The sequence below is a fragment of the Rahnella sp. GSA61A genome, assembly GCF_019969905.1.
GTDB classification, from domain to species: Bacteria; Pseudomonadota; Gammaproteobacteria; order Enterobacterales; family Enterobacteriaceae; genus Rahnella; species Rahnella aceris.
Map to the genome: position 1 here is coordinate 172,848 of NZ_JAHXYO010000006.1, position 95,548 is coordinate 268,395.

Consider the following 95,548-nt stretch of genomic DNA (forward strand, 5'->3'; position numbering starts at 1 on the left):
TATCCGCGCGGCACATCTCAAAGGGTTGTCGCGCCGCAGGATTTTGTGGCGGCACGCGTTACGTAACGGCCTGCTGCCGACCATCACCATTGTGGCGCTTGATGTCGGTTATCTGCTCGGCGGTATCGTGGTGGTGGAAGAGATTTTCGCCATTCCGGGGATTGGCCGTGAACTGATCGTCGCTGTTCAGGCGCGGGATTTACCGACCATTCAGGCCGGGGTGCTGATCCTTGCCGCGACCTATTCCATCGTCAATTTCCTGGCCGATCTGGCCTATGTTTTCCTCGATAAACGGATCAGTTATGCGTGATGTGATGAAGCATTTAATCCGTTCGCCGCAGGGCGCTGTCGGGTTATTTATCTTAGTGGTGGCTGCGCTGATGGTGTGCGGCGGGGCGCATATCGCGCCTTATGATCCGGAATCGATTTCGATTCTGGCGCGGTACAAAGCCCCCTCGGCAGAACACTGGTTCGGTACCGATCAGCTCGGACGCGATATTTTCAGCCGCGTGATGGTCGGTGCGCGCGCCACGATAGTGCTGTCACTGCTGGCGACATTAATGTCGATGGTCACTGGCGCGGTGATTGGCACCGCCAGCGCCTATCTGGGCGGCAAAACTGACGAAGCGATTATGCGCACTATGGATGCGGTAATGTCGATCCCGAGCCTGTTGTTCGCATTGCTGATTGTCAGCACCCTCGGTCAGAGCAGCTTCAATGCTGTACTGGCGATCACTATCGCATTTGTGCCCGGCATGGTGCGCATCGCCCGCAGCGTCTCGCTGGCAGCGCGTCAGCAGGATTACGTCAGCGCGGCGATTGCCCGTGGTGAAGCCACGCACTACATCATTTTGCGTGAAATGCTGCCCAATATTGTCGCGCCAATCATCGTGGAAGCCACTATCCGCGTGGCCTTCGCCATCATGTTATTTGCCACACTGAGTTTCCTCGGCCTCGGCGCACAACCGCCTGAGCCGGAATGGGGACTGATGGTGTCGGAAGCCCGTGCATATTTCTTTAACGCGCCATGGATGATGCTGATCCCGGGGGTGGCGATCGCGCTGGTGGCGATTGGTTTTAACCTGCTGGGCGATGGCCTGCGCGATGCGCTTAACCCGAGGAGCCACTGATGAGCGACGCCGTATTAGCCATAGAAAATTACAGCCTCGACTACCTGCTGCCTCAGTCAGAGCCGTTGCAGGTTTTGCAGGACATTTCACTCAGTGTGCAGCGCGGTGAAGTGGTCGGGCTGGTCGGGGAATCCGGTTCGGGTAAAACCACGCTGGGCTGGTCGGTTATGCGCTACATGGCTGCCAATGCGCGTGAACGCAGCGGGCGCATTCTGCTGGCGGGTGAGGATTTATGCCAGATGTCTGCGCCACAACTTGAAAACCTGCGCGGCGGCAAGCTGGGCATGATTTTTCAGGATCCGGGAGCTTCGCTGAATCCGACACTGACCCTCGGCGAACAGATCACCGAAGTGCTGATCCGCCATCGCGGGCTGGATGCCAGACAGGCGCTGGAGCTGGGCATTCAGTTGCTCAGCCACGTCGAGCTGAAAAATCCGGCGGCAATGATGAAGCGTTATCCGCATCAGGTGTCCGGCGGCGAAAAACAACGTGTACTGATCGCCACGGCCTTTGCCTGCGAGCCGCAATGTCTGATTTTCGATGAACCGACCACGGCACTTGATGTCATCAGTTCGGCACAAATTCTGGCATTGTTTGCCCGTCTGCGTGAGGAAACCGGCGTTGCCTCGCTGTACATCTCGCACGATCTGGCGCTGGTGTCAGCGGTGGCAGACCGCGTCTGTGTGCTGGAAAAAGGTCACATTGTTGAACAGGCCACCGCGCGCACGCTGTTCCTTTCGCCACAACATGTTTACACACAAAAGCTGGTGGCCGCAGTGCCGGATCCCGCGCATCGTCTGACAGATGCCACTCCGGTGTCAGCGCAGCCGCTGCTTAGCCTGCAAAACATCAATATTGATTATGGTCGTCACGGTTTGCTGGATCGACTTCTGCGCCGTGAAAACGGTAAAACCCGTGCTGCGTCGGATGTCAGCCTGACAGTGCATCGCGGGGAAATCGTCGGCGTGGTGGGGGAGTCCGGCTCCGGTAAGTCGTCGCTGGCAAAAGCACTGACCGGTCTGGTGCCGTTCAGCGGCAAAGTGGATTTTAACGGTTACAACCTGTCTGGCCGCGCCGAAATGGATAAAGACTATCGCCGCCGTGTGCAGATGATTTTCCAGCATCCTGACGCCTCACTCAATCCGCGTCAGCGTATCGGTGAGATCATCGCCCGTCCGTTGCGGCTGTACGGTTTGCCAGAGGGTGAAAACGAAGCGCAGGCGGTAGCGCGCTTGCTGGAGGATGTCCGGTTGCCTGCCAGTTTCGCCCGGCGTTTTCCGCATGAACTTTCCGGTGGACAGAAGCAGCGCGTGGCGATTGCCCGTGCGTTTGCGCATCCGCCTGAACTGGTGATTTGCGATGAAATCACTGCCGCACTAGACGTCTCGGTGCAGGCGACGGTGATTGAGTTATTGCTGGAACTGCGCCGTCGCTACGGCACCGCTTATCTGTTTATTACCCACGATCTGAACCTGATCCGCCAGATTGCACACCGCGTGGCGGTGATGTATCGCGGGGATTTGCTGGAAGTGCTGCCGGGCGAGGCTATGGCGCAACATGCCAGTCACGAATATACGAAGGCATTGCTGGCAGCGGTGCATACGCCTGAAAAGGCCATCACAGAACATCTTTGATACTGAAAGGGTTACACATGAATTCTCAACAATTACTGGCCGCAGTTGATGATGACTATTGCCTGAATTTTCTGGCGCGTATGGTGCAGCACAAAAGTTACAGCCAGACAGACGGCGAGCGCAAACTGGCAGAATATATGGCCAGCCAGATGCAGATGCTCGGGCTGGAAACGCAACTGCAACCGGTGCCGGGCGAGCGTCTGAACGCTATCGGCACGCTTCGCGGAGAGGGCGGCGGCCACAGTTTGCTGTTCAACGGTCATCTCGATACCAACCCGGTGACCGAAGGCTGGACGGTCGATCCGTGGGAAGGAAAAATCGATGACGAATTCATTTACGGCATCGGTGTTTCCAACATGAAAGCAGGTGACGCGGCCTATTTCTGTGCGCTGAAAACGCTGATCGACAACGGTGTGAAACTTAAAGGCGACGTTATCCTGACGTATGTGGTCGGTGAATTGCAGGGCGGGATCGGCACCATTGCGGCCATCGAACAGGGCATCAAAGCCGATTATTTTATCAACTCAGAACCGACCGATGTGCAGGCGATGACCATGCATGCCGGGTCGCTGATGTTCACCATCGAACTGACCGGCGATACGCGCCATCTTTCGAAGCGCGAAGAAGCGGTCGATGCGATTCAGGCGGCCATCAGGTTAATCCCGCAAATCAATAACATCACTTTTACCGGCGCGGAAACGGACGATCACCGCAAAATTAACCGTGGCCATATCGGCACCATCCACGGCGCGCTGGGACGTGATTTAGAGGAATGGCGTCCGCCACAGGTCGCTGACTTCGTGCGCCTCAGCGGATCTGCGCGTTTTGCGCCGGGGCAATCGGTCGATACCGTGCTGGCCGATTTACAGGCGCTGCTCGATGACCTGTGCAGCGAATTTCCCGGCTTGCAGGCAGAACTGTTTGATGACGGTAAACGCCATCGCCCGACCATGCTGCCGTTCGAAGTATCGCCGGAATCGCCCATCGTTAAAGCGGTGAACCGTGCCTATCAGACGGTACGCGGTGAACAACAGCCCACCGGCGTTATTACGCCCCCGGCTTTTTATGGCACTGATGCCGCGCATTTCTACCAGATGCTGGGCATGGAAGGCGTGGTCTGCGGGCCGGGTGGCAAGTTCAACACCATGCCGGACGAGCGTGTTCACATTAAAGATTTCCTCGATACCGTGCGGGTTTACCTGCTGGCAATCCTCGAAATCTGTCAGCCGGTTGAAGCCTGATTGAAGAGGGGCAACAGATGTCGATGGCTGTGAATCTGGCGGCATTGAGCCGCCTGCGTGACGCCATGCGCATGGCGGATGCCGACGTTATGCTGGTCGACAGCGGTGAACTGCTGGCGTGGCTGACCGGTTTTACCGTATCGGAAACGATGTACCGCGCCTGTCTGGTGCCGCTGAGCGGCGAGCCGTGGATGGTGCTGCGCAAGCTTGATGAAGCGCCGTGTCGTCAGTTGAGCTGGCTGCGTGACATTGTCACTTATGATGACGCTGAGAACCCCTGGAAGTGTGTGGCGCAAAGCCTGATTTCACGCGGCTATCGCGACTGCCGTCTTGGCGCAGACACCCGTTCTTACGGCATGACGGCAGATACCTGGCAGCAGCTTTCCGAACATTTACCCGAAGCCGTCTGGCGGCCTGTGCCGGGTGTCAGCGACAGTCTGCGGCAGGTGAAATTTCCTTATGAGCTGGACCTCCTTCAGCAGGCGGCGCATATCGCGGATACCGCGTTTCTGACGCTGAAAGAGCAGGTAAACGCGGGCTGGCGTGTGCGGGACGTTGCCGCGCTGGCGGCACAGACTTTTCTTTCTGAAGGTGCTGATACCGGTGAAACCGGTCCGGTTGTCCGTTCCGCCGGAGACAGCGGTTTTCTGCATGCGCAGACGCATGAGGATATTATCCAGAACGGCGACATTCTGCATGTGGAACTGATCCCCAAGGTAAAACACTACAGCGCCCGCCTGATGCGCCCGTTTATCCCCGGCGGAATCAGTCCGGAGCAACACCACATCGCCCGCCAGCTTATCGCCCTGCAGGATGCGCAGATCGCCGCCATGAAACCGGGCGCGAAAGCCCGTGACGTCGATGCGATTTTACGCAACGCCGTGCTCGCCGCCGGGTTACGCGCTGATTACGGTAACGTCACCGGTTACGCGCTCGGGCTTTACACCCGTACGCCACGCCCGAGTGATTTTTCGCATTGCTTTACGCCAGCAGCAGACTGGAGGCTGGAGGAAAACATGGTGTTCCATATGTACACTTCGGCAGCCGGACTGGCGTTCAGCGAGACAGTCGTGGTGAGGCCGGAAGGCGGAATGAGGATGAGTCGTTTACCGAGGGAGGTGATTTTGATTTAAAAAGGGAGGGGGCGACCTAATTGCAAATTCAAATTCAAAACCTTGGGTTGCCACCCAAACTGGCCCAGAGGACGCGTAAGCGCGCGCCCTCTGGACTCCCGCGCTTTTTCACTACGCGCTGTCGCTAGACACTATGTTTCAGTTACCACGGAGACCGGCTGGAAATCTTGCCGCTTCGCGGTGCCTTCTCTCGGTCCTGGAGCCTTTGGTCTCCAGGCCGCTCCGTTCAGCAAGATTTCTGAATCGCCCGCACGATCTTAAATTCAAAGGCAGGAGTTTTTAGATTTCAACATCAGTCAGGTTGTGAATTAAGAGCCTGAGGCCGGTTCCAAAATACCGCCGGACGAGAGGTGGAAAACCGCGCATCTTTTTGCACGGGTTGTAACCCGATGGGAGGGAACCGCGCAGCGGCGGGATTTTGCGGCTATCACTGCGGCTTATGGAACATAGTCAGCGAGCGGAGCGCGCAGTGAAAGAGCCGGGGGGGGCTTGGGGGGCGGCGGCGATAAGCCGCCCCCCAAGTCGGTGTGGGCCGACGCCCACGACCTTGACCTGAAGGCCAGTTTGCACAGCATGCGCAAAAAACTAATTAATTTTTGCCCCGAGCCTCTCCACTCTTTCAATCCCTCTTCTGACATCTTCAAAGGTAATATCCATGGGCATGTTCGCCATATCCGGCGTGCTCAGACTGCGGTCAATAATCACGGCCAGATCCTGCTCCGTCAGCCCTGTCGCGATATGCGCTAACTGTGTTGGTATGGCACTGTCGCGGGCCAGGGCGATGGCGGTCAGCAACTCATCGTCGCTGCGGTTTTCCAGTGCCAGCAGGCACAGGTTGCTGTAACCGACCAGTAAACCATGAGGGATGTGGCGGGTTTTCGGGCAGGCGGTGAAACCTTCGTATAACGCATGGGAAGCGCCGGTGTGTGCGCCGTTGCTCATGACTGAGGTCAGTCCGGCGTAGAGGAAAATGGCATCGAGCACCTGTTCGAGGGCGTTGTTGGCTTTGCCGTCATGCACCGCAAAACAGGCGTCGGCGGCGAAATGTTCGATCAGGGTGTAACACAATTCACTGTTGGTTCTGGCGACACCTGCCAGGCCGGTAAGCTGATTCAGGTCGCTGATGGCACGATATTCATACCATTTTGCCAGCGTATCGCCGATGCCCGCTGAGAGCCATTGCAGCGGGGCGGTGGCCAGTAAATCAGCGTCGATCACCACCGCAGCGGGGCCACAGGGTAACGGCATCATGTCACGGAATTCACCATCCTGATGATAACGGAACGCCAGCGAGGTCACCGCCGAACAGGTGCCCGCAATGCTCGGCAGTGTCACCACCGGAATATTGCACGCCACGCCTGCCGCTTTGGCGGTATCCAGCGCTTTTCCGCCACCGGTGGCGATAATCACTTCCACCCCTTGCGTGCGGAACACGTCTGCCAGCCGGTTGATTTCCTCCTGACAACACACGCCGTTGAAGATTTCACTGCCAAGATAACTGACCATCTGCTGCTCGAGCTGATCCGCGACTTTCTCCTCGACGCTGGCAATGGCGCGTTTACCGCCCACTAACATTGCCCGCTGGCCTAAGCGTCCGCACATCGCGCCCAGATGCTTAATGGCGCCGCGCCCGCGCAGTACGCTGGCAGGAAATACCAAACGATGGGTGAACATGCATGCCCTCATAAACTCAGGTGTTTTATGAAGTATAGAAGGCGCGCAGCAGAGCGTAAGAATATCAGCGGCGGCGCTGACGCACGACGTCGTGGGTTTTGCGCAAGGCGTCGCGCGCACCCGGCAGACGCTGCGCGACACCGATAAACAGACAGTCGATGATCAACAACTGGCTGGTCCGGCTGGCCATCGCCGCGGCACGAAAACCCATTTCGCGGCTGCTGGTTCGTAACACGATATCGGCCTTGCGGGCGAGGGCGGCTCGGCCATTGGCGGTGATCGCCAGCGTTGTTGCCCCCGCGGCTTTAGCCTGTGTAAGCGCTTCAATGACATCTGCCGTCTGGCCGGAGTGGGAAATCGCCAGCGCGGCATCTGCATTTGTTAACTGACAGGCGCTTACCAGACTTTCGTCGGTGCTGCCAAAAGTCTGGGCGACAACGCCGATGCGCCGCAGTTTCTGGCAGAAATCCTGAGCAACCAGCGCTGAGGCACCGGTGCCGTAAATATCAATCCGGCGTGCCTGTGAAAGGATGCTGACCGCCTGTTCCAGCGTTGCTGCGCTGAGGAGCTGCGTGGTCTCGGTCGCGCCTTTGACCTCGAATTCCAGCAGCTTTTGCAGGATCTGCTTGGGCGAATCATTGTCGCCGATATCCGCCGCCAGGGGCATCTCGATGGGCATCGGACTGGAGGTTTCTGCGGCCAACGCCAGCCGCAGCGCCGGATAGCCGGTAAACCCCAGCCGTTTGCTGGTGCGTACCACCGTGGCGGTGCTGGTTTCAGCGTATTTTGCCAGTTCCGTCACGCCCATTTTCGCCACACCCAGCGGATTGAGCCTGATAATGGTGATGATGCGTTTTTCCGCCGGAGAAAAACTGCCCTGTAATGCGTTCAGACGTGACTGCAGGTCACTGCCATTCATGCTTATTCCTCCAGTTCACGTAAATGATCGTCTTTTCGTAACGTCATCAGCGCAAACAGGCTGACCACGCAGGTGGCGACCACGTAATACGCCGGAATATCCAGATTGCCGGTCTCTTTAATCAGACCGGTTATGATCAAACCGGCACAGCCGGAGAACACGGCGTTCGACAATGAATAGGATAATCCCAGACCGGTATAACGCACGCGGGTCGGGAACATTTCCGCCAGCATCGCCGGGCCGGGACCGGCAATCATGCCAATTGTTGCCCCGGCAATCAGCACTGCAATGCCTTTCACCAGCAGACTGCTTTCAGGGTTTTGCAGCAAATGCAGCAACGGAAAACTCAGCACGATGACGGCAAATACGGCAATCATCATCACTTTTTTACGGCCGATTTTATCGCTCAGCCAGCCGGAAGGCAGAATAGCCAGCGCGAAACCGACGTTCGCCAGCACGGTGGCCACCAGTGCCTGTAAAAACGTGGCGTGCAGGGAGGTTTGCAGATAAGACGGCATCACCACCAGGAAGGTATAACCGCCCGCCGACCAGCCCATCATGCGGCCAATCCCCAGCGCAATAGCTTTGGCGGTGGCGACAGCAGAGGCTTTTTCAGCGGCTGTTTTTTGCGCTTTCGGTTCGGCCTTTTTACTGGCAACAAAGTTAGGTGTTTCATCGAGTTTCAGGCGCAGATACAGCGCCACCAGCCCCATCGGCAGCGCCAGCAGGAACGGAATACGCCATCCCCAGTCTTTCATTTGTGCTTCGGGAAGGGTCTGAACCAGCAACGCGACCAGCGCCACGCCGGTCAGCAAACCCAGCGAAACGGTAAACGACTGCCACGCGCCGTAAATACCGCGTTTGCCTTTCGGTGCGAATTCGGTCATCAGGGAGACCGCGCCACCGAATTCACCACCCGCAAACAAGCCCTGGAACATGCGCATCAGTGTCAGTAACAGCGGCGCGGCTACACCAATCTGCGCATACGTCGGCAGTAAACCAATGATCGCTGTGGCGAGTGTCATCAGCAGAACGACGGCGATCAGTGTCGGCTTGCGGCCAATGCGGTCGCCGATGCGACCAAAAATGATCGCACCAATGGGACGACAGAAAAACGCCAGCGCGAACGACGCATACGTCAGAAGTAACCCGGTCAGGCCGGTCTGGCCTTCCAGCGTGAAAAAGTTACCGGCGATCAGCGTCGCCAGATAACCGTAAACGCCGAATTCATACCATTCGATAAAATTACCGACCGAACCGGCGACGAGCGCGCGGCGTGACTGGCTGGCGGTAGCAGGGGAAATCTGTCCGGTGCGGGTCATCATTAACCTCTTCAGGAAAAGAACATTGTTATAAGAATAGGATGTAAATAATTTTCTAAATTCTGGTGATTATTATGTCAATAATTTTCATGTATTGAACAAAATTAAAGCGGGAAGTGTGGGGTCAGGCAGGTTTTTTGGCATAAAAAAGGCTGCGCCTCGAAAGGAGCAGCCTGTTTAAAAGCGGGGCAGTTACAGCGTGTGGATGTCGATACCGTCACCGATATTACTTTTCTGGTAGTAAGCCCGCGGGACTTCTACCTGATACTGTTTGTCAGCGTAAGCGACTTCCAGAATAAAACGTTCGTTTTCGTAAGATTCCACCGGAATAAACCCGAAGAATCCTTCCGTGACGCTGATCGTCCGGGAAGACGGAATAGCGTAACGATGAACAATCCTTGCTCTGAGCGGTTCTTGCTTGCCAGTTAACGTATTCCATACGCGGTTAACGGGTTGCGCCAGAGAATCAATCACCTCTGAGGCCAGCGAGTTAAGAGCGGAGGGCCAGCTCTTCGGTGTTTTCATAGTCATGATAAATACCTCGTTGGTCTATATAACCCAATTCTTATAATTATCCGCGGCTAAGATCCAATCATTTTTTACGCTAAGTTTATTCAGGTTTTGTAAGTGTTTGATTTATCCGGCGACGGTTTTGCGTCTTTTGCCGGATTTACGTTCTGCTAGCAATAACGGGCAGGAAGGGCACATGGCGTGGTCTTCCAGATCGTAGCGCAGACAGCATTGCTTGCGGTATTGCGGACTGTCGGGGTCTGAGGGATCTTCCGCGCGCAGCGGCTGAAATAACGGGTTTTTGCCGCCATAACGCAGCTCGCGCGATTCCATCAGCCGCATACCGTCCGAGATATCGGCATTGACCAGCTCTGCCTGTTTGACGCCCCAGCCGACGCGGATTGCCGCGTTGCTCCAGTAAATGCCCGGCTTTAAACCGGAGAATTCTGCCAGCGCTTCGCAAACCGGACGCAATTGCTGTTCGATCATCACATCGAAACGCGCCATCGGTTCAGCGGATGTCAGCGCTTCGCCTTCGCCGTCGAGATAAATTTGCGCAGGTAAGCCTTCTTCCTGCATGCACAGATAGACATTTTCAGCGGCGATAGGCAGTTGCCAGCCGTGACGCAGAGAGACGATCACCCAGCTCGGCAGCAGGGTGGCGAAATACCATTGTGACCACATCGAGATCCGCGCACGGCGTGTGTCGCACTTTGCGGCATCGGCGGCATTGGCATCCAGATAGCGTTTGAGCACGCTGGCGCAACCTTCGGCAGTGGTCAGCAGTGACATCGGCACCGCATTGGTCACCAGCGGTGTCATCGGTTTGAAAGTCTCTGCAACCCAGCTGACCGGCGTTTCGCGGAAACTGTCGAGGAGTGTTTGCATCATCAGGTTATGAAAGTCATTCGGCTTGGTAAATCATGGGAATAGAGTAACGAATATTAAAGCGGAATAGTAATGATTTCGATTTAGATTGAGGGTTTTTGCCTCCCGCAGTGAAGGGGAGGCGCAGAGGAAACGTTAGCCGACGACACTGACGCCCGCTTGTTTCAAAATATCACGCACAATCTTTTGTTTGTCATTGCTCAGCGGCAGCGCCGGTTTGAGTGAATACACCGGCATTTCACTGATGACTTGTGAAATGGCGTATTTGATGACGTTGTAGATCGGCGTATCCAGCGTGTACAGCGGAGGCAGGAAGGATAACCGTTGTTGCAGTTCTACTGCAGTGGCGAAATCTTTCTCTTTAAAGGCGCGGTAAATTCCGCAGGTGAGTTGCGGGGCGAAGTTGGCGCTGGCGGGGATCGCGCCGTCGCCGCCGAGGATCAGCGTGCCGAACAGATATTCGTCATAACCGGAGAACACGGCGAAATCAGGGCGCTCAGGTTTCACGGTCTGTATCGTTTCGCGAATGTGATTGAGGCTGTCCACGGTATCTTTCAGGCCGACAATGTTCGGGCATTCCAGCGCCAGACGTTTGATCAGGCTGACGGGCAACGGCTGACCCGTCAGTCCCGGATAGTTGTACATGATCACCGGCAAACCCGCGCCTTCAGCAATCGTGCGGTAATGCAGATACAGCGCTTCTTCAGTTATCGGGTTGTAATAAGGATTCACCACCACCACGCCGTCCGCTCCGATACTTTTAGCGTGTTGCGCGAAGGCCAGCGTTTCTGCCGTACCCGGATGCGCTACGCCGATCAAAACGGGCACGCGCCCGGCAACATGCCTGGTGCAAAACTCAGCCACTTCATGACGCAGCGCCTGAGACATATGCGCGAATTCCCCTGCGCTGCCGAGGAAAAACAGGCCGTTCACGCCGCCTTCAATCGTAAAATCAATCAGACGCGCCATCCCCTGACGGTCAAGCTGCTCATTCTCATTCAGGATCGTTGCGACAGGGGGGATCACGCCATGAAACAGTGGACGGCTCATACATTCGTTCTCCATATGAAAGTGGAAAGTACTCAACACCCCATTTATAGAACGCTGTTTCAAATTTTTATAGCGATGGGATCGAATTACATGGATTTAGCGAAGATTTGGAAGGGAAGTCACAAAGGCGGGGGTAACTCCCTCCCCTGCGAAGGGGAGGGTTGGGGTGGGGTATTAAGGTCAAAAACTGATGTTAAGGTTTGTTTAAACAGGGTGTTAGCCCTTAAAACCCCCTCCCGGCCTCCCCCTTCGCAGGGGGAGGAGCAGGGCAAAACCCGCTCGCGGTGCAGAGTGAAACCCGACCTACATCACCAGTGCCTGACCATCTTTGCGGGATTCGGTGCCTGCCAGATAACCGCCTGCCGGATTGGTGACAATCACCTGCGCGCCACCAAACGAGTGGCCGCCGAGCGGGTCTTCCACGATCAGTTCGTGGCCCATTGCGCGCAGCGCTGCCAGCGTGTTGTGATTGAAGGTGGATTCAATCGCCACCTGACGCCCGCCGTTGATCCGCCAGCGCGGCGCATCGATGGCGGCCTGCGGATTTTGTTTATACAGCATCACGCGCAACGCCAGTTGCAGATGTCCCTGTGCCTGCATCGGACCGCCCATCAGGCCGAACGACATCAGCGGTTTGCCCGCCGCATCCTGCGCAAAGGCCGGAATAATGGTGTGCAGCGTGCGTTTGTTTGGTGCGACGCAGTTGGCGTGCGCCGTGTCGAGCGTAAATCCGCAGCCACGGTTTTGCATACTCAGACCGGTGCCAGGCACCACGACGCCGGAACCGAAGCCCATGTAGTTCGACTGAATGAAAGACACCATCATGCCGCTGGAATCTGCCGTCGTCAGATACACGGTGCCACCCGGACGCGGTGCACCGTAAGTCACGTCGCTGGCTTTGCTGCGGTCAATGAGTTTTGCCCGCTCTGCCAGATAATCATCGTTCAGGAACAGTTGCGGATCGAAGAACATATGGTCGCTGTCGGTGACGTGCTGGTCCAGATCCGCCAGTGCCAGTTTCATCGCTTCAATACATAAATGCGTGGTTTCCACCGAATCCACCGGCTGGCTGCCGATATTCAGCTTGTCGAGAATGCCCAGTGCAATCAGCGTGGCGATACCCTGACCGTTCGGCGGCAACTCATGAACCGAGCCACCGGCAAACGACTGCTGCAGGGTTTCCACCCAGTCGGCCTGGTGATTCGCCAGGTCGTCCAGCGTCATTGCGCCGCCGTGGGCCTGACTGTGCGCCACTATTTTTTCCGCCAGTTCGCCGCGATAAAATGCTTCGCCTTCGGTTCTGGCGATCAGTTCAAGTGAGTCAGCCAGTGCCGGATTACGGAAGATTTCACCGATTTTCGGCGCACGACCTTCGGGCGCGAAACACTCCATGAAGCCCGGCTGGTTATGCAGTTTTTTCACCGCGATTTCCCACAGGCGGCCAATCAGCGGCGATACCGGAAAACCGTTACGGGCATAATCAATCGCCGGTTGTGCCAGCGTGGTCAGCGGCAGGGTACCGAAGCGTTTTGCCAGCGCCACCCAGCCGGAGACTGCACCCGGCACGGTAACCGCATCCCAGCCGTAGGTCGGTACGGCATCTAACCCTTTGTCCGCGAAATACTCCGGCGTCCACGCTGCCGGTGAACGGCCTGAAGCGTTGAGTCCGTGGGCTTTTTTGCCGTCCCAGACGATCGCGAATGCGTCACTGCCTGCGCCGTTGCCGCTCGGCTCAAGGACGGTGAGTGCGATGGCAGTGGCGATAGCGGCATCGGCAGCATTACCGCCCAACATCAGCATTTTCATGCCTGCCTGAGCCGCCAGCGGCTGCGAGGCACAGACCGCATTGGCACCCATCATGGTCGGACGCAGGGTCGGATAAGCCACATTAAAATCGTAATTCTCAGACATGTATTCTTCCTTAAAAAAGCTGCAAACGGTTTATTCAGAACGCGGGTCGAGCGCATCACGCAGCCCGTCACCCAGCAAATTGAAACCCTGTACGGTGAGGAAAATCGCCAGACCGGGGAAAATTGACATCCACGGCGACTGCTCAAGGAAGCTGCGCGCGGTGTTAAGCATCGTGCCGCACGAGGCGTCCGGCGGTTGCTGGCCGAGGCCGAGAAACGACAGGCTGGCTTCGGTGATAATCGCTGAAGCAATCGCCAGGGTCGCCTGCACCAGAATGGGCGACAGCACATTCGGCAGCACATAACGCCAGAGGATCCAGCGGTCGGGCAGACCAATCGCCCGCGCCCCTTCAATGTATTCCTCGTTGCGGATACTCATCACCTGCGCACGCGTCAGGCGGGCGAAAATCGGCATGGCGGAAAGCCCGATGGCGATCATTGCATTACCCAGACTTGGGCCGAGAAAAGCACCCAGCGCAATCGCCAGCACCAGAAACGGACACGACAGCAGCGCTTCGACCACGCGGGAGATAATGCTGTCCATCCAGCCCTGCCAGAAACCGGCGATAAGGCCGAGCGGCACACCAATCACAATCGCGATAATGACTGATACACAGCCGGCCATCAGCGAGGTACGTGCCCCCCAGAACAGGCGCGATAAAATGTCGCGGCCCAGTTCATCGGTGCCCAGCCAGTGCAGGGCGGAAGGCGCTTTGCGTACCGCCATGAAATCGGCTTTGATCGGATCAAACGGCGAAATCCACGGGGCGAGCAACGCCAGCAAGGCGAAGGTGATGACCAGCACCGCGCCAGTCACTGCGCTTTTATTGCGCAGAAATTTGCTGAGTACGCGGTTTGGCTCGCGGGCAGGGAGTGACGTTGTCACGGAAATCACAGAAACGCTCATCTCAGGCTCTCCGCATGCGTGGGTTGACCAGAACGTACAGCACGTCGGCCAGCAGGTTCATCAGCAGAAAACCGACGGCGACCACCATCACCACGCCCTGAACCACGGCGTAATCGCGGTTAAACACTGAATCGACAATCATTTTGCCAAAGCCCGGAATGGTGAAAACCTGCTCGCTGAGCACCGCGCCGCCCAGCAGTTCGCCGAACAGCAAGGTGGTCAGGGTGATAATCGGCACCAGCGCATTACGCAGCGCGTGTTTCATGATCACTTTTTTCGGCAGCAGCCCTTTGGCGCGGGCGGTACGGATGTAATCCGCCTTGAGAACCGCAATCATCGCCGCACGAGTATGGCGCATCAGGGTGGCAGAAAGGCCGGTACCGAGCACCGCCGCAGGCAGCAGCATGGTTTTCAGGTTTTGCAGCGGATCTTCTGAGAACGGCACGTAACCTGACGCAGGAAGCCAGTGCAGTTTCACTGAGAACAACATAATCAGCAGCACACCCAGCCAGAAATGGGGGATCGAAATCCCCGACAGCGCCAGAAAATTGGTGCCGTTATCTATCCAGGTGCCTTTGTTCACCGCCGCCAGCACGCCCATGGTGATGCCGATAATCAGCGCCACAATCATCGCCAGCAGCGACAGTTCCAGCGTCACCGGCAGTTTGCTGGCGATCAGCTGCAATACCGGTTCCTGCGTGCGCAGCGACGTACCGAAATCGCCGCGCAGCGCGTTGCCGACCCAGTGGAAATACTGGCTGGGGATCGGGTCATTCAGATGATATTGCTCGCGTAACTGCGCAATCACTGCCGGATCCCGCTCCTCGCCCGCCATCGCGGTGATCGGGTCGCCCGGCAGTAATTTCTGCAACGAGAACACCATCAGCGTGACCAGAAACAACGTCGGTATGGCTGAAATCAGCCGTTTCACCACCAGTTCTAACATTGTCTTTCCTCAGGCAATTACTTGTTCAGCGCCAGACCCTGCAGCCGGATCAGCCCGTCGGCGTAAGGTACGAAACCGGTCACTTTTTTACTCATGCCGAAAATGCGCGGTTCGAAGTACAGATACACCAGCGGATCGTCGAGGTTTTCCTGCACCACAATCTGCTTGTAGAGGGCTTTACGCTTCTCCACATCGCTGGTCAGACGCGCTTCCTGCAACCACTGATCGACCTGCGGATTGCTGTATTTGCCGTCGTTCAGGCCGCCTTTGGTATTGAGGAACGAGAAGATATTGCCGTCCGGATCCGGGCGCCCTGACCAGCCGGACATGCTCATTTTGAATTCGCCGCGTTGCTGGCGATCGAGCAGCGTGGCGTATTCGGTCATTTGCAGATTCAGGTTGATGCCTGCTTCGCTGACCATCGCCTGCAATACCTGCGCAACCTGCTGAGAAGTCGGGTTGTTGGCGACCAGGAAATCAATTGTCAGCGGTGTTTTCACCCCGGCGGCGGCCAGCAGCGCTTTGGCTTTCCCGATGTCACGTTTTGGCACCGGAATGTCGGCGTGATAAGGGCTGGCAGGCGAGAAGGCTTGATTCGCCGGCGTGTACTGCCCCTGGAACACCACCTGATTCAAAGCGTCGCGGTCAATCGCCAGCGACAGTGCCTGACGCACACGGGCATCTTTCGCCAGCGGCGTATTGGTATTGGCGGTGCCGTTGGCGATATTGATCGTCAGCCCCATGTAACCAAGGCCGGTGGTACTGGCCAGTTGCAGATTACTGTCGGCTTTCACCGTTGCGGTGTCGCTGGCGGCAATGCCTTCGGTGATGTCTAAATCGCCCGCCCGCAGGTTGGCCAGGCGAACCGACGCATCCGGAATAGGCAGGAACACCACTTTATCGAAGTGATACGCACCTTTGTTCCAGTAATTTTCAAAACGCTTAAGCACGATGCGGTCCTGCTGAACGCGGCTGACAAACTCGTACGGGCCGGAACAGACCGGATGCGCCGCCACATTGCCTTTGGCCGTCGCTTCCGGCGCCATCATGGTGCCCGCGCGGTCAGTCAGTTGCATCAGCAACGCGGCGTCTGCGGTTTTCAGATGGAAAACCACGGTGTACGGCGCGGTGACTTCCACGGATTCAATGGAAGAAAGCTCACTTTTGCGCAAAGAACCCGGCAGCGTCAGGTAACGTTCGATATTGTATTTCACCGACTGCGCATCAAATTTCTCGCCATCATGGAAGGTCACGCCTTCGCGCAGATGCAGGGTCAGCGTTTTGCCCTCGTCGCTGTACGCCCAGTCTTTCGCCAGACCCGGCACGATTTTAAGATGCTGATCGACATCCACCAGACGCTCACACATGGCGCTGAACACGAAACGCCCGTAATAGGTGCGCGCCGTGGCCGGATCCAGCATGTCAGGATCGCTGCCAAGGCCGATGCGCAGGGTGCTTTCCGCATGGGCGAGGCCCGCAGACGTCAGCAACATTAAGGCGGGAATGCAGGCAGTTAAGCGGGGTGCAAATCTCATGGTCGGGTTCCCTGGGTTGAGGTTGGAGTGGAAAGTGAAAGCCGGGACTGGCTCGCTTGTTCAAACAGCGCACGCCGTAAGGTAAAAGCGGCGGACGGCGGCGGAACCAGCACCGAGGTGCGGTCCCGTTGCAGTTCGCTCCAGCGGTGGCAGGCCACCATGCGGTTGTCACTGACGGTTTCAAGTGGCGGTTCCACCAGACGACATTCGTCGGTGGCGAACGCGCAGCGGGTATGGAAACGGCAGCCGGTGGGCATATTGGCCGGATTGGGCATATCGCCCTGTAACATCGGCACCGGACGTTTTACACCGGGTGTGAGCAGCGGCGCGGAGGCAATCAGCGCCTGGGTATACGGATGCAGCGGCTGATCAAAAATGTCATCGGTGCGGGCCAGTTCCACGATTTGCCCGAGGTACATCACCGCCACACGGTCGCTCATATGGCGGATCACCGCCAGACCGTGCGCGACCACAATCATCGTCAGACCAAACTGTTGTTTCAGGCTTTCCAGCAGATTCACCACCTGCGCCTGCACTGACACATCCAGCGCCGACACCGGTTCATCCCCCAGCAGCAGTTTCGGCGAGGACGCCAGTGCGCGGGCGATACCGATGCGCTGGCGCTGACCGCCGGAAAACTCATGCGGATAGCGGTTGCTGAATGCGGCGGGCAGGCCGACCGTGGTCAGCAGTTCGCGCACTTTTTCCTGTCTGTCTGCTTTACCACTGACAATGTTGTGCAGCCACAGCGGTTCGCCGACGATTTCTTCCACGGTCATGCGCGGGTTGAGTGAGGCAAACGGATCCTGAAAGATGATTTGCAGGTCGCGGCGCAGCTTTTTCATCTGTTCAGCCGAAAACTGTTTCAGGTTTTCGCCTTCATAAAACACGTCACCGTCGGAGGCGCTGAGCAACTGCAATAACAGGCGACCCAGGGTTGACTTCCCTGAGCCGGATTCGCCGACAATCGCCAGCGTTTCGCCATGCCAGACGCGCAAAGACACACGATCTACCGCCTGCACGATTTTCGGTTTGCTGAATAGTGACGATGGCCCTTTAAAGACTTTGCTCAGCGCGGCGGCTTCCAGAATGGGGCGGGGAGTGAGGCTCATGCGCAGGCTCCTTCGGCGGATAACACGAAATAGTTTTCCAGCGGCGCAAAGAAACAGGCGACGTGGTGCGGCGACTGATTCAGGGCGCGCAATGGCGGACGCTCCTGGTGGCAGCGTTCGGTGGCGAACGGGCAGCGTGTCGAGAAGCGGCAGCCCTGCGGCATGTCTTTCGGTAACGGCACGGCACCGGGAATGGTGGACAGCGCGCCCTGACGCGGAGCCAGCGACGGCATCGACCCCATCAGCCCGATGGTGTAAGGATGCTGCGGATTATTGAAAATATCGGCCACCAGACCCTGTTCGACGATCTGCCCGGCGTACATCACCGCCACACTGTCGGCGACTTCCGCCACCACACCCAGGTCGTGGGTGATCAGCAATAATGCGCTGCCGGTTTCCTGCTGAATACGGTTGAGCAGGGCGAGGATTTGCGCCTGAATGGTGACGTCCAGCGCGGTGGTCGGTTCGTCGGCAATCAGCAACTGCGGACGGTTGATCAGCGCCATGGCAATCATCACCCGCTGGCGCATACCGCCGGAAAGCTGGTGCGGATAAGCCTCCATCCGCAGTTCCGGCGCAGGAATCTGCACCTTTTTCAGGATTTCCAGCGCCTGTTCGCGGGCCGGTTTTTTGCCGACACCCTGATGACGCATCACCGCTTCGGCAAGCTGATCGCCCAGTGTCAGCGCCGGATTGAGTGATGTCATTGGCTCCTGAAAAATCATCGCCAGTTCCTGACCGCGCAGGTCGGCGTACTGACGCTCAGATAGCCCGAGCAGCGAGGTATCATTGAGCCGGATATCGCCCTGCAACACTTTGGCGCTGGCGGGCAATAACCCCATCAGCGCCAGCGACGTCACGCTTTTGCCGCAACCTGATTCGCCCACCAGCGCCAGCGTTTTTCCGGCTTCCAGTTGTAAGGAAATACCGTCGAGCACGGTCGCGGGAGAACCGGAAAATTGCACCCTCAGGTCGTTAATGTGTAACAGCGGCCTGACGGGTCCGGCGGGGTCAGTCATCAGTAAAATCCTCGTCATCATCATGCAGGGTTGAAAGAAATGCCTGTTGCAGCGCCAGAAGGTGCTCGCGCATGACTTTCGCGGCTTCTTTCGGCTGGCGTGCGGCGATGTGTTCTACGATACGTTCATGGTGATCGTCGTAACGGTTCAGGCGCTCCTGATTGCGTGCCGCGTTGCGCACCGCCAGCCAGCTCGGGTCACGGCGGATGGCGTCGACGGCATCAAACAGACCTAGCAACAACCGGTTACCCGCGGCATCGGCAATAGCGCGGTGAAAGGCGCTGTCCCACAGCTCAATCTGATCCGGATCACCGCGCGACATCGTTTTCACTTTGTCCAGTAAACGGCGCATCAGCTGGATTTGTTCCGGCGTAGCGCGCAGTGCGGCGTATTTCGCCAGCCCCGGTTCGATTTGCAGACGGGCTTCCATCACTTCCTGCAAGTTGGATTGTTTCGGTAACGCCTGCAGGCTCAGCGGCTGGGCAGGGCCATTCGGCCCGATAAACGTGCCTTTCCCCTGCTTGCGCCACACGCGACCTTCTTCTTCCAGCACATCCAGCGCCCGGCGGATTTCACGGCGGCCGACATCAAACATTTGCATCAGATCACGCTCCGCTGGCAGTGGCTGTGTCTGATCCGGATGCTGTTGTATCAGCTGGCGTAGCTGTTCCAGCGCTGAATTCGATGTGCCGTTAGAAGGGGGTAGCGCCCCGGAGTGCGTTGTCATATGTCAGTTTCCCGCTGGGAATTAAATCGTTAATCAGTCCTTTGCATTTTCTGAACCAATTTTGTAATGGTTCATGAAAAAGTTTTGCAAACAGGAGAATTTGTTTTTAATTTCAAAAGACTAAAATTTACGCACTTTAGTCAGAGGATCGTTTTAATTTTTTATAAGATATTGATATTCATCTTATATGCACAAGTGTAGTGCGTTAAATTAATGTTAACGGATCGTAATGGTGCGTGATTTTGCGGGATGAGAAGCCGGTCAAATAAATGGAATAAGTTGGCTAATGGTTCGCTATTTCGTTGCTTTACCAAAGAAGGAAAGGGTCGGGCGGGGTATTAAGGAATAATTCGCAAGCCGGAGCGGACACGGGCAGTGGTTTCGTCTGCAAGTTTGTGAGTAATGGTGAAGTTTTCGCAGGGGAGCCAGAGAATTCAGTTCAGCTCCCTCCCCTGCGAAGGGGAGGGTTGGGGTGGGGTATTAATGCAAAATCAGATAGTTAAAGTGTACTTTGACCGGGTGTTAACCCTTAAAACTCCCTCCCAGCCTCCCCCTTCGCAGGGGGAGGAGCTAAAACAATCGTCAGAAATAACAGGCTTATATACCGCTGTTCCCCCGATCATCCCCGGCACAAACCGTGTTTAATACCTATCATCAGAGAGGTGCGAACCCGGTTAGTCGTGACTCTGAGGGTTGAGGGCGCCCGAAGAAATACCCCTGGAACAACGTACAACCTTCTTCTTTCAGACGCCGGAACTGCTCGTCGGTTTCCACACCTTCTGCCGTGGTCTGAATGTCCAGACTGCGGCTCATGCCGGTGATGGCACGGATAATTGCCAGTGCTTCGCGGCTGTCGTGCATGTCGTTAATGAATGACCGGTCTATTTTGATTTTATCGAACGGGAAAGACCGCAGATAACTCAGCGACGAATACCCGGTGCCGAAATCGTCCAGCGCAATCCGCACACCCAGCGATTTCAGTTTCCGCAATGTGCTGATATTGCCAAGCGTGTTATCGAGCAATACCGATTCCGTGATTTCCACTTCCAGACGTGACGGATCCAGCCCTGAGGCTTCCAGCGCTGATTCCACCACCGACAGCAGCCCGCTGTTTTTGAACTGAATCGGTGAAAGGTTAACGGCAACCGTCTGACTGCCTTTCCAGCTTGCGGCTTCGCGGCAGGCTTCGTGCAACGCAAATGAGCCAAGACTGTGGATCAGCCCCGTTTCTTCGGCAATCGGAATGAAATCGACCGGCATGATCAGCCCGTTTTCCGGATGATGCCAGCGCATGAGCGCCTCGTAACCCATTACGGCATCGTGGCGGGCATCAGTGATCGGCTGGTAGTAAAGACGCAACTGATTACAGGTAATGGCGTCGCGTAAGTCCATTTCGACCACCCGGCGTTTGCGCGCGGCGGCATCCATCTCAAGTCGGAAATCTTCATAACGGTTGCGGCCGTTACGTTTGGCTTCATACAGCGCCATGTCCGCACAACGCAGCAATTGATCGGGGGTGTTTTCCGTCGAACCGGCGAGCGCAATCCCGATGCTCAGGCCGACGGATAACGAATGGCCATCGATAATGACTGGCGGACGTACTGATTCAATCAGGCGTTTGGAAATCTGGTGCGCGGCAGAAATGTCTTTCAGCCCCGGCAGCACCACGGCAAATTCGTCACCGCCGATGCGTGCCAGCGTGTCGTCATCGCGCAGCGTCATGCGCAGACGTTTGGCTATCGCGCGCAGCAGTTCGTCACCAACCTGATGGCCGAGCGCGTCATTGACGTTCTTGAAGTTATCGAGATCCAGACACAGCGTGGCGGTGTGGCTGTGAGTATAGCTGTCGCGCTGCAAGGCTTCACTGAGACGCTGGCTGAACAGAATGCGGTTCGGCAGACTGGTGAGATTGTCGTGATGCGCCATGTGGTGAATACGGGCGTGGGCGGCCTGTTGGTCCGTCACGTCATCAGCAATCATCATCACGTAGCTGGTCTGAGGATCGTGCCCGCGGATCACCGAACTGGTGGTCTGCAACGTCCGGTCGCCAATAGCCGTCAGTAATTGCTGCTCGCTGCGGTGCAGGCCTTCTGCGCGCAAACATTCATCCGATTGCTTATTAATAAAGGTGCTCAGTCCGATGCCCATACAATCCTGCGGGCGTTTACCGAGCATTTTGTCGCGGGGAATCCCCAGCAGACGCTCTGCCTGGCGGTTGACCAGCAGAATTTCGCGCGAGACGGCATTCTCGACAATCACCGAGGACGGGATATTGGCGATCACGGTATTGAGGAAATGTGACAGGGATGAGAGCTGCTCGCTGTTGGATTCGGCCAGTTCTTTGGCCTGCAACAGGGCCTTTTCCGTTTCACGACGCTCCGTGACATCACGGGTGATTTTGGCAAATCCGATGATTTCCCCGGCTTCGCGCAAGGCTTCAATAATAATGTGCGCCCAGAAGCGCGAGCCATCTTTACGCTGTCGCCAGCCTTCGGATTCGTAACGGCCAGTGGAACGCGCCGTTTCCAGCCCGCGTTGCGGCCAGCCGTTTTGTCTGTCTTCTTCGGTGTAAAAACAGGAAAAGTGCTTACCGACAACTTCTTCAGGCGTATAACCTTTCGCCCGCTGCGCACCGGCATTCCAGTTCGCAATATGGCCATCGGGAGTCAGCATATAAATCGCATAGTCTTCTACGCGCTGAACCAGCAATCGATAAAGTACATCAGAATCTTCACTCATATTTTTTGCCTGATAGCTGGCCGTCTCTGCACGGGGTCCGTCCAAATCAGAGTCCGGCTAAATAGTGCGCCTGTTCCCGACGCATTTTTGCTGTGATGTGCCCGTGAAACGTTAGCATAAGAAAATTCTTACTTCGCCAAATTTTGCTTCTAACGTGCTTAAATTTAAGCGTATTTAGCAAAAAGATCGGCCTTAAGTGAAATCTGTTATTTGGGTTTTAACTAACGGGAGTGTTATCGGCAGGGAAGTTCGGGGCTTTAATAAAAAGGCACATAATGTTCATGCGTTACAAGCAGTTAATCAGCATGTAAAAAAGCCGCAACAATGTGCGGCTGAGTCTTTGGCGCTTAAAGATGCTCAGGATTGAAACAACAATCAGGATAAAGCTGAATCCGCTGTGTTTAACGGATAATTTAAACTGCGTTTAGGGAAAACTGATGGAGGCGCAGGGGCCGTTAATCACCGAATCCCGCAAAATAAGTTCAGACACAAACTTATTCTGTTCGGACAAATAACCGCCATCGAGCATGGAAATAATCTGACTGATGACTTCACTGACCATATCGCTGACCGGATCTTTCACGCTTGATAATGCCGGAATAAGAAACGGCGCGGTCGGGATATTATCAAACCCGATCACCGAAACCTGTGCGGGTACGGCAATACCGGCTTCGTTCAGTTTTTTCATCGCGCCGATCGCCATTTCATCGTTACTGGCGAGAATTGCGCTGAAAGTCTGACCGGTCATCAGCAGGGTTTCCACGGCGGCAGCACCGCTGGCTGGCGACCATTTTCCCTGCGCAATCAGCGATTCCCTGACCGGCAATCCGGCTGCGGCGAGCGCCTCTTTATAACCCGAAAGACGTTCTATTGCCGTCGGGGAATCCAGGGAACCGGTGATAAACGCAATATTATGGTGACCGTGTTCAATCAGGGTCTGTGTGGCATTAAAACCGGAACCTTTGTGGTCGCAGTAAATACAATGGCTCTGATGTTTGCGCAATTTACGGTTAACCACCATCACCGGTTTTTTATATTTATCGATGATCTCATCCATTTCATCAACGGATAAAAAGCGCGGATAAATAATAATGCCGTCGCAGCGTAAATCATGCAGAAACTGAATGGCTTCCCGTTCTTCTTCGGCGCTGTGTTTGCCATCGACCAGGATCAACTGACGGCCATTGGCGTCGAGTTTTTTTGCCGCCTGAGAAATTAACTCACTGAAATAATTGCCGTTGTACAGCGTGTTGGTCACCACCAGGCCAATGCACATCGACTTGCTGGTCGCCAGATTGCGCGCCAGTAAATTTGGCCGGTATCCCGCTTCGTCAATGGCTTTAAATACCTGATCTTTCGTTTCCTGGCTCACATAACCTTTACCGGAAAGTACACGGGAAACGGTGGCTTTGGAGACGCCCGCTTTATTAGCCACTTCCTGCATTGTCGACATCAGGGCTTCCTGAAAGTGAAAAATGATGCGTCATTCTACACATTTCAGCCGTTTTACGATGTTTTTGGCATAACAGAACGACAGTGAGAGATCGTCATCACAAAAATAAAACAACGTTGCATTTTTTTATTGAAGTTACAGAGGGAACTGCACATTCTCGTATGAAACCGGTTACCTATCGTTTCACAGCCTTTCATAAAAAAAGCATAACGTTCATAAAAAGTGGTTTCACAGGAGCCAGGGCTTCTGAAAAACATTCATAACCCTATGAATCTGAGAGAGTTGTACACATGTCTAAAAATTTTGCAGCAATATCACAGTCGATTGTGGATGCCATCGGCGGCGCACAGAACGTTGCGGCAGTGACACACTGCATGACGCGCCTGCGCTTTGTGCTGAATGACGAATCTGTTGTTGATGCCGCCACACTGAAAGCCATTACCGGCGTGATGGGCGTGGTGCGCAACGAAAAACAGTGCCAGGTGATCATCGGTAATAACGTTTCTCAGGCGTACGCTGAAGTGCTGAAACTGCTGCCGGAAGGCTTCTCAGCCAGTGACGACAGCGCTGCACCGGCGAAAAATAAAATCACCCTGAAACGTATTGGCTCCGGCATTCTTGATGCGCTGATCGGCACCATGTCGCCGCTGATCCCGGCCATTATCGGTGGTTCAATGGTGAAACTGCTGGCGATGATCCTGGATATGACCGGCGTGTTCGACAAGGGCGCTTCCACGCTGGTGATCCTCAATACCATCGGCGACGGTGCGTTCTTCTTCCTGCCGGTGATGGTGGCGGCGTCGGCAGCGGTGAAATTTAAAACCAATATGTCGCTGGCGATTGCGATTGCCGGGATCCTTGTCCATCCGGCATTTATCGATTTAATGGCGAAAGCGGCACAGGGGCAGAAAGTCGAATTTATTGGCATTTCCGTCACGGCGGTGAAATACACCTACACCGTTATTCCGGCGCTATGCATGACCTGGCTGCTGTCTTACATTGAAAAATGGGTCGATCGCATTACACCGGTTGTCACTAAAAACTTCCTCAAACCGATGCTGATTATGCTGATTGCCGCACCGATCGCCATCATGCTGATTGGTCCGCTGGGCATCTGGATCGGTACCGGGATTTCAGCGGTGGTGTATACCGTTCACAGTTATCTGGGCTGGCTTTCTGTCGCCATTATGGGCGCGGCCTGGCCGCTGCTGGTGATGACCGGCATGCACCGCGTATTCACGCCAACCATTATTCAGACCATCGCGGAAACCGGCAAAGAGGGCATGGTGATGCCGTCCGAAATTGGCGCGAACCTGTCACTGGGCGGTTCTTCACTGGCGGTCGCGTGGCGTACCAAAAACCCGGAACTGCGTCAGACTGCGCTGGCCGCAGCGGCTTCAGCGATTGTCGCCGGGATTTCCGAACCCGCCTTGTACGGCGTGGCGCTGCGGCTGAAACGTCCGCTGATCGCCTGCTTAATCAGCGGCTTTATTTGCGGTGGCGTGGCGGGATTAGGCGGACTCGCCAGCCATTCGATGGCGTCGCCGGGGCTGTTTACCAGCGTGCAGTTCTTCGACCCGTCGAATCCGATGAGCATTGTCTGGGTGGTGGGCGTGATGGTCCTCGCGGTGGTGATCTCCTTCTTCACTACCTTGCTGCTCGGATTTGAAGATATTCCGGTGGAAACCGTGGCGCCAAAAAATACAGCGCCGGAATCAACGGCTTCCGCCTCCTTTGCGGTTTCGCAAAGCGCAGTTAAATAAATTAAAGGAGAGGATTTTACATGTCAGCATCAGCATTTCCTGAAGGTTTTTTATGGGGCGGCGCGATTGCCGCAAACCAGGCCGAAGGCGGCAGTTTCGAAGGAGGCAAAGGGCTGACCACGGTAGATATGATCCCGCATGGCGCGCACCGTCTGGCGGTAAAAACCGGTCAGGAAAAACGTTTCTCCCTGAAAGACGACGAGTTTTATCCGGCGCATCAGGCGATTGATTTCTACCATCGGTACAAAGAAGACATCGCGCTGATGGCAGAAATGGGCTTTACCGTGTTCCGTACCTCAATTGCCTGGAGCCGTCTTTATCCGAACGGTGATGAGCTGGTGCCGAACGAGGAAGGTATCGCGTTTTACCGCGACGTATTTGCAGAATGCAAAAAGTACGGCATCGAACCGCTGGTGACGCTGTGCCATTTTGATGTGCCGATGCATCTGGTCATCGAATACGGCTCGTGGCGTAACCGCAAAATGGTGGAGTTTTTCGCCCGCTATGCGCGTACCTGTTTTGAAGCGTTCGACGGGCTGGTGAAATACTGGCTGACCTTCAACGAAATTAACATCCTGCTGCACAGCCCGTTCTCCGGTGCCGGTTTAGTCTTTGAAGAGGGCGAAAATCAGGAGCAGGTGAAATATCAGGCGGCGCACCATGAGCTGGTGGCCAGTGCTTTAGCGACAAAAATTGCCCATGAAGTGAACCCGGAGAATCAGGTCGGCTGTATGCTGGCTGGCGGGAATTTCTATCCGCAAACCTGTAAACCGGCTGATGTCTGGGCGGCCCTGCAAAAAGACCGCGAGAACCTGTTCTTCATCGATGTGCAGGCGCGTGGCGAATATCCGTCATATACCCGCCGCGTCTTTGCCGAAAAGGGCGTTAACGTCGTGACTGAGCCGGGCGATGACGACATCCTGAAAAACACCGTCGATTTTGTCTCGTTCAGTTACTACGCGTCGCGTTGTGCGTCAGCAGACATGAACGACAACAACAGCAGCGCGGCGAATATTGTTAAATCGCTGAAAAACCCGTACATCGAGGCCAGCGAATGGGGCTGGGGCATCGATCCGCTCGGTCTGCGCATCACCATGAACATGATGTACGACCGCTATCAGAAGCCGTTATTTCTGGTCGAAAACGGCCTCGGCGCGAAAGATGAAATCAACGCGCAGGGCGAAATCAACGACGATTACCGCATCAGCTATCTGCGCGAGCATATCCGTGCGATGGGCGAAGCGATCACCGATGGCGTTCCGCTGATCGGCTACACCTCATGGGGGTGTATCGATCTTGTCTCCGCCTCGACCGGTGAAATGAGCAAGCGCTACGGCTTCGTTTATGTCGACCGCGACGATGCCGGTAATGGCACGCTGGAAAGAAAGAGAAAGAAATCGTTCTGGTGGTACAAGAAAGTGATTGCCAGTAACGGGGGGGATCTGGGCTAATGCCGTAACGGGGAATATCCGCAGACCGGGTATTCCCCGTTACCGGAAGGTATTAATTAATCATTTCATTTACTGAAGTTATTTTCGTCATTATTTATTATAGTTTTAACGTTATTATTTCCTGTAACAAACATGCAATATAATTATCCCATTGCATCCACTCTGCTATTCTTTTTCTCCTTCTCCATTAATTCTATTTTAATTTCACCCTCTGTCACGCGGGGAAATTTGCCTGTTGGCTCAGCAAATTAGGTAAAAAGAGTGTGATCTTAATTGCAGAACCTGAGCATGCAAATTGCAGCTATTGTTCGCAGGTAATAAAAAGCAGCGAATAATATGAGTTAATGCATTTTAACATCAGGAGTGATGAATGAAAAAGCAATGGAGCAGGGAACAGGCGGCTGCGTGGAGTGAGCAACAGGGCTGGATTTGCGGATTTAATTATCTGCCGCGCACGGCGGTTAACTGGACCGAACTGTGGCAGCATGAAACTTTTGATGCGCCGGTGATTGATCAGGAACTCGGCTGGGCACAGGAAGCGGGTTACAACCAGTTGCGCATCAATCTGCCGTTTATCGTCTGGCAGGCCGATCGCGACGGTTTGCTGGCGCGCATCGATCAGTTTCTCAGTATTGCCAGTCGTCATGACATCAGGGTCATGCTCACGCTGATGGACGATTGCGGATTCTCCGGCGACGAGCCGTTCCTCGGGCCGCAAAAAGCACCGGAACCGGGCAAACATAACAGTCAGGCGGCTGCCAGTCCGGGGCGGGATGTGGTTTGCAACCGCGATATGTGGCCGGAGGTGGAGATTTATGTGCGCGACATCATCCGTCATTTCCGCACCGACGACCGTATTGCCATCTGGGATTTGTACAACGAACCGGGTAACCGTGGCACGTTCGCCACCGGACTGGAAGAAACGATGTATGACGAAAAACTGGAAGGATTTGCGCTGGAACTGATGCGTAAGGCATTTGTCTGGGCGCGCGGGGAAGATCCCGTCCAGCCGCTGACCGTCGGTGCCTGGCATTGTTCACAGGATCCGGACCAGCCGGAAAGCGAGTTTTTCACTCATCCCATCGATGTGGCGGCGGCTGAACTTTCTGACGTCATCAGTTTCCACGCGTATGTCGCCACGCCGAAACTTTTACAGACACTGCGTTTCTGGCAGAAATTCAACCGCCCGATGTTATGTACCGAATGGCTGGCGCGCCATGTCGGCAGCGTGTTTGAGGAGCAACTGCCGCTGTTCAGCGCGTTCAATGCGGGCTGTTATCTGTGGGGATTAGTGCGCGGTAAAACCCAGACCACGCTGCCGTGGCCCTCGGTGCGCAAGGGCAATCACGATTATGCCCATTTATGGTTTCACGATGTGCTCGACGAATACGGCATTCCGTTCCGTCGCGCCGAAATGGAGCTGGTCCGCCGTTTAACGCGCATTAAGAGTACAGGTTGATTATTCAGGTTTTGACATGCTGAATTATTATGCTGCTGAAACAGCATTATGTTTCCATGTTACAGGCCGAAATTTGAAAGAAAAGGCGTCCGTTGGCATCCGGGAAACTGCGTGCTGACGGACTTTTTTTTACTTCATTAAGTTGTTCATATTTTTTCGTGATGAATTCCCCTAAAAATTTAAGTTTTGTCAAAAACGGGCGATAAAAGAGAAGTACCGAATGGGTGACTGACAAACCCTGTCAGTGAGTTATGGATAATCACCACATCACCTCACTGTAGCTTTAGGATTAAACGATGGCGCGTCGCGTAAAGTGCCGCTCGGCGGAGCGGCTGGTTGATATATTAACGGAGCTACACCTGAATGGCGTTGTTAAACGCAATTCACTTATGGAGAAATTCTCAATCACTGAACGGACGGTCTATCGTGATTTGAATGCACTGTCGACGGTCATTGAGCACTGTGGCGAAGGTGAATACCGGCTTTCATCCGCTCTGCAATCGACACAAACGGAAAATTTGCATCATTCGCTGGCAAAATTTTTGCAGGCTGACAGTTACTTCCCCGAACGTGGAAGTGATTTTTGGCAGTATCTCGATGCCCGATTGAACGAAAAACATATCAGCATTCAGAATGCCAGCCCTGAACATACGTTAAAGGCCGATCTTCGTCGTCATTTCCCGGCCATCGAGAAAGCCATCAGACAGCGGAATCTCTGTAAACTGACCTATAAAGGTAAAGACCGGGAACTCCACCCGTACCGGCTTATCAATCAGCACAATATCTGGTATTTACAGGCGACAGATAAAGGGAAGCTGAAATCTTTTTCACTGAGTCAGATCGAGTGGCTGGATATTAAAAAAGAAACCTTTATTCCTGATATTACGGTAATGGCTTTACTGGAAAGCAGTCAGGATCCCTGGATTAGCCGGGAAGGCTTTGACGTGAAACTTCATGTGAAAGGACGCCATGCTCATTATTTCAAAAGACGTGACTTACTGCCTGAACAGAAAATGCTTCAGGATGACGGAAATGGTGTTGTCGTGAGTTGCCGGGCTGCGCATGAAAATCAAATATTACCGCTGATACTTTTCTGGTTGCCTGAGATAGAAATTCTTGAACCTTTCTGGCTCAGGGATGCGCTTTTCCGTTTATTAAAAGGCTACCTGTCCTCAGCTGAAAAATCCTTACTGCCCGCAGAGGCAAAATAATTTAAATAACAATGGAGATGTATTATGGCAATTCCTCTAATCATTTTAGGTGCCGCAGCAATTGCAACTGCCGTCGGCGGTAAAAAAGCGTACAAAGGCTATCAGGACAAATCTGAAGCCAATGAGATCCTTGAGGGGGCTAAAAATCGCTATGACAGTCGCAAGAAAGCCTTCGATATCGTCAATGATGACGCTTCCCGCAAACTTGAACGCCTGGGTAAAAAAGAATTAAGAATTGGCGAGGAATTCCGCGAGTTTGACACCATAGCTAAAGAACTTTTGGCAAAAATGGAGCAAGACGGCCATACCCAGTTGCGTCTGGAAATACCACAGCATCGTTTAAACAAGATTGAGAAGCTGGCTATTTCGGCGACCGAATATCTCGGAACTGTTGTGGGGGCCGGAACATCAGGTGCAGCGGCCGGATTCGCTGTTTACAGTGGTGTCGTGGCGTTTGCGGCGGCCTCCACCGGCACACCTATCGCAGCACTCTCAGGTGCAGCAGCCTATAATGCCACGATGGCTGCCATTGGCGGAGGCTCGCTGGCGGCAGGCGGTTGGGGTATGGCCGGTGGGGCGATGGTATTGGGCGGCGCGGTGGTTGCACCCATCCTGATGATCGCCGGCTGGGCTTATGCGGCACATGCGGAGAAAGCACTGGAAAATGCACAGGATGTCGCCCGTCAGGTGAGATCTGCCGTAGATAAAATGAATCTGGCCGAGTCGCATCTTAAAGTGGTGAATAAATATGTTGATTCTATTTATACTTCCTTGTCTCAGCTTCACACCCTTTTTGCGACCTATTTCACCCCGCTGAAAGAAATGCATCAGAAAATTCTCGAGCGTCGTAATAACAATATTCAGGATGCTATTGAAGACTCTGAAGAATGTCTGCGTATGATTGAGAATGGTTACATGCTGGCGGCTATTATGACTGATGTCATTACCACGCCGTTATTTAAACCAGTGACCAATGAAAAAAATGAAGCTGTTATTGAGAACGGTGTCGTGCAATTGCAGACCGATACGGATGGGATCAACGTGCTGAATAAACACGCACTGGATAAGGCGTTGGCTAAATCCGAAGTGGATAGCGCGAAATATACCTTAAAAGCTTAAAACTGACCGGGCCTGCGTGCCCGGTATTTTTCAGAGTGGCTATTTATACAACAGGTGGCATTATCCTATGGCGACGCAGGAAATAGATTGGGGAAAGGAATTACATGAGACTGTGGTGAAAAGTCTCGCAACATCATTTGGCCTTGATTTTCTGCTGCTTAAAGATCAGGACGGCGGTGATGTTAATACGATTCAAAATGTCCGAAAGGGGATTTACGCTACTGAAGAAGAACGCACGCGGTATGAAAACCGTGCAGCCTATGATCCTGATGTCTACCATCAACATGCAAACTATAAAAAAAACAACGCCAGCGTCAGTGCGCAGCGCAAAGCCGGGACATTAACGGACAGCTACACGGGCGAAACGCTAAAGCCCAATGACAAGGTGCATCTTGACCATATTATTGCCGCCAACGAAATTCATCATGATGCGGGTCGGATCTTGTCAGAACTGAACGGAGCCGATCTGGCCAATGATGACAGCAATCTGACGCCGACCGGAGCAACGCTAAACACCTCTAAAAAAGCACAGCCGATGTCGGATTTCGTGAAAAAATTGCAAAAGGAATATCAGGTTAATCAGCAGGAAATCGCGACCTTAAAAAGTCAGCCGGTGCTGACGGAGAAACAGCAGAAGCGCCTGCAAAGTCTGGAAAATAAGTCTAAAGCAGATTTTGAACGGATGCAGAAAGCAGATGAAAAAGCACGGGGGCGTTATGAATCAGAAGTCAACCTCAGCTATTACACCAGCAGCAAATTTGCCCTGAATGTCGCCAGTGCGTCGTTATCAACCGGATTGCGGATGGGAAGCCGTCAGATGCTGGGGCTTATCCTCGCAGAGGTCTGGTTTGAAGTTCACGAACGCATCCCTTCCCTCTATGCCCGCCAGCGTAAACGCTTTGATGCCAGAGAATTCCTGGGTGATATCGGTGAAACATTGGTCGCCGCATGGGAACGGGTAAAAGCAAAATTTCTTGATTTTCTCACGGCCTTTAAAGACGGCGTATTGGGTGGCGTGCTGTCGGCTATCACCACGACGTTGTTTAACATTGTTTTCACTACGAAAAAGATGCTGGTCAGATTGATCCGCGAGATGTGGAATAATCTGGTTCAGGCATTCAAAATCATGGTGTTCAATCCGGATAATCTGCCGCCAGGCCAGCAGGCCAAAGCAGCGAGTCGCGTGATAGCCGCGGGAATTGCCGTCGTAACGGGTGTGCTGATTAATGAATATCTGGCGAGCGTATTTCTGTTCCCGTTCGGCCCTGAACTTGCTGCATTTTGCAGCGCACTGGCGACGGGGATCCTCACGCTGACCATGAATTATTTTCTGGAAAGCAGTGCTCTGATGCAAAAACTATGGGCATTCCTCGACAGATTCAAGGATAAATATCAGAAAGCGGTAGACTATTTCCAGAATGTGAATGCGGAGCTTGATCGTTATATTCTGGAATTAACCCGGATTGAGTTTGCTATGGATGCGGATGAACTTGCCGCATTTACCGGACATTTAGGGTTGATCAATGATGAAATTTGCCGCGGATTGCTGCTGAAAGCAGAGGCGGAGAAACGCAATATCAGTCTGCCTTTTGAGGCCGGAAATGCACAATCCACCCGAAGCTGGCTGAGTTCTTTATGAGTCTGACGCCATCTTTTCCCTGTAATCAGTGCGGTGCCTGTTGCCGCCATGTTCATCGGGCAGAGGAAACGCGCTATCTCGATCGCGGTGACGGTGCCTGCCGTCACTACGATGATACCCGCCGCCAATGTAAGGTTTATGACCAGCGCCCGCTGATATGTCAGGTCGAAAAACAGTTTTTACTGAATTATCAGCAGCAATATAGCTGGCCTGAATTTATCGAACTCAACCAGATAGCCTGCCGCGTACTTGAGACGTTGTAATCATCAATACGCGCGGGGACAGGCTACCTGCACCGGTATTTCATCTCCGGCACACTTCTTGCTTAACCTGATCAACCTCTGTCTGATATCAGGTTCCTCTATGTCCCTTTCTGCCCTTAGTTTCGTACTGGCATCGAAAAAAAGTGAAATCATCTGCCTGCAACAACTGCTGGAGATGGGCAAGCTGGTCGGCGCGGTCAGCCAGCTGATCCATGTGCTGCAACGTGAGCGGGGCACGGCGAACATCTATTTATGTTCGCACGGCAAACTGTGGGCGGAACAACTGAGTGAGCGGGCGTTACAGGTTCAGATGGCGGAACAGGCGGTGGACCAGCAGTTGCTTGCGCGGGATCTTAACGGACAGAGCATGGGCAATGCGCCGCGTCTGTTCAGCCGTATCGCTGCCGTCTTACACAGCCTCAGCACATTGCCGGTGCTGCGCCGTCAGGTGCGGGCGCTGGATATCAGCCAGCCGGAAGCCATGCGTCAGTTCAGCGAGGTTATCCGCACGCACCTGGCGCTGGTGTTTGAAGCTGCCGATATTTCGGGTGACCCGTCCATTTCACGGGCGTTACTGGCGATGTTTAGCTTTATGCAGGGTAAGGAACTGGCCGGGCAGGAGCGTGCATCAGGCGCTGCAGGGTTTGCCGCGCGGCACTTCGATGACGTGACGCATCAGTTGCTTTTAGATCTGATCGAAGGTCAGGAGCGGTGTTTTCAAACCTTCAGGGAATTTGCCGATGTCCGCTGTCTGGCGCTGTGGCAACAACAACTGAGCGCCGACAGCAGCGAGTTCGAGCGCCTGCGCAGGATTGCCTGCACCCGAACCACCCCGGCAGATGACGGCCCGGATGCTGCGCTGCGCTGGTTTGAGGTGACCACCGTGCGTATTGACGGCATGAAAGTGGTGGAAGATTTACTGGAAGACATTCTGATGGAGTGCTGCCGTGAGCGGATCCGCCAAGCGCAGGCGTCGCTTACCCTTCAGCAGCAAGATATCGGAGAAATGCCGCAGCAGGAGTCGCATTATTCGGCGCTGATGCCGCCGCAGCTCAGCCGTTGCGTACTGGAGCTGGTCGAGCAGCAATCCCGTCAGTTACAGGCGCTTGATGCCGAACTGGCCGGGCTTCGCGCCACGCTGGCTGAGCGAAAACTGGTGGAACGTGCCAAAGGGTTGCTCATGCAACACCACGGCCTGACCGAACCGCAGGCGCATAAAACTCTGCGTGATATGGCGATGAACCAGAACAAGAAGCTGTCGGAGATTGCCGAAGCGATGCTTGCGGTATCGGCTGTATTAGGGAAGAAAGGCGACTAATCCCTAAGGAGTATCTGCACTGTCCGTGTGCCATTGTGATGTGCACTGCGTGCTGTGGCGGTGCACCAGGCGGTCAGGCGAGTGCGGGAAATGCGCTAACCGGCTGATTTTATTGCGATGCGCGAAGTTGGCATACAAGCTGCATTGTTTTACAACATAAGGACTAAACCAATGGCGGTTTAGTCAGGATTACGGATAAAGGCGTCCGTCAGCGTTCAGGAAACTGAGCGCTGACAGGACGCTTTTTTTTTGCTCATTTTTCAACATTACAGGAAGCCGCAATGACGCAAGACGATAAAAAAACTCCGGGGCAATTCTCCCGCCGCCGCTTTATTGCCGGCAGTGCGGTGCTGGGCGGCAGCATGATGATGCCGGGCTTTATGAACAGCGTCTGGGCGGCCGGTTCAGATGCGCCCGAGAAAAAAGAAATCCGCGTCGGGTTTATTCCGCTGACCGATTGTTCGTCCGTGGTGATGGCGGCAGTGAAAAAGTTTGATGAGAAGTACGGCATCAAAATTATCCCCAGCAAGGAATCAAGCTGGGCGTCGGTACGCGACAAACTGGTGTCCGGTGAACTTGATGCCGCGCATGTGCTTTACGGGCTGGTGTATGGCCTGCAATTGGGCGTGTCCGGCCCGCAGCATGACATGGCGATGTTGATGTCGCTCAACAATAACGGGCAGGCGATCACGCTTTCAAATCAGCTGAAACAGGCCGGTGTCACCGATGCGGCTTCGCTGAAAAAAATGGTCGATGCCAGCGCCAAAGGCACCTACACCTTTGCGCAGACATTCCCCACCGGCACGCATGCCATGTGGCTGTATTACTGGCTGGCGAACGCCGGTATTCACCCGTTTAACGATGTGCGCAACGTGGTCGTACCGCCGCCGCAAATGGTGGTGAACATGAAAATCGGCAACATGAGCGGTTACTGCGTCGGTGAACCCTGGAACCAGCGCGCCATACAGGACGATATCGGTTTCACCGCCGCCACGTCACAGGAGATCTGGCCGGATCATCCGGAAAAAATTCTCGGAACGACGTCCGCCTGGGTCGCGGCCAATCCGAATGCCGCCCGTGCGCTGACCGCCGCCGTGCTTGATGCCTCACGCTGGATTGACACCTCCGATGCCAACCGTACCGAAACCGCGCAGGTCGTCGCCGCACGCGCCTACATCAATACGCCGGTGGCAACGATTCAGGGGCGGATGCTCGGTGATTACGAAAACGGACTGGGCAAAAAGTGGAAAGATGCCCACAGCATGCGCTTCTTCAACGACGGCGCAGTCAACTACCCGTATCTCTCCGACGGCATGTGGTTCCTGACCCAGCACAAACGCTGGGGATTGCTGGACAAAGATCCGGACTATCTGGCGGTGGCCAAAAAAATCAATCGCATTGACGTCTACAAACAGGCGGCGACGGCGGTCGGCGGCATCAACCTGCCGTCCGGGGATATGCGCAGCAGCACGCTGATGGACGGGAAAGTCTGGGACGGCAGTAACCCTGCTGAATACGCCAACAGTTTTGCCATGAAACGCTAAGTGAGGTCGCCGATGTCCATGAATTCAAAACCTAATGTTATCGCGCTGACCGAACCGGTGAGTGCAGAAATTGTACCGATCGCCCCGGTAACGCAGAACGCCGCGCTGCCGGTCCGCGCCGCCAAAACGGCTTATCTCGCCCGGTTGCGCGTGGTGATGCACCGCGTGTTGCAAAAAGCCATTCCGGCATTGCTGGGCGCCATCGTCGTGATCGCACTGTGGCAGATTGCCGCGCTCAGCAGTAAAGGGTTTCCGACGCCGCTGAAAACCTGGGAAGCGGCCAAAGTGATTTTCGCCGATCCGTTTTACATCGCCGGACCGAACGACATGGGCATTGGCTGGAACGTACTGGCATCGCTCAAACGTGTGGCGATGGGCTTCGGGCTGGCGGCACTGATCGGCATTCCTGCCGGATTCCTGATCGGGCGTTTCAGTTTTATCGCCAGCATGCTCAATCCGATCATTTCATTGCTGCGGCCGGTCAGTCCGCTGGCGTGGTTACCCATCGGTTTACTGCTGTTCCAGCGCGCGGAACCCGCCTCGGCGTGGACCATTTTTATCTGCTCGATCTGGCCGATGATCCTCAATACGGCTGAGGGCGTAATGCGTATTCCGCAGGACTATCTCAACGTCGCGCGGGTGCTGAAACTCAGCGAATTCACTGTAATGCGTAAGATCCTGTTTCCGGCGGTACTGCCTTACATCCTCACCGGTGTGCGTCTGTCGATTGGTATCGCCTGGCTGGTGATTGTTGCCGCCGAAATGCTCACCGGCGGTGTCGGGATTGGTTTCTGGATCTGGAACGAATGGAACAACCTCAACGTGGAAAACATCATTATCGCCATCCTGCTGATTGGTGTGGTGGGCATGGTGCTGGAGCAGGGGCTGATGGCCATTGCCCGCCGATTCAGTTACGACAACCGTTAGGAGCCTGAGATGAAAAACGACAAAGCCATTATCCGCGTGCAGAACGTCAGCCAGAGTTTCCCGACCGCGAAAGGGCAGTTTCTGGCGCTCGACAACGTCAGCTTTGATATTGCGCAGGGCGAAACGGTCAGCCTGATTGGTCATTCAGGTTGCGGAAAATCCACCTTACTGAATCTGATTGCCGGGCTGAGTCGCCCGACGGAAGGCGTGTTGCTGTGTGATAACCAGGAAATCACCGGCCCCGGCCCGGAACGCGGCGTGGTGTTTCAGAACCATTCACTGCTGCCGTGGCTGACCACTTTTGAGAACGTGGCGCTGGCGGTGAATCAGGTATTTAAAGGGGTGATGAGTAAAAGTGAAATGCGTGACTGGATTTCGCACAACCTCGACCTGGTGCACATGGGGCATGCGGCTGACAAACGTCCGGGTGAGATTTCCGGCGGAATGAAACAGCGGGTGGGCATCGCCCGTGCGCTGGCGATGAAACCGAAAGTGTTGCTGATGGATGAACCTTTCGGCGCGCTCGATGCGTTAACCCGTGCACATTTGCAGGATGCGGTGATGGAGATTCAGTCGCGCCTGAAAACCACGATTTTGCTGATCACACACGACGTGGACGAAGCGGTACTGCTTTCAGATCGCGTAATGATGATGACCAACGGCCCGGCAGCGAAAGTCGGCGACGTGTTGCAGGTAGAACTGGCGCGCCCGCGCTCACGGCTGGCGCTGGCGAACGATCACCTGTTCCACCAGTACCGTCAGCAGGTGCTGCAGTTCCTGTATGAAAAACACCGGTCAGTTGCCTGATTCAGCAGGCGGGATAAGCGCAATGGATAAACCCACCCTGATAGTGATTGGCAACGGAATGGCGGGCGTGCGGCTGGTGGAACGGCTGTGCGAGCGTGCGCCGGAGCGTTACCGCATTGTGATCATCGGCGAAGAAAAACAGCCTGCGTATAACCGCATTCTGCTCACGCCGGTGCTCGCCGGTGAAAAACAGTTTGATGACATCGTGACCCATGATGCGCAGTGGTACAAACGTCACAACGTCACGTTTATCGCCGGTGCGGCGGCGACAGAAATTGACCGCACTGCCCGCAAGGTGCGGGCTGGCGGGCAGATGTTTGACTATCACCATCTGGTGCTCGCCACCGGTTCGCGGCCTTTTATGCTGCCGGTGCCGGGCGCACAACTGCGCGGTATTCACGGTTTCCGTCAGCAGCAGGATGTGGAAAACATCCTCAGCGGAGATTACGCCGGACAACCGGTCGTGGTGGTGGGCGGCGGTGTATTAGGCGTGGAAGCCGCTGCCGCACTGGCGTTGCGGGGCATGCAGGTCAGCCTGTTGCATCGCGGCAACCATCTGATGGACAGCCAGCTCGATGAACATAGTGCAGAACTGCTTCGCGCCAGCCTCGCCACGCGCGGCATTACGTCCATTTTACAGGCGCAGACCGTGGCCTATGCCGGTGACCCTGCCGGGAATGTACGGGCGGTGAGGCTCAGCGACGGGCGTGAAATTCCCGCGCAACGCGTGGTGGTAGCTGCCGGTGTCCGGCCCGATATTGCCCTGGCGCAGGCCGCCGGACTGGACTGTGATCGCGGCATTCTGGTCAGCGACATGCTGCAAACCTCCGACCCGGCTATTTCGGCCATTGGCGAATGTTGTCAGCAGGGGGAACTGACCGCCGGTCTGGTCGCGCCGTGCTGGCATCAGGCTGAGGCGCTGGCGGCCCGTCTGGCCGGTGCACCAGTGGTTTCTCCGGTGATGCACACGGTGCCGCTGCGCCTGAAAGTGACCGGCATTGACGTGTTCTGTGCCGGTGAACTGCACGGCGGCGACGGCGCACAAATTCACACGGTATCTGACCCGGTTGACGGTCATTACCGCCGCCTGTTGCTGCGTGATAACCGGCTCACCGGCGTGTTGCTGTGGGGTGATATCAGCGACGGACCGGAATATTTCGCCCGCATCAGCCATCCCGCCAACTGCCAGACGCCATTGAGCATATTCAGCCCCGGCGATGAACCGGCCATTAAATCAGAACAGTTACCCGCCGAGGTAACGAGGAGCACTGCAATGTCGAAACCCGTATTAGTCATGGCCGGACACGGCATGGTTGGCCACCATTTTCTGCAACAACTTGTCGAGCGTGAACTGCATCTGCAATATCAGGTAATTGTGTTTGCAGAAGAAAAATCACCGGCCTACGACCGGGTGCATTTGTCCGAGTTTTTCTCCGGTCGCAGCGCGGAGTCGCTGTCGGTCGTAGAAGAGGGTTTCTTTGCGTCGACCGGCATTGAACTGCGCCTCGGGCACAGCATCGGTCATATCGATACCCGTCACCGTTTTGTGGTCGATCATCAGGGGCGGCAGACGGCTTACGATTTGCTGGTGCTGGCGACCGGTTCTTATCCGTTTGTCCCGCCAATTCCGGGCAACGATGCGCCGGGCTGCCTGGTTTACCGCACGCTGGACGATCTGGCGGCGATTCAGGCCTGCGCTGCCACCGGCAAAACCGGTGTGGTGGTGGGGGGCGGTTTGCTGGGGCTGGAAGCCGCAAACGCGCTGAAACATCTCGGGCTGCAAACGCATGTGGTGGAATTCGCCCCACGGCTGATGGGCGTTCAGCTTGATGAAGGCGGTGCGGCGATGCTGCGCCGTAAAATTGAAGCGCTGGATGTGCAGGTCCATACCGGCAAAGAAACCCGCGCTATTGTGGCCGGAGAAGCCAGTCGTTATCGCATGGAGTTTGCCGACGGCGGTCATCTCGAGACCGATCTGGTGCTGTTCTCCGCCGGTATCCGTCCGCGGGATCAGCTGGCAAAAGAGTGCGGGCTGGAGGTCGGGCCGCGTGGCGGTATCGTGATTAACGATCAGTGTCGTACCTCTGATCCGGCCATTTTTGCTATCGGTGAATGTGCCTTGTGGAACGGGCAGATTTTCGGTCTGGTCGCCCCCGGCTATCAGATGGCGCGCACGCTGGCCGATACGCTTTCCGGCAGCGAGGTGGCGTTTAAAGGCGCGGACATGAGCACCAAACTGAAACTGCTGGGCGTAGAAGTGGCCTCAGTCGGCGATGCACATGGCCGCACGCCGGGCAGTCAGAGTTATAGCTGGGTCGACGGTCCGGCGGAAGTGTACAAAAAAATCGTGGTCTCGCAGGACGGCAAACGCCTGCTCGGCGCGGTGCTGGTCGGCGACAGCAACGAATACAGCACGCTTTTGCAGATGATGCTTAACGATATGCCGCTGCCCGCCAGTCCGGAAAACCTGATCCTGCCCGCCAGCGCCGGTGCAGCGCCACAAACGCCGGGCGTCGCGGCATTGCCGGACGGTGCGCAAATCTGTTCCTGCCATAACGTCAGCAAATCAGATATCTGTGACGCGGTGAAGGGCGGTTGCGGCGATATGGCGGCGGTCAGAGCCTGCACTAAGGCGGCGACAGGTTGCGGCGGCTGTGCAGCGCTGACCAAACAGGTGATGGAATTCGCACTCACCGAAATGGGCGTTGAAGTGAAAAAAGACGTCTGCGAGCACTTTGCTTATTCCCGTCAGGAAATTTATCACCTGGTGCGCATGGGCAATATCCGCAGCTTTGCTGAACTGATTCAGAAACACGGTCACGGCAGCGGCTGTGAAATCTGCAAGCCGCTGGCGGGATCCATTCTGGCATCCTGCTGGAACGATTACCTGCTCAAACCGCAGCATTTGCCGTTGCAGGACACCAACGATCGTTATTTCGCCAATATTCAGAAAGACGGTACCTATTCCGTGGTGCCGCGCATTCCGGCTGGTGAAATCACGCCTGACGGGCTGATCGCCATCGGTCTGGTCGCCAAACGCTACAACCTCTACACCAAAATTACCGGCGGGCAGCGGGTGGATTTATTCGGCGCCCGCCTCGAACACCTGCCGGAAATCTGGCAGCAACTGGTGGACGCCGGTTTTGAAACCGGTCACGCCTACGGCAAATCGCTGCGCACGGTGAAATCCTGTGTCGGCTCAAGCTGGTGCCGCTACGGTGTACAGGATTCCACCGGCCTGGCGCTGCAACTGGAGAACCGCTACAAGGGGCTGCGCTCCCCGCACAAAATCAAAATGGCGGTCTCGGGTTGTACCCGTGAATGCGCCGAAGCACAAAGCAAAGACGTGGGCGTGATTGCCACCGAAAAGGGCTGGAACCTGTACGTGTGCGGCAACGGCGGCATGAAACCGCGCCACGCTGATTTACTGGCGCAGGACATGAGCACGGAAGATCTGATCCGCACCGTAGACCGCTTTCTGATGTTTTACATCCGTACCGCTGACCGCCTGCAACGTACCAGCACCTGGATGGATAATCTCGAGGGCGGCATGGATTACCTGCGTCAGGTGGTGCTGGAAGACAGTCTGCACATCGGCGCAGAACTGGAAAGTGAGATGAACGCGGTGGTCGGCACGTACCAGTGCGAATGGCAAACCACGCTGGCAGATCCGGACCGGCTGGCGCTGTTCCGTCCGTTCGTCAACAGCAGCGAGCCGGATGAAGCGGTGGTGATGGTGACGGAGCGACAGCAGGTTCGCCCCGCGACGTCGCAGGAACGCGCCGGTCTTTCCTTCAGCGCCGTTTCTCAGCCGGTGATGGCGGTGCAGGGCTGGGTGGAGCTGTGCGATCTCAGCGCCATTCCGGCCAATGCCGGTATGGCGGCGCGGCTGGCTAACCGGCAGATTGCGCTGTTCCATTTGCCGGAGCATCCGCAGCAGGTTTTCGCGCTGAGTAACCATGAGCCGGACAGCGATGCCAATGTGCTGGCACGCGGGCTGGTGGGCGATGTGAAAGGCGAGCCGGTGGTGATTTCGCCGCTGTACAAACAGCGTTTCCGTTTACACGACGGGCGCAGCGTGGACGACGCGCAACTGGCGCTGAGCGTCTGGCCGGTGAAAGTCGAAAATGGCCGTGTCTGGGTGCAGGAACAGCCGGGGGTGAAAACCGCTGAAACCATTGCGACGGTCAGCGTATGAAAAGACCTCCGGCAACAGCACCGGCGCTGACCACTTGTGCTTACTGCGGCGTGGGATGTGGCGTCAGCATGGAACCGCAGACCGGGGGTTTCAGCGCCCGTGGTGATAAAACGCATCCGGCTAATCACGGACGACTGTGCGTAAAAGGCAGCGCGCTGGGAGAAACGCTGGGGTTGCAGGGGCGGTTGTTACAGCCGGAAATCGACCGCCAGCCGGTAAGCTGGACGCGGGCGCTTGATACGGTCGCGCAGCGGTTACAGGCGGTGATCGACGAACAGGGGCCGCAGGCTGTGGCGTTTTACGGTTCCGGCCAGTTGCTGACTGAAGATTATTATGTCGCCAATAAACTGATGAAAGGCTTTATCGGCGCGGGAAATATGGATACCAATTCGCGGCTGTGCATGGCCTCTGCCGTGGTGGGTTACAAACGCGCGTTCGGGGCCGACGCGGTGCCGTGCAGTTATCAGGATCTGGAACGGGCCGACTGCGTCTTGCTGACCGGTTCGAATACGGCATGGGCACATCCGGTGGTGTATCAGCGGCTGGCGCAGGCCAAAAAGGACCGGCCGGAGATGCGCATTATTGTTATCGATCCGCGCCAGACCGCCACCTGTGATATCGCCGATTTGCACCTGGCGTTACGCCCCGGCAGTGATGCGGCGCTGTTCTGTGGTGCGCTGAACGCGATGGCGGAGAGCGGAAAACTCGACACCGCTTTCCTGCAACGCCATACACAGGGGGCTGAAGACGCATTGCGGGCGGCACGGGACTGGACAGTGGCGCGTACCGCCGCGTATTGCGGATTGCCTGTGGATCAGTTGCTGGCGTTTTATCAGATGTTGGGCGACAGCCAGCGGCTGGTGACGCTGTATTCGATGGGGATCAATCAGTCCGGTTCCGGCGTGGATAAATGCAACGCCATTATTAACCTGCATCTGGCGACCGGCCATATCGGGCGCGAGGGGTGCGGACCGTTTTCAATCACCGGCCAGCCGAACGCGATGGGCGGACGGGAAGTCGGCGGACTGGCGAATCAGCTGGCGTCGCACATGGGCTTTACGCCGGAAGATATCAGCCGCGTGGGGCGGTTCTGGCAGAGTGACAACGTCACACAATCAGCCGGACTGAACGCCGTGGAGTTGTTCCGCGCGGTGGAAGAAGGCCGGATAAAAGCGGTGTGGATCATGGGCACCAATCCGCTGGTGTCGCTGCCGGATGCCGACCGGGTACGGGCCGGACTGGCGAGCTGCCCGCTGGTGATCGTCTCCGACATTATGCGCGACACTGATACCACCCGTGCCGCGCATATCTGCCTGCCCGCGCTGGGCTGGGGCGAGAAAAACGGTACCGTGACCAATTCTGAACGTTGTATTTCACGCCAGCGGGCGTTTCTGCCTGCACCGGGTGAGGCGAAACCGGACTGGTGGATCCTCAGTCAGGTCGCGCAGCGTTTAGGGTTTGCAGAGGCATTTTCGTATCAGCATCCGGCAGAAATTTTCCGCGAACATGCTGCGCTTTCCGGTTTTGAAAATCACGGTTCGCGGGCGTTTGATATCAGCGGGCTGGCGCAGCTTTCGGATGAGGAGTGGGACACCCTGCAGCCTGTGCAGTGGCCGGTGAATGCCGCCAATCCGCAGGGCACGGCGCGGCTGTTTACGGATAACCGGTTCTTTCACCCTGACGGCAAAGCGAAACTGATCGCCATCACGCCAAGGCTGCCGGTAAATTCGCCGAATGCGGCGTATCCGCTGATCATGAATACCGGCAGGGTCCGCGACCAGTGGCACACGATGACGCGCACCGGTAAGTCAGCGCGTCTGATGCAGCACATCAGCGAGCCGTTTTGTCAGTTTCATCCTGATGATGCGCCGCATATCCAGCCCGGTGATCTGGTACGCGTTGCCTCCTCGCACGGCTGGTTGTTGCTGCGCGCCCAACCCGACAATCTGCAACCGCGCGGCAGCGTGTTTGTGCCGATGCACTGGAACAGCCGGTTCAGCCAGCAGGCGCGGGTCGATGCACTGATTGAAGCGCATGTTGATCCGCTGTCGGGACAGCCGGAAAGCAAACATATGCCGGTCAGCCTGAGCCGCTGGCCTGCCGCGTGGCAGGCCGAACTGTTTGTGCGTGGTGAAAATATTACGCCACCGGTGACCACTTACTGGAGCCTGATCACCCAGCCGGGTGTGACCCACTTTACACTGGCCGACTCTTCGCTACCGGCAGACTGGATGGCGTGGCTGAAGGAGTCTTACGCCACGGACAACCTGCTCTGCCAGACCGCGCAACTGGGCGATGACGGTTTCAGCCTGCTGGCCTGGTCTGACGGCGCGTTACAACTGGCGTTCTATGCCCGCCGCAGGCCGCCGTCACCCGACCGGCAGGCGGTGCTGGCGGCATTCACCACACCGCCGCACACGGCGCAACAGCGTCTGGCGTTGCTGGCAGGCCGTGCAGGCCGTGATAAAGCGCCCGCCGGTGCCATCATTTGTAGCTGTTATTCCGTGGGGGAAATCCCGATCACTGAAGCCGTCCGCCAGGGATGTCACAGCGTGCAACAGCTTGGCGAAAAACTCAAATGCGGCACAAATTGCGGCTCATGCATTCCTGAACTCAAAAAAATCATTGCCGGTCAGCTCGCCACGCTGACGGCGGGAGACAGCCAATGAACAACATTCCCGAAAGAACATTACAGATGCAGCAGATCGCGCAAATTCTGGCGGGTGCCCACCGGCGTAATCCGGTGTGTCGCGGTGAAGTCTGGCTGGTCGGCGCGGGGCCGGGGGATGTCGAGCTGCTGACCCTGAAAGCGCTGCGCGTGATCCAGCAGGCGGATGTGGTGGTGTTTGACCGGCTGGTGTCTGAGCCGGTGATGGCGCTGATCCCGGACGAGGCGCTGCGCATTGATGCCGGTAAATCGACGCGCAATCACACGCTGGGACAGGAGGAAATTAATCAGTTGCTGGTCAGTCTGGCGCTGGCCGGGCATCGCGTGGTGCGCCTCAAAGGGGGGGATCCGTTTGTGTTCGGTCGCGGCGGCGAGGAGATGGCACATTGCCAGCAGCACGGCGTAAGGTGCCACATCGTGCCCGGCATCACGGCGGCGATGGGGTGTGCGGCATCCACGGGTATTCCGCTGACCCACCGCAGTCTGGCGCAGTCAGTAAGGTTTGTGACAGGTCACGGGGCACAGGGAGAGCCGGATGTTGACTGGCGGGCGCTGGCCGAAGCGCGTCAGACGCTGGTGTTTTATATGGGCATTGCCAACAGCGAAACCATCAGCCACCAGCTGATGGCGCATGGCTTACCGGGGACGACCCCGGTCGCCGTCATTGAGCGCGGCACCCGGCCGGAACAGCGGGTGCTGACCGGCAGGCTGGAAACACTGGCAGACATGATCCTTACCGGACAGGTGCAAACGCCTGCGCTGCTGATTGTCGGTGAGGTGGTGGGGATGTACCGGGGAGAGGGGCAACGTCAAGACCGTGGGTTGCCACTCACACCGGCCCAAAGCGTTTTAACCGAACCTCTTTGCAGTCCTGCGTTTTTTTAACTGCGCGCTAACGCTGGCTGGCTATGCTTCAGTTACCGCAGTGACAGGCTGGAAATCTTGCCGCTGCGCGGTGCCTTCTCCCGGTCCTGGAGCCTTTGTTCTCCAGGCCGCTCCGTTCAGCAAGCTTTCTGAATCGGCAGCACGCACAACTCCCCCGCACGATCATCCGAAAAGCTTATGCTTAATTGATCCATCTATATCCTTTTTTGTTAGTGGCATCGACCTCATTCCTTATGCAATCCTCTGACTCACAAAAGAAAAAAAATCAAATCTCCTGCTTTGTAAATTTGGGGCGCAAGCCCTCTGCAGACTATTCATAAGGAAAAACGATGGCCGCTATTCAGTTTAATCAACGTCAAATGACAACAAGCAAAATTGCTGCCGGGCTGGTTCTGGCAATCAGCACGCTTTCCACCTTTGCCGCCCATGCGGACCAACTGGCGGATATCAAAAAAGCCGGTGTTGTGAAAGTCGCGACTTTCGATTCCAATCCGCCGTTTGGGTCTGTGGATGCGAAAACGCACGATATTGTCGGCTATGACGTCGATTTCGCCAAAGCGCTGGCGAAAACCCTGGGTGTGAAATTGCAACTGGTACCGACCAATCCGGCCAACCGTATTCCGTTGTTGCAGTCCGGCAAGGCGGATCTGATTGTGGCTGATATCACCATCACGCCGGAACGCGCGAAAGTGATCGACTTCTCCGTGCCTTATTTCGTCACCGGCCAGCAGTTCCTGGTGCCCGCCGGATCGCCGGATAAGCTCGATGCGTATGCTACGGCGCGCATTGGCGCGGTGAAAGGCACCACCGGTGAGCAGGAGTTGCATAATCGCTTCCCGCAATCCCGCGTGCTGTCTTATGACGATATTCCGCTGGCGCTTTCCGCTTTACGTAACGGCAACGTGCAGGCGATTACCCAGGACAGCACCATTCTGGCCGGTCTGCTGGATGGCGCGCCGGACAAGGCGAAATACAAAGTGTTGCCTGAATTGCTGAGCAAGGAAGAGATTGGCGTTGGCGTGAAAAAAGGCGAAACCAGCCTGCTGAAAGTGGTCAACGACGAGCTGCTGAATCTGGAGAAAAACGGCCAGGCGGTCAGCATTTATAACGTCTGGTTCGGCCCGCAGACCAAATCTCCTCAGCCGCGTCTGTTCAAAATCGAAGCCAAATAATCTGTTTTATGCAAGGTAAGGCACATGCCGCAAGACACTTACTCAACCGCAGCAACGTCTGCGGTTTTTTCACATTCATCCGCCGGTAAAACCGCTGCCGTCGAATTTCGTCAGGTCAGTAAATCTTTTGGTCCGCATGAAGTGATCCGCAACGTTGATTTGCGTGTGGACAGCGGCGAAGTGGTGGCCGTTTGCGGGCCTTCCGGCTCCGGAAAATCCACCCTGATCCGCCTGATTAATCAGCTTGAATCCGCCTCAGGCGGCGAGATCCTGATCGACAATCTGCCGACGCGAAACCTCAAAGGTGCGGCATTACGCCAGTTGCGCACGCATATCGGTTTCGTGTTTCAGCAGTTCAATCTGTATGCCCATCTCACCGCCGAAGACAACGTCAGTCTGGCGCTGATCAAAGTGCATGGCTGGAAGAAAAGTGAAGCGCGGGAAAAGGCGCGGGCGCTGCTGACGCGTGTCGGGCTGGGGGATAAAGCGCGGCATTATCCCGAGCAGCTATCCGGTGGTCAGCAACAGCGCGTGGCAATTGCCCGGGCGCTGGTCACCGATCCGAACATTATTTTATTTGATGAACCGACTTCAGCGCTCGATCCGGAAATGATCGGCGAAGTGCTGCTGGTGATGCAGGAGCTGGCGAAAAGTGGCATCACCATGATTGTGGTGACGCACGAAATGAGTTTTGCCCGTGAAATCGCCGACCGGGTGATTTTCATGGATGGCGGAGAAATTCTCGAACAGGCGCAGCCGGAAGATTTCTTCCTGCGTCCGCAACATCCGCGCGCGCAGCGGTTTTTGCAGAAAGTATTGTTTCCGCTGCATCCGCAGGCAGGAGCAGAGCGATGATCTGGCATCCTGACTGGGCGGGTGTGCTGAGCGGTCAGCCTTTGCAATGGATTATCTCCGGCTTTCTCACCACGCTGTATGTCAGCCTGGCGGGAAGTCTGATCGCTACGTTACTGACTGTGCTGCTGATTGCGCTGCGCCTGAGTACCTCGCGTATTGCACGCGGCGCGGTGGCGGCGTTCGTCTCTGTTTTCCGTAACACGCCGCTGCTGGTGCAACTGCTGTTCTGGTATTTCGCGGCGTATGGCGCGCTGCCGCAAAGCTGGCGTTTTTACATTGGCGACAATCATCCGTGGGCGACGTTTCCGGGCAACATTGCCTGGCTGACGCCGGAATTTTTGTGTGCGGCCTGGGGGCTGGCGCTGTTCACGGCGGCGTTTCTGGTGGAAGAAGTGCAGGCGGGTCTGAATTCCGTGCCCAAAGGCCAGACTGAAGCGGCGATTTCGCAGGGGTTTAGCCGCAAGACATTGCTGCTTTCCATTCTTTTGCCGCAGGCGCTGACCAATGCGTGGCAGCCAGTCACCGGCCAGTATCTGAATCTGATGAAGCTTTCCTCGCTGGCGACCGGCATCGGTTTTTCGGAACTGACGTATCAGGTCAGTCAGATTGAAAGCTATAACGCACACGCCTTCGAAGGGTTTGCGGTCGGGACATTGCTGTATCTGGCGCTCGGGCTGATCCTCGGCGGGCTGATGACGGCGTTTGGTCCGAAACGTCCGCAGCGCAGGCCGCAGGCGGCAATGACGGAGGAAACCCGCGATGGAATTTGACTGGTCTGTTTTGCAGGATAATTTCACTTATCTGCTGTGGGGAAGACTGGCTGACGGTGAGCCGGGCGGGGTGTTGCTCACATTAATTATGGCGGCATCGGCGGGCGTTCTGGCGTTACTGGCCGGGGTTTTGATGGCGGCACTGGCGTGGCGTTTCGGCGGCTGGACGCGAAAAATTCTGTTTATCTGGGCGTCGTTTATCCGTGGGATCCCGCTGATTTTCGTGATTTTTTGGCTGTATTTCCTGCTGCCGGTGGTGTTTGGCGGATCGATCCCCGGTCCGCTGACGGTGATTCTGGCACTGGCCTGGTTTACCTCGGCGGCGGTGATGCATTCGACGCTGGCGGGTCTGGAAGCCTTGCCGCGCGGGCAAACCGAAGCGGGGATCGCGTCCGGCATGAGCTACGGCAAAGTGTTGTTGTTCGTGCTGTTACCGCAGGCGTGGCCGAATCTGCTGCCGTCCTATCTCGGACTGCTGATCTCACTGGTGAAAGACACGTCGCTGGCGTTTATCGTCAACGTGCCGGAACTCACCACGGTGGCCGGACAGGTGAACAACCGGGTGCAAATTTACCCGGCAGAAATCTTCCTGCTGGTCGGACTGATGTATTACCTGCTGTGTGTGACGCTGGCGTATCTGGCGGGGAGGGTAGTAAGAAAAAACAAAACAGCGTGAACGATTAAACAGTTGTAAGTGAAGGATAAGGATATGGATAACCGGGAGCCGTAAATAACCTCCGGTTATCCAAAATGAGTACAATAAAAATCAGCTCTGTTTTTTTATATCCTTACCCCATAACTTCAACCAAGGCGCAGTTTCAAAGTCTTTGGGGTAATTACTTTTTTCTTCCTCCTCGTCTGCAAATAAGTCGCGGAAATTTTTAACAAATCGTTCTAATGAGCTTAAATCTGGTGTGTAACCTCTATGTGAGTAGTTTAGTATTGGAAGCACACTTCCTTTGCTTTGTTCCATTTGTGCCATAAATGCATGAGCGCTTATATAGCCCGTAAGTTTTTCATCTAATCTGTACCAGCTATTTTTTTCATAGAAGTCAGGGCTAACTGCTTTATTATTGTAAAGATATAACGTGGCATAAGAATTTTTAGCGTTAGTTGAGATCGGAAAATGGGGATCCATGTTGTTCACGATACTGGCTGAATAATGCTTTGCAATATCACGTAATAACCTGGGTTTGACATGCCGGATGAATATTTCATAGGGAATGTAGGCCCACGCTGACCAGAATTCCATTAAAACAGAAAATTCTGCACTTTCCAGAATTTCAATATTGTCTATGACATGCAGGCTGCGTGAATCTGGCATTGAAATTTTTAATAAAAAACCAGAATATTCTTTAACCTTATTGAGCAAGTTTTTATATTCTGTATCAGATATTGCTGCAACTAAATCACAGGTGCTTCCATATTTCAAATCTTCGGAGCCCCATATTATACCGTGCACAGCAGCATACTTCAGTACGTATGAAGGGTCGAATGCAAACGCTGTACGTTGTTCTGCTTCGGCCTGATTGTGTATTGCTGACCACTTTACGGCTTCAACATCGTGGTCCAGTCGTTCGCTTTCCGGCCAATCTTTGAGATGATTTTTGCGGTCATTCATTAAGAGTTTTTCTAACCATTCCGCATTTTTTCGCACTTCAGTTTGAGTCCAGCGAACAAAAGATTCATCTGGTTCAATGATCTTTTGCTGCAATACAACGATCGGTGCGGCTCCTCTATGGCAGTTTCCTTGTAAGCAGGCCGCGGTATTAACATCTTCCTGCAATGCTGTCATGCGCACACGCAGCGCCTTTGTTTGATCTTGACTGTTACACGCAAAATGTTCAAAGCATGATTTTTTTAGCGGATTGCTTATATCATTGAAAATAAACTCTTTGGTTCTTGTATTAGGACAAGCCAGTGTTGTTCCCACTGCTCTTAATGCTTCACGAAAGTCTTGACGCGGTAAATTATGCGTGCCTTTTGCACTTACTACGGCAATTCTTGGACGCATCCAGATATAAAACTGATCTAAATCATCCCTGTCTTTAGGTTTATTATCCGAAAGATAAACTCTTCCTCCGTGGTGCGGTGCTTTAAGCACATCAACTCCAAGACCAGCAGGATATTCTGAGCAAATCCAGGACCAGTTTTCCTGATCCCCGGTTAAAACGATGCGTCTGCGTTGACTACCGTCCAGTAATGCATCAATAACAATAACCAGCGAGGTATCGTTTAAAACGGAATTACCAAAAAAATTAGGTTCAGAAGTATTATCACGATATTTCTTTATTCTTTGACCTATGTTGTTTTGATTACGCAGATTGTTATCCTGATTACTCACCGGAGAAAAATTATCTCGTGAGAGCGCATTCATGGTGTCGAATACATTTGCCGCCTCGGAAAATTGCTCCTCCTCTTGCCATGATTCACCCCGTATAAGCCATTCATGGGGCAGTGATTCATGAGCCAGTAATGTTTCAAGTTCTGAATAGGGGGCGCTATAAAGACGTTTTATCATTTTCCGTGCAGGTGAAATAACGGAAACCGTCACATTGCCATTGGTTTGAAAACGATGTTTATAGCCTTCAAGAGGATAGATAACAGGGATCTTTCTTGTATTAGCTTCATTCTCAAGGCCTTTTGCTTTGGAAACAGCGTCTTGCACTCTTGGTGCAAATAACCAGCTAAGCCTTTCAAAAGCCGGTAAACAGGGCAGCCAGAGTTCGCCGATAGTAATGTCTGTTTTTTTTAGCAGTGAGTGAAATCCCCCCTGATGGTCGTGATCAATGTGGCTTAGAACAACCACATCAAGATCCTCACTTCCGTCTTCTTTTTTATGGTCATTCAGGTGATCGGTTAAAGCTTGAGGCAAAGAGACACCACCGTCATATAACAGGCGAAAGGCGACTTTACCATGATGGTGAAGCTCTACCAGATGACAATCACCATGGCCAACCCCAAAGGTTATAATCTCGAAACTGTCTGCTGGCAATGTGGGTATAATCGAGCTCATCACAATTCCCTATAATTTCAATTATTTACTTGTTTTCATGTATCACAGATATTGTTTACATCAAATGCATAAGTGGTGATTATTAATCGATAATACGCACATTCCGGACTGGAATCCAAAACCCCGCCTGTTTCGGGCGGGGTTTTGGAGCGGAAAGCCACGGTAAAAATGCGTTTATTGTCTTTTGCTGACCGAGGTTAATTCCGTATCCACACTCAGATCCCGGTCAAACCATTTTTCGGAAATCTTCTTCAATGTGCCGTCTGCCCGTAATTCACCGAGTGCGACATCCACTTTTTGTTTCAGCGCTTCTCCGCGCGCATCTTTTCTGAATGGCAGGGCGACCTGTTTCAGGCCAAAGGGTTCTCCGACGACTTTCAGCGGCAGATTTTTACGCTTGATTTGCCCGAGCAGGATCACCTGGCCGGAAACATACGCATCGACTTTTCCCTGCGCCACGCTGTTAACCACCACATCCATACCCTCAAAGGTCACCAACCTGATTTCGTTTTTCGGGTCAAATTCTTTCAGGACTTTGCCATAGTTCGAACCGAGATCGGCGGCGACCGTTTTCCCTTTCATGTCCTGTAAACCGTGAATAGTGGTGTTGTTTTTACTGACTGCCAGTTGCGCCGCAGAGTAATAGTAGGGCGCTGAATAATCATATTTCTTGCGCCGCTCCGGCGTGTCAGCAAAATTGCCCACGGTATCCACTTTGCCGGTTTCCAGAGAGCCAAGAACGCCCACCCAGTCGGAGGTTACCCATTCAACTTTGTAGTGGATCTTGCCGGCGACGGCGTTGAGAATATCCGTGCTGAATCCTTTGATGGTGTCGCCCTCTTTAAAATAGTGCGGATAACCGTCCGGTGTCGCGCCCACCCGCAGAACGGGTTGATCATCCGCTTTGACGGCGGGTTTATCGCAGGCAGTCAGTAAAAGGGGAAGGGATAAAATAGACAGTGTTAACAATCGCATATGAAAATTTCCTGTTTAACCGGCATAGGGTTTGCCGAGATGTTTTTCGAGGCGACGTTGTAACTCACTGAAAATGATGGTCAGCGCCCAGTAGACCAGCGCCACAGCGAAATACGCTTCGAAGAATTTCAGCGACTCTGTGGCCACCATTTTTCCTGCAGCCAGCAGTTCGCTCACGCCTAAGGTGAACGCCAGTGAGGAGTTCTTGATCAGGCCAATATAGACGTTGCCGGTAGCCGGAATCGCATTGCGGCAGGCTTGCGGAAACAGGATACGGCTGGAGGCTTTAAACATGCTCAGCCCGGAGGCCAGAGAGGCTTCCAGTTGCCCTTTATCGACGGAGTCGATAGCGGCACGGAAGATTTCCGCCAGATAGGCAGACGTGTTTAAGCTTAAACCGAGGATCACCGCATTCATGGCACTCAGTGAATTCATCGAAGGGATAATTTGCGGCAGACCAAAATAAATAATCAATAACTGTACCAGTACCGGCGTACCACGAAAGAATGAAATATAAAGATGCGCGAAAGCCGCGGGTATTTTACCGGCCCTGAGTAATAAGGCGAAAATAATGCCCAGAACGGTTGCCAGCAGAATGGAAAGAAATGAAATCAGCAAAGTCACGGGAAGATAGACGAGGATCTGCGGAATAACGCCGAGCATATAAGGGAAATCAAAATTCATTGTGAAAAGTTCCGTTTACGGCCATCAGGTAAAATCATGTAAAAAAGAACGGGTGCGGTTTCCGGAAACGGTCTGGAATATTTTTGCCGGTTCGCCTTGTTCGATAATATGACCGTGCTCCATGAAAAATATCCGGTCAGAAACATTGCGGGCGAACCCCATTTCATGCGTGACGATCATCATGGTTAAGTCGCGACCGGCCAGCCCTTCAATCAGGTTCAGCACTTCACGGCGCATTTCGGGATCCAGAGAAGACGTGGGCTCATCAAATAAAATCACCTGCGGATCAACGGCCATTGCGCGGGCGATACCGACGCGCTGCTGCTGTCCACCGGAAAGAGTGCCGGGATAGGCTGCCGATTTGTGCGCCAGCCCCACCTGCGCCAGCAATTCCTGACCCCGTTCCCGCGCCTGCGCTTTATTCAGTTTTTGGGTAAAACGTAAGATCTCAGTGATATTTTCCAGTGCGGTTTTATTTTTAAACAAATTGTAGTGCTGAAAAACCATGGATGTCTGGCGGCGAAAATCGCCCGTTTGTTTGCGGGTAAGGGTTGCAGCATTAATGTGTTTATCACCAATCTGCATCAGGCCGGAATCCGGCCTGACCAGCAAATTCAGCGAACGTAACAGGGTGGATTTCCCGGAACCCGAAGGGCCAATAATCGATACCACTTCCCCTTTTTTTACAGTGAAATTAATATCCGACAGAGCAGGGAACTGGTTAAATGATTTATTCAATCCGCTGACCGTTATCATGCGTACTCCCGCACAGAAACAAACTGATTCTCCGGCTCACTTAACCCCAGATTCCCCCGCAGGGTCTGTGCCTCATAGTCCGTCCGGTACAATCCCCGCGCCTGCAAAATCGGGATCACACGGTCGGTGAAATCATCAAACGCCGTCGGGGTGCCGCCCCGGACGATAAAACCGTCGGCCGCACCGGAGGTAAACCAGTGTTCCAGACCGTCGGCGACATCTTCGGCGGTACCGGAGAAGGTCGGTCGTGGTGTCGCGGCTTCCAGTGCGGCCTGACGCAGGGTTAATCCACGTTCACGGGCGTTGCGTTTGATCTCATCTGTGGTGCTGCGGAAGCTGTTTTGCCCCAAATCACCGATGTCCGGGAACGGCGCATCCGGATCGTATTGCGCAAAATCGTGATGCTCAAAGTAGCGGCCAAGATAATCCAGTGCGCTTTCCAGCGTCACCAGTTGGGCGGTTTCCTGATATCGACGTTCAGCATCGGCAGGCGACTCACCGATAATCACGCTGATGCCCTGAAAGACGCGGATGTCTTCGGCGGCACGGCCGTTTTCCACCAGCTGACGCTGTACATCGAGACGAAATGCGCGGGCCAGTTCGGGGGTTTCCTGACGGGTGTAAATGGCGTCAGCGGCTTCGGCAGCAAAGGCTTTGCCCTGTTCCGACGCCCCGGCCTGAAAGACGATCGGACGGCCCTGCGGGGAGCGTCCGACGTTCAGCGGCCCCTGCACCGAGTAGTATTTGCCGTGATGATTGAGTGTGTGCAGTTTCTCCGGCACAAAGAACTGACCGGTGGCTTTGTTGCGCACAAATGCATCTTCTTCCCAGGAATCCCACAGCCCTTTCACCACGCTGACGTATTCACTGGCGATGCGGTAACGCTCGTCATGTTCCGGGTGCTTATCGCGGGAGAAGTTTTTCGCCGAGCCTTCCAGCGGCGAGGTCACCACGTTCCAGCCCGCCCGGCCACCGCTCAGATGATCGAGGCTGGCGAACTGACGCGCGACGGTAAACGGCTCGCTGTAGGAGGTGGATAAGGTGGCGACCAGTCCGATTTTGCGGGTGACCAGCGACAGGGCAGAAAGCAGGGTAATCGGTTCAAAACGGTTGAGGAAATGCGGAATAGATTTCTCAGTAATATAAAGTCCGTCGGCGACAAATAAGAAATCAAATTTAGCCTGTTCAGCTCGTTGCGCTAATTGCTGGCAGAACTGAATATTAATACTGGCATCAGCAACCGCATCCGGATGACGCCATGCAGACATATTTCCGGATGCGCCCTGAATAATGGCACCCAGGCGTATTTGTTTTTTCTGACTCATTGTTTCATCCTTAAGAATATATTATTCAGCCGCCGTTAAACCAGCGTGCGTAATTCAGCGATGGAGCGCACCAGTGGCGCCTGCTCCTGTGCTTCGAATGCCTGCTGGTTGAGAATTTTGCGCAGATAGACCAGTTCGACACCCAGCGGGTTGGTCGCGGTATGAAATGGCTCATAACCCCGTCGCTGATATAACCCGGTCAGCCACGGATGTTTCACCGCCGTTGCCAGATACACCGCCGGTGATTTCAGCGTGTCACGCAAAAACGTCTCTTCCACGTAGCGGATAATTTCATTGCCAAATCCCTGGCCTTTGGCATGTTCTGCCACCGCAAACCAGTGCACAAACGGCCACGGTGCAAGATGATTTTTTGCCGGTGTCCACAAAAAACGGGTGGTCAGCGTCGCCGTCAGTACGCCGTCGTTTTCCAGCACATAGGTGGTTTCATTGCGGATAACATCCCGCACGTCTTCAACGCTGGCGCGGGTGATGGTGAAATGAATGTTATGTTCCAGCAGCGGCGCGTAAGCCTTTTGCAAAAGGCTGTGCAGCGCCGCTGCTTCAGACTCCTGAGCAAGGCGGATCACGTGGCTCATATCCAGTTCCTGTTGTTCGCAACACATCGTTAACAACGATTATTAAAGTCAGGAACAAACGATGTAAAACAACAATAGTTGCTATGCAGTTGCGGGAGATGGAATAGGGGATGGGGTGGCCGCCCATACGGGCGTTAACTTCAAAGTCAAAACCGTGGGCGTCGGCCCACACCGACTTGGGGGGCGGCCTGCCGCCGCCCCCCAAGATCCCCCGGGCTCTTTCACTAATACCGCCGGACGAGGTTATAAACCGCGCTGACAATCCGTTTCGTCAGCATGGCGGTGAGGCTCATAACAAATTTTCCTGACGTTCCAGCCAGCGGGTGTGGCTTTTTTCATCGAGAACTTTTTTCATGTACAGCGTGGTGTGTCCTTTGCCGATGTCTCTTTCGAAGACCGGCTGAAAACCCAGTTTCAGGTACATGTCACGCAGCCACGGATGGCTGGTGGCGGTGCCAAGCGAGTAAGCCGGGGCTTTCAGTTCGCGGATCAGAATGTTGTCTTCCAGCCAGTCCAGCAGCTTTTTGCCGAGACGCTGACCGGCGTAATCCGGATGCGTGCCTAACCAGCCAATATGCGGCAGGCCTATGAGTCCCGGCATTGCACCCCACGGGAAGCGCAGGGTGACCGAAGCCACCATCCGCTGGTCATCAAAGAGCGCAAACACTGCATGATCGTTGAGATGTTGTGTCACGCTTGCCAGATCGGCGGTGGCAGCATCAAACTGAATCCCGAGTGCTTTGATTGGCGCATAGGCGTCCAGCATCAGCGCCAGATAATCGTGTTTATCATCCAGCGTCAGCCGCCTGAAATGTTGTGTCATAACCCGGATCCCTCAGAAGAAGTCAGATGACCGGACTGCACGGCAAAGCGGATGACCTCATCAACTTTTTGCGCGGCGCGGCCGGTGTAATGAGCCGGATCTCACCCGTGGTCAAGATCCCGTTCAGTAATATTGGCCGCCAGCACCGGATGTGCAAGCAGAACAGTTTTAAAAGATGGCTGTTTTTCAAACTGAAGCGTATTCCGGTGCGATCAAGTATGACGCGCACGGCGTGTATTTAGGCGCGATGTATACCCAGGCGTATAAAGCGTCCCGCTTCGGTTCTGTTTCTGATGTATACGTTTTGAATGTTTAAGCCGTGTCTGAGAAGTAAAAAAGGCGATGTATGTTGCCTTTTTTACTATCACGCCAGGCACCTGTCAGGTGCTTATTTAATCCGGACTGCTTTTATGCATGCACAGGGGGGAAAGCTTTCTCCAGAGATTTAATGAGGTCAGAGAAGAAGGTGTTATTTAAAGAAGTTTTATTATAAATCATATAGACCGGTAACTTTGGAAGATTAAAATCTACAGCTACCGGACGTATCTCATACTGATTTTTGTATTGTTCATAGGCATGGAGAGGAACGAACGCCAGAGTATCAGTAGCTTCAATAATGGGCATCGCAGATCCGACATACCCGACAGAATAGCGGATTTTCCTTTTCATTTTTGTTGTCTTCTCAAGTTGCCTGGCGAAATTAATTCTGACCAGGCTTTCATTATTAACAAACGTGAAATCTTCCTTCATCAATTCCTCCGGCAACGCTTTCTCATTAACTCTTGGGTGATTTTTAGCACATATCACAACCAAAGGTTCTTCGTACAGCAAAAATGTATTTCGGGATAAGTTATTGTGCGGGTTTATATCAAATACGATGTCCGTTTTACGGAATGTCAATAAATCGTCTATTGTCGAAAGAGAATTTCCTGCGGTGGTATGAACAACCTTACAGTCCGGCGCGATCTTAGCGACCTGCCTGATTAAAGGTCCCAGAATAGTCAGGGATAAATAGGGTGGGCAGTTGACAGCCAGGCTTGTAATGGTTGACGGGCTATCAATCTCCTGGAAACGGGCTAATAAATTATCATAAGATTCAAACAATTTATCATGAATGCTATTCGCCGTTGTTGTAGGGAAAAGGCTTTTCCCTTGCCGGACGAATAATGGATCAGAAAAATGATCTCGTAAGCGTCCCAGCGCCTGACTGACAGCCGAGGGGGTGAGCCCCAAAATATTGGCCGCTTTGGTAACGCTGCCATGAATGTAGACAGACTCAAACATTGTTATTAGATTGAGGTCAAAGCCTTTAACAGCATTAAGACGTTCGGTATTATGAGTTGCTTTCATATTTTTCTCACTTTGTTGTACAGAAAGATAAGGTCATTTAAACCCGTGCACTTAAAAGTGTAGTTTTGAATTCTGATTTTTCGAGATATTAAAAATAACTATGAAATTATTTTATGAAAAGATGGTAAATTCAATAATTTACCCATAACCATCATCATTTCTACATGCGCTATAAAGCAGGGGTGGTTGCGTTATAACTTTATAATATACCTGATGGCCGACGCTACTTTTATTAATGAATTTTTAATTATCATGGTGTTATTAAAATCGATTAGGAGTTTTTTTATAAGGTAATTATTTGTTATGACACATGTAATTCGAATCCTTTAACAAACTTAAAGAATCTTTCAGTTCACTGTGTTTATTTCATGGCTCGTAATGTGAATAATGCGTCTCCCCTGTTTATGGATTCAGGGAATTAAATCACGATTTCAATGGAGATATATTTTGAAAATTAACACATTTTTTAAGATGAGCGTACTGGCTGCCGGCATGGTTGCCGCACTGGGCGCAAACGCGGCTGACGGCACCATCAACGTTGGCGGTACTATTATTGAGACCGGCTGTCAGGTGGATGCTGCCAGCATCGCAGCTCCAGTTGCTCTGGGGGACATGGCGTCTACAAGTTTCCCAACAATTGGTTCAATTTCTGCCAAAAAAGATATTAACGTTGTGCTGACTGAATGCCCGGTAACTCAAAGTGGTGTATCGCTGATTGCACTCGGTGCTGCCGATGCGACTAATAATGAATTACTCGCGCTCAATGATGAATCAACTGCAGCCGGTCTCGGTATTGCTCTGTATAACATGGATGGTTCATTGATCCCGATGAATTCGTCCTCTGCAGTTGCATCCATTAATGCTGAAACCGGTTCGGCAACGATTGCGATGCAGGCCGCTGCGATGTCAACGGCAGAAAAAGTTACCGCCGGTGCTTTCACTGCAACCACTAATTTCTCCCTGACATATAACTAATATCCGCTGTTAATAATTAAGTTTTTAAAAAAACTGTTTATTTTTATTAACCCGGTTCAAAGGATTAAACCATATTATGAAAAAATTAAGTTTTGCTGTTGCGATGATGTTGGGTATGGGGTTAACGGGCGCTCAGGCTGCTGAAACTGGCACTCTGAATTTCTCAGGAAATGTTACCACGAGGACATGTAGCATTGACAGTGCCAGCCTGAATACAACCCTCTCTTTTGGTAATTTAGCAAAAAATAGCATTTTGAGCTTGGCTGCAATAGGTGATACTAATGCTCAGCTGACAAAGCCTTTTAATATAAAGTTAGTGGATTGTCCGAATGGCACACCTATCTCTGTAAAGTTTGATGGAGATCCGACTTATTTCGATGGGAACGTTCAGGGTTACAGAGATAATAAAACAGCCAATCAGGTGAACATTGCAGCTATGGTTTTTGATGCTGATTCTGGCGCTAAGGTTCTTCCTAAGCAATTTGTTAGCAAGGGTGTTGCTATCGAAGGGGTTAATGACCTGAAATATAATATTTCATTAACCAGATATGCAACTTCTGCAGTAGTCACTAATGCTGGTGATTTTTCCATGGCTATCAACTACACGATGTCTTATGAATAAGATTAATATTTAATGACTGTGGCTCTTATTTTCCTGTGAAGAAAGAGCCATTCTTTATAGAGGGTTAAAATGAATATACTATCTAAGCTGTGTTTAGGTACAGCGTTTTTGTGCGTTTCGATCTCGGCTTCTGCGGGGTTTTCCGTTGGTGCAACCCGCGTTATCTATAATGGTAATGTGAAAGAGGCTTCCCTTTCTGTTAAGAATACAGAAGACTCAAATGTCTATCTTATCCGCTCCTGGGTGAGTTCTGACAAAAAAGGGGAAAAGGTTCCCTTTATTACGACTCCACCATTATTCCGCATAGAACCAGGCCAGGATAATGCTGTGCGTATAACTCAGACATCCTCTTCCTTAGCGCAGGACAAAGAGTCCATCTACTGGCTGAACACGCTTGCCATACCACCTGCGACGAAAGAAAAGAACTCGCTCCAGTTTTCCATTAATACCCGTATCAAATTGATTTATCGTCCGACAGCGTTGAATAACAAAGAGGCGATTGCAAAAGCTTATCAGCATCTGACTTTCTCCCGCTCAGGCACCATTGTCACCGCCAGTAACCCGACGCCTTATTATGTCAGTATGACCAAAGTCAGCATCAATGGTCATGAATTAAAAGACGGCTATATAGTTCCGCCAAAATCTTCATTGAAAATCGATAATGCTCCGGTTGGAAACAATATTAGTTGGCAAGCTATTAATGACTTTGGTGGACTGACAGAAAAAGCCAAAGCATCAATTTAATAAGTCGAGCGACTCAAATCAGGAAAGATTGTGAAGTATGGAAAATAATAATATTAAAAATCGTCAGGGAAAAGACAGTATCAGAATAAAAGGGACTAAAACAAAAAAAGGTATGCTGCAACGTAACTCAGCCGCCCGCTTTTTTTTATTAAAACCCTTATCATTTTTCATATTGTTATCTTTACCCGGATTGACTTTCTCCGCTGAAACTTTTAACCCTGAGATGCTTAAGTCCATCGGTGACGGTGGCGATTTACAAGGTGTTAATCTGGATTATTTCGCCGAAAAGGGCGGGCAAATGCCCGGCACCTATCAGGTTGATGTTTATCTGAACAACCAGCAGGTTGACTCACGCAATGTCGAATTTGTCAGCCTGCCGGATGCGCCGGGTAAACTTTACGGGGCGATCACGCCCGCGGAGATGGCGGATTACGGCGTTAAACTGGATGTTTTCCCGGATCTGAAAGCCGTTGCACCTGACGCAAAGCTGACCAGGCCACTGAGCGCCTATGTGCCGCAGGCCACTGAAAACCTGGATTTAAACCGTAAGCGTTACGACATCACTGTACCGCAAATCGGGGTCAACGTCCGTCCGCGTAACTCGGTTGATCCGAAGCGCTGGGATAACGGTATTCCCGCGTTCATGCTGAACTACAGCTATTCCGGTTCAACAACGCAACGCGATAACAGCGGTCAGTCGCAAAGTAACTTCGTTAACCTGCGCAGCGGGGCAAACCTCGGCGCGTGGCGCCTGCGTAACTATTCGACCTACAGTGATCAATTTACTGAAGGTTCGCACGGCGGTGAAGACACCAGTACCCGTAAGTTTGAGTCGATTAATACTTATGTGCAGCGTGACGTGCGTTTCCTGCAGGGTGGGCAACTGACACTGGGTGAGTATTCCACGCCTGCCGATGTCTTTGACAGTATTCAGTTTACCGGTGCGCAACTGGCCTCTGACGACCAGATGTTGCCTGATTCCATGAACCAGTTTGCGCCTACGGTGCGCGGCATTGCTAAATCTAATGCGCAGGTGACCATTAAGCAGAATGGTTATGTGATCTACCAGACTAACGTGTCACCCGGCCCGTTTGCGATTACGGATTTATACCCGTCGGGCAACGGCGGTGATATGGAAGTGACTGTCACCGAGTCCGATGGATCCGCCACTAAATTCAACATTGCCACCAGTTCCGTGCCGATTTTACAGCGCGAAGGCCGTTTCAAATACAACATGGCGCTGGGAAAATACCGTACCGGGAATGATGACACCGAGACACCGAACTTTATTCAGTTGTCCAATATTTACGGTCTGACCGCACGTACCACCGTTTACGGCGGCGTGCAGTATGCCGAAAACTACCGTGCCGCTAATGTCGGCGTGGGTTTTGACTTAGGTTCAGCGGGTGCGGTGTCATTTGATGCCACGCAGGCCACCAGTGAGTTTGAGGATTCAACCGATACTCAAAAAGGCCAGTCCTACCGGGCGATGTACGCCAAAAACTTCGAGGCAACCGACACTAACCTGCAAATCGCCGGTTACCGTTACTCCACCGAAGGTTACTACGCTTTCAGTGACGTACAGGATTACCAGCAAGAAACTGACAGTGATTTCGATAACTACAACCGCTCGCACAATCAGCGCAGCAAAATGCAGGTGTCCGTCAGTCAGTCGATTGGTGATTACGGTTCGATTTATATCAGCGGCAGCCAGCAGGATTATTGGGGCGGTGACGGTAAAGAACAGCTACTACAGTTGGGCTACAACACCAGCATTTACGGCATCTCTTACGGCTTTAACTACAACTACTCGAAAAATCCGGGTATGACTGAAGCGGATCAAGTATTTGCTTTCAATATGTCAGTGCCGCTCGACAGATTCATCGGGTCCTCAGGGGCATCGGCAACCTACAACATGAGCAGCAAAAAACACGGTTCGACCGTTCAGCAGGCCGGCGTCAGCGGGACGTTATTGCAAGGTGACAACCTCAGTTATTCCGTCCAGCAGGGCTACGAAAATCAGGGCAACGGCGCGTCCGGTAATGCCAGCATGGATTACAAAGGCGGCTCCGGCGAAGGTAACCTCGGTTACAGCTATGACCAGGATACCCGTCAGTGGAGCTACGGCTTGCAGGGCGGCGTGCTGATCCATGAAAACGGCATCACGCTGTCACAACCGCTGGGCGATACCGTGACGCTGGTGAAAGCGCCGGGGGCTGATGACGTCAACGTCGAAAACAACAGCGGCGTGCACACCGACTGGCGCGGCTATGCCGTGGTGCCGTACGCCCAGCCATACCGCAAAAACAGCGTGACGCTGGAAACCGAGAGCTTCGGCGACGATGTGGATATGGACATGAGCAGCCAGACGGTCATTCCAACCCGCGGTGCCGTAGTGCGTGCAGAATTCAAAACCCGCGTCGGCCAGCGTGCTTTAGTGCAATTGCTGTTTATGGGTAAACCGGTGCCGTTTGGTGCCACCGTCAGCCTGCTGGATAACGACAGCACCGTCACCGGCATAGTCAGTGACAACGGCGAAGTTTACCTGACCGGCCTGCCGGAAAGCGGCAGCATCATGGCGAAATGGGGCAACGGTAGCAATGAACAGTGCAAAGGCACTTACTCGCTGACCAGCAGCAATGCCAGTGACCCGTCTGCGCTGATTAAACAAATTACGGCGCAATGCCACTGAGGCATGAGGAAGTAACATGAAGAATTTATATGCTATTTTAAAAAAAACCGGCTTCGGCAAGATGGGAATACGGTCAATACTGGCAGTACTTTTGTTGATCTGTGGTGTGCATAACGCCATGGCGCTGGGTGTTTGTGACTATCCCTCCACATTTGGGAAAGTAACGGTAGATCGTCAAATTACAGCAATGCAAAGCCAGCCTGTAGGCAGCGTGCTCGCAACTAACACCTATAAACAGCTGAATCTACTGGCCAATAGCTGTACCGGTGATTACATGTTAAACAATATTCCAAATACTTCTGCCTTTCCAAATGGTGGTCTAGCAACTAACGGGATTTATAACAGTGGGGTCACGGGAGTAGGAATACGCGTTACTATAAATTATCAACAAGTTTATCCTGTATATATTGTCCAAACCCACACAGGGGATGGCACTACCCCTATTTATCTCTCCAACGTAAAAGTTGAGTTCGTTAAAACGGGGGAGATCGTTCCCGGCAAGGTAACCTCGGGTAATCTGGCTTCAGTTGTGATGGTGGACAGTGCAGGCAACAAAGATGTCTTTAAAGTAAACATAGGCACTGTCGTCATTAAGCAGGCATCTTGCGAAATCACCGGCTCAAGCGCGATCCCTGTGCCAATGGGTGACGCCAAAAAGGAAGATTTTAGTGGCAAGAACTCAACACTCCCCCCGGTGGACATCAAAATCCCTCTGCAATGCTACGCAGACACGACGGTCAATATCAGCTTCGAGGCCCAATCTTCTCTGGGTAATGGCATTATTGATTTGACCAAAGGGGGTGCGGAAGGTGTAGGGATACAGCTAAAACTTAATAGTAAACTGGTTGAATTCGACAAAAAGACATTTGTCACCAAGACAACTCAGGAAGGCGCATTCGACATTCCGCTGACTGCGGCCTATATACAAACTGCTGATACAATCAAACCGGGCACCGCCAATGCGGTGGCGAACTTCACCGTAACCTACGAATAATATGCACTCATAACCGGCGGCTGATCCTTGAGAGATGCCGCCGCACTTCACTCTGGTACTGACCTTATCCTGCCTGACCTTCAGCATCACACTACCGCCTTCAAATAGCTGCCCCAGTAAAAACTGCAACGCCTCTCGGCAAGATTTCTGAACCGCCCACGATCTTGAATCTGAATTCGATTTTAAAAGCGCTCCAGGTCGCCCACCTGCAAAACCTGAGATCCGAAGAAGGGCGCACTTGCTGCGCCCTGGATTAACCCGCTATTCAGAGGTAGCCGCTCTTTTGTATGCAGGCCTTAAGGGCCTTTCAACAAATTCCATTGTAACTGGATTAAAGTAACCAACTTTTTGCGCGGCGCGGCCGGTGTAATGAGCCGGATCTCACCAGTGGTCAAGATCCCGTTCAGTAATATTGGCCGCCAGCACCGGATGTGCAAGCAGAACAGTTTTAAAAGATGGCTGTTTTTCAAACGCCTGCATGGCACAGTCATAAACCAGATGATGTGCAGTTTGTTTACCGGGTTATTGACCGTCAGACCGCAGGATTGCGTTTGTGTGGCATGGTGGTTGATCCGACAGGGGGGGTGCTGGTGGAAAGCCATAACAGCCTGCCCGAGCCTGACGTTAGCCACGGCTGCGATGTGCCGAATTCAGGGAGTTAGCAGGGAGAGGAAGAAAAAGGGCGTCTTTACAACGCCCGGAGATGTTTATGCTATTCGTCTGACGGGGGTTTCTTACCGGGCGTGCGCAACGGACGTTCAACAAATTGCATTGTGCGCTTATCGAAATACCGGCTTGGCCAGATAATCGAAGGCGGCACGCCGATAGCCTGGCTTATCAGCAATTCCCCCTTTGGCCAGGGGCGGGTAAGCGCATTGGCTAATGTGGTTGAACATAAACCCGCAGCGCGTGAAACCGCAGACAAGGTGGTGCCTTTTTTGCGCAGTGCAGCAATGATGTCAGCGGGGTGCCAGTCCTGATTAATCAGGATTTCTCCCTCATGCTGCTGGATGTACGACGTAGGAAACGGCAGGAAAGTCGGACTATGGGGCAGTTTCATAGGTATTCTCCGATGTGATAGTTAACCACCACCGGAGCTGCGAAACTCGTTTGGTGGTGGCTCAGACAAGGTTCGCAGTACCGGTCACATCGGAAGCCGGCCAGCCCGGAGGCTGCCTTGCCTGAGTCACCATAGGATGTACAAATTACAAGCATCTGTATCTGACAGGTGTACGGAGGCAAATACATAATTATTACATATGTATTTCCGATGTGGTATTCAGGCTGCGAAACCTAGCCGCGTATTTTTGACGCGACGAGGCAAATATAACGTAAGGAAGGTTTATAAACCAACTGGATAACGACATAGATGGGAGATGCTTTCCAGAGAAACAGATCTGTTGAAGAGTATTACAGCAGGCTTTTTTATCCGTGAGGACGAAGATAATAAAAGGGCAGGCGCATTGCCGAAAAACCTGTAATACGCCTGCTTAAACACTTTCAATTAGCGTGCCGGACAATCAGCGGGTCGGATGATTGACTTCCACCGGACGCAAATCAAACAGCAAGACTTCTGCCTGGTCGCCGTCCGTGAAGGTGAGTTTATCTTCCTGACGGATACGTGCACCGTCACCGGTTCTGAATTCAATGCCGTTCACTTTGATGCTGCCGCGTGCCACGTGGACATAGGCATAACGGTCAGGGTCAAGGTCGAACGTGGCCTGTTCCGCACCGTCGAAGAAACCCGCGTAAATCTTCATGTCCTGACGCACGCTCAGTGAGCCGTTGTCACCTGTTGGCGAGATAATCAGGCGGAACTGGCCGCGTTTTTCCGCTTCAGGCACAGACACCTGCTGGTAACCCGGTTTAGTCCCATTTTCAGATGGCACGATCCAGATTTGCAGGAAATGCACCTTTTCGTCACCGGAGTGGTTGAACTCACTGTGCGTCACACCGGAACCGGCGCTCATCAGCTGCACGTCGCCGGGGACAATCACAGAACCGGTGCCCATTGAATCTTTATGCTCCAGCGCGCCTTCCAGCACATAAGAGATAATTTCCATATTGCTGTGCGGATGCGCCCCAAAGCCGCGCCCCGGTGCAACCTGATCATCGTTGATGACCAGCAGGTCTGAGAAGCCGACCTGTTTTGGATCCCAGTAACTGGCGAAGGAGAAGGTGTGACGTGAATGCAACCAGCCGTGGTCACCCAATCCGCGTTGTTCAGAGAGACGTTGTTCAATCATGATGTGCTCCTCAGTTTGTCAGGGGGGAAGCGCGTTTGCCCTTCCGATGAACAGAGAATACACGTAAACTAATTTGCTCAACAATGCGGTTGTTTGACTATCACTGTCACGTTTTGGTTGACAATAAATGGCGTGAGAATAAAGGGTGCGGATAAGATGCAGACAGAAGATCTTCGTATTTTTATTGCCGTGGTAAAAGCGGGGAGTTTTACCACAGCGGCTGAACAACTGATGCTTTCTAAACAATACGTCAGTCGCCGCATGGCGTCGCTGGAGGCTGGCTTACATGCGCGGCTGCTCAACCGCAATACCCGCAAACTGTCGGTGACCGAGTCCGGCCAGTTGTTCGCGCAACATGCACAGCGCATCCTCGACGATATCGAAGAGGCCGAACGGGCGGTATCGCCCAGGCGGCAGGCGCTTCAGGGAACGTACCGCATCAGCATTCCGATGTCGTTTGGTATCAGCCACCTTTCGCCGCTGATTGCCGAGTTTTTAGGTCAGCATCCGGCGATTCAGTTTCAGGTAGAACTGGTCGATCGCTATGTGGATCTGGTGGGTGAAGGTTTCGATATCGCGCTGCGCATTGGTAATCTGGCGGATTCCTCGCTGGTGGCGCGGCGGCTTGGTGAACTGAAGCGGGTGATCTGCTGCAGCCCGGAATATCTTCAGCGTAAGGGGACGCCGGAAACGCCGGAGGATTTGCTCAACCATCATTGCCTGCGTTACGGGCGCGAAGGACAGACCGGCTGGGAGCTGGAGCTGGAGGGCAAACGTCGTCTGTTTGATGTGCGCGGGCCAATTGTCAGCAATAACGGCGAAGTGCTGCGCGATGCGGCCGTCGCCGGACTCGGGCTGGTATTACTGCCGGAATTTATCGTCGGACCGGCGCTGCAATATGGCGCACTGGTTCGCGTACTGGATGCATTTCATCCCGGCTCACTCAGCCTGCATGCCATTTATCCGCAGCACCGTCAGCGCAGCGAAGTCACCCGGGTATTTCTCGACTTTTTACAGGAAAGGCTAAAGGCACAACTGCTGGTATCGGCCTGAGATAAGCACCGCAGAGGTGAGCAGACCTGCATCACACTTTTTGGGCGTTCACACATAAATCCAGTGTTTTGTAGGATTAGCATCGTTTTTTCCTATAAAAACTGCCGTACTTTTATGTTACGCAAACGTTAACTGAAGGGGCGGAAAATGAATCATTCATCTGAGCAATATCTTGCAGCGCTGGGCGCAACACAACCATTAACTCCGGCGCAGGCTGACGAGCTGGAGACGCGCGGATACCTTGTTATTCATAATGTTATCGACAAAAACTGGCTGGAAGAGATGCGCACCGCGTTTGACATGCTGGTGGACAAAGAGGGCGATAATCTCGCCGTTGAACACCATCAGGAAGCCACCGCGACCCGTATCGCCAACATGATCAACAAAGGTACCGTGTGGGAAAAAGTGTGGTCGCATCCGCTGATCCTGTCCGTCTGTCATCATATTTTTGGTGGCGCGTTTAAGGTTTCGAGCCTCAACGGACGCGAAGCGCTGCACCGGGGCGGCCATCAGCCGCTGCATGCTGACTGGAAAAAGCCGCGTCCGGATTTTCCGAAAGTCCATCTGGTCAATGCCATCGTTGCGATTGATGATTTGAGTGCCGCCAACGGCGCACCGCGCATTATTCCCGGCACCCATCACCGCCCGGAATTGCCGGAAGATGTGCTGGCGGATGTTGAATTACCGCATCCTGATGAAGTGGTGTTCGAAGCACCGGCGGGCAGCGTGATGATTTACAACGCTCACGCCTGGCACGGCGGCACCAATAACCGCATCGGCACCCGTCGCCGCGTACTGCACAGTTTGTATATCGACCGCGCGGATGCGCAGCAGCAGGATCAGCGTAAATGGCTGAAGCCGGAAACGGCAAGCCGCCTGACGCCTGCGCAGAAATGGTTGCTCGACGTGCTCTGAATTTCTGTTTTCCCCAGGCCTGGCCTGCCGGTCAGGCTTTTTCATGGCATTTTTACCGGCCTTTATGACGGACATCAGAGGGCGGTCACAGTGTGGCTGGCCGCATCACCGCGTATGTGTTACGTGTATGTTATGATGAAGAGAAAACCTCTGAGAGACTGCCATGCTGCAAGACGTGATAGAAACACTGTTCCGATCGGTGTCCGGCAGTGATGTGTTTGCTGTCAGGTTTCCTGATAATTCCCAGCCGCCGCCTGAACTGGCCTCCGTGGTCAGTTTTCCCCGTATTGAATTTGTCGTTGAAGGCGAAGTCCGCGATCGCAGCATTGCCGCAGGCAAAGGGCTGCTCAGGCAGGGCGATGCGCTGTATATTCCGGGGGGAAAATGGAATCTGATGGTGTGGGACAAGCCCGCGATTGTGCTGAGTGTTCTGTTCAGCAAAGAAAAACTGGGGTTCAGTTTACAGTTTTGGGATGGCGTGACATTTACCGGCACGGATAAACAAAGTGTTTCCCGCCTTGGCCCGCGTGTAGGCTCGTTTCTGTTGCAGGCGATGAATGAAATTGTCTCCAGTCCTGACGACCAGCAAACCGCGCGCTGCGTGGTGGCGGGGCTGTTAAGTCATTGTCAGGAACAGCTCGCTAACAGGGCGCAGATCCTTACCCGCAGCGGGGCGCTGTTTGAGGTAATCAAAAAGTATATTGAAGAGAATGCCTCACTGCCGCTGACGCGCGAAAACGTGGCAAAGCGTTTCCATATCACGCCGAATTATCTGTCTCATTTGTTTCGTAAATCCGGAGATATCGGCTTCAGCGAGTATCTGAATCACGTCCGCCTGGAAAAGGCAAAACTGTTGCTTAAAGGTTATGAACTGAAAATCAAAGAAGTGGCGACCAGCAGCGGCTTCGTTGACAGCAACTATTTCTGCCGGGTTTTCCGCAAAAGCACCGCCCGTTCGCCTTCTGAATATCGCAGTCAGTGGCTGAGTCAGTTGTCAGAGCGAAAGTCGTAAACAGCCTGTAGCCAGAAAGTAAAACATTCCGCACCGCAATGGGGCGGGGTGTTTGTTTCTGGTGCAAAAAAACCGCATCTTCCGTTCACTTTTTACCCCCCGGCACATCCCATCCGCCGTAATCCGTGGCTTTTCACCCGCACAGAGAAGTTGGCATCCTGCTTGCTAGGTTGTACATACAAGTTAGTACATGTCAGGTCTGCAAAATAATCACACGCAGGCGCCTTATGAAAAACACTCCGTAATGTGGCTGGAAACGTAATGATTTCATTTGAGAGCATAAGCAAATTTTACGCAGATGGGACGGTGGCTGTAGACAGGCTGTCGTTCAGTGCGCCGACGGGACAAATTACTATGCTGGTCGGGCCTTCGGGCTGCGGAAAAACCACTTCACTGCGCATGATCAACCGGTTAACCGAGCCGTCTTCAGGCAACATTTTGCTGAACGGACAGCCGACCGCCGGGATGGATCTGGTTAAACTGCGGCGCAAAATAGGCTATGTGATCCAGAACGCCGGGCTGTTTCCGCACAAAACCGTGCAGGACAACATTGCGGTCACGGCGCTGCTAAACGGTGCGACACGCACGGCAGCGCGTAAAAAAGCCCTCGAATTACTTGAAATGGTCGGGCTTTCGCTGACGATGGCGGAGCGCTATCCGTGGCAGTTGTCCGGTGGTCAGCAACAAAGGGTCGGCGTGGCGCGTGCGCTGGCATCGGACCCGGAATTTATGCTGATGGACGAACCTTTCAGCGCCGTCGATCCGGTGGTGCGCGAACAGTTACAGGATGAGTTTTTAAGATTACAACGTGAAATCGGCAAGACCATTATTATGGTCACGCACGATATTGATGAGGCGATGAAATTAGGCGACCAGGTTGCGGTTTTCCGCCCCGGTGGTCGTCTGGCGCAAATCGCGTCACCGGTGAAATTACTTAATGAACCGGAGGATGCGTTTGTCGCTGACTTTATTGGCCGTGACCGCGGATACCGTAAACTTTCGTTCGATATGATCCCTGATAATATCAGCCTGACGAAAGAACCTGTTATCGCGCCGGGTATTTCCGTCAGCGAAGCCCGATCCCTTGCCGGAGAAAGTGCCTGGTTACTGGTGGTTGAAAATGAATGTCCGCTCGGCTGGTATGATGTGACACAAAATAAAACCACCGTGGACCCGGAAGATATTAATCTCGGCAGCACCTTTGCGCCGAAAAATGGCACGCTGCGTCAGTTAATGGATTCGGTATTAAGTTCTCCCTGTCAGCGCGGTATCGTGGTTGATGAACAGCAGCGCTTTATGGGTACGGCAAATATCGAACAGGTGTTTTCACTTTCTCATTCCCGTGCTGTGAGGTAATACCATGCGTTTTGACTGGTTATTTCAGCAGCGGGAAAATATATTAACGCTGCTCGGCTGGCATGTTTACCTGTCTGTTATTCCGGTATTAATCGGGCTGGCACTGGCTATTCCGGTCGGGGGTATTTTGCACCGCTGTGGAAAATTTAAAGACGGCATTCTCAATATATTAGGACTGCTCTATACCATTCCTTCCCTGGCGTTATTTGTTTTATTACCCGGTCTGCTGGGCACGAAAATTCTGGATACCGTGAATGTCGTGGTGGCTCTGACACTTTATGCGTTTGCGCTGCTGATCCGTACCGTGTGCGACGGGCTGGATTCTGTTCCACATGAAACCCATCAGGCCGCTGTCGCCATGGGCTACCGGCCCTTGCAGCGTTTCCTGAGCGTGGAATTACCGCTGGCTGTGCCGGTAATCGCCGCAGGTATGCGGGTAGTGGTGGTATCGAACGTCAGTATTGTGTCGATTTCAGCACTGGTCGGCATGCCGCAGTTGGGGGCGTTATTTACCCAGGGTTTCCAGCTACATTTCCTGACGCCGATTATTGCCGGTATTTTCCTGTGCATTGTGCTGGCGCTGCTGCTGGATAATCTGGTGCTGCGCACCGGCAATAAAATGACCACCTGGCAACCGAAAAGGAATGCGAAATGATTAACTGGTTGCTGGACTCCGGTCACTGGCTCAACGATGACGGCTTGCTGGTGCTGATATTTCAGCATCTGATTTACAGCTTTGAAGCGTTGTTTATTGCGGTGATTATTGCTTTCCCGATTGGATGTTATGTCGGTCATACCGGCAAAGGCGCGATGTTATTAATCGGCAGCGCCAATGCCATGCGCGCATTGCCTTCATTCGGGTTGATCATTTTACTGGTAATTCTGTTCGGGCCGGTATTTGAATCAGACCTGGCTTTTATTGTGCCTTGTCTGATTGTGCTGATCATTCTGGCATTACCGCCCATCATGATGGGGGTATATTCCGGCATCAGGGCGATTAATCCGGCGATTATTGACGCCGCAACCGGCATGGGATATTCACCGCTGAAATTACTGCTGACGGTGGAAATACCCTGTGCAATGGCGCTGATATTATCCGGCATCCGCAGCTCTGCGCTGCAAATTGTGTCTACGGCCACGATTGCTGCGTATGTTTCGCTTGGGGGGTTAGGACGGCTGATTATTGATGGCCGTGCGCAGAACGATTATCCGCAAATGGTTGCGGGTGCTTTTATGGTGGGAATATTAGCGTTACTGGTTGATGTATTTTTCTCTTTTTTAATTCGTTTCATTGTTTCACCAGGATTACGGCAGCGTGAACGCCGCCGTAAAAAAACAATTCCTTTATCGAATAACTGAATTATCTACTCACTCATTCCGGAGCCTGACAAAAATGAAATTGAAAAATCTGCTCGCCGTTGCCCTGTTTTCTGCTGCCGTCGTGCACGCCCCTGCCGCTTTCTCCGCTGAGACGGGTGGCACCATTATTATCGGTTCGGCGGACTTCCCGGAAAGCCAGCTGATTGCCACTATTTATCAGCAGGCGCTGGCGGCGAAAAACGTCAAGGTGGAAACCAAACTTAATATCGGCAGCCGTGAGGTGTATATGCCTGCGCTGCTTGACGGCTCAATCAACCTGATCCCGGAATACAGCGGTGCCACGCTGAGTTATCTCGACGAAAAAACCCAGGCGCATTCTGCTGAAGATGTGGCGGCGGCGCTGGCGAAAGCGCTGCCTGAGAAAATCAAAATGCTGGATATTTCTGCGGCGCAGGACAGCGATGTGCTGGCAGTGACTGAAAAAACTGCCAAAAAATACAATTTGAAAGATATCAGTGACCTGGCGCCGGTGGCGAAAACGCTGGTACTGGGTGGTCCGGCTGAATGGAAAACCCGTCGTGAAGGTGTGAAAGGGCTGAACGAAGTCTACGGCCTGACCTTTAAGAACTTCAAAGTGCTCGACGTCGCGGGTCCGCTGACGCTGTCAGCACTGACCAACAATCAGATTCAGGTCGCGGATATGACCTCAACCGATCCGGCGATGAAAACGAAGAATCTGGTGGCACTGGAAGATTCCAAACACTTATTCCCGGCGCAAAACATTGTGCCGCTGATTGCAAAAGACAAAGCCAGCGAGGTGGTTGAAACCACGCTGAACAATGTGTCCAGGCAACTGACCACCAGCGATTTGATCGTGATGAACGGCAAACTGGCGAATTTCGAAAGCGTGGATGCTGTGGCAAAAGAGTGGCTGACCGGGCACGGGCTGAATAAATGATGACGCGCACTGTCATCTTAGGCACGGCGGAAACCTCCGTCCGTGACATCGCCGATATCGCTTACGGGGCGCAGGTGCTGCCGGACCCGTCAGCATCAGACGCCATGCTGATCGTGCACGAGAAAATCAGGCAGGCAATTGCTGACAATAAAGTGATTTACGGCCTGACCACCGGCGTGGGCGACCTGGTCACTCAGCGCCTGTCGCCGGAGCAAATTTCCGACGTGCAACTCAATATGCTGAAAAGCCATGCCTGCGGTACAGGGCCGGTTCTGGCGCAGCATGAAGTGCGGGCGATGATGGCGGTGATGATGAAATCCCTGTTGCAGGGATTCAGCGGCGTCAGCCCGGCGCTGGTGCAGACGATGGCCGATATGCTCAATAAGGGGGTGACGCCGTGGTCACCCGCCAAAGGGTCGGTCGGCTATCTGATTGCCACCGCACATATCGGGCTGTCAGTGTTCGGCTATGGAAAATCGTTCTATCAGGGCGAACTGTTACCGGCACGGGAAGCCCTGGAACGGGCGGGGATTGCCGTGCGCATTCCCGGCCCGCGCGAAGGCCATGCACTGGTCAGCGGTACGTATGAAATCACTGCGCTGGGTTGTCTGGCGGCGGAAACTTTCCGCGAATTGCTGCCGGTGGCGGATGCCGCGGGTGGCATGAGTCTGGAAGTGCTGAAGGGAAACATCCGCGGGTATGACGCCCGCCTTCATGCGCTGCGCCCGCACGACGGTCAGCAGGAAACCGCGCGGATTTTGCGCAGTTTACTGCGTGACAGTGAGATCCTCGATAAATACCGTGATTTTCGCGTGCAGGACGCGCTGAGCCTGCGCTGTATTCCGCAAATGCACGGCGCGGCGCGGGATGTGCTGAGTTATTGCCTGAAAACGCTGACCACGGAAGTGAATTCTGTCACGGATAATCCGGTGTTTATGGTCGAAGACGGCGAGCTGAATGTACTGCCGGGGGGCAACGGGCACGGTGCGCCGGTGGCGCTGTGTCTGGATGCGCTGGCGATTGCCATTGCGCAACTCAGCACCGGTTCGCAGGCCCGTTCTGACCGCCTGACGAACAGCCATCTCAGCGGATTGCCGGCTTTTCTGGTGGCCAATGGCGGGGCGCATTCAGGGATGATGATCCCGCCGTATGCAGCGGCCGCGCTGGCAGGGGAAAACCGTGCGCTGGCAGCACCGGCCAGTGTGCATACCGTGTCCACCTGTGCCGGACAGGAAGATCATATTTCCATGGGCGTGACGGCGGCACGCAATGCTATTGATGCCGTTGAAAATGCCATTGATATCGTGGCGATAGAAATCCTGTGTGCCACGCAGGCGGTGGAATTCCACCGGCCACTGTGCGCCTCGGCGGGCACGGAAACCGTGCTGTCTCTGGTGCGTGAGCAGGTGGCCTTCCGGCAGAGTGACGAGGAAATGTATCCGGATATGCTGGCCATCCGCCAGCTCATCAAACAGGGCGATATCTTGCGCGCGCTGACACCTTTGATTTTCGCAGACACCGTTGAGGGAGAAACCGCATGAGTGTATCAGCGACATCCCGGCCGCTGGAAGGGATCAAAGTGCTCGACCTTTCCCGCGTGCTGGCCGGGCCTTACTGCGCTTCGCTGCTCAATGATTTGGGTGCGGAAGTGATCAAAATTGAAATGCCGGGTAAAGGCGACGATTCCCGTGATTTCACTCCGCATGTTAATGGCGAAAGCACCTATTTCATGCTGCTTAATCACGGCAAAAAAAGCCTGACGCTGAACCTGAAATCACCGCAAGGCCGGGCCGTGCTGGAGCAACTGATCGAAAGTGCGGATGTGCTGGTGGAAAATTTCCGGCCCGGTGTGACCACCCGCCTGGGCATTGATTATGACGCCGTAAAGAAGATCAATCCGAAGCTGGTGTATGCGAGTATTTCCGGTTTTGGGCAGCAGGGACCGCTGGCGCATAAAGCCGCTTACGATCATGTGATCCAGGCGATGGGCGGCATTATGCAGGTCACCGGCTGGGCGAACGGCGAACCGACGCGGGTGGGGGATGCGATTGGTGATGTGGTGTCGGGTCTGTACTGTTCGTGGGGCATTCTGGCGGCATTGCTGCAACGGGGCATTACCGGCCTCGGGCAACATGTGGATGTCGCGATGCTTGATGCGATGGTGTCGATGCAAATGGTCTCGCTGACACAACTGCTGGGCGGTATGCCGCTGGCCGGGCGACTGGGCAATGCACATCCGATCAGCGCCCCCATGGACAGCTACCGTGCGGCAGACGGTTATCTGGTGATTGCCGTCGCCAATGACAGCCTGTTCCTCCGTCTGGCACAGGCCATTGGCAAACCGGAAATCGTACAGGATGCGCGCTTTGCGACGGATCCGCAGCGCCTGAAACATCAGTATGAGTTACGGGTGCTGATTGAAGAGTGGTTGCACGACAAAACGGTGGTCGTGGCGCTCGCCCTGCTCGATGCCGGTGGTATTCCCGCCGCACCGGTCTGGGGGCTGGATGAACTGCTGCAAAGCCCGCATGCCGCCGAACGCGGATTACTGCATCAGGTGATGCATCCGGTCGCCGGTGAAATCAGTATCTTACCGCAGCCCGTGAAGCTGAGCGGCATGAACCAGCTACCCGATTTAATGCCGCCACAGCTTGGCGAGCACACCCGCGCCATTCTCAGTGCACAACTGGGGCTGTCTTCGCAGGAGATGGACACACTTGCGCAACAGGGCGTCATTTAACCGGAGGCAGATAATATGGAACCAACGCAGGTTGCAGTCATTGGCGCGGGCACGATGGGCGCGCGGATCGCTGCGGTATTTGCCGCCAGCGGCTTTAAGGTGGCGCTTTATTCACGCACTGAAAACTCGCTGCACAATGCGGCCAAAGTGATCGACAGTATCGACGCCGGGCTGACGGCGTCGGTCACGTTTACGACGTCCATGGCGGAATGTCTGAAAGGCGCGAAGATTGTTTCGGAGAATATCGCTGAGGTGCTGGCGCTTAAGCAGCAGATTTTCCAGGAGATCGAAAAACATGTCAGCGACGACTGTCTGCTGACCACCAACACCTCCAGCGTCCCGGTCGGGCAGATTGCCAGCGTACTGGCGGTGCCGTCGCGCTTTATCGGCCTGCACTGGTTTAATCCGGCGGATGTGATGCCGATGGTGGAAATTGTCTGCGGACCGCAAACCCATGAAAATACGTGTCAGCAGGCCGATGCGCTTTGTCAGCAACTGGGTAAACAGACGGTGACCATTCATAAAGAAGCGCCGGGTTTTATCGTCAACCGGTTGCAATACGCCATGCTGCGTGAGGCGTTGCATCTGGTCACAGCCGGAATTGCCAGCATCGAAGACGTGGACTTCGCTGTACAAAGTACGCTCGCCCCGCGCTGGTCGGCGATGGGGCCGCTGAAGCTGATGGATTTTGCCGGACTGGACACGGTGAAAAATGTCGCCGCGATATTACTGCCAGCCTTATCGCGCGACGAGGAGCTGCCGCCGTGGTTGCTGGCGCAAATTGAGCAGGGCAATCTGGGCACCAAAACCGGCGCCGGGTTTTATCCGTGGACGGCGCAGGCTATTGAAGAAGGTCTCGCGCACCGAAACGCCACAATCCTTGCCATCAGCGGGATGCAAAAACCATGAGCGAACTTATCCGCTGTGAACGTCATCAGGGCGTGGCGCATATCATTCTTAACCGGCCGGAAAAACTTAATGCGCTGAGTGCAGAAATGCTGACGCAATTGCTGGAGAAAATGCGCGAACTGGACGGTGATAAACAGATCCGCGCGATGGTGATTTCCGGCTCCGCGCGTGCGTTTGCTGCGGGTGCCGATACCGGCACGCTGGCCACCGCCTCAGCGATAGCCCTTTACACCAGCGGTTTCAGTGAAAAGTGGGATCAGATTGCCGCCATTGAAACGCCGGTTGTCGCGGCGTTATCCGGTTATGCACTGGGTGGCGGGCTGGAACTGGCGTTGCTGTGCGATATCGTGATTGCTGATGACACGGCCATTATTGGGCTGCCGGAAACGCACATCGGGATTATCCCCGGCGCGGGTGGCACGCAGCGGCTGGTTAAATCGGTGGGGAAATCACTGGCGATGGAAATCATCCTCGCCGGGCGAAAAATCACCGCCACAGAAGCGCTGGCCGCCGGACTGATCAGTCGTGTCACCACGCCGGAAACGTTAACGGAACAGGCGTTAAAGATTGCGCAGAATATTTCCCGTGCCGCACCGCTCGCCGTTAAGATGGCCAAAAAAGCCGTGCTGGCGAGTTTCGATATGGGCTTAACGGCGGGCATCAGTTATGAACGTTCGTTGTCGGCCCTGATTGCGGCCAGTGACGACCGCAGCGAAGGCATGCGTGCACTGGCGGCGAAAGAACAGGCGGCGTTTACCGGCAAATAACGTCCGGTAAAATACGCCAGCCGCCGTGCTCCGTGCGACATACAAGGCAGGAATGATGTCATCAAACAGAACGCTATCAGAAGTCATTGCGGATGCCGGAGACGAGCCTTCTCCGCTGTATAAGCAGGTGAAACAGGGGATCATTAATCAGATCCTGCACGGACACTGGCAACCGCATCAGCGCGTGCCGTCAGAAAGTGAACTGGTCGCCGAGCTGGGGTTCAGCCGGATGACCATAAACCGGGCACTGCGCGAGTTAACCACGGAGGGCTATCTGCTGCGTTTGCAGGGCGTCGGCACCTTTGTCAATGAAATGAAAGCGTTCACGCCGATGCTGGAAGTGAATAACATTTCTGACGAAATTAAGAGCCGCGGGCACTTTCATACCTCCCGCGTGTTGCAACTGGGTAAGCAAAGTGCCGGTGACAGCATGGCGATGAAATTTATGCTGCTGCCCGGCGTGGTGTTGTTTCATTCGGTGATTGTGCATTACGAAAATGACATTCCGGTGCAACTGGAAGACCGGCTGGTGAATCCGGACATCGCCCCCTTGTATTTACACCAGGATTTCACTAAAACCACGCCTTTCGCCTATCTGACCCAACTGGCACCGCTGACGGCGGGCGAACATACCATTGAAGCGGTGATGGCCAGTCACGACGAACAGCGCCTGCTGAATATTCATCAGACCGAGCCGTGCCTGCAAACCCTGCGCCGCACCTGGCATCATGAAAAAGTGGTGACCTGCGCCCGGCTGTTGTATCCGGGCGGACGCTACAAAATGTTCGGCAGCTTTAAGAAATAAACTGAACAGGATCAGGCAAGGATTCAGGAGGACTGTGGCTTGTGACTTCGGCGGTAAATTCTATAGTTAACGGGTCATTAACGACTCAGGAGTTTACTGATGAAAACTGTTGGATTTGCTGCTTACGATCCTAAAAAACCGCTGGCGCCGTTTACGTTTGAACGCCGCGGCCTGCGTGATAACGATGTCGCAATGGAAATTCTGTATTGCGGCGTTTGCCATTCCGATTTACATACCGCAAGAAATGACTGGGGCTGGAGCTATTATCCGATTGTTCCCGGCCATGAAATCGTCGGACGTGTCACCAGCATTGGTAAAGGCGTCACTCGCTACAAACCAGGCGATCATGTTGCCGTCGGTTGCATGGTAGACAGTTGTCAGGAATGCGATCAGTGTAAAAAAGGTGAAGAACAGTTGTGCCGCGAAGGTAACACCGGGACTTACGCCGGTTATGATCGTTTCACCAAAGAGCCGACGCAGGGCGGATACTCCAAGCATTTAGTGGTGCGCGAGGAGTTTTGTCTGCGTATGCCGGAAGGGTTAGATCTCTCCAAAGCCGCGCCGCTGCTGTGCGCCGGTATCACCACCTGGTCGCCGCTGAAAACCTGGAACGTCGGGCCGGGCAGCCGTGTGGGCGTGATTGGTCTGGGCGGTCTGGGCCATATGGCGGTCAAACTGGCGGTCGGTCTGGGTGCAGATGTTACGGTGGTGAGCCGTTCAAATGCCAAAGAAGCCGATGCGCTGGAATTAGGTGCAAGCCGTCTGCTGGTCAGCGCCGACAGCGACGCGATGGCGCAGGCACACGATCATTTTGATTTAATCATCGATACCGTGCCGGTCAAACATGACGTCACGCCGTACCTGCCGTTGCTGGATGTGGACGGTACGCTGGTGCTGGTCGGGCAGGTCGGGCCGATGGAAGAATTCAACACCGTACCGCTGTTGTTAGGCCGTCGTCGCGTGGCCGGTTCGCCAATCGGCGGCATCCGTGAAACGCAGGAAATGCTCGATTTCTGTGCTGAGAAAAACATTCTGCCGGATTGTGAAATGATCCGCATGGATGAAATTAACGAAGCGTTTGAGCGTATGGAAAAAGCCGATGTGCGCTATCGTTTTGTGATTGATATGGCTTCCCTGACCGCGCCTGCGGCGGTGTAATCTGTCGCAGCAATGAAGACAAAAATGGCTCCTGCGGGAGCCATTTTTTCAGGCAGAAACCGGTAAGGTTGCGCGTCTTTTCAGCGGCACGGTGATAAAAATCAGACAGGCAACCACCAGCCCGATACCTGTCCAGCCCAGCGGCGGCAGGCGTTCGCCCACAATCACCACCGCCAGCACGGCGGCGACCGCCGGTTCCAGCAGGGTGATGGTGGTGGCCATGCTGGCCGGAATGCGTGCCAGGGCATAACCGAAACAGACATAACCGACAAACATCGGGATAAGCGCCATGTACGCGCCGACCGCGGCGTTATTCCATGACGCCAGAAGGGGCGCGCCGGTCATCCACAGCACCGGCATCAGCAGTAAACCGCCCAGCCCGAACGTGGCGCCCATTGCCGCGCGGGAAGGGACGCCGCGCTGCATTAAATGACGCGCCGCCCAGGCATAAAGCGCGTAGGTCAGCCCGGCAATCAGCCCGAGTACCACACCGGCTATCGCGTGGTCGCCCTGACCGGCGGTGGAGTGACTGCCACTTTCACCGACGCAAAGTAACACCATGCCCGCCACGCCAATGGCGGCGCCGGTCATCCAGCGGCGGGTGAGACGTTGTCCGTCGAGATAATATTCAATCAGTGCGGATAACAGCGGCGCAGAACCGAGGGAAATCACGGTACCGACCGTGACGCCCGCCAGGTGCATCGAGGCGTAAAACGCCAGCGGATAAACTGCGACCGCCAGTGCGCCGGTAAATAACATGCGTGCGTTGTTCACCAGAGTTACCCGGCTGGTGACTATCCTTCTGGCGGAAATCAGCGCCTGCAACAATCCGCCCAGCCCCATGGCCACTGCGCCGATCGCCAGCGGGCTGACGTCGGGCGCAAATGTCGCCGCCGTGCCGGTCGACCCCCACAGAACGGAAGCAAATACCACGGCGAGTACGCCCGTCATGCGTTCACGAGGCGTTATCGTCATGGCACCTCCATCATTGAGGCCGCCATGTCCATCGCCTGACGGACACATTGACCGTTGCCTTCCAGACCTGCACGCGAAATCGCGCCTTCCAGTAAAAATGAAAAATGCCGCGCCATCAGGCGGGCTTTGGCCTCGTCAGTGGGGAACAGTTCGAGAAGATGCGCAGTCACGATAGCTTCAACATGTTCTTTATGCCCGCGCACGGCGTGCCTGCCGGGCGCTCCGGCGGGCAGTTCGGCGGCGGCATTCAGTAACCCGCAGCCACGAAAGCCGTGCTCATAGGCAAATTCAGCGTGATCGTCATACGCCTGAAACACGGCGAGCACTTTTTCTTTCGGTGTTTTAGCTTTTTCAACACGCCGGGCGTACAGCTCCAGCCATTCGTCATGACGTATTTCAATGTACGTCGCGACCAGTTCAGCCTTGGATTCGAAATTGTTGTAGAGGCTTTTTTTGGCGACACCGGCACGTTTGATGATTGCGTCAATCCCGGTCGCAGCAATGCCGTTGTTATAAAACAGAACCCGGGCGGCACCGAGAAGCCGGTCGCGGGCGCTTTCAGGAGAGGAGTCTGTGGTGGACATTTTTTTTACTCGTGTTGTTCATCTTGCCTGTAGGTATACCAGTCTACCTACTCAATGTAAACACCGGCTGAGAATAAGAAAAAGTGACGACTTAACCGTGCCTTTCGTGTGGGAAACCGCCATAATCCGCTAAAAGTTGTGGAGAGACAGCAGGTTGAGGTCATCTGCGGCAGGCAGAATTATTGTTAACTTCCGGAGGGATAAAAATGCTTCATGAATGGCTCAATGCCTTGCACGTGATTGCGGGCGTATTGTGGATTGGCGGCATGCTGGCGATGGCGCTGGTATCGATGGCCTGTTCGCGGACATCCGGTACTGCGGAAAGTGCAGGACAGACGTTGTTACTGGAAACCGTGCGCAAATGGACGCGCAGTGTCACCAGCCCGGCGATGATCCTGTTGTGGGTGGCGGGCATCGTGATGATCGTCAGTTATGGCAAATTCCCCCATGCCTGGCTGCTGATAAAAATGGTGGTGGTGCTGGTTCTCTCCGCGCTGCACGGGCTGCTTTCCGGCGATTTACGTCGTCGCGCCACCGGTCAGCAGGTGAAAGATTTCGCGCTGGTGCGCAACGCCAGCGCGGTGATTATTGTCGGTGTGATCCTCATTGGTATTTTGGCGATAATCAGGCCTTTCTGACATCCGGTTTCCCGCAAAACTCAATCCACGTGAAAGCGTGGATTTTTTTATGACTCGCCGTTCACCAGCGCAATCAGGGTGCAGGGCACCGGCGGAATATTGCCTTCCTTTAAAATTGTCAGCGAATGGTTTTCGCGCACGGCAAACGATCCCAGCCCGATAATAACCAGCATCAGCGGAGCCGACAGCAGCATAATCGTCCATTAAAAAGCCCGCAAATTTGCAGGCTTCTTTTTATTGCTTATTGTGCAGAAAACAAAATACTTATTTTTTCTTATAAACGTCAGCAGTACCGTGAATTTTATTGTTGGTATTACCGGAGGTTAATACAAATACATCGCCGCCTTTTTTATCGGCTTTCTTAGAAAGATCTTCAATGGCGCCGGACTGCGAGGTTTTATTTGAGGTGGTCACAGAGCCGACTTTGGTATACTCAGAAGCCACTTTTTCAAAATCTATTTTCTTCATTAATTCAGCAGAATAAGTGCTGAAAGAGACACAGCCCATCACAGCCACTGCCAGCAGAGCTTTAGATATTTTCATGTAATCCTCAGATTTTAAATTGCCCAGTAAATTGAAGGAAAGTAATAGAAAGCTGTTTATTTAGTGAAACCCTGTTAATCAATAACTCACTGTTTAAAAGAGTGAGTTATCACTGCCATTTAGTAATAGACAAGGAAGTCAATAATTACAAGGAGGGAAGAAAAAATTAAGCAACCGGTGCGGTTTTTAGTCTTTTGTGCCGGAGGTTTTGTACACAGTAATAGCAATCACATACTTTTCGTTTCGCCTGCGCATGTTATCCATCTGTTAACCCCCGTCCGAAATATGTTTCATTGCTAATAATTAACTTTGAAGCAGATCACATTTATGCTTTTCCCCTGCACGGGCAGATTGTCACGGGTGAAAAAGCCTCTGATAATGTTACCGATAACATGTTACCGGTAACATTGCGAATAAACATGAACAGTGTGGACATAACGAATAAAACCACTGACCCGTCTTTCGCGTTTTTTAACCAGTCGAGGAGCGCAACCGTGAACAATGATCAGAACCGAATTTATGTGTTTATGGGCGTATCAGGCAGCGGAAAATCAGCCGTCGCCAACGCCGTGGCACACCAGCTTTCAGCCGGTTTTCTTGACGGCGATTTCTTACATCCCCGCAGTAATATCCTGAAAATGGCCGCCGGTGACGCCCTCAATGATGACGACCGCGCGCCGTGGCTGGCCGCCCTCAATGATGCCGCGTTTGCCATGCAGCGAACCAATAATGTGTCGGTCATCATCTGCTCGGCATTGAAAAAACGTTACCGCGATCGTCTGCGCGCAGGTAACGCCAACCTGTCTTTCATCTATTTACAGGGTGAATTCCCGGTCATCGAAGAACGCATGGCCGCACGCAAAGGGCACTTTTTTAAATCGCAGATGCTGATCTCACAGTTTGCAGCACTCGAACAACCTGGCGCTGAAGAAAGTGACGTGATCACCATCGGCATTCATCAGCCGCTTGATGCGGTGATTGCAGAGACCCTGCAACACATCCGTAGTTTTCAGCAACAGGAGCATTGCGCGTGAATACAGTGACTTTAGTCGGTACTGCAGCGGGCTCCGTGTTGCTGCTGCTTTTTCTGGTGATGAAAGTGCGTATGCACGCGTTCGTCGCGCTGATGCTGGTGTCGATTGCCGCCGGGATTTTCTCCGGCATGCCGGTCAATACCATTGCCGACACCATGCAGAAAGGCATGGGCAGCACGCTGGGTTTTCTGGCGATTGTGGTGGCGCTGGGGGCGATGTTCGGCAAGATCCTGCATGAAGTCGGCGCACTTGACCAAATTGCGGCCCATTTACTGAATCGTTTTGGCAAAAACAAAGCCCATTATGCTCTCGGGATTGCCGGGCTGGTTTGCGCCTTGCCGCTGTTTTTCGATGTGGCGATTGTGCTGCTGATTGGCATCGTGTTCGCGGTGGCGCGCCGTACTGACGGCAACATCGTCAGGCTGGCGATCCCGTTATTTGCCGGTGTCGCGGCAGCGGCGTGTTTCCTGCTTCCGGGACCGGTCCCGATGCTGCTGGCGTCGCAGATGAATGCCGATTTTGGCTGGATGATCGCCATCGGTCTGGTGGCCGCGATTGCCGGCATGCTGATCGCCGGTCCGCTGTACGGCAATTTTATCAGCCGTCATGTCAGCTGGCCGATGCCTGTTGAAGAAAATGCCCCGACGCTTAACAAAGATAACCTGCCGTCATTCGGTTTCAGTCTGGCGCTGATTTTGTGTCCGCTGGTGTTGGTGGGAATGAAAACCATCGGCGCACGCTTTGTCACGGCGGGTACGCCATTGCACGACTGGCTGGAGTTTATCGGCCATCCGTTTACCGCCATTCTGATTGCCTGCCTGATTGTCATTTACGGGCTGGCAAAACCACGCGGCATGACCAACGAACAGACGCTGGCCATCTGCTCAGCCGCCGTTCAGCCCGCCGGGATCATCCTGCTGATGACCGGTGCGGGTGGCGTATTCAAACAAATTCTGGTGGATTCCGGCGTCGGCCCGGCCATTGGTGACGCGATGATCGGCACCGGCTTACCGATTGCCGTGGCCTGTTTTGCACTGTCAGCGGTCGTGCGGGTTATTCAGGGTTCAGCCACCGTGGCCTGCCTGACCACTGTCGGGCTGGTATTGCCGGTAACCCATCAGATGGGGCTCAACGGCGGTCAGCTGGCCGCACTCGCCATCTGCATTACCGGCGGTTCCATTGTGCTCAGCCACGTAAACGATGCCGGTTTCTGGTTATTCGGCAAGTTCACCGGTGCCAGCGAACTGCAAACGCTGAAAACCTGGACGGTGATGGAAACCCTGCTCGGCACGACTGGCGGGATCATCGGCATGATTGCTTTCACGATGCTTTAAGAAAGGGGACAACATTATGATTAACAACACCGTGGCCCGTGTCACGCAGCGGATCATCAACCGTTCCGCATCCACCCGTGAAGCCTATCTGGCGCGTATGGATGCTGCCCGTTCGCAAACCGTTCACCGCGCGCAACTGGCCTGTGGCAATCTGGCGCATGGCTTTGCCGCCTGTCAGCCGGATGAGAAGAATTCCCTGAAAAATATGGTGCGCAGCGATATCGCCATTATTACCGCCTACAACGACATGCTGTCGGCGCATCAGCCCTACGAGCATTACCCGCAACGCCTGAAAGACGCACTGAAATCGGTGGGTGCGGTCGGTCAGGTGGCGGGCGGCGTACCGGCAATGTGTGACGGTGTCACGCAAGGGCAGGACGGCATGGAGTTGTCGCTGATGAGCCGTGACGTGATTGCCATGTCGGCGGCCATCGGCCTTTCACACAACATGTTCGACGGGGCGTTGTATCTGGGTATCTGCGACAAAATCGTGCCGGGCTTAGTGATGGCGGCGCTGTCATTCGGCCATCTGCCGGCGGTATTTGTGCCCGCCGGGCCGATGAGCACCGGTTTGCCGAACAAAGAGAAAGTGCGTATCCGTCAGCTTTATACCGAAGGCAAAGTGGACCGTCAGGCATTACTGGAAGCGGAAGCCGCGTCGTATCACGGCATTGGCACCTGTACATTTTACGGCACTGCCAACACCAATCAGATGGTGATGGAAGTGATGGGGCTGCATCTGCCGGGTGCATCGTTTGTGCCGCCGGATTGCGCGCTGCGTGATGCACTGACCGATTCGGCAGCACGTCAGGTCACCCGTCTGGCCGAAACCACCGGCAACTATCAGCCACTCGGCCAGATGGTGAATGAGAAAACCGTGGTGAACGGCATTGTTGCGCTGTTAGCCACCGGCGGTTCCACCAATCTGACTATGCACATGGTCGCTATGGCGCGTGCGGCAGGCATTGTCATCAACTGGGATGATTTCTCTGAGTTGTCCGATGCGGTGCCTTCGTTATGCCGTATTTACCCGAACGGCCCGGCGGATATCAACCAGTTTCAGGCGGCGGGCGGCGTGCAACTGGTGGTGCGCGAATTGCTGAAAAACGGCCTGTTACATCAGGATGTCAACACCGTGGCTGGTTTCGGATTAGACCGTTACACGCAGGAACCGTGGCTGGAAAACGGCGAACTGGCGTGGCGCGAAGGCGCAGAGCATTCGCTCGACACAAACGTCATTGCCAGCGTGCAACAGCCGTTTGAGCATCACGGCGGCACAAAAGTGTTGTCGGGTAATCTCGGGCGTGCGGTGATGAAAACCTCGGCGGTGCCTGCGGATAATCAGATTATCGAAGCCCCTGCGGTGGTATTTGAAAGCCAGCATGACATTGTTCCGGCATTCGAGGCCGGTAAGCTGAACCGCGATTGTGTGGTGGTGGTGCGTTTTCAGGGGCCGCAGGCCAATGGCATGCCTGAGCTGCATAAACTGATGCCGCCGCTTGGCGTATTAATGGATCGCGGATTCCGTGTCGCACTGGTCACCGACGGTCGTTTGTCCGGCGCTTCCGGCAAAGTGCCTTCTGCTATCCACGTGACGCCGGAGGCGTTCAGCGGCGGCATGTTAGCAAAAGTGCGTGACGGCGACATTATTCGCGTCAACGGGCGAACCGGCGAACTCGAATTGCGTGTTGATGCTGCCGAACTGGCTGAACGAAAAGCGTATCAGCCTGATCTGAGCGCAGAACATATCGGTTGTGGCCGTGAGCTGTTCAGTGCCTTGCGCAGCCAGCTTTCCGGCGCGGAACAGGGCGCCTGCTGCATTACTTTTTAATTTATCGAAACGGATGAGAAGACAAGAATGAAAAACTGGAAAACAAGCGCAGAACACATTCTGACGGCGGGGCCGGTTGTGCCGGTCATCGTTATCAATAAACTGGAACAGGCGGTTCCGCTGGCGAAAGCGCTGGTGGCCGGTGGTGTTCGTGTGCTGGAAGTGACGTTGCGCACCGCCTGTGCGATGGACGCCATTCGTGCCATTGCCAGCGATGTGCCGGAGGCGATTTTGGGCGCGGGTACTGTGCTGAATGCGCAGCAACTGCAAGATGTCACCGACGCTGGCGCACAGTTTGCCATCAGTCCGGGGCTGACAGACGAATTGCTTGCCGCCGCGACCGCCGGTTCCATTCCGCTGATCCCGGGTATCAGTACCGTTTCTGAACTGATGCTGGGTCTGGATCACGGTCTGCGCGAATTCAAATTCTTCCCGGCGGAAGCTAACGGCGGCGTGAAAGCATTGCAGGCGATTGGCGGTCCGTTCCCGCAGGTGCGTTTTTGCCCGACAGGCGGGATTTCACTGGCGAATTACCGCGATTATCTGGCGCTGAAAAGTGTGCTGTGCATCGGCGGATCCTGGCTGGTGCCAGCCGATGCGCTGGAAAGCGGTGATTACGATCGTATTACTGCACTTGCCCGCGAAGCTGTGGCAGGGGCGAAATAGGTTTTAGCCGTTCGAAATAATAGCGATAAAAACCCACGTGAGTACGGATGCCCGTACTCACTCCTTTATTTCTTCCGCAGTGCCCCGTTTCCCCTTTAAGAATTCCTTAACGTAACGCCTGTAGGATGGCGTTTTGACTGCCGGAAGTCTGGAATTCTCATCGCAGATATTTTGAATGAAGGGGCATCGTCATGGTATTGAACACCGCAGTGATCGCCGCACTGGGCAGTGTACTGATCACCCTCCAGTTTTCCTCTCTGTTGATCGCCTGGTGGCGAATGCGCCGCGGTATCCTGCGCGATGAAGCGCATGAAACCTCGGAATTTATCGTGCTGGTCAGGCCTTTGTGCGGATATAACGCCTTTGAAGAGGAAACACTGCGCTCCAGTTTTTATCAGGACTATCCCGCTTACGAAATTGTGTTCTGCGTGGCGTCACGCTTTGATCCGGTGATCCCGCTGGTGGAAAAGCTGATGGCTGAATTCCCTGATAAGCCTGCACGCCTGCTGACTGGCGATGACAAAATATCCGCCAATCCGAAGGTGAACAATCTTAATAAAGCCTGGAGTCATACCACCGCAGGCGTGGTGGCCATGGCAGACAGCAACCTGTTGTTACCGCCGGATTATCTGCGTTCACTGATGAATACCTTTGACAGTCAAACCGGACTGGTGAGTTCTCCGGCAGTCGGGATGATCCCGGAGAATTTCTGGGGTGCCGTGGAAGCCGCCATGCTGAACACGCATCAGGCGCGCTGGCAGTATTTGTCGGATTTTCTCGGTAACGGCTTTGCGCAGGGGAAAACGTTGTGCTGGCGGCGCGAGGTGCTTGATAATGGCGGCGGAATGGCGGCGCTGGGTAGTGAGCTGGCGGAAGATGTCGCCTCAACCAAACTGGTGCGCCGCGCCGGGCTGAAAGTCCGTTTACCCGCACAGCCTTTTGCGCAGCCTATCGGGCATCGCAGTCTGGAAGCGGTCTGGAGCAGACAACTGCGCTGGGCGCGTATCCGCCGTGCCGGATTTTTCTGGCTGTTTGTGCCTGAAATTATCATTGGTTTCTTGCCCGTGCTGGCGGCGGTGCTGTGGCTGACTGCCCGCGGTGATTTGCCACTGTTTGCTCTGCCGGTGCTTTTTGTGCTGTGGTATGGCGGTGAATGGGTGCTGGCCAAAGTGCTCGGCTGGCCGCATCAGCTGAGAGATATTCTGGCAATGTGCATCCGCGATATCCTGCTGCCCGCCTTGTGGTTATGGTGCTGGACCGGGCGCGGCTTTACGTGGCGGGGCACAGTTTTAGGTGAAAGGCACGTAGATAAAAAACACCCCGCATCTGCCAGCCAGCCGTCGGGGAAATAAGGACAGTATGTTTTCTCTTGAAACACTCGAAACGCTTATCAGAGCCCACGGCCTGCTGATCATGACGCCGCTGGCTATCCTTGAAGGGCCGGTAGTGACGGTGATTGCAGGCTACTTCGTTCGTCTCGGCTATTTCAGTTTGTCCGCCATGTTGACCGTGGTGATGATCGGGGAAGTGCTCGGGGATATTATTTTTTACTCGCTCGGGCGGTGGGTGATCAAAGCTGACGGCCAACCGCCCGCCTGGCTGGCCCGTCTCGGGCTGACCCAGCCGCGACTGGAAAAAATGGTGAAAAGTTTTGACCGCAAAGGCGGGCGGTTGCTGGTGCTGGCCAAACTGACTCATTCCGCTGGCGCACTGGTGCTGACCGGCGCGGGCATGGCGCGCATGCCGCTGGTGCCTTTTCTGTTCTATAACATCATCGCGGCTATTCCCAAGAGCCTGTTTCTTCTGGGTATCGGCTGGATGTTCGGCGATATCATCGCACAGGTGAACAACTGGATAGCCTGGGTATCCCTGGGTTTGTTCATCCTGCTGGCCGTCACCGGTGTTATCTGGCTTAAGTCTAAACAATGATCACGGTGAGTTGCATTATTCCGGCACACAATGAGGGCTGCCGCATCGGCAGTGTGCTGGATGTGGTGCAGAACCATCCTTTACTGCGGGAGATTATCGTGGTGGATGACGGCTCCGCCGATAACACCGCACAAATCGCGCAGGGCAAGAACGTCAGGGTGATCAGCCTGCCTGAAAATCGCGGTAAAAGTTATGCCGTTGCCGAAGGCATTGCCGCAGCAACGGGCAGCCATCTGCTGATGCTGGATGCGGATCTTGTCGGGCTGAGTTATGACGATATAACCGCGCTCATCAGGCCGGTGATGGCGCATCAGGCGGAGGTCTCGATAAGCCTGAGGCGCAACAGCCCGTGGATCTGGCGGTTTATCGGGCTGGATTATATTTCCGGTGAACGGGTGTTTGCGCGCGAGTTAGTCGCACAGCATCTCGCAGCCATCCGCCGGTTACCGCATTTCGGGCTGGAAGTCTGGATTAATCAGCAGTGGATTGCCGCCGGATTGCGCGTGCAGGTCGTCAGCTGGCAAGGCGTTATCAGCCCGTATAAAGCCGCTAAAATGGGCTGGTTGCGCGGATTAAAGGCCGATGTGTCGATGATGCGCGATATATTCCGTACCATCAGTTTGCGTGAATCCGTGCGGCAAATTATCTGTCTTAAGCGCAAAAGTCGGGTCTGAACAGGACAGAATATCAGTCAGCATTTTCTGTACTGTTGTCAGCCAGCGGCTATTTTTTAGTGAATTTTTTATTTGGTTACAAATAAACCACGCTTTACATCATATTCATATTTCTCCAGCACTCTGTTGCAAATCCTCATACTCCATTTCTTCCCTGGCGTTCAGTCAACTGATATCAATTATCATTAATAATTTGATAATGCGTCTTGTTGCCTGGAGTTTGCCCTTTGTTAGCCACATTTATTATCGGTCTTCGTGAAGGTCTGGAAGCGGCGCTTATCGTCGGGATCATTGCGGCATTCTTACGCAAAAACGGTAAAAGCCTTTTCGCGATGTGGATGGGCGTCGGGCTGGCGCTGATGCTTTCGGTGATGGTCGGCGTGGCGCTGGAGATGACCGAACGCGCGTTACCGCAGGCAAGTCAGGAAGGAATGGAGTCGGTGATCGGCCTGATCGCTGTTTTCTTTGTCACTGGCATGATCATGTGGATGAACACCCACGCTCACACCATGAAAAATGAGCTGGAAAGCGAAGCCGCGCAGGCGATAAGCCAGTCAGGTGCCCGGGCGCTGGCGAGTATGGCTTTTCTCGCCGTGCTGAAAGAAGGCTTTGAAACCAGCGTGTTTCTGCTCGCCACATTCTCGGTAGCGCAGTCAGCCATGTGGGCGGCGGCCGGCGCGGTAACCGGCCTGCTGGTGGCGGTGGGCATCGGCTGTGGCATTTATTTCGGCGGCATCCGCATCAATCTCTCGCGCTTTTTCCGCTTCACGGGGTTGTTCCTGATCCTGGTCGCAGGCGGATTAATCATTAACGCGTTGCTGACAGCACACGAAGCGGGCTGGCTGAATATCGGGCAGCAGCGCGTGGCGGATCTCGCCTGGCTGGTGCCGCCGGGCACTGTCCGCTCAGCGCTGATTACCGGCGTGCTGGGCATTCCGCCGGATCCGAACCTGATCCAGACTGTCGCCTGGCTGCTCTACATTGTCATTGTGTCGCTGCTGATTTACTGGCCTGCACACCGCCGTCCCTCCGCGATTAACGGTGCGCGGCTGCGGCTGGCATTTGCCGGTGTGATGGTCGTGTCAGCAGTGGGATTGCGCCTTTTTTACCCAAACTACACACTGCAACTGCCTGCCAGCGCACCGCTGGTAAGTAATGACACCCGGAACACCGCACCGGCGGGTGAGGTAAAACTGTTGTCTGATACGAACGGCTATCAGCTGAATGTGACGCCTGCGGACGGCAACGTGAGGGTGACCGTTCTGCCCGCCAGCGCCGCCATTGCCGGTCATCATGGCGGCCTGCAAACCCGCGAATGGCAAACCAAATCTCGCTTTACGCCTGCGGATGCGCCTGCCGTTCTGACGCTTGATCAACTGGTGGCATTCTATGGCAACCGTATTCCCATTGGTCTGAATCCGGCGATGCATCCGGGGCCTTATCAGGCGCAGTGGTCGGTCAGTTGCACTGTTCAGGCCTCTGTGGCGCAGGGCGTGTTGCTGGGGGCCAGTGCCCGGGCAGATGAGCTGATCACGCTTTCCGGCAGCGGCCTGCAATCCCCGCGAACCATCACCGTTCGTCATCCGACGGCGGCCGCTTCAGCCTGCAACTGGCAGGTGAGCGGGGCGTATCAGCAGACCGTTTCTGATGCCCTGCAACAACTGCAAATCGCACAAGATACCTACCGTTTCTGGGCATATATGTTGCCGGTCATTCTGGCCGCGCTGGCCCTGATTTTTGTTTTCTCAGCACGACGGGTTCTCCTGAAACACCGTAATGAAAGGCTGGCCGCTGCGGGTGAATACAGCCTGTCATTCGGTTCTCAACTACACACCAATTTGCCAAAAAATAAATAAAGGAAATGAAATTCATGCGTAAACCGAATTTTAAGAAAAAAGAATCTCTGATGACCACGGCGGGCCTGGCGGCGTTGCTGATGTTTTCAGTGGAAGCACCGGCTGATGCGGCGCAGGCAGCGGTAAAAAATGGCGTTTCACAAGTGAATATCACCATGACCGGAGACAACGGCGGTACGTGTGTGGTTGACCATAATTCAGCGAAAGCGGGGCCGGTGACGTTCAATGTGGTGAACAAAACGGCAACCGCCATCACGGAGTTAGAGCTGCTGAGCAATGATCGTATTCTGGGCGAAAAAGAGAATCTGGCACCCGGCCTGCCGATGGTGAAATTCACCCTGACTCTCGACGGCGGCAAATATCAAATCTATTGTCCGGGCGCGCAACATGAAATGACCGACTTTACCGTCACCGGCAAAAGCGCCACACAACCTGCGGGCAGCGCCGGGACCATTCTGGCGCAGGGCACCAAAGATTACGCCACTTATGTGAATGGCGTGGTGGATGCGATGGTGGTCGGTGTGAACCGCCTGAAAGCGGATATTGATGCGGGAGATCTTGCTACAGCGAAAGCCGATTACGCAAAAGCGCGTCCTTTCTACGAACGTATTGAATCTGATGTGAGCGGGTTTGTATTGCCGGGCTTCAAAGCGACGGACAACGCCGGTAACCTCGATTATCTGATCGACATGCGTGCGTCTAACCTTGACCCGAAAGCAGGCTGGCATGGATTCCACGCCATTGAGCGTGACCTGTTCGGTCAGGGTAAAATCACGAATGAAACCAAACAGCTGGCTGCCGAATTACAGAAAAACGTCGCACAGCTCGACACACTGACCAAAGCGCTGACTTACAAACCTGAAGATCTGGCGAACGGTGCCGCAGATCTGCTGGAAGAAGTGCAGAACACCAAAATCAACGGTGAGGAAGAAGCCTTCAGCCACTTCGATCTGGTTGATTTCGCGGGTAACGTAGAAGGTGCGCAACAGGCGTTCGCTTACCTGCAACCGGGGCTGGAAAAAATCGATCCGGCGCTGACCAGACAGGTTGCCGCGCAGTTCGCTGCCGTGCACGTTATGCTGGAAACCTATCGTGATCCTTCAGTCCCCGGCGGTTACAAATATTACACCGCAGAACTGAAAGCCTCTGATGCTGCTAAATTGAGCCGTACTATTCAGGCGTTGCAAGAACCCCTGTCTAAGATTGGTGAGAAAGTCGCGGCGAATAAAGGAGCCTGAGGAATGAGCGATAAACACCAACCGGCCAGGGAGGCCGGTAAGTTCTCCCGGCGTGATTTGCTCAAAGGTGCAGTGGCGGGCGCAAGTGCGCTGGCCATTCCTGCGGTCAGCCATGCGCACGGACAGACCGCCGCCCGTGACCCGGAAGATAAGGTCGATCTTTCACGTGAACACCCTTTTTACGGCACCGGCGGGCAGGCGGGGATCAGCACGCAGCCTCAGCGCCACATTATGTACATGACGTTTGATCTCACCACCACCAGCCGTCAGGATTTGCAGGTGTTGCTGGCGCGCTGGTCATCGGCGATTGCCCAACTGATGAAAGGTGGCACCATCGGTCAGATTGAGCCTCTGCGTAATAGTGGCGTCGGTATGGATACCGGCGAGGCGTTAGATCTGGGTCCGGCGTCACTGACCGTCACCGTTGGCCTCGGCCCGCGCGTGTTCAGCGAAACCTTTGGACTGGTGAAACAAAAACCGTTGCTGATGCGTGAACTGATGCAGCTCCCGAGCGATGACTTACAACCTGAAGTGACCGGCGGTGACCTCTCGCTTCAGGCCTGTGCGGATGATCCGCAGGTGGCCTATCACGCCATTCGTGATTTGGCGCGTATCGCCAAAAGTACCGGCGCTGCCCAGACCCGCTGGACGGTCATGGGCTTTGGCCGTGCGTCAGCCGGTAAAGGCCAGTCCACACCGCGCAATTTATTCGGCTTTAAAGACGGCACCCGCAACATCACCGAAAAAGCAGATTTTGACAAATATGTCTGGATCAACGATGGCGGCCCTGCATGGCAGCAGCAGGGCACCTATCAGGTGGTACGCAAAATCAAGATGCACATTGAAAGCTGGGATACTGACCGCGTCAGCGACCAGAACAATGTGTTCGGTCGCCATAAAGTCTCCGGCGCGCCGCTGACCGGCACCAGAGAGTTTGATACGCCGGACTTTAAGAAAACGGCTGCGGACGGTAACTTAATTATTCCGGCCACTGCGCATATCAGCCTGGCCGCGCATGAAAATAATGGGGGGATTAAAATCCTGCGTCGTTCATATAACTACACGGACGGACTGAATAATATGGCCCAGCTCGATGCCGGTTTGTTATTCATCAGCTATCAGAAAGATCCGGCGCAGTTTGAAGCGCTTCAGAACCGTTTAGGCGCATCCGACGCGATGAATGAATATATTTCACATATCGGATCGGGTATTTTCTTCGTGCCACCGGCACCGAAGGAAGGCGAGTATATTGGTGCTGATATGTTTAAGGTGTAAGCCCGCCGGAAGCACCTACACTAAAAATCAGGCCAGCGCATTTGCTGGCTTTTTTGGCGTTATGCCGGGGGAGCGCCCTCGTTGTCATCTGAAAACCTTTACGTTCGCTTCCCGCGCATAATTGCGCGGAGCTTTGTGCCAAAAGCGGACGTCAGATCCTCTAGATACAATCAGCGCAATGGCTTTGAGAAACAGACAGCTTCAGTCCTGCCTATGTATGGGCCGTAATTCTCAATACGGATATAACCATTTTTCTCGTAGAAATTTACAGCCCGATAGTTCATGTGTCGGGTTTCCAGCCTAAGTTCTGTATATCCCATCTCTTTTGCAGATTTTTCAAGAAAAGTGAGTAAGGCACCGCCAATCCCTGACACACTTCGGTCTGAAAACATTCTTTTAAGCTCGGCGATATTTTGCGTTAATGGCCGTATAGCACCGCATCCTATAGCTTTGCCATGAGAATTCTTTGCTAATGCCCATAAAGCTTTGTCATCACTCATTGCTTCAACGGTGAAATTGCTTTTGCCATTATCACCAGTAATAGCGGCAAGTTCTGCTGACAGCATTTCGATTAAGCGATGAGATTCTGAAGAAAATGGATCTGATTTCTCTACTGTTATCATGGTTATACCCTGCAGGATGAGTGTGACCAACATAAAGCATTCTGTTAAGGAAAGCATCAGCCAAAACGGGGGATGGGACAACACTGTTTCCAAACTATCCCGAGGGTATCATGCCTGCTGCTCGCTCAACGTTGCCTGTCATGCCTGCTTAAAAAACAGGCTTAACGTAGGGTGTTGTCCGTTTTCCATGCAGGCCCTACAAGAGCAGAGTTAGATCATTTGCGTTGAATCTCATAACTGCTGATTTTAAATTCACACGTAATCATTTCCCTTTATGTTTATTAAGTTTTTTTGACAAAGCAATCAATCCCCATATTGAATTTAGCTTTTACAATAACTGGAAGAACGGGTTGGAAAAATATTATTTAACTGCCCACATAAACAATACATAAACAAAAAATAAAAATCGAAAAGAAATCACCTGCTCAACAACAATAAAAAAGTTGAAAGGAAATATAGTATTACATTATTAAATAAAGATCTTACAAGTCGGTTGCTATATTTATTTTGCAAGATCATTAGGCATTCTTTTACCAGAAATAATAGCCCCAACTTTTGACAATGAGGTTTTAATTATGAAAGTAAGTAGAATTGCAGCGTTGTTATTTATCTCCTTTACGGGTTTATCCAGAGCAGCGGAACCACTCCACCACTTCAATACATCTTCTGTTGACCATCTGATTATTCTTGCAGGCGATGGCGGAGCGGGTGGCGACTAAGATCATATAAATCCCATACTGCCAGATCACACGATCTGGCAGTTTTTATAACACGCAGTTGAGGAGACTTCTTTGTGAATATGAATCTTAAATTAGTAGCATTTTTGTTTTGTACTGAGTTTTGCTTGTCGGGTGTAGTACATGCTGAAAATGCGATAACGCCGAACAGTATAGCTACAATCCCTGTGTCAGCAGACCAGGCCAGTTCCCTTAAGGTAGTGACGGTAAAATGCGGGCATTCTGGTAAAGATGGGCAGCCAGGTAAGGATGGTAACAATGGGCAGGGTGGTAAAGGCGGTGCGGCTGGTAAAGGCGGCGCGGCCGTCCCATGTAGCAATTAAGGTAAGCGCTCTCAGGCAAATAGTGTTTTTCCAAAAAGGTGCTGCTTATGCGTCTGAAACTAATCTATATATTTACAGCTCTCGTTTACTTGGCGTCAACATCGTTCGCCCATGCGGACGCATCGTCCAAATGGCCATCAACGCAACACAACGTTAATGGGTTCGTTCTGGTTGATGGTTCTCCCAGGGCAAATGGAGGGGACGGCGGGAACGGATGAACCAAGGTACGTTGCCCAGATGCGAACGAGATTATCAGGAAAATAAACTGCATGGTTCTTTTGCTCCTGTAAGAATCCCGCATAATCGTTCAATCCGCTTTTTAGAGGTTTTCTGTCATACGGATGAAGTGACCTTTAAAGCGAATGTCGCCTTCTCGCTCACAGTTGCCCTCTTTACTGTTAGGGCAACTGAGTGGCAGAAGCGGAAAGATTGTTTTGGAAAAACTCTAAAGCCGTGGCCAGTTTTTGTTGACCATATATGGACGCCCCGGGTGTTACAAGTACTGGTTCGATACGGTTTGCGACCATATATCCGGCGTCGTTAGTGGGTTAATTTACCCGCGCCATGATGTTATCCGAGCCCTGTTTCCTTATCACTAC

The 95,548-nt window shown here is 53.9% G+C and carries 86 protein-coding genes and 1 pseudogene (1 of these 87 running past the window's edge); 56 read left to right on the forward strand and 31 right to left on the reverse strand.

Features of this window, described 5'->3' with window-relative positions:
* The 5 genes in view from LC431_RS10415 to LC431_RS10435 are tightly spaced (at most 17 nt apart) and all read left to right on the forward strand, a layout consistent with a single transcriptional unit that may run on beyond the window.
* Nucleotides 1-310: the 3' portion of an ABC transporter permease gene (locus tag LC431_RS10415; protein WP_013575726.1), read on the forward strand. It extends 638 nt beyond the left edge of the window; 310 of the gene's 948 nt are visible here — the last part of the coding sequence; the start codon falls outside the window, past its left edge; its stop codon occupies nucleotides 308-310.
* A complete protein-coding gene (locus LC431_RS10420; RefSeq protein WP_013575725.1) occupies nucleotides 303-1,130 on the forward strand; it encodes an ABC transporter permease in 828 nt (275 codons plus the stop codon). The genes LC431_RS10415 and LC431_RS10420 overlap by 8 nt, the downstream gene beginning before the upstream one ends.
* Nucleotides 1,130-2,764: an ABC transporter ATP-binding protein gene (locus tag LC431_RS10425; RefSeq protein ID WP_223509769.1), complete on the forward strand. Its 1,635-nt coding sequence runs from the start codon at nucleotides 1,130-1,132 to the stop codon at nucleotides 2,762-2,764. The genes LC431_RS10420 and LC431_RS10425 overlap by 1 nt, the downstream gene beginning before the upstream one ends.
* 17 nt (nucleotides 2,765-2,781) lie before the next feature.
* Nucleotides 2,782-4,005 (forward strand): M20 family metallopeptidase, encoded by a 1,224-nt coding sequence (locus LC431_RS10430; RefSeq protein WP_223509770.1) that lies wholly within the window; start codon nucleotides 2,782-2,784, stop codon nucleotides 4,003-4,005.
* A gap of 17 nt (nucleotides 4,006-4,022) precedes the next feature.
* Complete coding sequence (locus tag LC431_RS10435; protein WP_223509772.1) at nucleotides 4,023-5,138, forward strand: Xaa-Pro peptidase family protein; 1,116 nt, start codon at nucleotides 4,023-4,025, stop codon at nucleotides 5,136-5,138.
* A gap of 585 nt (nucleotides 5,139-5,723) precedes the next feature.
* Here the strand turns inward: LC431_RS10435 and LC431_RS10440 are convergent.
* The 15 genes from LC431_RS10440 to LC431_RS10510 form a co-directional block, all read right to left on the reverse strand.
* The gene (locus LC431_RS10440) at nucleotides 5,724-6,812 is read right to left on the reverse strand and encodes an iron-containing alcohol dehydrogenase family protein (protein WP_013575721.1); all 1,089 of its coding nucleotides are present in this window, start codon (nucleotides 6,810-6,812) and stop codon (nucleotides 5,724-5,726) included.
* A gap of 64 nt (nucleotides 6,813-6,876) precedes the next feature.
* Nucleotides 6,877-7,731: a MurR/RpiR family transcriptional regulator gene (locus tag LC431_RS10445; protein ID WP_013575720.1), complete on the reverse strand. Its 855-nt coding sequence runs from the start codon at nucleotides 7,729-7,731 to the stop codon at nucleotides 6,877-6,879.
* Nucleotides 7,732-7,733: 2 nt separating this feature from the next.
* Complete coding sequence (locus LC431_RS10450) at nucleotides 7,734-9,053, reverse strand: MFS transporter (protein WP_013575719.1); 1,320 nt, start codon at nucleotides 9,051-9,053, stop codon at nucleotides 7,734-7,736.
* Nucleotides 9,054-9,245: 192 nt separating this feature from the next.
* Entirely contained in the window at nucleotides 9,246-9,584 is a 339-nt protein-coding gene (locus tag LC431_RS10455; protein WP_013575718.1) for a hypothetical protein, read from the reverse strand.
* A gap of 105 nt (nucleotides 9,585-9,689) precedes the next feature.
* Nucleotides 9,690-10,454, reverse strand: a complete 765-nt coding sequence (fhuF, locus tag LC431_RS10460) for a siderophore-iron reductase FhuF (protein ID WP_223509773.1) — start codon at nucleotides 10,452-10,454, stop codon at nucleotides 9,690-9,692.
* A gap of 132 nt (nucleotides 10,455-10,586) precedes the next feature.
* Nucleotides 10,587-11,501 carry a dihydrodipicolinate synthase family protein gene (locus tag LC431_RS10465; RefSeq protein WP_223509775.1) on the reverse strand — a complete coding sequence of 305 codons (915 nt, stop codon included), beginning with the start codon at nucleotides 11,499-11,501 and terminating at the stop codon, nucleotides 10,587-10,589.
* Nucleotides 11,502-11,804: 303 nt separating this feature from the next.
* Nucleotides 11,805-13,412, reverse strand: coding sequence for a gamma-glutamyltransferase family protein (locus tag LC431_RS10470; protein ID WP_131637785.1), 1,608 nt, complete (start codon nucleotides 13,410-13,412; stop codon nucleotides 11,805-11,807).
* Nucleotides 13,413-13,442: 30 nt separating this feature from the next.
* Complete coding sequence (locus LC431_RS10475) at nucleotides 13,443-14,318, reverse strand: ABC transporter permease (protein ID WP_223509777.1); 876 nt, start codon at nucleotides 14,316-14,318, stop codon at nucleotides 13,443-13,445.
* Between the two features lies 1 nt (nucleotide 14,319).
* Entirely contained in the window at nucleotides 14,320-15,264 is a 945-nt protein-coding gene (locus LC431_RS10480; RefSeq protein ID WP_013575713.1) for an ABC transporter permease, read from the reverse strand.
* Between the two features lie 17 nt (nucleotides 15,265-15,281).
* Nucleotides 15,282-16,799, reverse strand: coding sequence for an ABC transporter substrate-binding protein (locus LC431_RS10485; RefSeq protein ID WP_223509778.1), 1,518 nt, complete (start codon nucleotides 16,797-16,799; stop codon nucleotides 15,282-15,284).
* Complete coding sequence (locus tag LC431_RS10490) at nucleotides 16,796-17,911, reverse strand: ABC transporter ATP-binding protein (protein ID WP_153375711.1); 1,116 nt, start codon at nucleotides 17,909-17,911, stop codon at nucleotides 16,796-16,798. The genes LC431_RS10485 and LC431_RS10490 overlap by 4 nt, the downstream gene beginning before the upstream one ends.
* The gene (locus LC431_RS10495; protein WP_223509780.1) at nucleotides 17,908-18,930 is read right to left on the reverse strand and encodes an ABC transporter ATP-binding protein; all 1,023 of its coding nucleotides are present in this window, start codon (nucleotides 18,928-18,930) and stop codon (nucleotides 17,908-17,910) included. The genes LC431_RS10490 and LC431_RS10495 overlap by 4 nt, the downstream gene beginning before the upstream one ends.
* Nucleotides 18,923-19,657, reverse strand: coding sequence for a FadR/GntR family transcriptional regulator (locus LC431_RS10500; RefSeq protein ID WP_013575709.1), 735 nt, complete (start codon nucleotides 19,655-19,657; stop codon nucleotides 18,923-18,925). Before LC431_RS10500 ends, LC431_RS10495 begins: the two co-directional genes overlap by 8 nt.
* 654 nt (nucleotides 19,658-20,311) lie before the next feature.
* Nucleotides 20,312-22,396 carry a bifunctional diguanylate cyclase/phosphodiesterase gene (locus tag LC431_RS10505; protein WP_013575708.1) on the reverse strand — a complete coding sequence of 695 codons (2,085 nt, stop codon included), beginning with the start codon at nucleotides 22,394-22,396 and terminating at the stop codon, nucleotides 20,312-20,314.
* Nucleotides 22,397-22,820: 424 nt separating this feature from the next.
* Nucleotides 22,821-23,849, reverse strand: a complete 1,029-nt coding sequence (locus tag LC431_RS10510) for a LacI family DNA-binding transcriptional regulator (protein WP_223509782.1) — start codon at nucleotides 23,847-23,849, stop codon at nucleotides 22,821-22,823.
* 290 nt (nucleotides 23,850-24,139) lie between these two features.
* On the opposite strand from LC431_RS10510, the gene ascF reads away from it, so the two are divergent.
* The 18 genes from ascF (at nucleotide 24,140) to LC431_RS10600 (ending at nucleotide 48,574) form a co-directional block, all read left to right on the forward strand.
* Complete coding sequence (gene ascF, locus LC431_RS10515) at nucleotides 24,140-25,612, forward strand: PTS cellobiose/arbutin/salicin transporter subunit IIBC (protein WP_013575706.1); 1,473 nt, start codon at nucleotides 24,140-24,142, stop codon at nucleotides 25,610-25,612.
* 20 nt (nucleotides 25,613-25,632) lie between these two features.
* Complete coding sequence (locus LC431_RS10520) at nucleotides 25,633-27,063, forward strand: 6-phospho-beta-glucosidase (protein ID WP_223509783.1); 1,431 nt, start codon at nucleotides 25,633-25,635, stop codon at nucleotides 27,061-27,063.
* 370 nt (nucleotides 27,064-27,433) lie between these two features.
* A complete protein-coding gene (locus tag LC431_RS10525; protein ID WP_223509784.1) occupies nucleotides 27,434-28,522 on the forward strand; it encodes a cellulase family glycosylhydrolase in 1,089 nt (362 codons plus the stop codon).
* A 296-nt stretch (nucleotides 28,523-28,818) separates the two neighbouring features.
* Nucleotides 28,819-29,733, forward strand: coding sequence for a YafY family protein (locus LC431_RS10530; protein WP_013575703.1), 915 nt, complete (start codon nucleotides 28,819-28,821; stop codon nucleotides 29,731-29,733).
* Nucleotides 29,734-29,757: 24 nt separating this feature from the next.
* Entirely contained in the window at nucleotides 29,758-30,852 is a 1,095-nt protein-coding gene (locus tag LC431_RS10535; protein ID WP_013575702.1) for a hypothetical protein, read from the forward strand.
* 67 nt (nucleotides 30,853-30,919) lie between these two features.
* Nucleotides 30,920-32,491, forward strand: coding sequence for a cobalamin adenosyltransferase (locus tag LC431_RS10540; protein ID WP_255611196.1), 1,572 nt, complete (start codon nucleotides 30,920-30,922; stop codon nucleotides 32,489-32,491).
* On the forward strand, nucleotides 32,488-32,754 hold the full coding sequence (locus tag LC431_RS10545; protein WP_013575700.1) for a YkgJ family cysteine cluster protein: 267 nt from the start codon (nucleotides 32,488-32,490) through the stop codon (nucleotides 32,752-32,754). The genes LC431_RS10540 and LC431_RS10545 overlap by 4 nt, the downstream gene beginning before the upstream one ends.
* 100 nt (nucleotides 32,755-32,854) lie before the next feature.
* Nucleotides 32,855-34,072, forward strand: coding sequence for a nitrate regulatory protein (locus tag LC431_RS10550; RefSeq protein ID WP_223509786.1), 1,218 nt, complete (start codon nucleotides 32,855-32,857; stop codon nucleotides 34,070-34,072).
* A gap of 281 nt (nucleotides 34,073-34,353) precedes the next feature.
* Nucleotides 34,354-35,616, forward strand: coding sequence for a CmpA/NrtA family ABC transporter substrate-binding protein (locus LC431_RS10555; protein WP_112152399.1), 1,263 nt, complete (start codon nucleotides 34,354-34,356; stop codon nucleotides 35,614-35,616).
* Nucleotides 35,617-35,628: 12 nt separating this feature from the next.
* Nucleotides 35,629-36,543 carry a nitrate ABC transporter permease gene (gene ntrB / locus LC431_RS10560; protein WP_112152400.1) on the forward strand — a complete coding sequence of 305 codons (915 nt, stop codon included), beginning with the start codon at nucleotides 35,629-35,631 and terminating at the stop codon, nucleotides 36,541-36,543.
* 9 nt (nucleotides 36,544-36,552) lie between these two features.
* A complete protein-coding gene (locus tag LC431_RS10565) occupies nucleotides 36,553-37,350 on the forward strand; it encodes an ABC transporter ATP-binding protein (RefSeq protein WP_013575696.1) in 798 nt (265 codons plus the stop codon).
* A 22-nt stretch (nucleotides 37,351-37,372) separates the two neighbouring features.
* Nucleotides 37,373-41,548: a nitrite reductase large subunit NirB gene (gene nirB, locus LC431_RS10570; RefSeq protein ID WP_223509787.1), complete on the forward strand. Its 4,176-nt coding sequence runs from the start codon at nucleotides 37,373-37,375 to the stop codon at nucleotides 41,546-41,548.
* Entirely contained in the window at nucleotides 41,545-44,217 is a 2,673-nt protein-coding gene (locus LC431_RS10575) for a nitrate reductase (protein ID WP_223509788.1), read from the forward strand. Before nirB ends, LC431_RS10575 begins: the two co-directional genes overlap by 4 nt.
* A gap of 26 nt (nucleotides 44,218-44,243) precedes the next feature.
* Entirely contained in the window at nucleotides 44,244-45,101 is an 858-nt protein-coding gene (gene cobA, locus LC431_RS10580; protein WP_370633806.1) for a uroporphyrinogen-III C-methyltransferase, read from the forward strand.
* Nucleotides 45,102-45,460: 359 nt separating this feature from the next.
* Nucleotides 45,461-46,273, forward strand: a complete 813-nt coding sequence (locus tag LC431_RS10585) for an ABC transporter substrate-binding protein (RefSeq protein WP_370633801.1) — start codon at nucleotides 45,461-45,463, stop codon at nucleotides 46,271-46,273.
* Between the two features lie 24 nt (nucleotides 46,274-46,297).
* Nucleotides 46,298-47,128 carry an amino acid ABC transporter ATP-binding protein gene (locus tag LC431_RS10590; RefSeq protein WP_013575691.1) on the forward strand — a complete coding sequence of 277 codons (831 nt, stop codon included), beginning with the start codon at nucleotides 46,298-46,300 and terminating at the stop codon, nucleotides 47,126-47,128.
* Nucleotides 47,125-47,898 (forward strand): amino acid ABC transporter permease, encoded by a 774-nt coding sequence (locus LC431_RS10595; protein ID WP_013575690.1) that lies wholly within the window; start codon nucleotides 47,125-47,127, stop codon nucleotides 47,896-47,898. The genes LC431_RS10590 and LC431_RS10595 overlap by 4 nt, the downstream gene beginning before the upstream one ends.
* Entirely contained in the window at nucleotides 47,888-48,574 is a 687-nt protein-coding gene (locus LC431_RS10600) for an amino acid ABC transporter permease (protein WP_013575689.1), read from the forward strand. Before LC431_RS10595 ends, LC431_RS10600 begins: the two co-directional genes overlap by 11 nt.
* A 90-nt stretch (nucleotides 48,575-48,664) precedes the next feature.
* Here LC431_RS10600 and LC431_RS10605 read toward each other — a convergent pair whose 3' ends face one another.
* From LC431_RS10605 to LC431_RS10635, 7 genes are all read right to left on the reverse strand, one after another.
* Nucleotides 48,665-50,914, reverse strand: coding sequence for an MBL fold metallo-hydrolase (locus LC431_RS10605; RefSeq protein ID WP_013575688.1), 2,250 nt, complete (start codon nucleotides 50,912-50,914; stop codon nucleotides 48,665-48,667).
* Between the two features lie 174 nt (nucleotides 50,915-51,088).
* The gene (locus LC431_RS10610; RefSeq protein ID WP_013575687.1) at nucleotides 51,089-51,889 is read right to left on the reverse strand and encodes an amino acid ABC transporter substrate-binding protein; all 801 of its coding nucleotides are present in this window, start codon (nucleotides 51,887-51,889) and stop codon (nucleotides 51,089-51,091) included.
* A 15-nt stretch (nucleotides 51,890-51,904) separates the two neighbouring features.
* Nucleotides 51,905-52,573 (reverse strand): amino acid ABC transporter permease, encoded by a 669-nt coding sequence (locus tag LC431_RS10615; protein WP_013575686.1) that lies wholly within the window; start codon nucleotides 52,571-52,573, stop codon nucleotides 51,905-51,907.
* 24 nt (nucleotides 52,574-52,597) lie between these two features.
* Nucleotides 52,598-53,329 (reverse strand): amino acid ABC transporter ATP-binding protein, encoded by a 732-nt coding sequence (locus LC431_RS10620; RefSeq protein ID WP_013575685.1) that lies wholly within the window; start codon nucleotides 53,327-53,329, stop codon nucleotides 52,598-52,600.
* Nucleotides 53,326-54,654: an LLM class flavin-dependent oxidoreductase gene (locus LC431_RS10625; protein WP_223509790.1), complete on the reverse strand. Its 1,329-nt coding sequence runs from the start codon at nucleotides 54,652-54,654 to the stop codon at nucleotides 53,326-53,328. Before LC431_RS10625 ends, LC431_RS10620 begins: the two co-directional genes overlap by 4 nt.
* A 35-nt stretch (nucleotides 54,655-54,689) precedes the next feature.
* Nucleotides 54,690-55,250, reverse strand: a complete 561-nt coding sequence (locus LC431_RS10630) for a GNAT family N-acetyltransferase (RefSeq protein WP_112198456.1) — start codon at nucleotides 55,248-55,250, stop codon at nucleotides 54,690-54,692.
* 289 nt (nucleotides 55,251-55,539) lie between these two features.
* On the reverse strand, nucleotides 55,540-56,073 hold the full coding sequence (locus LC431_RS10635) for a GNAT family N-acetyltransferase (protein ID WP_112198455.1): 534 nt from the start codon (nucleotides 56,071-56,073) through the stop codon (nucleotides 55,540-55,542).
* A gap of 26 nt (nucleotides 56,074-56,099) precedes the next feature.
* Here LC431_RS10635 and LC431_RS10640 point away from each other — a divergent pair, with 26 nt between their 5' ends.
* Nucleotides 56,100-56,315 carry a hypothetical protein gene (locus LC431_RS10640; protein WP_223509807.1) on the forward strand — a complete coding sequence of 72 codons (216 nt, stop codon included), beginning with the start codon at nucleotides 56,100-56,102 and terminating at the stop codon, nucleotides 56,313-56,315.
* Between the two features lie 166 nt (nucleotides 56,316-56,481).
* On the opposite strand, the gene LC431_RS10650 is transcribed toward LC431_RS10640, so the two are convergent.
* A complete protein-coding gene (locus LC431_RS10650; protein ID WP_223509792.1) occupies nucleotides 56,482-57,423 on the reverse strand; it encodes a LysR family transcriptional regulator in 942 nt (313 codons plus the stop codon).
* A gap of 447 nt (nucleotides 57,424-57,870) precedes the next feature.
* Here LC431_RS10650 and LC431_RS10655 point away from each other — a divergent pair, with 447 nt between their 5' ends.
* The 5 genes from LC431_RS10655 (at nucleotide 57,871) to LC431_RS10675 (ending at nucleotide 63,450) form a co-directional block, all read left to right on the forward strand.
* The gene (locus LC431_RS10655; RefSeq protein ID WP_157962145.1) at nucleotides 57,871-58,398 is read left to right on the forward strand and encodes a fimbrial protein; all 528 of its coding nucleotides are present in this window, start codon (nucleotides 57,871-57,873) and stop codon (nucleotides 58,396-58,398) included.
* Nucleotides 58,399-58,474: 76 nt separating this feature from the next.
* On the forward strand, nucleotides 58,475-59,020 hold the full coding sequence (locus tag LC431_RS10660) for a fimbrial protein (protein ID WP_112198453.1): 546 nt from the start codon (nucleotides 58,475-58,477) through the stop codon (nucleotides 59,018-59,020).
* Nucleotides 59,021-59,089: 69 nt separating this feature from the next.
* Nucleotides 59,090-59,764 carry a molecular chaperone gene (locus LC431_RS10665; protein ID WP_112152411.1) on the forward strand — a complete coding sequence of 225 codons (675 nt, stop codon included), beginning with the start codon at nucleotides 59,090-59,092 and terminating at the stop codon, nucleotides 59,762-59,764.
* Between the two features lie 112 nt (nucleotides 59,765-59,876).
* Nucleotides 59,877-62,456 (forward strand): fimbria/pilus outer membrane usher protein, encoded by a 2,580-nt coding sequence (locus LC431_RS10670; protein WP_112152426.1) that lies wholly within the window; start codon nucleotides 59,877-59,879, stop codon nucleotides 62,454-62,456.
* Nucleotides 62,457-62,472: 16 nt separating this feature from the next.
* Complete coding sequence (locus tag LC431_RS10675; protein ID WP_112198452.1) at nucleotides 62,473-63,450, forward strand: fimbrial protein; 978 nt, start codon at nucleotides 62,473-62,475, stop codon at nucleotides 63,448-63,450.
* Between the two features lie 384 nt (nucleotides 63,451-63,834).
* Here LC431_RS10675 and LC431_RS26340 read toward each other — a convergent pair.
* Nucleotides 63,835-63,969: pseudogene (locus LC431_RS26340) on the reverse strand (hypothetical protein); the annotation flags it as partial.
* On the opposite strand from LC431_RS26340, the gene LC431_RS10680 reads away from it, so the two are divergent.
* On the forward strand, nucleotides 63,906-64,112 hold the full coding sequence (locus LC431_RS10680) for a hypothetical protein (protein ID WP_157962144.1): 207 nt from the start codon (nucleotides 63,906-63,908) through the stop codon (nucleotides 64,110-64,112). The pseudogene LC431_RS26340 and the gene LC431_RS10680 sit on opposite strands and share 64 nt — an antisense overlap.
* A gap of 50 nt (nucleotides 64,113-64,162) precedes the next feature.
* Here the strand turns inward: LC431_RS10680 and LC431_RS10685 are convergent, their stop codons facing one another.
* Together LC431_RS10685 and LC431_RS10690 are read right to left on the reverse strand one after the other, a co-directional pair.
* Nucleotides 64,163-64,438, reverse strand: a complete 276-nt coding sequence (locus LC431_RS10685) for a helix-turn-helix transcriptional regulator (RefSeq protein ID WP_223509806.1) — start codon at nucleotides 64,436-64,438, stop codon at nucleotides 64,163-64,165.
* Nucleotides 64,439-64,970: 532 nt separating this feature from the next.
* Nucleotides 64,971-65,696: a pirin family protein gene (locus LC431_RS10690; protein WP_013575680.1), complete on the reverse strand. Its 726-nt coding sequence runs from the start codon at nucleotides 65,694-65,696 to the stop codon at nucleotides 64,971-64,973.
* A gap of 156 nt (nucleotides 65,697-65,852) precedes the next feature.
* Here LC431_RS10690 and LC431_RS10695 point away from each other — a divergent pair, with 156 nt between their 5' ends.
* The 13 genes from LC431_RS10695 (at nucleotide 65,853) to LC431_RS10755 (ending at nucleotide 78,689) form a co-directional block, all read left to right on the forward strand.
* Nucleotides 65,853-66,749 (forward strand): LysR family transcriptional regulator, encoded by an 897-nt coding sequence (locus LC431_RS10695; RefSeq protein WP_037035706.1) that lies wholly within the window; start codon nucleotides 65,853-65,855, stop codon nucleotides 66,747-66,749.
* Nucleotides 66,750-66,896: 147 nt separating this feature from the next.
* Complete coding sequence (locus LC431_RS10700; RefSeq protein WP_131637749.1) at nucleotides 66,897-67,664, forward strand: phytanoyl-CoA dioxygenase family protein; 768 nt, start codon at nucleotides 66,897-66,899, stop codon at nucleotides 67,662-67,664.
* 163 nt (nucleotides 67,665-67,827) lie between these two features.
* Nucleotides 67,828-68,676: a helix-turn-helix domain-containing protein gene (locus tag LC431_RS10705; protein ID WP_015689991.1), complete on the forward strand. Its 849-nt coding sequence runs from the start codon at nucleotides 67,828-67,830 to the stop codon at nucleotides 68,674-68,676.
* 261 nt (nucleotides 68,677-68,937) lie between these two features.
* Nucleotides 68,938-70,032: an ABC transporter ATP-binding protein gene (locus LC431_RS10710; protein WP_037035704.1), complete on the forward strand. Its 1,095-nt coding sequence runs from the start codon at nucleotides 68,938-68,940 to the stop codon at nucleotides 70,030-70,032.
* A gap of 4 nt (nucleotides 70,033-70,036) precedes the next feature.
* A complete protein-coding gene (locus LC431_RS10715) occupies nucleotides 70,037-70,687 on the forward strand; it encodes an ABC transporter permease (protein WP_015689989.1) in 651 nt (216 codons plus the stop codon).
* Entirely contained in the window at nucleotides 70,684-71,391 is a 708-nt protein-coding gene (locus LC431_RS10720) for an ABC transporter permease (RefSeq protein ID WP_013575674.1), read from the forward strand. Before LC431_RS10715 ends, LC431_RS10720 begins: the two co-directional genes overlap by 4 nt.
* Nucleotides 71,392-71,425: 34 nt before the next feature.
* Complete coding sequence (locus tag LC431_RS10725; RefSeq protein WP_013575673.1) at nucleotides 71,426-72,310, forward strand: ABC transporter substrate-binding protein; 885 nt, start codon at nucleotides 71,426-71,428, stop codon at nucleotides 72,308-72,310.
* Nucleotides 72,307-73,851, forward strand: coding sequence for a histidine ammonia-lyase (gene hutH, locus LC431_RS10730; RefSeq protein ID WP_217243947.1), 1,545 nt, complete (start codon nucleotides 72,307-72,309; stop codon nucleotides 73,849-73,851). The genes LC431_RS10725 and hutH overlap by 4 nt, the downstream gene beginning before the upstream one ends.
* Nucleotides 73,848-75,050 (forward strand): CaiB/BaiF CoA-transferase family protein, encoded by a 1,203-nt coding sequence (locus tag LC431_RS10735; protein ID WP_119261691.1) that lies wholly within the window; start codon nucleotides 73,848-73,850, stop codon nucleotides 75,048-75,050. Before hutH ends, LC431_RS10735 begins: the two co-directional genes overlap by 4 nt.
* A 15-nt stretch (nucleotides 75,051-75,065) precedes the next feature.
* The gene (locus tag LC431_RS10740; RefSeq protein ID WP_223509794.1) at nucleotides 75,066-75,959 is read left to right on the forward strand and encodes a 3-hydroxyacyl-CoA dehydrogenase family protein; all 894 of its coding nucleotides are present in this window, start codon (nucleotides 75,066-75,068) and stop codon (nucleotides 75,957-75,959) included.
* Nucleotides 75,956-76,726, forward strand: a complete 771-nt coding sequence (locus LC431_RS10745; RefSeq protein WP_013575669.1) for an enoyl-CoA hydratase — start codon at nucleotides 75,956-75,958, stop codon at nucleotides 76,724-76,726. Before LC431_RS10740 ends, LC431_RS10745 begins: the two co-directional genes overlap by 4 nt.
* 55 nt (nucleotides 76,727-76,781) lie before the next feature.
* Nucleotides 76,782-77,531: a histidine utilization repressor gene (hutC, locus tag LC431_RS10750; RefSeq protein WP_037035698.1), complete on the forward strand. Its 750-nt coding sequence runs from the start codon at nucleotides 76,782-76,784 to the stop codon at nucleotides 77,529-77,531.
* Nucleotides 77,532-77,630: 99 nt separating this feature from the next.
* On the forward strand, nucleotides 77,631-78,689 hold the full coding sequence (locus LC431_RS10755; RefSeq protein WP_013575667.1) for an NAD(P)-dependent alcohol dehydrogenase: 1,059 nt from the start codon (nucleotides 77,631-77,633) through the stop codon (nucleotides 78,687-78,689).
* Between the two features lie 48 nt (nucleotides 78,690-78,737).
* On the opposite strand, the gene LC431_RS10760 is transcribed toward LC431_RS10755, so the two are convergent.
* Together LC431_RS10760 and LC431_RS10765 are read right to left on the reverse strand one after the other, a co-directional pair.
* Nucleotides 78,738-79,664 (reverse strand): DMT family transporter, encoded by a 927-nt coding sequence (locus tag LC431_RS10760; RefSeq protein ID WP_013575666.1) that lies wholly within the window; start codon nucleotides 79,662-79,664, stop codon nucleotides 78,738-78,740.
* On the reverse strand, nucleotides 79,661-80,248 hold the full coding sequence (locus LC431_RS10765; protein WP_013575665.1) for a TetR/AcrR family transcriptional regulator: 588 nt from the start codon (nucleotides 80,246-80,248) through the stop codon (nucleotides 79,661-79,663). The genes LC431_RS10760 and LC431_RS10765 overlap by 4 nt, the downstream gene beginning before the upstream one ends.
* Nucleotides 80,249-80,454: 206 nt before the next feature.
* Here LC431_RS10765 and LC431_RS10770 point away from each other — a divergent pair, with 206 nt between their 5' ends.
* Nucleotides 80,455-80,886 (forward strand): CopD family protein, encoded by a 432-nt coding sequence (locus LC431_RS10770; protein ID WP_015689981.1) that lies wholly within the window; start codon nucleotides 80,455-80,457, stop codon nucleotides 80,884-80,886.
* A 47-nt stretch (nucleotides 80,887-80,933) separates the two neighbouring features.
* Here LC431_RS10770 and LC431_RS10775 read toward each other — a convergent pair whose 3' ends face one another.
* On the reverse strand, nucleotides 80,934-81,080 hold the full coding sequence (locus LC431_RS10775; protein ID WP_013575663.1) for a hypothetical protein: 147 nt from the start codon (nucleotides 81,078-81,080) through the stop codon (nucleotides 80,934-80,936).
* A gap of 70 nt (nucleotides 81,081-81,150) precedes the next feature.
* Complete coding sequence (gene yahO / locus LC431_RS10780; protein WP_013575662.1) at nucleotides 81,151-81,429, reverse strand: DUF1471 family periplasmic protein YahO; 279 nt, start codon at nucleotides 81,427-81,429, stop codon at nucleotides 81,151-81,153.
* Nucleotides 81,430-81,923: 494 nt separating this feature from the next.
* On the opposite strand from yahO, the gene gntK reads away from it, so the two are divergent.
* The 10 genes from gntK (at nucleotide 81,924) to efeB (ending at nucleotide 93,266) form a co-directional block, all read left to right on the forward strand.
* Nucleotides 81,924-82,463: a gluconokinase gene (gntK, locus tag LC431_RS10785; protein WP_015689980.1), complete on the forward strand. Its 540-nt coding sequence runs from the start codon at nucleotides 81,924-81,926 to the stop codon at nucleotides 82,461-82,463.
* Nucleotides 82,460-83,797, forward strand: a complete 1,338-nt coding sequence (gene gntU, locus LC431_RS10790) for a gluconate transporter (protein ID WP_015689979.1) — start codon at nucleotides 82,460-82,462, stop codon at nucleotides 83,795-83,797. Before gntK ends, gntU begins: the two co-directional genes overlap by 4 nt.
* Nucleotides 83,798-83,813: 16 nt before the next feature.
* The gene (gene edd / locus LC431_RS10795) at nucleotides 83,814-85,628 is read left to right on the forward strand and encodes a phosphogluconate dehydratase (protein WP_217243951.1); all 1,815 of its coding nucleotides are present in this window, start codon (nucleotides 83,814-83,816) and stop codon (nucleotides 85,626-85,628) included.
* Nucleotides 85,629-85,655: 27 nt separating this feature from the next.
* Nucleotides 85,656-86,294, forward strand: coding sequence for a bifunctional 4-hydroxy-2-oxoglutarate aldolase/2-dehydro-3-deoxy-phosphogluconate aldolase (locus LC431_RS10800; RefSeq protein WP_112198389.1), 639 nt, complete (start codon nucleotides 85,656-85,658; stop codon nucleotides 86,292-86,294).
* A 191-nt stretch (nucleotides 86,295-86,485) separates the two neighbouring features.
* Nucleotides 86,486-87,646, forward strand: a complete 1,161-nt coding sequence (locus tag LC431_RS10805) for a ceramide glucosyltransferase (protein WP_223509795.1) — start codon at nucleotides 86,486-86,488, stop codon at nucleotides 87,644-87,646.
* 7 nt (nucleotides 87,647-87,653) lie between these two features.
* Complete coding sequence (locus LC431_RS10810; RefSeq protein WP_037035688.1) at nucleotides 87,654-88,223, forward strand: DedA family protein; 570 nt, start codon at nucleotides 87,654-87,656, stop codon at nucleotides 88,221-88,223.
* Nucleotides 88,220-88,897 (forward strand): glycosyltransferase family 2 protein, encoded by a 678-nt coding sequence (locus tag LC431_RS10815; protein WP_126124912.1) that lies wholly within the window; start codon nucleotides 88,220-88,222, stop codon nucleotides 88,895-88,897. Before LC431_RS10810 ends, LC431_RS10815 begins: the two co-directional genes overlap by 4 nt.
* A gap of 227 nt (nucleotides 88,898-89,124) precedes the next feature.
* Nucleotides 89,125-90,753, forward strand: a complete 1,629-nt coding sequence (gene efeU / locus LC431_RS10820; protein WP_121019288.1) for an iron uptake transporter permease EfeU — start codon at nucleotides 89,125-89,127, stop codon at nucleotides 90,751-90,753.
* Between the two features lie 14 nt (nucleotides 90,754-90,767).
* Nucleotides 90,768-91,991, forward strand: coding sequence for an iron uptake system protein EfeO (gene efeO, locus LC431_RS10825; RefSeq protein WP_013575654.1), 1,224 nt, complete (start codon nucleotides 90,768-90,770; stop codon nucleotides 91,989-91,991).
* A 3-nt stretch (nucleotides 91,992-91,994) separates the two neighbouring features.
* Complete coding sequence (efeB, locus tag LC431_RS10830) at nucleotides 91,995-93,266, forward strand: iron uptake transporter deferrochelatase/peroxidase subunit (RefSeq protein ID WP_119261685.1); 1,272 nt, start codon at nucleotides 91,995-91,997, stop codon at nucleotides 93,264-93,266.
* A 170-nt stretch (nucleotides 93,267-93,436) separates the two neighbouring features.
* On the opposite strand, the gene LC431_RS10835 is transcribed toward efeB, so the two are convergent.
* On the reverse strand, nucleotides 93,437-93,889 hold the full coding sequence (locus LC431_RS10835) for a GNAT family N-acetyltransferase (protein ID WP_013575652.1): 453 nt from the start codon (nucleotides 93,887-93,889) through the stop codon (nucleotides 93,437-93,439).
* 575 nt (nucleotides 93,890-94,464) lie between these two features.
* Between LC431_RS10835 and LC431_RS10840 the strand changes: the two genes are divergently transcribed.
* Both LC431_RS10840 and LC431_RS10845 read left to right on the forward strand, forming a co-directional pair.
* Nucleotides 94,465-94,608: a hypothetical protein gene (locus LC431_RS10840; protein ID WP_013575651.1), complete on the forward strand. Its 144-nt coding sequence runs from the start codon at nucleotides 94,465-94,467 to the stop codon at nucleotides 94,606-94,608.
* A 74-nt stretch (nucleotides 94,609-94,682) separates the two neighbouring features.
* Complete coding sequence (locus tag LC431_RS10845; RefSeq protein WP_223509796.1) at nucleotides 94,683-94,949, forward strand: hypothetical protein; 267 nt, start codon at nucleotides 94,683-94,685, stop codon at nucleotides 94,947-94,949.
* Nucleotides 94,950-95,548: the final 599 nt, after the last annotated feature.

What these genes read in the sequence shown, in the direction of transcription:
- LC431_RS10725 (WP_013575673.1), top strand. Translation starts at nt 71,426, where the DNA reads ATGAAATTGAAAAATCTGCTCGCCGTTGCCCTGTTTTCTGCTGCCGTC.
- LC431_RS10445 (WP_013575720.1), bottom strand. Translation starts at nt 7,731, where the DNA reads ATGAATGGCAGTGACCTGCAGTCACGTCTGAACGCATTACAGGGCAGT.
- fhuF (WP_223509773.1), bottom strand. Translation starts at nt 10,454, where the DNA reads ATGATGCAAACACTCCTCGACAGTTTCCGCGAAACGCCGGTCAGCTGG.
- yahO (WP_013575662.1), bottom strand. Translation starts at nt 81,429, where the DNA reads ATGAAAATATCTAAAGCTCTGCTGGCAGTGGCTGTGATGGGCTGTGTC.
- LC431_RS10430 (WP_223509770.1), top strand. Translation starts at nt 2,782, where the DNA reads ATGAATTCTCAACAATTACTGGCCGCAGTTGATGATGACTATTGCCTG.
- LC431_RS10775 (WP_013575663.1), bottom strand. Translation starts at nt 81,080, where the DNA reads ATGCTGCTGTCGGCTCCGCTGATGCTGGTTATTATCGGGCTGGGATCG.
- LC431_RS10505 (WP_013575708.1), bottom strand. Translation starts at nt 22,396, where the DNA reads ATGAGTGAAGATTCTGATGTACTTTATCGATTGCTGGTTCAGCGCGTA.
- LC431_RS10450 (WP_013575719.1), bottom strand. Translation starts at nt 9,053, where the DNA reads ATGACCCGCACCGGACAGATTTCCCCTGCTACCGCCAGCCAGTCACGC.
- LC431_RS10660 (WP_112198453.1), top strand. Translation starts at nt 58,475, where the DNA reads ATGAAAAAATTAAGTTTTGCTGTTGCGATGATGTTGGGTATGGGGTTA.
- LC431_RS10635 (WP_112198455.1), bottom strand. Translation starts at nt 56,073, where the DNA reads ATGACACAACATTTCAGGCGGCTGACGCTGGATGATAAACACGATTAT.
- LC431_RS10575 (WP_223509788.1), top strand. Translation starts at nt 41,545, where the DNA reads ATGAAAAGACCTCCGGCAACAGCACCGGCGCTGACCACTTGTGCTTAC.
- hutH (WP_217243947.1), top strand. Translation starts at nt 72,307, where the DNA reads ATGATGACGCGCACTGTCATCTTAGGCACGGCGGAAACCTCCGTCCGT.
- LC431_RS10615 (WP_013575686.1), bottom strand. Translation starts at nt 52,573, where the DNA reads ATGAATTTTGATTTCCCTTATATGCTCGGCGTTATTCCGCAGATCCTC.
- LC431_RS10585 (WP_370633801.1), top strand. Translation starts at nt 45,461, where the DNA reads ATGACAACAAGCAAAATTGCTGCCGGGCTGGTTCTGGCAATCAGCACG.
- LC431_RS10485 (WP_223509778.1), bottom strand. Translation starts at nt 16,799, where the DNA reads ATGAGATTTGCACCCCGCTTAACTGCCTGCATTCCCGCCTTAATGTTG.
- LC431_RS10535 (WP_013575702.1), top strand. Translation starts at nt 29,758, where the DNA reads ATGGCAATTCCTCTAATCATTTTAGGTGCCGCAGCAATTGCAACTGCC.
- LC431_RS10770 (WP_015689981.1), top strand. Translation starts at nt 80,455, where the DNA reads ATGCTTCATGAATGGCTCAATGCCTTGCACGTGATTGCGGGCGTATTG.
- cobA (WP_370633806.1), top strand. Translation starts at nt 44,244, where the DNA reads ATGCAGCAGATCGCGCAAATTCTGGCGGGTGCCCACCGGCGTAATCCG.
- LC431_RS10490 (WP_153375711.1), bottom strand. Translation starts at nt 17,911, where the DNA reads ATGAGCCTCACTCCCCGCCCCATTCTGGAAGCCGCCGCGCTGAGCAAA.
- LC431_RS10715 (WP_015689989.1), top strand. Translation starts at nt 70,037, where the DNA reads ATGCGTTTTGACTGGTTATTTCAGCAGCGGGAAAATATATTAACGCTG.
- LC431_RS10545 (WP_013575700.1), top strand. Translation starts at nt 32,488, where the DNA reads ATGAGTCTGACGCCATCTTTTCCCTGTAATCAGTGCGGTGCCTGTTGC.
- LC431_RS10495 (WP_223509780.1), bottom strand. Translation starts at nt 18,930, where the DNA reads ATGACTGACCCCGCCGGACCCGTCAGGCCGCTGTTACACATTAACGAC.
- LC431_RS10765 (WP_013575665.1), bottom strand. Translation starts at nt 80,248, where the DNA reads ATGTCCACCACAGACTCCTCTCCTGAAAGCGCCCGCGACCGGCTTCTC.
- LC431_RS10435 (WP_223509772.1), top strand. Translation starts at nt 4,023, where the DNA reads ATGTCGATGGCTGTGAATCTGGCGGCATTGAGCCGCCTGCGTGACGCC.
- LC431_RS10455 (WP_013575718.1), bottom strand. Translation starts at nt 9,584, where the DNA reads ATGACTATGAAAACACCGAAGAGCTGGCCCTCCGCTCTTAACTCGCTG.
- efeO (WP_013575654.1), top strand. Translation starts at nt 90,768, where the DNA reads ATGCGTAAACCGAATTTTAAGAAAAAAGAATCTCTGATGACCACGGCG.
- LC431_RS10695 (WP_037035706.1), top strand. Translation starts at nt 65,853, where the DNA reads ATGCAGACAGAAGATCTTCGTATTTTTATTGCCGTGGTAAAAGCGGGG.
- efeB (WP_119261685.1), top strand. Translation starts at nt 91,995, where the DNA reads ATGAGCGATAAACACCAACCGGCCAGGGAGGCCGGTAAGTTCTCCCGG.
- LC431_RS10605 (WP_013575688.1), bottom strand. Translation starts at nt 50,914, where the DNA reads ATGAGCTCGATTATACCCACATTGCCAGCAGACAGTTTCGAGATTATA.
- LC431_RS10735 (WP_119261691.1), top strand. Translation starts at nt 73,848, where the DNA reads ATGAGTGTATCAGCGACATCCCGGCCGCTGGAAGGGATCAAAGTGCTC.
- LC431_RS10690 (WP_013575680.1), bottom strand. Translation starts at nt 65,696, where the DNA reads ATGATTGAACAACGTCTCTCTGAACAACGCGGATTGGGTGACCACGGC.
- LC431_RS10815 (WP_126124912.1), top strand. Translation starts at nt 88,220, where the DNA reads ATGATCACGGTGAGTTGCATTATTCCGGCACACAATGAGGGCTGCCGC.
- LC431_RS10610 (WP_013575687.1), bottom strand. Translation starts at nt 51,889, where the DNA reads ATGCGATTGTTAACACTGTCTATTTTATCCCTTCCCCTTTTACTGACT.
- LC431_RS10480 (WP_013575713.1), bottom strand. Translation starts at nt 15,264, where the DNA reads ATGTTAGAACTGGTGGTGAAACGGCTGATTTCAGCCATACCGACGTTG.
- nirB (WP_223509787.1), top strand. Translation starts at nt 37,373, where the DNA reads ATGGATAAACCCACCCTGATAGTGATTGGCAACGGAATGGCGGGCGTG.
- ascF (WP_013575706.1), top strand. Translation starts at nt 24,140, where the DNA reads ATGTCTAAAAATTTTGCAGCAATATCACAGTCGATTGTGGATGCCATC.
- LC431_RS10670 (WP_112152426.1), top strand. Translation starts at nt 59,877, where the DNA reads ATGCTGCAACGTAACTCAGCCGCCCGCTTTTTTTTATTAAAACCCTTA.
- LC431_RS10720 (WP_013575674.1), top strand. Translation starts at nt 70,684, where the DNA reads ATGATTAACTGGTTGCTGGACTCCGGTCACTGGCTCAACGATGACGGC.
- LC431_RS10475 (WP_223509777.1), bottom strand. Translation starts at nt 14,318, where the DNA reads ATGAGCGTTTCTGTGATTTCCGTGACAACGTCACTCCCTGCCCGCGAG.
- LC431_RS10465 (WP_223509775.1), bottom strand. Translation starts at nt 11,501, where the DNA reads ATGAGCCGTCCACTGTTTCATGGCGTGATCCCCCCTGTCGCAACGATC.
- edd (WP_217243951.1), top strand. Translation starts at nt 83,814, where the DNA reads ATGATTAACAACACCGTGGCCCGTGTCACGCAGCGGATCATCAACCGT.
- LC431_RS10835 (WP_013575652.1), bottom strand. Translation starts at nt 93,889, where the DNA reads ATGATAACAGTAGAGAAATCAGATCCATTTTCTTCAGAATCTCATCGC.
- LC431_RS10510 (WP_223509782.1), bottom strand. Translation starts at nt 23,849, where the DNA reads ATGTCGACAATGCAGGAAGTGGCTAATAAAGCGGGCGTCTCCAAAGCC.
- LC431_RS10625 (WP_223509790.1), bottom strand. Translation starts at nt 54,654, where the DNA reads ATGAGTCAGAAAAAACAAATACGCCTGGGTGCCATTATTCAGGGCGCA.
- LC431_RS10710 (WP_037035704.1), top strand. Translation starts at nt 68,938, where the DNA reads ATGATTTCATTTGAGAGCATAAGCAAATTTTACGCAGATGGGACGGTG.
- LC431_RS10530 (WP_013575703.1), top strand. Translation starts at nt 28,819, where the DNA reads ATGGCGCGTCGCGTAAAGTGCCGCTCGGCGGAGCGGCTGGTTGATATA.
- LC431_RS10620 (WP_013575685.1), bottom strand. Translation starts at nt 53,329, where the DNA reads ATGATAACGGTCAGCGGATTGAATAAATCATTTAACCAGTTCCCTGCT.
- LC431_RS10500 (WP_013575709.1), bottom strand. Translation starts at nt 19,657, where the DNA reads ATGACAACGCACTCCGGGGCGCTACCCCCTTCTAACGGCACATCGAAT.
- LC431_RS10525 (WP_223509784.1), top strand. Translation starts at nt 27,434, where the DNA reads ATGAAAAAGCAATGGAGCAGGGAACAGGCGGCTGCGTGGAGTGAGCAA.
- LC431_RS10705 (WP_015689991.1), top strand. Translation starts at nt 67,828, where the DNA reads ATGCTGCAAGACGTGATAGAAACACTGTTCCGATCGGTGTCCGGCAGT.
- LC431_RS10555 (WP_112152399.1), top strand. Translation starts at nt 34,354, where the DNA reads ATGACGCAAGACGATAAAAAAACTCCGGGGCAATTCTCCCGCCGCCGC.
- LC431_RS10740 (WP_223509794.1), top strand. Translation starts at nt 75,066, where the DNA reads ATGGAACCAACGCAGGTTGCAGTCATTGGCGCGGGCACGATGGGCGCG.
- LC431_RS10755 (WP_013575667.1), top strand. Translation starts at nt 77,631, where the DNA reads ATGAAAACTGTTGGATTTGCTGCTTACGATCCTAAAAAACCGCTGGCG.
- LC431_RS10700 (WP_131637749.1), top strand. Translation starts at nt 66,897, where the DNA reads ATGAATCATTCATCTGAGCAATATCTTGCAGCGCTGGGCGCAACACAA.
- LC431_RS10600 (WP_013575689.1), top strand. Translation starts at nt 47,888, where the DNA reads ATGGAATTTGACTGGTCTGTTTTGCAGGATAATTTCACTTATCTGCTG.
- LC431_RS10680 (WP_157962144.1), top strand. Translation starts at nt 63,906, where the DNA reads ATGGCTGTTTTTCAAACGCCTGCATGGCACAGTCATAAACCAGATGAT.
- LC431_RS10650 (WP_223509792.1), bottom strand. Translation starts at nt 57,423, where the DNA reads ATGAAAGCAACTCATAATACCGAACGTCTTAATGCTGTTAAAGGCTTT.
- LC431_RS10640 (WP_223509807.1), top strand. Translation starts at nt 56,100, where the DNA reads ATGACCGGACTGCACGGCAAAGCGGATGACCTCATCAACTTTTTGCGC.
- LC431_RS10595 (WP_013575690.1), top strand. Translation starts at nt 47,125, where the DNA reads ATGATCTGGCATCCTGACTGGGCGGGTGTGCTGAGCGGTCAGCCTTTG.
- LC431_RS10745 (WP_013575669.1), top strand. Translation starts at nt 75,956, where the DNA reads ATGAGCGAACTTATCCGCTGTGAACGTCATCAGGGCGTGGCGCATATC.
- LC431_RS10540 (WP_255611196.1), top strand. Translation starts at nt 30,920, where the DNA reads ATGGCGACGCAGGAAATAGATTGGGGAAAGGAATTACATGAGACTGTG.
- LC431_RS10800 (WP_112198389.1), top strand. Translation starts at nt 85,656, where the DNA reads ATGAAAAACTGGAAAACAAGCGCAGAACACATTCTGACGGCGGGGCCG.
- LC431_RS10440 (WP_013575721.1), bottom strand. Translation starts at nt 6,812, where the DNA reads ATGTTCACCCATCGTTTGGTATTTCCTGCCAGCGTACTGCGCGGGCGC.
- LC431_RS10840 (WP_013575651.1), top strand. Translation starts at nt 94,465, where the DNA reads ATGAAAGTAAGTAGAATTGCAGCGTTGTTATTTATCTCCTTTACGGGT.
- LC431_RS10420 (WP_013575725.1), top strand. Translation starts at nt 303, where the DNA reads ATGCGTGATGTGATGAAGCATTTAATCCGTTCGCCGCAGGGCGCTGTC.
- ntrB (WP_112152400.1), top strand. Translation starts at nt 35,629, where the DNA reads ATGTCCATGAATTCAAAACCTAATGTTATCGCGCTGACCGAACCGGTG.
- LC431_RS10550 (WP_223509786.1), top strand. Translation starts at nt 32,855, where the DNA reads ATGTCCCTTTCTGCCCTTAGTTTCGTACTGGCATCGAAAAAAAGTGAA.
- LC431_RS10805 (WP_223509795.1), top strand. Translation starts at nt 86,486, where the DNA reads ATGGTATTGAACACCGCAGTGATCGCCGCACTGGGCAGTGTACTGATC.
- LC431_RS10470 (WP_131637785.1), bottom strand. Translation starts at nt 13,412, where the DNA reads ATGTCTGAGAATTACGATTTTAATGTGGCTTATCCGACCCTGCGTCCG.
- LC431_RS10810 (WP_037035688.1), top strand. Translation starts at nt 87,654, where the DNA reads ATGTTTTCTCTTGAAACACTCGAAACGCTTATCAGAGCCCACGGCCTG.
- LC431_RS10760 (WP_013575666.1), bottom strand. Translation starts at nt 79,664, where the DNA reads ATGACGATAACGCCTCGTGAACGCATGACGGGCGTACTCGCCGTGGTA.
- LC431_RS10675 (WP_112198452.1), top strand. Translation starts at nt 62,473, where the DNA reads ATGAAGAATTTATATGCTATTTTAAAAAAAACCGGCTTCGGCAAGATG.
- LC431_RS10630 (WP_112198456.1), bottom strand. Translation starts at nt 55,250, where the DNA reads ATGAGCCACGTGATCCGCCTTGCTCAGGAGTCTGAAGCAGCGGCGCTG.
- LC431_RS10425 (WP_223509769.1), top strand. Translation starts at nt 1,130, where the DNA reads ATGAGCGACGCCGTATTAGCCATAGAAAATTACAGCCTCGACTACCTG.
- LC431_RS10565 (WP_013575696.1), top strand. Translation starts at nt 36,553, where the DNA reads ATGAAAAACGACAAAGCCATTATCCGCGTGCAGAACGTCAGCCAGAGT.
- LC431_RS10590 (WP_013575691.1), top strand. Translation starts at nt 46,298, where the DNA reads ATGCCGCAAGACACTTACTCAACCGCAGCAACGTCTGCGGTTTTTTCA.
- LC431_RS10665 (WP_112152411.1), top strand. Translation starts at nt 59,090, where the DNA reads ATGAATATACTATCTAAGCTGTGTTTAGGTACAGCGTTTTTGTGCGTT.
- hutC (WP_037035698.1), top strand. Translation starts at nt 76,782, where the DNA reads ATGTCATCAAACAGAACGCTATCAGAAGTCATTGCGGATGCCGGAGAC.
- LC431_RS10520 (WP_223509783.1), top strand. Translation starts at nt 25,633, where the DNA reads ATGTCAGCATCAGCATTTCCTGAAGGTTTTTTATGGGGCGGCGCGATT.